Source organism: Curtobacterium sp. LFS084, assembly GCF_047977705.1.
In the GTDB taxonomy this organism is placed as follows: Bacteria; Actinomycetota; Actinomycetes; order Actinomycetales; family Microbacteriaceae; genus Curtobacterium.
In genome coordinates this window covers 1-88,389 of record NZ_JBFPFM010000012.1, presented here as the reverse complement: position 1 = coordinate 88,389, position 88,389 = coordinate 1, and the positions used below count along the sequence as shown (strand labels likewise).

The following is an 88,389-nucleotide window of genomic DNA, read 5'->3' as shown; positions in this document are numbered from 1 at the left end:
CCCGCGGCCCGCGGCGCGCCCCGCGCCGCGCCCCGCCCCGCGGCCCGAGACTCGGCTGGGCGGACAGTTTCGCGGCCGTGACGCCGCGAAACAGTCCGCCGGCCCGAGACTCGGCCGCACACCAACCACCACCACGAGGGACCGATGACGAGCACGACCGCCGCAACGCCGGGCACGACACCCGTGCCGAGCAACGCGGCGCGCGTCCTCCGGCTCGTGCACGAGGAGGGGCCGATCACCCGTGCCGAGGTCACCCGGCGCACCGGCCTGAACCGCTCGACCACCCTCACCCTCGTCGGCGAGCTCGTCGAGCGGGGCCTCCTGCACGAGGAGCTGCCGACCGCCGGCACTCCCGGCAGCGGGGTCGGCCGCCCGAGCCCGGTCGTCCGGGCAGCGGCGGACGTGGTCGCCGCCGCCGTCACGGTCGAGGTCGACGCCGTGTCGGTCGCCCTCGTCGGACTCGACGGCACCGTGCGCACCCGGCTCGTCGAACCACAGCGCCGTCCGCCGACGCCCGGTGAAGCGGTCGAGACCGTCGCCTCGATGCTCGACCGGATCCGTCCGGCGTCGGCGGGTTCCGCGACCCTCCGACTCGTCGGGATCGGGGTCGCCGTGCCGGGGACGGTCCGGGTGGAGGACGGGACCGTCCAGTACGCACCGCACCTCGGCTGGCACGACGCACCCTTCGCCCGGCCGCTCGCCGACCGGACCGGGCTGCCGGTGCGTGCCGCGAACGACGCCAACCTCGGTGCCTGGGCCGAACGACTGGCCGGCAGCGGCCGCGGGGTCGACGACCTGGTGTACCTCAACGGTGGCGCGAGCGGCATCGGCGGCGGGGTCATCACCGCCGGCCGGCCGCTGAGCGGGGCCGACGGCTACGCGGGTGAGCTCGGCCACACCTTCGTCGCGGGGAACGGCATCCGCTGTCACTGCGGGGCGGTCGGGTGCCTCGAGACCGAGGCCTCACGCGACGCCCTCGCCGCGGCGACCGGGACCGCTCCGGACGACCTCGTCGCCCTCGCCGCGGCGCTCGCCGAGGAGCGACCCGAGGTCGAGCGGGTCGTGGACCGCCAGGTGGCCGCCCTGGCCACGGCGCTCCGCAACGCGATCCACACCGTGAACCCGTCGATCGTCGTGCTCGGCGGCTTCCTCGGGGTCCTGCTCGACCACGTCGGGGACCGGATCCTCGACGACGTGCGCGCGCAGTCGATGACCGGGACCGCCGACCGGCTCCGGATCGTGCCCGCGGCGCTCGGGGCGGACGTACTCGTGCACGGCGCCGCCGAGATCGCGTTCGGTGCCCTGCTCGGCGACCCGGACCGGATCAGCGACGCCGTGCCGGCAGTCGGCGCAGTGTCGGCCGTCGCCGCAGGGCCGACCGCCACCGCGGTGCCGACGACCGCCGCAGTGCGGGCAGTCGCCCCGGTGCCGCCCGCCACCGCCACCGCCACCGCCACACACGACCGCACGACCACCCACCCGTCCGGCCGCGACGACGCGGCCGAGGAAGCGAGAACCCCATGACCTCCACCCAGCGCGTCAGCGTGCTGCTCGGCACGCAGGACCTCACCGTCGAGGACCGCCCCGTCCCCGCGGTCGACCCGGGGGACGTGCTCGTCCGGGTCGCCGCCGTCGGCGTGTGCGGCTCCGACGTCCACTACTACCGGCACGGCCGGATCGGGGACTTCGTGGTCGAGGAGCCCCTCGTGCTCGGCCACGAGCTCTCCGGCACGATCACCGCGGTCGGCGAGGGCGTCGACCCGTCGCGCGTCGGGGAGCGGGTGGCGATCGAGCCGCAGCGCCCCTGTCACCGCTGCGCCCAGTGCCTCGCGGGGCGGTACAACCTCTGCCCGCACATGCGCTTCTACGCGACGCCGCCGGTGGACGGGGCGTTCGCCGAGTTCGTCACGATCGAGTCCGAGTTCGCGCACACCCTGCCCGACTCGGTGTCGTTCGAGGCCGGGGCGCTGCTCGAACCCCTCTCGGTCGGGATCGCCGCCGTCCGCAAGGCCGGCATCGTGCCCGGGTCGAGCGTGCTCATCGCCGGCGCCGGCCCGATCGGCATCATCTGCGCCCAGGCCGCGCGGGCGTTCGGTGCGTCGCGCATCGTCATCAGCGACCTCGTCCCGGAGCGCCGCGAGCGCGCGCTGTCCTACGGTGCGACCGAGGCCGTGGACCCGACGGTCGTCTCGGTCGCGTCCGACCTGCCGCCCTTCGACGCCTTCATCGACGCCAGCGGCGCACCCCGCGCGGTGTCCGACGGCATCAAGGCGGTCGGACCGGCCGGTGCCGCCGTCCTCGTCGGGCTCGGCAACTCCGAGATGACGCTGCCGGTCGAGCACATCCAGAACCTCGAGGTCACCGTCACCGGCATCTTCCGCTACACCGGCACGTGGCCGGTCGCCATCGAGCTGGTCGCCTCGGGCCAGGTGGACCTGGACTCCCTCGTCACGGGTCGCTTCGGCCTCGACGACGTCCGCGAGGCCCTCGAGAGCGACACCGACCCGGCGTCCCTCAAGTCCGTCGTCTACCCCGGCGGCACGCCGTCCGGAGCGTGACCGGACGACGGACGGGAGGCGCGGGGCGGGCCCGCACCGCGCCTCCCGTCCGTCCCGTGGTCCCCACCAGGGCACGCGACGCGCGTCGGGACGCCACCACTGGGGCCACCGTCCGGACACCGGGACGCGCTACGGTTCGCGCATGACGGCTTCACCCGCGGCTGCAGTGCCGCAGCGCACCGACCGGCGCGCCCTCGTGTCGTGGGCCCTGTGGGACTGGGGCTCGGCGGCGTTCAACGCGGTCGTCACGACGTTCGTCTTCAGCACCTACCTGGCGAGCCGCGCGTTCGTGGACCCGGCGCTCGTCGGCGACACCTCCGCCGCCGGGAAGGCGCTCGTCGAGCGGGAGCTCGCCCACAACGCGGCCGTGGTCTCCACCGCCCTCACGATCGCCGGGATCGTCGTCGCCCTGGTCGCTCCGGCCGTGGGCCGGCTCGCGGACTCCTCCGGACACCGACGCCGGTCGGTCCTCATCGCCACGATCGGGATCGCGCTGTCGATCGGCGGCATGGTGTTCGTCGCGCCGAGCCAGCCGTACCTGCTGCTCGGAGCGGCCCTGCTCGGCATCGGGACCGTGGCGTACGAGATCGCCAGCGTCGGCTACAACGCGATGCTCGGTCAGGTCGCGTCGGGGGAGCAGACCGGACGTGTCTCGGCGATCGGCTGGGCGGCCGGGTACTTCGGCGGGATCGTGCTGCTGGTCGTCCTGCTCGTGCTCTGCATCCAGGACTTCGGCGGCGGCGACGTCGCGGGGCTCCTGCACCTGCCCGCGACCGTGGTGTCCGGGCAGTGGGACGTCCGTGTCGCGATCGGCATCGCCGCCGTGTGGCTCGCCGTGAGCTCGATCCCGCTGTTCGTGACCGTCCCCGAGGCCGCACCCGACCGCTCGCGCAGCGGCAGCCTGCTCGGGGCGTACCGGGACCTCGGGCGGGACATCGCCCGGCTCTGGCGCGAGCGCCGGAACGTCCTGGCGTTCCTGCTCGCGAGCGCGGTGTTCCGTGACGGTGTCGGCGCGGTGTTCACCTTCGGCGGCATCGTCGCCGCGCAGGTGTTCGGCTTCAGCCCCTCGCAGGTCATCCTCTTCGCCATCGCGGCGAACGTCGTCGCGGGCATCGCCACCTTCCTGTCCGGCCGGCTCGACGACCGGTTCGGTTCACGCGCGATCATCACCGTCTCGCTGATCGGGCTCGCGGTGTGCGGCATCGGCGTCTTCGCGGTCGGGAACGTCACCGCGGGCTTCTGGGTGCTCGGGCTGACGCTGGCGCTGTTCGTCGGGCCGGTGCAGTCGTCGTCGCGGGCGTACCTGGCGCGGCTCGCGACGCCCGGCCGCGAGGGCGAGCTCTTCGGGCTCTACGCCACGACCGGACGGGCGGCGTCGTTCCTCGCCCCGGCGCTGTTCGGGGTCGCCGTCACGGTCGGCGGGTCGACGCGGTACGGGATCCTCGGGGTCGTCGTGGTGCTGGTGGCCGGGCTCGTGCTCATGGCGTTCGTCAAGCGGGAGCCGGTGGTCGCGCGCTGATCCCGTGCACGCCGGTGGTGGCGGTGCTATCGTCGCGGACGTCCAGGGGGAACGACGGGGGAACACATGGGGGCCGCAGCACTGCGGATCGAGTCGGAGACGCTCGCAGCGGTCGCGACCGCGCTGACCGACGCCCGGACCGCACTCGGGGCGGACACCGCCCGGTTCACGGGCCTCAGCACCGGTTGCCTCGGCGTGCTCGACGTGATCAGCCGCACCGCGGGTCTCTCGCTCGCCCACCAGGGCATGATCGACGCAGTCGACGCCGCCCTCGAGCAGGCCGCCGTGGGGACACGGTGTACTTCAACTTGAACACCGAATCGCTCCGCAACGTCGCTCGAGCAACATTCGAGGACGGTCGAGGGATGACTCCCGCGGATGCTGCCACGCCGACTGTGTTGGACGACTGGGCGAATACACCGGGTGGACCGAGCCTGGGAGGGCGTCGATGAGATCCAGACCCGTGCTGAAGGCGGTCGCCGTCGTCATGACAGGACTCGCCTTGTCGAGCTGTGCGATGAACCCACCAGGAGAGGAAACGTCCATGGCCTCCGTCCCGACGGCCCAGCAGCAAGGCAGCGCCGCGGAAGCGTACGTCGAGAAGACGATGCGCGCTTCCGGTGCGGAATGGGACGAAGCCCAGAGCGAGTCGTACGCTCAGGATTGCGTGCTCGAGGGTGGGAGTCGCGGGGCCCTGTTCAACGTCACACGGGTCGGTGGAGGAGTGCCGGACCCGAAGGCCACGCAGCGGCTGGTCGGGGCCGCGTGGGAAGCGGACGGTCTCGACGTGCAGTACTCGACGGACTCCTACAACGACGGGAGCCCGCAGTACGTCGTCAGCGGAACCGGCGGTCGGGTGGCGAGTGTGCAGTTCGGCGCTGGGTCGCATCGCAGTACGATCTCGGCTGTTTCACGATGCGGTACCGGAGATGCGGCAGATCTGGGTTGATCGCGCCGTCGCGCGGCGCTTGTGGTCGGCGCTGTGAGGGGGCGGGCGTCCGTGCTGGTCGCGGTGGTCGTCGTGGCATCGATGACTGCCTGCGCCCCCGGGTCGAGCGAGGGGAACACCGCGCGGGCTGCACCGACCGCAGAGCACCAGCGCCGACAGGCAGCGGACTACGTCGAGGAGACGATGCGCCGTTCCGGAGTCGACTGGGACGCGGACCAGTCCGAGGAGTACGCGCAGGACTGCGTGCTCGCGGACGGCTCGGCGGGCGCCCTCTACAACATCGTCCGGACCGGCGCGGGCGTCGACGACCCGGAGGCCGTGACCAAGTCGGTGGGCGCAGCCTGGGCGGCGGACGGATTGACGGTGAAGTACTCGACGGACGAGATGACGTCCGGCGCGAAGCGGTACCTGGTGAACGGTGGTGGTGGCGGCGCCGTCGAACGCATCCAGTTCGGGGCTGCGACGACCAAGAGCACCATGAGCGGCGTGTCGAAGTGCGGCACCGGGAACGCCGCGGACCTCGGCTGACCGCGCGCCTCGCAGCCGGACTCGTTCGACACCCGACGGGATCGAGACGGTGAGCGGACGCGCCCGAGGCGCGGCAGCGGGGACGGCGCTCGCCCTGACACTGACGCTCGCAGCGTGTGCCGCTCCGCCGACCGGCGGCACCCCGGTTCAGAGCACACTGAGCACGCCGACCGTCCAGCACCAGCGCGATCTCGCTGCCGCGTACGTGGACGCGACCATGCAGACCTCGGGCGTCACGTGGGACGACTCGCAGGCGAACGAGTACGCCCAGGAGTGTCTCCTCGGTGAAGGCACGTCCGGAGCGCTCTCCAACCTCGCCCGCATCGGCTCGGGGGTCTCGGACCCCGAGGGTGCGGTGCGGACCGTCGGCAGGTCGTGGGCTGCGGACGGATTGACCGTCCGGTACACCGAGTCCTCGCTCAACGACGGCAACCGGCAGTTCGTCGTCACGGGGGCTGGTGGTGACGTCGAACGCATCCAGTTCGGGGCGGCGACCGGGCGCAGCTCGCTCGTCGCGGTGTCGCACTGCGGGACCGGGAACGCGGCGGACCCCGGCTGACACCTGCCGTCGGACGGTGCCAGGAGGCGCGGTGTGGGCCCGTCCACCCGCTGCGGTTGCGCGCACGGTTGCGACGGTCGGGCGGTTCCGGCGGACTCCGCAGCGCGCGTGCGCCAGGATGGAGCCATGACCGACCAGCGCATCGCCGTCGTCGTCCTCGCCGCCGGGCAGGGCACGCGCATGAAGTCGTCCACGCCCAAGGTGCTGCACCGCCTCGCCGGGCTGCCGCTCATCGCGCACGTGCTCCGGACGGCGTCGTCCCTCGAGCCCGAGCACGTCGCCGTCGTCGTGCGGCACGAACGGGAGCTCGTCGCGGCCGAGGTGACCGAGCGGGCGCCCGACGCGATCGTGGTCGACCAGGACGACGTACCCGGCACCGGGCGTGCGGTCGAGGTCGCCGTGCAGGCCCTCCCCGCCGACTTCGAGGGGGCCGTCGTGGTGCTCTCCGGCGACGTCCCGCTGCTCGACGCGGCGTCGCTCCGAGCACTCGTGGACGCCCACGTCGGCGGGAGCAACGGCGCCACCTTCGTCAGCGCGATCGCCCCGGACCCGACCGGACTCGGCCGCATCGTCCGTGACGCCGACGGGACGTTCGTCGGGGTCGTCGAGCACAAGGACGCGACGGCCGAGCAGCTGACGATCACCGAGGCGAACGCGGGGATCTACGCGTTCGACGTCACGCACCTCCGTGCGGTCCTGCCCTCGCTCACCACTGCGAACGCGCAGGGCGAGAAGTACATCACCGACGCACCGGCGCTCATCGGGGCCCGGGGCGCGCGCATCGACGTCGTCACGCTGACCGACCCGTGGCTCGTCGCCGGCATCAACGACCGTGCGCAGCTGTCCGACGCCGCGCGGGTGCTGAACGCGCGCATCGTCCGTCGGCACCAGCTCGCCGGCGTCACGGTGCAGGACCCGGCGACGACGTGGATCGACCTCGACGTCTCGATCGAACCCGACGCCGAGATCCTCCCGGGCACGCAGCTCATCGGCGCCACCGCGATCGCCTCGGGCGCGGTCGTCGGGCCGGACACGACCCTGCGGGACACCGAAGTCGGCGTCGGAGCCGTGGTGAACCGCGTCGACGCCACCCTCGCGGTCATCGGCGACGGCGCCTCGGTCGGGCCCTTCGCGTACCTGCGGCCGGGCACGATCCTCGGCGACGGGGGCAAGATCGGCACCTTCGTCGAGACGAAGAACGCGACGATCGGCCGGGGCAGCAAGGTGCCGCACCTGTCGTACATCGGCGACGCCGAGGTGGGCGAGGACTCGAACATCGGCGCGAACACCATCACGGCCAACTACGACGGGGTGCACAAGCACCGGACCGAGGTCGGCTCGAACGTGCGCACAGGGTCGCACAACGTGTTCGTCGCCCCGGTTAGGATTGGTGACGGAGCGTACACCGGCGCGGGTACGACCGTCCGCAAGGACGTCCCTGCCGGGTCGCTGGCGATCAGCTACGCCCCACAGCGCAACACCGACGGATGGGTCGAGGAACACCGACCCGGTTCGCCGGCAGCCGAGGCCGCTCGGCGCGCGAACGGCGAACAGATCTGACGGCTCTCGGGCCGATCAACACGGCCCCGCGGGGTCAGGGAGTGAGCACCGCACTTGTCCGGAATCAAAACGACCGGCCAGAAACGACTCGTCCTCGTCTCGGGGCGGGCACACCCGGCGCTCTCGGCCGAGATCGCCGAGGAACTCGGCGTGGACCTCGTCCCGACCGATGCACGGACCTTCGCGAACGGGGAGCTCTACGCCCGCTTCGACGAGTCGGTCCGCGGCTGCGACGCGTTCGTCATCCAGTCCCACACGGCACCGATCAACGAGTGGCTCATGGAGCAGCTCATCATGGTCGACGCCCTGAAGCGTGCCTCGGCGAAGCGCATCACCGTCGTCGCGCCGTTCTACCCCTACGCCCGTCAGGACAAGAAGGGCCGTGGGCGTGAGCCGATCTCGGCACGACTCGTCGCCGACCTGTTCAAGGCCGCCGGTGCGCACCGCATCATGAGCGTCGACCTGCATGCCGCGCAGATCCAGGGCTTCTTCGACGGCCCGGTGGACCACCTGTTCGCCATGCCCGTCCTGCTCGAGCGCTTCCAGCAGACGCTCGACCCCTCGACGCTGACGGTCGTCTCGCCGGACATGGGCCGCGTCCGCGTCGCCGACATCTGGTCGGAGAAGCTCGGCGCGCCGCTCGCCATCATCCACAAGCGCCGCGACCCGCTCGTGCCGAACCAGGTGTCCGTGCACGAGATCGTCGGTGACGTCTCGGGTCGCGTCTGCCTGCTCGTCGACGACCTGATCGACACCGGTCGCACCATCGCCAAGGCGGCCGAGGCGCTCAAGGCGGCCGGAGCGACGGGCGTGGTCGTCGCTGCGACGCACGCGGTGTTCTCCGACCCGGCGACCGAGCTGCTGCAGAGCGAGTTCATCGACCGGGTCGTCGTCACCGACACTCTGCCGCTGCCCGAGGACAAGCGCTGGGACCGCCTCGAGGTCCTGCCGATCGCACCGCTCATCGCCCGCGCCATCCACGAGGTCTTCGACGACGGGTCGGTCACCTCGATGTTCGACGGCGCCGCTTGACCGCACCCGTGCGTGACGCGCTCGCGGCCCGACTCCGGGCCGCGGGCAGCGTCTTCGCCGAGGACGAGGCCGACCTGCTGCTCGAGGCTGGCGACGGCGACGCGGTCCGCCTCCGCGCGCTCGTCCAGCGGCGGCTCGGCGGCGAACCGCTCGAGTACGTGCTCGGTTGGGCGGCCTTCGACGGGCACCGCCTGCGCGTGACGCCGGGTGTCTTCGTGCCGCGTGCCCGCACCACGGTGGTCGTGGAACAGGCTGCTCGGCGGTTGCGCCGCTACGACCGGGTCGTCGACCTCTGCTGCGGTGCCGGGGCGATCTCGGTCGCCCTGCTCCAGCGTGTGGGTGCGCTGGACCTCGTCGCGTCGGACGTCGATCCGGCGGCGGTCGACGTCGCGGCCGAGAACATCGGCGACCGCGGCATCGTCGTGGCCGGCGACCTCTTCGCGCCGCTGCCGGACCGGTTCCGTGGCGTGGTCGACGTCATCGCCGTGAACGCCCCCTACGTGCCGACGGCGTCCATCGCCACGATGCCGTCCGAGGCCCGCGACCACGAGCACCGGGTCGCGCTCGACGGGGGAACGGACGGCCTCGACCTGCACCGGCGGATCGCCGCGGGTGCGGGGGAGTGGCTCCGCCCGGGCGGCGCTCTCGTCATCGAGGTCTCCGCCGGGCAGTCCGAGGCGTCGGCAGCTGCCTTCGCGGCGGCCGGGTTCCAGGTGTCGGTGGAGTCGGACGACGAGGTCGACGGCACCTGCGTCGTGGCGACGCGTCCCGCCTGACGCGACGCCAGTCGCGGGGCCGAACCGCGCCTCCTGTCCGACCCGCGTCTCCGGTCTGATCCATGCCTCCGGTCCGACCCGCGCCGCCGTCTGCGGCACAGCCGGTCAGCCGGTCAGGCGGTCAGGCGGCGCGGACCTCGACCGTGTGCCATCCGCTCGCGCCGTTCGGTGCGGGCGGCCGTTCCACGCTCGTCTGCACTTCGCCGTCCGCGCTCACGGCTCGGACCTGGATCCGGTGCGATCCCTTCGTCGGGGTCCAGCGGTAGACCCACTGCCGCCACGTGTCCGCCGAGACGGAGTCCGCGAGGGTTGCCGTCTCCCACGCCCCGTCACCGATCCGGACCTGCACGGCCTTCACCCCGGTGTGCGGCTGCCAGGCGACCCCGGCGATCGCGACGGTCGTCCCGGCGTCGACGGTCGAACCGGCACGCGGGGTGTCGATGCGCGACTCCAGCTTGACCGGGCCACGCTCCGACCAGCCGCGAGGCGTCCAGTAGCCCTGTGCATCGGCGAAGCGGGTGATCTCGAGCTCGGTGACCCACTTCGTGGCGGAGACGTACCCGAAGAGTCCGGGCACCACCATGCGCACCGGGAAGCCGTGTTCCGGCGGCAGTGGCTCGCCGTTCATCCCGACCGCCAGGAGCGCCGTCGTCCCGGCGTCCTGCAGCACGTCGAGCGGCGTCCCCGCGGTGAACCCGTCGACGCTGCGCGACAGCACCATGTCGGCGCTCGCGTGCGGCGCGGCCCGCTCGAGCAGCTTTCGGATCGGGTAGCCGAGCCACAGCGCGTTCCCGATGAGGTCACCCCCGACCTCGTTCGAGACGCAGCTGAGGGTCGCGTGGTGTTCCTCGAGCGGGAGGGCGAGCAGGTCGTCCCAGGTCAGCTCGACCTCGTGGTCGACCGCGCCGTGGATGCGGAGCTTCCAGTCGGCGGTGTCCACCGACGGCACGCGCAGCGCAGTGTCGATCCGGTAGAAGTCGCTCGTCGGCGTGACGTACGGCGTGATGCCGGGTACGTCGAGGGACGCTCCCGCCGGGACCGCGGGCGCCGCGGTGGCAGGGGCGGGCAACCGGATCGCCCGCCGTGCCGCGGCGGTGGCCTGCGCGGCGGCGGTCCCCAGTCGTGCAGCGCCACCGACAACGACCGCGACGGCCGCCGCCGTGACGCCCCAGACGAGGAATGCGCGCCGTTCGGCGGACGCGGGCCGCGCGGCCGCCGACGGCACGGCTGCGGCGGACTCCCACCGACGGAGTCGGGCGGTGAGGAGTCGGAGCACGACGACGGCTGCCGCGACGCCGAGGACCGAGGGGGCACCGTCCAACGTGCCGCTGCCGGAACGGGTGGTGACGGCCAGGAGCGAAAGGACACCGCCGACGGCGAACACGACGGCGCCGAACGGCGGGCGCGCACGCTCGAGCACACCCGCACCTGCGCTGACCGCCGCGACGATCACGGACATCAGGACGAACAGGGCGATCTTGTCGCCGGTGCCGAACAGCGACACCATGAGGTCCTTCGCGCCGGGCGGGGCGAGGTCGATGACCGCCGACCCGACCGCGACGAGCGGGCTGCCTGCACCGCTGAGCACGAGGGCTCCGAGTTCCGCGGCGGCGAAGAACGCGAGCGCGGCGACGATGCCGATCGCGGCAGCGAGCAGTCGGGGGCGCGGGACCGCCGCGGGGGCGGGCGCGAGATCAATGGTCACGAGCCGAGCGTAGGTCGACCCCACCGCGTGTGTGCTGACAGTCGCGCACGCGGTAGACGGGACTGACGGCGGGAGCGCCTGTGGAGGACCCGTACCCCGACCACCGACCCGCATCCCCACCGACCCGCATACCCACCGACCCGCCCCGTCCACCGGTTCGTCGGGCGTTCACCGGCACCGGCCAGCCGACGGCAGGTGGACCATGCGAGGATCGGGGTGTGCTGAGGCGTCCCGATCATGTCCCGGGCTTCGGTCGCGCCCGGCGGCGGAACCGCCACCCGATGTCGCAGGCACGGCGGCTCCTGGTGCTCCGCTGGGTCATCGTCGGGGTCTGGGCCGCGCTGCTCACCGCACGCATCATCGTCGTCTCCACCACGCCCGACGCCGACCTGACGTACTTCGGTGTCGCCGAGGTCGCCGTGATCGGTGCCGGCCTCTTCGTCATCGCCGGTGCCGTGCTGCGCGGCTGGTCGCTCCGCCGCCGGCACGAGGACGAGGCGCTCGCACTCGCGATCCGTCGGATCGACCCGACGGTGTGGCTCGTCCCGGCAGTGCCGACCCCCGAACTGCGAGCCTCCGTCGCATCCGTGCGTCCCGACGTCGCCCTCGGGCACCGGGTCACCTGGGCGTTCGGCGCGACCGAGGCGTCGCTGTGGGAACTCGAGGAACGCCGAGCCACCAGACTGCTCGTCATCCGGTGGAGCCGGATGGTGCACGTCGGGCTCGAGGACGTGCACGGCGACGGCCGCTCGTGGGCGATCGCGATGCACTACGTCCGGCCCGACGACACGACCGCGGTGGCGACCTTCTTCGTCCGCTCGGCACCGGGTTCCAGACGGATGCTCGGCCGGGGGCCCCGGATGGAGCGGCTCGTGGCCGACCTCGCGCGCGAGCGCATCGTGGCCTGACCGCGAGACGGGAGCGCGAGCGGCGGAACGGACCACACCGCGAGCGGCGGGACGGACGACACCGCGAGCGGCGGGACGGACGAAAAACGGAAGGCCCCGCCGACCGACGGGGCCTTCCGTGTGGAGCGCGCTAGTGGGTCGAGGGCTCCTGCTCGACCTCGCGGCGGTCGGCGTCCGACCACAGCGTGTGGAAGGTGCCGTCCTTGTCGATGCGCTGGTAGGTGTGTGCGCCGAAGAAGTCGCGCTGTCCCTGGATGAGCGCGGCCGGCAGCCGGTCCGAGGCGAGCGAGTCGAAGTACGCCAGCGCCGACGAGAAGCCAGGCGCCGGGATCCCCGAAGCCGCGGCGATGCCGACGATGCGACGCCATGCGGCTTCGCCTTCCTGCACGGCGTTCGCGAAGTACGGGTCGACCAGCAGGCTCTCGAGCTTCGGGTTCTTGTCGTACGCCTCGACGATGCGGTTGAGGAACTGCGCACGGATGATGCAGCCGCCGCGCCAGATCTTCGCGATGTTGCCGAGGTCGATGTCCCAGTCGTACTCCTTCGCCCCGGCGATGATGAGGTCGAAGCCCTGCGCGTACGCGACGACCTTCGAGGCGTAGAGCGCCGCACGGACGTCGTCCTCGAACCCGTCGGGGACACGGGCGATGTCGGGACGGTCGGGGAACGCCTGCTGCACCGCGGCGCGCTGCGTCGGCTTCGACGACACCGCCCGGGCGAACACGGCCTCGCCGATGCCGGACACGGGGATGCCGAGGCCGACGGCGTTCTGCACGGTCCAGACGCCGGTGCCCTTCGACCCGGCCTCGTCGCGGATGACGTCGACGAGCGGCTTGCCGGTGTCGGCGTCGCGCTGCTTGAGGACCTCGCCGGTGATCTCGATCAGGTACGACTCGAGGTCGCCCTTGTTCCACTCGTCGAAGACCTTGACGAGGTCCTCGACGCTCAGCCCGCCGACGCGGCGGAGCAGGTCGTACGACTCGGCGATGAGCTGCATGTCGGCGTACTCGATGCCGTTGTGCACCATCTTCACGAAGTGGCCGGCGCCGTCGGTGCCGATGTGGGTCACGCACGGCTCGCCCTCGGCGACCGCGGCGATCGACTTGAGGATCGGACCGAGGGTCTCCCAGGCCTCCTTCGACCCGCCGGGCATGATCGAGGGACCCTTCAGCGCGCCCTCCTCGCCGCCGGAGATGCCGGTGCCGACGAAGTTGAGGCCCTTCTCGCGCAGGTCGTGCTCGCGGCGGATGGTGTCGTGGAAGTTCGCGTTGCCGCCGTCGACGATGATGTCGCCGTCCTCGAACCGCTCGGCGAGCTGCTCGATGACCGCGTCGGTGCCCTTGCCCGCCTGCACCATGATGATCGCGGTGCGGGGCTTGGACAGCGAGGCCACGAAGTCGTCGATGGACTCGGACGCGATGAAGCCGGCGTCGGCGTGCTCGTTCAGCAGTTCCTCGGTGCGGGCGTACGTGCGGTTGTAGACCGCGACGGTGTTGCCCTCCCGCGAGGCGAGGTTCCGAGCGAGGTTCGAACCCATCACCGCCAGACCGACCACGCCGATGTTCGCCTGTCCGTTGTTCTCTGCCACGAGGTCTCCTTCGTCCTGTCGTTCGGCACCAACCTACGGTCCGCAGCCTGGGACCGCCCGGGTGTTACGGCAACTGGGGACGACTGTTCACCGGCCCAATACGGTGGAGGGATGACCGAGCGTGCTGTCCTCCCGCCCCTGCTCGTGATGGGGGTCTCCGGTTCCGGCAAGTCGACGATCGGGCAGGCCCTCGCCGACGCCCTCGCCGCCGACGGGCAGCCGACGGTCTTCGTCGACGCGGACGATCTGCACCCCGCCGCGAACAAGGAGAAGATGCGGCAGGGCATCCCGTTGACGGACGAGGACCGCTGGCCCTGGCTGGACGCCTGCGCCGCCCGGATCGCCGAGGTCGAGGACTCCGGACACCGCTGCGTGATGGCGAACTCGGCGCTCAGGCGCGCGTACCGGGACCGGCTGCGCGGATCGGCACCGACGCTCGTGATCGCCTTCCTCGACGGGTCACACGACCTCATCGCCGACCGTCAGGCGCACCGCCACCACGAGTACATGCCGAGCTCGTTGCTCGACTCGCAGTTCGCGACGCTCGAGCGACCGCAGCCGGACGAGGCCGCCGTCACCGTGTCGATCGAGGGATCGGTCGACGAGACGGTGGCGGCGATCCTCGCCGCGCTGTCGGTCACTTCCGGCTGAGCTCGGACAGGCGCGAGCGGTACTCCTCGGCGTCGATGTCACCCCGGGCGAAGCGGTCGGCGAGCACCGACCGCGCGTCGGACCGCGCCCGCCAGCTGCCCCGCCGGAACACCCCGAACACGAGGAACACGACCAGGAACGCGACGAAGAAGAACGCGGGGAAGACGAAGAACGGGAACCCGCCGTGCCAGTAGGGCGCGGTGGCGGCGATGGTGGTGAGCATGGTGACCTCCTGTGGTCGGTTCGGCGTCGCTGTCACGACCCTCCAAGACTCGGTACCGGAGGCGCGGTGCGCGTCCGTCCCGCAGCCCCACTTCCGTCTGCTCCCGCCGTCGTAGTGCCCGTTCTCCTCCACACCCGGCTGCTCCCGCGGGAGTAGTCCACAGGTCGTGCTCCCTCCCGATGCCGCGGGCGGGAGCCGACCCTAGGCTCGAGCCATGGACACCGACCGGACCCTCGCCGACCCGGCGACCGACGACCCCAGCTGGCGCGGGCGCCGTCGGTTCGCCCGGGTCGGACGAGTGCTGCCGGTGGCGTTCCTGCAGGTCCCCGGGACGCTCGTGGCATCGCGGTGGGCATCGGGCGCAGCCGACGGGTCCGCGGGCGGTCCGCCCTGGGCGCGCGGCGTCGCGGGCGGCCTCCAGCCCGTCGAGATCGGTCCGGCGGCCCTCGCCCTGCTCGTCGTCGGCGTCGTGGTGCTCCCGTGGCGGTGGCGGTTCCCCCGCTCGGTGCTCCTCGTGACCCTCGCGACGACCGTGGGGTACGCCGCCCTCGTGAGCCCGCGGGGCCCCTTCGTCGCCGCGCTCACCATGGCGCTGGCGAACGCGTGGCTGCGCGGACACCGGTGGTGGGCGACCGCCGCGGCCGGGGCGGCGGTGGTGCTGCTCCCGTCCGCCGATCCCGTGCTCGGACGCTCCCCGGTCCTCGACCTCGGCGCGGTGCTGCTCGCGGTCGCCTGGGCGACCGTCACCCTCGCGGTGTCGGAGCTCGTGCGCGTCCGACTCGAACGGGTCGCGGAACGCCGGCGGCAGCGTGCCGAGGCCGACCGGCGTCGCGCCGCCGACGAGCGGGTGCGGATCGCCCGCGAGCTCCACGACTCGGTCGCGCACAGCATGTCGCTCATCAACCTCCAGGCCGGGGTCGCCCTCCACCTCGGCGCCGACCTGCCCGACCAGACGCGGGGTTCTCTCGCCAACATCCGTGACTCCAGCCGCGAAGCCCTCGTCGAACTCCGCACCATCCTCGGCGTGCTGCGCTCCGTCGACGGAACCCCCGACCGAACCACCAACGGAGCCTCCGACGGAGCCGAGCGCACCCCGACCGCCGGCCTCGACCGCGTCGCCGACCTCGTGGAACGCGCGCGAGCCGCCGGTGTCGACGTCGGGCTGACCATCGACGGCGATCGTTCGACCGTGCACGGCATCACGGACCGGAGCGCGTTCCGCATCGTGCAGGAGTCGGTGACCAACGTCATGAAGCACGCCCCCGGGCACCGAGCCGACGTGACGATCTCGATCGGTCCGGACGTCGTCGACCTGGTCGTCGCCGACCGCCCGTCGGGCCCCCGATCGGCCGACGTCGGCTCGAGCGGACCGCTCGCCCCGACCGGCAACGGGATCATCGGGATGCGGGAACGTGCGAACGCCGTCGACGGCACCCTGTCCGCCGGCCCGACGACCGACGGCGGCTGGCGGGTGGCCGCCCGCCTCCCGGTGGTCGGTCCCGACCGAGAGGACCCCCGATGACCACGGACCCCACCGCCCCGGGCCCGATCCGCGTGCTCCTCGTCGACGACCAGGTTCTCGTCCGCGCCGGACTGCGTGCGCTCGTCGACGCCGAACCCGGGATGACCGTCGTCGGTGAGGCGGGTGACGGCAACGCCGCGGTGGACGTCGCACGGCGGGAGCGCCCCGACGTCGTCCTCATGGACATCCGGATGCCGGGCACCGACGGGCTCGCGGCGACGCAACGGATCTCGGCCGACCCCGACCTGGCCGGCGTGCACGTGGTCGTCCTCACCACCTTCGAAGAGGACGACTACGTGTTCGAGGCCATCCGTGGTGGGGCCGCCGGCTTCCTCGTGAAGGACACCGAACCGGCCGAACTCCTCCGGGCGATCCGGACGGTCGTCGCGGGGGAGTCCCTGCTCTCGCCCCGGGCGACCCGCTCCCTGGTCGAGGCGTACGCCACGCACGCCAAACCGTCGTCCCTCGCGCCGGAGCTCGACGTCCTCACCGATCGCGAGCGCCAGGTCATGCAGCTCGTCGCCGTCGGGATGACGAACGCCGAGATCGCCGAGCACCTCTTCGTCAGCCCGATGACCGCGAAGACCCACGTCTCCCGGGCGATGATCAAGCTCGGTGCCCGTGACCGCGCCCAGCTCGTCGTCTTCGCCTACGAGACCGGCCTCGTCACCCCGGGCTGGCGCCCGTGAACACCCTCGTGGCAGGTATCACGAGTGATACCATCAACTGCATGGCCATGACGCTCCGACTCGACGACGACGAAGCCAGCGCGCTGCGGAAGCGCGCTGATCTCGAAGCGCGCTCGATGCAGGAGATCGCCCGGGCCGCGATCCGTGAGTACATCGAGCACCACAGCCGGAGCGACCTGATCGACAGCATCCTCGACCGCGAACTCCCGCGGTACGCCGAGGCGCTCGACCGGCTCGGCAGGTGATCCACCTCACGACCGACGAAGCGCTGCACATCGCTCGTCGAACGCTCGGCGACGGGTTCCTCCTCCGCGACGTCGGGCTGCTCGAAGCTGCCGTCGCACGCCCGGCGACCTCGGTCGGCGGCACTGACGCCTACCCGACCATCGTGGAGAAGGCTGCGGCGCTCGTGCACTCGGCGGTACGGAACCACGCCCTCGTCGACGGCAACAAGCGCGTCGGACTCATGCTCCTCGTCGTCTTCCTCGGCATGAACGGACGACGGCTGACCGCGACGAACGACCAGGCCTACGACTTCATCATCGCCGTCGCAGAAGGGCGCCTCGACGCAATGCCCGAGATCGCTCGAGTCCTCTCCGAGCTCGTCGAGTCCGCCGACTGACGGCGGACACCGCGGCAACGCACGGCAACGGCTGCGGGACCGCGGCACCCCGGGTTGCATGGACCCCATGTCCTTCACCGGGTTCGGCGTCGTCGCCGGAGCAGCACTGACCGAGGCCGTCCGTCGCGCGGGCGCCGACCACGTGGAGCCGACGATCGCGGGCAACCTGGCGGTGCCGTCGGACGACGTCTCCGGCTGGACGCGTAACGAGGTCTACGCCGGAGGCCGGTTCGGCTCGTTCGCGATCCTCGTCCCCGGTGCCCTCCGGCTGCTGACCGCCGACCCCGACGCGGTGCGCGCGTACTTCGCGGCCGTCCTCCCCATCGTCCGCTCCGTCGCCGAACCGGGCGCGAAGATCGTGTTCGGTTCAGGGACCGCCCGCACAGCGCCCGACGGCATGCCCGGCGCCGAGGCCCTCCGCCGGTTCGCCGAGGTGCTCCGCACGGCCCGGGACACCGCTGCCGCGTCCGACCTGCGCATCGTCCTCGAACCGCTGAGCCGTTCGGAGACGAACGTCCTGCACTCCGTCGCCGAGACCGTCCGGTTCCTCGACGAGGCCGGCGTCGACGGGGTGGACGTCGTCGCCGACCTCTTCCACATCCGGAACGAGGGCGAGTCGCTCGATGTCCTCCGCGAGCTCGGCACCCGCATCGGCCACGTGCACGTCAGCGACCGTGACCGTCGCCCGCTCGGGGCCGCCGGGGGCGACGACGTGTGGCGCGACTTCCTCGCCGCCGTGCACGACGGCGGCTACCGCGGCTCGGTGTCGCTGGAGTGCCCCTGGTCCGGCGACACCGCGACCGCCGAGCAGGAGATCGCTCGATCGCTCGGACTCCTCCGCCGATCGGGTGCCATGCTCGGGGCATGACGATCGAGGTGCGCCCCGCGACGCCCTTCGACGACGTCCGGACGATGGTGGGTCCGAAGCGCCCGGACGCGACCGTGTGCTGGTGCCTGAGCTACCGCATCCCGTCGGCGGAGAACCGGGCCCTCAGCGGCACTGCCCGTGGGGATCGCGTCCGCTCGCTGCTCGACGAGGACCTGCCGCCCGGTGTCCTGGCGTACGACGGCGACGAGGTCGTCGGTTGGGCTGCGGTCCACCCCCGCCCGGACACCACGTTCGCGCGCAACCGAAAGGTCCCGCACCTCGACGATCCGGACGACCGGAGCGTGTGGAGTGTCTGGTGCATCCGGGTGCGACCGGGCCACCGGGGCGGGGGCATCTCGCACGTGCTCCTCGCGGGCGCGGTCGACTTCGCGCGTGACCACGGCGCCCGGGTGCTCGAGGGGTACCCGGTCGACAACCGCGGCGAGGAGGTCGACCTCACGATGGCGTACGTCGGCACCCGCGCCCTGTTCGAGCACGCCGGCTTCGAGCACGCGGCGGACACCACCTCGGTGCTGAACGGTTTCCCCCGCGTGCTCGTGCGGCGGACGCTCTAGAGCTTGAACGTCGCCTTCGGGATGTCCGACACGATCCGACGTGCCGTCCGCACCGCGTCCTCCTCCGACAGCTGGTGCGTCACCACGAGTGACGCCAGGTAGGCCGCGTCCGCCCGTCGGGCCATGTCGTGCCGCGCGGGGATCGAGCAGTAGGCGCGGGTGTCGTCGATGAACCCCGAGGTCTTCGTGAACGACGCCGAGTCGGTGATCGCCGCCCGGTAGCGGCCGATCGCTGCGGGGGTGTCGATGAACCACCAGGGAGCGCCCGCGTAGACGGCGGGGTAGAAGCCGGCGAGGGGCCCGATCTCGCGCGAGAAGACGGTCTCGTCGACGGTGAACAGCACGAGGTGGAACCCCGGCGCCGTGCCGAAGGACTCGAGCAGGGGACGCAGGGGCTCGGTGAACGAGCCGACGGCGGGCAGGTCGTGCCCGGTGTCGGGTCCGAAGCGCTCGAGCGTGGGCGCGTGGTGGTTCCGCAGCACACCGGGGTGGAGCTGCATGACGAGACCGTCCTCGACGCTCATCTCGGCCCAGCGGTAGAGCATGTCGTGCCGGTACGCGACGGCCTCCGACGGGGTCACCCCGGACGGGCCCTGCATCGCGGCCGCGTGGATCCGCGAGCGCTCCGAGGCCGACAGCGGTGTCGACCCGGCGTCGAGGACCCCGGTGTCGGTGGCGGTGGCACCGTGCTGGACGAAGTACTGGCGACGTGCGCGCAGTGCCGCCAGCAGCCCGTCGTGGGTCCCCGTGTCGATGCCGGCGGCCTCCCCGATCGACGCGACCACGTGCCTCCAGTCCGACCGCGACGGGTCGAAGACGGCGTCCGCGCGGAACGTGGGGACCACCCGGCCGGTGAACGTGGGGTCGGCGGCGAGCCGCGCGTGCGCGGCGAGGTCGGCCGTCGGGTCGTCGGTGGTCGCCAGCACCTCGATGCCGAAGGCGTCGAACAGGGCGCGGGGACGGAACGCGGGCGTGGTGAGCAGCTCGGCGATGTGGTCGTACTGGGCGTCCGCGTTCGCGGCAGACGGCTGCTCCGTCAGGCCGAAGACGTCGTGCAGTTCCGTCTCGAACCAGTAGCGGACCGGGGTGCCGAGGAAGTCGTCCCAGTGCTCGGCCAGGTTCCGCCAGACGGTGCGACCGGTAGGCACGGCACCGGTTCCCGACAGGTCGACGCGACCCAGCGCCTCCAGTCCGACACCGTTCGCGTGCAGGAGCCGCAGGACGTAGTGGTCCGGGGTGATGAGCAGCGACGCGGGGTCCTGGAACGGCTGGTCGTCCGCGATGAGCGTGGCGTCGACGTGTCCGTGCGGCGAGATGATCGGCGCGTCCTTGACGGCGTCGTAGACCGTGCGGGCGACCGCTCGCGCTCCCGGTTCTGCGGCGAAGAGCCGGTCCGGGTGCGGGGCGAGCGGTGTGGCGGTGGTGGTCTGGGTCATCGTCGACTCCTTCAGGACGCGTGGGGGACGGGTGCGGGACCGGTGGACTCGCGGACGGTGAGGTGGGTCGGCAGCGCGACCGCACCGCTCATGTGCTCGCCGGGCAGTTCCTCGGCGGGGATCGCGCCGAGCCGTCCGAGCAGCATCCGGATCGCGACCCGGCCGGCGCGTTCGATCGGCGAGGTCATCGTGGTGAGCGGTGGGTTGCAGAAGTCGGCGCCGAAGATGTCGTCGCACCCGACGATGCTCATGTCCTCGGGCACGCGCACCCCACGCTCCCGCAGGCGGGCGAGCATGCCGATGGCGATGAGGTCGTTGAAGGCGATGCAGGCGGTGGCCCCGGCGTGCACGGCGGCGTCGGCGGCCGCGGCACCCGAGTCGACGAACGGCGCGTGCGGTCCGACGCGGGCGACCCGCACACCGAGGCGCTTCGCGACCCGGACGAGGGCGCGCCACCGCCGTTCGTTCGACCACGAGCTGTCCGGACCGGCGACGTACAGGACGTCCCGGTGCCCGAGCGAGACGAGGTGCTGCACGGCCTGCTCGACCCCGCCGGGGGTGTCGATGAGCACCGACGGGACCCCGGCCGGCCGACGGTTCACGACGACGAGCGGCGTGCGCTCGGCGAACCGGGCGATCTGCGCGTCGGTCAACCGGGACGCGGTGAGCACGGCGCCGTCGGCCTTGCCCGCGATCGCGCTGAGGGCGGCCATCTCGGCGTCGGCGGACTCCTCGGTGTCGACGAGCAGCTGGGTCCACCCCGCGCCGGCGAGCTGGTGCTGCGTGCCGCGGATGACGTCGAAGTAGAAGGGGTTCGTGATGTCCGACACGAGCACCGCCACCGCACGGGTGCGACCGGAGGTCAGGGCGCGGGCCTGCGAGTTCGGCACGTAGCCGAGCTCCCGCGCCACGCGCTGGATCCGCTGCTGCGTCGCCTGGTTCACGCGGTCCGGCAGGGAGAGGGCACGCGAGACGGTGGAGGGGGCGACGCCGGTCGCGTCGGCGATGTCGCGGATGGTCACCCGCCGGGCGGCGTCGGCCTCGCGCACGGTCTCCCGCCGGGCGGCGTCGGCCTCGCGCACGGTCACCCGCCGGGCGGTGTCGGTGTCGGTCACGGTTCCTCCGTCGTCCGGGCCGGGGCGTTGGTGCACCGGTGCGGTCTGCCGGTGCCTCGATGCGCCGGTGCAGCGACCGTAAGCCGGTCTGGCAACAAGTGGCAACCGATTGCCGCATGTTGCCAGCGGCGCGACAGTGGTGCCACCGGGCAGTGCCGCCCGGAGGAGGTCTCGAGGAGGAAACCCCCGTGAACACGCGAAGACTCCATGTCCGCACCGTCATCGGTGCCGCGGCCGTGGTCGCCCTCGCCGCACTGTCCCTCCAGGGATGCGCGGTGGTCAACGGCAGCGGCGACGACCCCAACACCCTCCGCGTCATGATGGGCGCGGACACCACGTACCCCAAGGAACGGAAGCAGTGGCAGCAGGACGTCGCCGCCGAGTTCCAGCGGACCACCGGCGCGAAGGTGCAGTGGGAGACGTACTCCTCCGCGCAGGAGGAGCTGACCGCCATCCAGACCAGCGTCATCTCCGGGCAGGGCCCCGACGTGTACGCGATCGGCAGCACGTTCACCCCGACCGCGTACGCCACCGGCGCCTTCGTCGAGATGGGGTCGAAGGAGTGGAAGGCCGTCGGGGGCAAGGACCAGTTCGACCCCGCGTCCTTCGGCATCTCCGGACCGAGCACCTCGAAGCAGATCGGCATCCCGTTCGCCAGCCGGCCGTTCGTGATGGCCGTGAACAAGGACCTGCTCGCGAAGGCCGGCATCACCCGGATGCCGACGACGTGGGACGAGCTCACCGCCGACGCGAAGGCCACCACCAGCGGTGACGTGCACGGCATGGCGATCGCCTACGCCGACGGCTTCGACCCGTGGAAGTTCATCTGGGGCATGGCGCAGAACGCCGGCAACACCATCGTGTCGGGGAACGGCAAGGCCGAGATCGACACGAAGGCCGTGCAGAACGCCTACCGCACCTACTTCGACTGGGTCACGAAGGACGGTGTGGTCGACAAGGCCGCGATCGGGTGGAACAACGCCCAGGCCCTCGCGCAGTTCACCGAGGGCAAGGCCGCCTTCTTCCCGATGACGACGACCACGGCGATCAACTCGTTCACGAACACCCCCGTGGACGGCAAGTACGAGTTCGCACTGCTGCCGACGGTGCCCCCGGGAGCGACGTCGCGCCCGAGTGACGGGATCGAGGCGGCGAGCATCCTCTCCGGCGACAACTGGGTCGTCGCGGACTACGGCACGAAGCAGGACCTGTCGTTCGACTTCATCAAGCAGCTCAGCACGCCGAAGGCGCAATTGGAGTACTACCGGCTCTTCGGCAACCTGCCCACGAACGCCGACGCCGCGGCCCAGCTGGCGGCCGACAACCCGCAACTCGCCCCGATCATCCAGGCCGGGAAGCTCTCGAAGCCCACCGCCTTCACCGGCGCCTGGTCCGACATCCAGCTGTCGCTCGTCGACGTCGTCGTGCAGTCCATCCCGCAGCTCAAGAGCGGCTCGGTCTCCGACGACCAGCTCCGGAAGCGTCTGCAGGACGCGCAGCAGGACGCCCAGTCCACGCTGAACCGCCAGAAGAACGGAGGCCTGTGATGACCGCCACGCAGACCCGGCCCGACGCCAAGCGTTCGCGGCCCCACGAGGTCCGCCCCGTCGGCAAGACGCCGTTGTACAAGCGGGAGCGTCCGCTCTGGATGCTCCTGCCCGGCGGCGTCCTCATGCTCGCCGTCATCGTGGTCCCGCTCCTGGTGGGCGTCTTCATCGCGATGCTCGACCTCGACCAGTACACGCTCCGTCAGTGGTTCAGCGCCCCGTTCATCGGGTTCCAGAACTTCGCCGAGGCGTTCACGGACTCACCCCTGCTCCACTCGATCTGGATCTCGGTGTCCATCTCGGTGCTCGTCACCGCGGTCACGGTGCCGATCGGCGTCGCCGCGGCGATCTCCACGCAGAACCGGTTCCCGGGTCGCGGACTCGTCCGGTCGATCTACCTCGTCCCCTACGTCCTCCCCGCCTTCGTCGTCGGCACGTTCTTCCGCACGATGCTGCAGCCGCAGGGCGTGGTCAACTCGATCCTGCACACCGACGTGCTCTGGCTGAACGGCTCGGCGTCGTACTGGGCGCTGGCCGGCGTCATGATCTGGACGAGCTGGCCGTTCGTCTACCTGCTCTCGCTCGCCGGACTGCAGGCGGTCGACAACGAGGTGCACGAAGCCGCCGCCCTCGACGGGGTGACCTGGTGGGCGAAGCTCCGCTACATCATCTTCCCGTACCTGCGCGGACCGCTCTCGCTCGCGATCATCATCTCGATCCTGCACAACATCAACAACTTCACCCTGCCGTTCGTGCTCTTCGGGATCCCGCTGCCGTCGAGCGTCGAGGTGATGCCCGTCCTCACGTACATCGCCAGCTTCCAGTCGTTCCGCTTCGGGCTCTCCGCCGCGATGGCGATCTGCTCGCTCGTGATCGTCGCGATCCCGCTCTTCGTCTACCTGCGGGCCGTGAAGCTCGACACCGGCGACGACGCCGGACCCAACCGCCGGCAGCGCCGGGCCGACCGGGCGACCCTCGCCGCGGCGACGCCGGCCGCCGCCGCAGACATCGACGGAGCCCGAGCATGAGCGCCTTCACCACCACCCGCACCCGCCCCACCGCGACGCTCACCGAGAGCATCACCGCCGGGGACCGTGGCCGCCGGCACAAGCGTCCGTACGACACCGACGTCACCCGACTGCTGCCCCGGTGGCTGCTCGTGACCGTGATCGCGATCATCATCGCGTTCATCGCCGTCCCCGTGCTCTACATCCTGTTCGGCTCGGTCAACTCCGACGTCGCGGTCGCTCGCGGCGAGTACTTCCCCTCGGAGTTCACCCTGTCGAACTACGTCGAGATCTGGTCGACCGTCGCGCTCGGGCAGGGCCTCGTCAACTCGATGCTCACGGCCGGGGCCGTCGCCGTGGCGAGTGCGGCGCTCGCCGTGTCCACCGCGTACGTCCTCGTCCGGTTCCGGTTCCTCGGGCGGTTGACGATCCTCCGTGGACTGCTCGCGCTGCAGTCGATCCCGGGCACGCTCCTGCTGCTCCCCGTCTTCGTGGTGTTCTCGAACATCGCGAGCGCCACGGGCGTGCAGATCATCGGCACCCGCTGGGGCCTGTTCGTCACCTACCTGACGTTCGCCCTGCCGTTCTCGACCTGGGTGATGGTCACCTACCTGCGTGGCCTGCCGAAGGAACTCGAGGAAGCGGCCCGCATCGACGGTGCCTCGAGCACGAAGATCCTCACCAAGATCGTCCTGCCGCTCTCGTGGCCCGGCATCGTCGTGTCGGCGATCTTCGCCTTCCTGCTCGGCTGGAACGACGTCCTGTTCTCGACGATCATGACGACCCCGAACACGCGCACGGTGGCGGTCGTCCTGCAGGTCCTCGGCACCACGCAGGAGGGTGGCGCCGTCCCGATCTACGGCCAGATGATGGCCGCGTCGATCGTCTGCGCCGTGCCGGTCGTCGCGCTCTACCTCATCTTCCAGCGCTACCTCGTCGGCGGTCTCACCGCCGGTTCCGTCAAGTAGCGCTGTGCAGTCTTCCGACTTGTCCACAGACTGCCTGGAGGCGCGGTGCCAGCCCGCCCCGCGCCTCCAGACTGCCTCCATGAAGGGAATGCAATGACCCAGCCCAGTTGGGAGCTCTCCGGTTTCGGCGACGAGATCGACGCCGACCCGGCGATCCAGGTCGCGGTGCTGCAGGCGCTCGGCGCCAGCGCCATCGAGGTCCGCAGCGCCTGGGGGGTGAACGTCGTCGACCTCGACGAGGACCAGCTCGCCGGCCTCCACCGCCTGTTCGAGGAACGCGGGCAGACCGTGTCCGCCATCGCCTCGCCGATCGGCAAGGTGTCGGTCGACGAGCCCGTCGAGCACGAGGTCGGACGACTCGGTCGCGCGATCGCTGCGGCGCACGCCCTCGGCACGACGAACATCCGGATCTTCTCGTTCTACTTCGCGGGCCGGCAGCCCGAGGACGTCCGTGACGACGTCCTCGTCCGGATGCGGGCGCTCGCCGACCTCGCCGAGCGCGAAGGGGTGACCCTGCTGCACGAGAACGAGAAGGACATCTACGGCGACGTCCCCTCGCGGGTGCTCGACATCGTCGAGAGCGTCGGCTCGCCCGCGCTCCGGCTCGCCTGGGACAACGCGAACTACGTCCAGTGCGGCGTCAAGCCGTTCACCGACGGGTGGGCCCAGCTCGCGCCGTACGTCGACTACCTGCAGGTCAAGGACGCCCTCGCCGCCGACTCGTCGGTGGTCCCCGCTGGGGAGGGCGACGGCGAACTGCTGCAGACCCTCACCGCGCTGCGCGACGCCGGGTACTCCGGCTACGCCTCGCTCGAGCCGCACCTCAGCGACTTCACCCACCTCGGCGGGTTCTCCGGCCCCGCGGCCTTCGGTCGCGCCGGTCGTGCCCTCCGGAAGCTCACCGACCAGATCGGAGTCACCCTGCGATGACCACCTCACTGAAGTTGGCAGTCGTCGGCGCCGGCGTCATCGGACGCCACCACGCGAAGGTCGCCGTCCACCACCCCGACCTCGAGGTCGTCGCCCTGGTCGACGCGATCCCCGCCGCCGCCACGAGCGCCGCCGACGAGATCGAGGCGATGGGCGTGACGCGCCCCGTCACCACCGCGACCATCGAGGAGGCGATCGCGCAGACCGACATCGACGTCGTCGCGATCTGCTCGCCGTCCGGCATGCACGTGCAGCTCGCCGAGGCCGCCCTGGCCGCCGGCAAGCACGTCGTCATCGAGAAGCCCCTCGACACCACGATGCCCCGCGCCCGGCAGATCGCCGCGCTCGCCGCCTCGGCCCGCGACCGCGGGCTCGTCACGAGCGTCATCAGCCAGCACCGGTTCGACCCGGCGTCGGCAGCCGTGGCCCGGGCCGCGCACGACGGCGGGTTCGGCACGGTGACCTCGGGCCTCGCGAGCGTCGCCTGGTACCGGTCGCAGGGCTACTACGACTCCGGCGACTGGCGCGGCACCTGGGCGCTCGACGGTGGCGGCGCGGTGATGAACCAGGGCGTGCACACCGTCGACCTGCTCGTCTGGGCACTCGGACGTCCGGTCGAGATCTCGGCGCAGACCGGCCTGCTCGCGCACGACCGGATCGAGGTCGAGGACACCGCCGTCGCCACCGTCCGGTTCGCCGGCGGCGCGCTCGGCGTCATCCACTGCACGACGGCCGCCTACCCCGGGCTCTCCGCCCGGTACGCCGTCTACGGCACGCACGGGTCCGCCATCGTCGACGACGACCGGCTGGCCTACTTCCACATCGCGCCGGACACCGCGACGCTCGAGTCGGCCTCCACCACGGCGAACGCGTCCGCGGTCGAGGGCGCGGTCGACCAGAAGGACGAGGTCGTCCCGCCGGAGCACGTCGTCGGCGGCCCGGCCGAACCCGACCACTTCGCCGCGGGCCACGCACGGCAGTACACCGACATCGTCGCCGCGATCCGCGACGGCCGCGACCCCGGCGTCACGGTCGACGCCGCCCTCGTGTCCCTCGCCACCGTCCGCGGCCTCTACGTCAGCGCGACGCTCGGCGAACCCGTCCGGATCGACGACGTGATCGAGGGCAAGTACGACGACGTCGTCCCCGTCGTCGGCGCCCACGCAGCAGAAGGAGCCACCCGATGAAGTTCTCCGTGTTCACCGCCTCCACCCCCGACTGGACCCCGTCCGAGGCCGCGTCGACCCTGGCCGAACAGGGCTGGGACGGCATCGAGTGGCGCGTCGTCGACGACCGTCCCGCACCCGGTGCGACGGTGCCCGCCGGCCGCTCGTTCTGGGCCGGCAACAAGTCGACGTGGCAGTTCACCGGCATCGAGGACCAGGTCGGCGAGATCGCCCGGATCACCGACGCCGCCGGGCTCGAGTACTCCGGCATCGGCGGCTACCAGCAGGCGTCCGACACCGACGGTGTCGACACGATGCTCCGGGTCACGAGCGAGCTCGGCGCCCGGCAGGTCCGGGTCACCATGCCGCACTACCGGCAGGAGCGCGAGCGCACCGGCGAGACGTACCCGCAGATCTTCGACCGCACCCGCGCGGACCTCGAGTGGGCCGTCTCCCGCGCGACCGAGCTCGGCGTGAAGGCACTGGTCGAGCTGCACCACATGACGATCACGCCGTCGGCGTCGGCCGCGCTCCGGCTCGTGGACGGCCTCGACCCGGCGCACGTCGGCGTCATCCACGACCTCGGCAACCTCGTCATCGAGGGGCAGGAGGACCACCTCGCGGCGTTCGAGCTGCTCGGCCCCTACCTCGCCCACGCCCACGTGAAGAACGCCCGGTGGGTCGACACCGGCGACACCCGCGCCGACGGGTCCGCGATCTGGCAGAACGAGTGGGCGCCCCTGCGCGCCGGCCAGGCGTCCGTCGCCGACTACCTTGACACCCTGCGCCAGCACGGGTACGACGGCTGGGTCACGATCGAGGACTTCTCCACCGACCTCCCGCTCGAGGCCCGCACCGCCGACAACCTGGCGTACCTGCGGTCCCTCGTACCGGTGTCGGCATGACCGATCGCCGACCCGGCATCGTGCACCTCGGGGTGGGTGCGTTCGCGCGCGCCCACCTCGCCTGGTACACGGCGCACGCGGACGGTGAGCCGTGGGGCATCACCGCCTTCACCGGACGCTCACCGGACACCGCCGACGCGCTGAACGCCCAGGGCTGCCGGTACACGCTCGTCACCCGGGCGGCCGACGGCGACGTCGCCGAGGTGGTCGACACGATCGTGGCCGCCCACCCGGGCAGCGACGACACGGCCTGGAGGCACGTGGTCGCGTCCCCGGAGACGACCATCGTGACGCTGACGGTCACCGAGCAGGGCTACCGATCCGGCTCCGACGTCCCCGCGCGGTTGGTCGCGGGGCTCGATGCCCGGCGCGCCGCCGGCGGCGGGCGGATCGCGCTGATGTCGCTCGACAACCTGACCCACAACGGCGACGTCCTCCGCGAGGCGGTGATCGACGCCGTCGGGGACGAGGGCCTGCGTGCCTGGATCGAGTCGAACGTCGCGTTCCCCAGCTCGATGGTCGACCGGATCACCCCGGCCACGACCGACGCCGATCTGCGCGACCTCGCCGGGCTCCCCGGTGCGCTCGATGGTGACCGGGTGCCGGTGGTCACCGAGCCGTTCGCCGAGTGGGTGCTCGAGGACGCCTTCGACGGCATCGACCGTCCCGCCTGGGAGACCGCGGGCGTGCGGCTCGTCGACGACGTCACGCCGTACGAGCAGCGGAAGCTCTGGCTGCTGAACGGGTCCCACTCGCTGCTGGCGTACCTCGGCCTGCAACTCGGCCACGAGACGGTGGCGTCCGCGATGGACGACCCGGTGTGCCGCGCCGCGGTCGACCAGCTGTGGGACGAGGCGGCTCGCGAACTGCCGCTCCCTGCCGACGAGGTCACCGCAGCACGGGATGCCCTGGTGGACCGGTTCCGGAACCCGCGCATCCGGCACACCCTGCGGCAGATCGCGTCCGGTGGGTCGCAGAAGCTGCCCGTCCGCGTCGTCGACGTGGTGCGCCACCGGCTCGAGCGCGACCCGTCCGACGGCATCGGCCCCGGAGCCGCCACGGCCCTCGCCGCGTGGTGGCTGCACTGCACCGACCAGCCCGAGTTCGTGGACGACGCCGGAGCCCCCGGGCCAGACTCGGACGTGCACGACGTGCTGCGCGTCATCGCCCCCGACCTCGACACCACCCCCGTGGTCGCCGCGATCACCGCGGCGGCCGACCGCATCCGGGCAGCCCGCGCCGCTGCCGGCACGACACCCGCCCGCACGGGCGCCGACGAAGGAGTCCCCGCATGACCGACACGACCACGAACCCCGCGGCCCCGGTGCCGGGCGCAACGGACCCGGCAGCCGCGACCGACCCGACCGCCGGACGCCCGGACACGTGGGCGTCGGCCGACCGCGGTCAGTTGATCGACCGCGCCGAGGTCATCGTCACGAGCCCGAACCGCAACTTCGTCACGCTGAAGATCACCACGGTCGACGGGGTCACGGGCCTCGGCGACGCGACGCTGAACGGTCGTGAGCTCGCCGTCGCCACGTACCTGTCCGAGCACGTGGTCCCGCTGCTGGTCGGTCGTGACGCGAGCCGGATCGAGGACGCCTGGCAGTTCCTCTACCGCTCGTCGTACTGGCGCCGCGGCCCCGTCACGATGGCCGCGATCGCCGCCGTCGACATGGCGCTCTGGGACATCAAGGGCAAGGTCGCGGGGATGCCCGTGTACCAGCTGCTCGGCGGTGCCTCCAGGACAGGGCTCATGGCGTACGGCCACGCGTCCGGCAAGGAGCTGCCGGAGCTGTTCGACTCCATCCGCGAGCACCAGTCCGAGGGCTACCGGTCGATCCGGGTGCAGACCGGCGTGCCCGGCCTCGAGTCGATCTACGGGATCGCGTCGAACAAGACGACCTCGGGGAACGAGGGCGTCCGCTACGACTTCGAGCCCGCGCAGCGCGGCGCCTTCCCCGCGATGGAGGACTGGGACACCCGGGCCTACCTGCGCCACGTGCCCACCGTGTTCGAGGCCGTCCGGAACGAGTTCGGCCCCGAACTGCCGCTGCTGCACGACGGCCACCACCGGATGACCCCGCTGCAGGCGGCGAAGCTCGGCAAGTCGCTCGAGCCGTACGACCTCTTCTGGCTCGAGGACTGCACCCCGGCCGAGAACCAGGAAGCCCTGAAGCTCGTCCGGCAGCACACCACGACGCCGCTCGCGATCGGCGAGGTCTTCAACACGATCTGGGACTTCAAGGACATCATCCGCGACCAGCTCATCGACTACGTCCGCGGTGCCGTGACGCACATGGGCGGCATCTCCCCGCTGAAGAAGACGATGGACTACGCGGCGATGTACCAGATCAAGTCCGGGTTCCACGGGCCGACCGACATCTCGCCGGTGGGGCTCGCCGCGCAGATGCACCTCGGGTTGGCGATCCACAACTTCGGCATCCAGGAGTACATGCAGCACGGCCCGAAGACGAACCAGGTGTTCCGGCAGACGTTCACCTTCACCGACGGCTACCTGCACCCGGGCGACGAGCCGGGCCTCGGGGTCTCGCTCGACGTCGACGAGGCCGGCAAGTACCCGTACGAGCAGGCGTACCTGCCGTTCAACCGCCTCGCCGACGGCACCGTCCACGACTGGTAGCCGTTCGGCCCGGGCGCAGCGGACCGTCGCTTCCTGGTCGCGCGACATGCATACGGGAGATGTGCTGTCAGCGGTGTGCGTCAGTATCGTCAGACAAGGACAGAGGAGGAAGCGATGGTCCCGACCGTGACGTACCTGGACAGCGCTGCGATCGAAGCCCGGCGATCGGAGCTGCTGCAGCGCGCCCACATGTCTCTCGACATCATTCGAGCAAAGGGCGCGACCTATCAGCTCGACCCTGAGGAACAGGCGATCTTCCGCGCGCTCGAAGAGCTCGACTTCCTCGAAGGTGATGCCTGAGGTCGAACGCGATCTCGCCGCACGAGTGGAAGCCTTCGCCCAGGAGCTGATCGACACTGCGTCAGGGATCCTCGGCGTGCCGACCGGGTTCGAGGTGCAGGTCGGAGCATCTCGCTCGCGGCCGCAGATCGTTGTATCTCAGTCCGATCCACTCGGCGTACCGATCCTCGTCGATGGCCAAGTGCTCCTGCGCTTACTCGTCGAGTTCCGCTGCCGCTGGAACACGCAACAGCGCTACCTTGCCGTGGAGCAGTCGACTTTCGCTGTGCGCGTCGAGCATGTGAACGAGCCGTTATTCCACTTCGACTATGTTCGGAACGCTCTCGAATCGGTGCCCGTCGCGCACCTCAACGTTCATGCTCACCGAGACGAAGTGGTCTGGGCGATGATGATGGCTCGGACCAAGCGCGGCAAGCGTCGCGGCAAGGACGCCAGCAAGGGGAAGATCCCGCGCATCTCGACCTTGCACTTCCCCCTCGGAGGACATCGACACCGCCCCTCGCTCGAGGACGTGTTCGACATGCTGATCCAGGAGTTCGGGATCGAGCACTCCGAAGTCGCCGCGGAACTGATCGCTGCTGGCCGGAGGCGCTTCCGGTCGATCCAGACGGCTGTCGGCGTGCATGATGATCCAGTCGCGGCGGCGGGTGCTCTCGAGGAACTCGGGTACACGGTCAGATCTCCGACAGCGGTGCCCGCAGCGCGCCGTGATCGACTCGAGCGTTACTGACGACGGCTGCGGCACGACGATGAAGTTCGCGGACGTGGCGAGGGAACTGCTCCTCGTCGCGCCCGCGGACTTCGTCGCCGAGCGGACGGCCCGTCAGCGGACGGTCCGGAAGGACGACCGTGCGCTCGCGACGGCGATCGGCGGTCTCCGGAAGCCCGCGCCCGCCGCGTGGGTCGTCGACCTGCTGGCACACGAGGGTGCCTTGGACGAGGCCGTCGACCTCGGACCCGCCATCCGACAGGCACAGGCGGACGCCGACCCGGTTGTCATCCGGGAGCTCCGGCACCAGCGAGCGGGCGTGGTCGACGCGCTCACCCAGGCCGGCGCCGACCTCGCCTCGGACGCCGGCCACCCGGTGACCCGGGCCGTGCTCGACCAGGTGCGGGCGACCATCGAGGCGGCGATGGCGGATCCGCACGCCGGCGCCGCCGTGCGCTCCGGGCTCCTCGTCCGCCCGCTCGAGAGCGCCGGGTTCGACGACGTGGACCTCGACGGCGCACTCGCCGATCCCGATGCGGTCCCCGAGGCGTGGTCAGGGAGCGGTGCGGCGCCGATCCCGATCACGGAGGGGAGACGCGCAGACGGAAGACGCGCGGCGGGGACGACCCGGGCCTCCCGGAAGCCCGATCGGAAGTCGGAACGCGCCCCGGTTTCCCCACCTGAGACCGATCCGGCCGCCGAACGCCGCGCAGCGCGCGAGGCCGAGACGGCCGCGCGGACGGAGTCCCGCGACGCCGACGCCGCACTCGACGCGGCCGAGGACGCCCTCGCGACCGCCGAGGACCGGCGGGCCGACCTCGAACGCCAGCTCGCCGACGCCACTGCCGAGGTCACGCGCCTCGAACACGCCCGCGACGACGCCGAGACCTCGAGCGACCGAGCCCGCGAGCTCCTCGCGGCCGCGCAGCACCACCGCCGCGACGTCGGGCGCTGACCACTGGCCGAGCCTCATCCACTCGGATGAAAGCGTCTCCTGCGCTCGCTCCCCGCCGGACACCGCCCCTACGCTCGGCCGCATGCGCTTCTTCCTCCGTCGCCGTGCACGACACCTCGTCGCCCCGATCGCCGGGGCCGTCTACCTCGTGCTGTGGCTCGTCGCCGAGGCCAGCCGCACGGACCCCGACCACGTCGTCGTCCTCGTCGCCTTCGCCGTCGCGATCGGGCTCGCGGCCTGGATGCCGGCGACCGCGCTCGGGATGATCGCCGGCGTGCCACTGCTGCAGGCGCTGCGGTTGCTCGCCCGACCCGAGGCGACGGTGTGGCCCGAGTACATCGCCATCGCGATCGTCGCCGGCATCGTGGGAGCGGGACGCTCCGACCTCCTGCGGTGGCTCGCGATCCCGGCGCTCGGCGTCGGCAGCGCAGCCGCTGCCTGGGCGATGGTGGTGCCCTCGGTGGCGGACCAGGACGTGTGGGCGACCTGGACGGGGTCCACCGCCGGCACCCGGTCGGACCTGGTGTTCATCGCGCTGACCATCGCCGGCGGCAGCGGGATCACCTGGGCGGTCGGCGTGGCGATCGGCGCGACGTGGCGGATCGGCCTGGCCCGGGTCCGCACGGCGCGGGCCGAGCACAAGACCGAGGTCACGAGCGCCGAGTTGCGGGCCGAACAGGAGCGCGCGCGGATCGCCCGCGACGTGCACGACTCGCTGGCCCACTCGCTCGCCGTCGTGGTGTCGCAGGCGCAGGGGGCGGCGGCGATCGCGGTGCGGGACGAGCACGCTTCCCGGGCACTGCAGGACATCGCCGAGGTCAGCCGTTCCGCACTCGGCGACGTCCGGGCACTCGTCGAGCGGATCCAGGGCGCCGGACCCGAAGCGCCGCACGGGCTGCCGGACCTGCCCGACCTGGTCGCCGACATGCGTGAGCTCGGCATGGACGCCGTCCTCGAGGAGCACGGCGAGCCCGGTTCCCTCGCTCCGGCCGCGCAGGGCGCCGTGCACCGGATCGTGCAGGAGAGCCTGACCAACGCGCTCAAGCACCAGGGACGCACGGCGACCGTCCGGGTCGTCCTCGACTGGCGGGGCCCCGGGCTCGGCGTGGTCGTCACGTCGACGGGGGCGGTCCCGCTCGTCGTCGCGGACGGTCGCGGTTCCGGCATCGCGGGGATGCAGGAGCGTGCGCGACTGGTCGGCGGGTGGCTGCGGGCCGGGGCCGGCGACGAGGAGCACGAGTTCGTCGTCACCGCGTGGTTGCCCGTGGTGGTCGTCGGCGAGCTGGAGGCGGCCCGGTGACCCCGGTCCGCGTGGCGGTCGCAGACGACCAACGACTCTTCGCGTCGGGCATGCAGATGCTCCTGGACGCACAGCCCGACATGACCTGCGTGGGGACCGCGGGGGACGGTGCCGCGGCCCTGGAGCTGTGCGCGGCCGTGCAGCCCGACGTCCTGCTGCTCGACCTGCGCATGCCGGTGCTGAACGGCATCGAGACGCTCGGCCGGCTGGCTGCGACCGGCGAGGACCGTCCCCGGGTGGTCGCCCTCACCACGATCCGCCGTGACGACGCGGTGCTCGCCGCACTCCGGGGCGGGGCGGCGGCGTTCCTCACGAAGGACGCGCTCCCGGACGTCGTGACCGCCACGATCCGCGACGTGCACGCGGGGCGCCCGGCGCCGACCGAGGCCGAGGCGCTCGACCTCCTGCGCGCCCAGGGCGTGCCCGTCGAGACGCACCGACGTGACGAGGTCCTCGACGCCCTGACCGCCCGCGAGCGGGAGGTCTTCCTGCTCGTCGCGAAGGGGCTCAGCAACCAGGAGATCGCCGCTGCCGTGTTCCTCAGCGAGGCGACCGTGAAGTCCCACGTGCGCGCGGTGCTCACGAAGCTCGGACTCCGGAACCGGATCCAGGTCGTCATCACCGCACACGAACGCGGCCTCGTCCGCGCCTAGGGGGAACCATGCGACTCACCATCCGTGCCGCGAAGACCGGCACCCTCGCCCTCGTGCTCGTCGGACTCGGCGCCGGCGTCGTGCACGCCCTCCCCGAACCGGCGGACCGAGCGATCCCGCCGACCGTCGAGCGGGACGTCGCCACGTGGGCGATGCCGTTGGACGGCTGGGTCCAGCCGGGGTCGGACAAGGCCTCCTACGGCGAGGACCTCGTCATGCAGCCGTGCCTGCGGAAGGCGGGCATCGACTTCCCGCCGCCGTGGGCGACCACGACGGCCTCGCAGCGGCCTCTGATGCGGCGGAGACCCCCGAGCGCGGCAACCCGGCCCCGGCGCTGTCGTCGACCCGTCCGCTCGACGAGGACATCGCACGGACGCGGGGCTACCACGCGCCGTCGACCGCCGGGGCGAACCGGGACGGCCGCCGCGCGTGGGGTGGGGACCCGGAGCGGAACGCTGCCTTCGCCGATGCCTCGCAGTCCGCCGTCACCCACTGTTTCCGCCAGGCCGAACGCGCCGTCGGGACCGCCGACCCGGACGGCAGCGTGCAGAGCGCCTCGATGGCCGCGAAGCGTCTGACGTTCCTCGCCGGGACAGCTGCGCGGGACGACGAGACGGTCGTGGCCGCAGCGGCGCGCTGGCGGACGTGCATGGCGGACGCCGACGTTCCCGACCTGCCCGGAGCGCCGAGCGGGATGCCCTCGCTGTCGATGCGGATGGACTACGGCACGAACCTGGTGTCGACGCCGGTGCAGGACGCCGAGGTCGCGATCGCCGAGCGGGACGTCGCCTGCCAGGACTCGTCGGGCTACCGCGAGGCGCTGTACGACGCCGAGTGGCAGCGGCTCCTGCACGTGACGGCCTCGGACGCCGCGGTCCTGCGCGCGGCGGAGCCCGATCAACGCGAGGTCGACCGGCACCTCGACGACGTCATCCGCGAGCTGGCACCGGCGGCGCCGTCCGACGTTGACTGACCGGTACTCCGCGAGCAGCCCCGGAGCCCGCATCGTTACCCAACGGTTGTCGTTCTTGACGGACTGCGTTGGAGCGGTCTAATCTCGGGCACCATGCTTCGGGCCGGCGATGGTCCGCCGGGTCCGCCCCGACGACAGCACCGGGCGGCCCGGGTACAGGACTCGCATCATCGCCGACGCAGTACCCCGCCCGCAGCCACTGCGCGGGAGAGGCGCTGCGTGGCGCGCGGCGCACCCCGGAGACATGCCGCGATGCCGGGTCGAGCACTCCGGGGCCCCTCCAGGAGAGACGACACATGTCGGAACCCCGCACCGCCCGCACCACCACCCTCACGCCGCCGAACGGCGTCACCGCTCCCGAGTCCGGCACCGCCGCACCACCGCCGGCCGCCGCCCGCGAGGGGCTCCTCGCCCGCCTCGGCATCCCGCACGCCCTGCGCTGGGGCTTCCTCGGCGTCCTCGTCTTCATGACGGGCGACGGCATCGAGTCGAACTTCATCGCACCGCACATCGCCGGCGTCCTCGGCAGCGGCGGCACCGACAGTGCCGCGATGATCATCGGCATCTACGGCGTCGCCGTCCTGGTGGCCTCGTACTTCGCCGGTGTGCTCTCCGACCTCTGGGGGCCCCGCCGGGTGATGACCATCGGCGCCGTCCTCTGGGTGGTGTTCCAGGTCGCGTTCCTCGCGGCGCTGCCCACGGCGTCGGTCGGGCTCATCGCGCTGACGTACTTCCTGCGCGGCCTCGGCTTCCCGCTCTTCGCGTTCTCGTTCCTGTGCTGGATCAACCACACCGTCGCCCGCGAGCGGAACGCCACCGCCGTCGGCTGGTTCTACGTGGTCTTCACCGGCGGGCTGCCGACGCTCGGCTCGCTCATCGCGATCGGCAGCATCCCGGCGTTCGGCGGCGGATCGCTCGGCGAGACGTGGTCGATGGCCCTGTCGCTCGTGTTCGTCGTCGTCGGGTGGGCGATCGTCCGCTTCGGCGTGCACGAGTCCACCGGGCTCGGTCGGATCGCACCGCGCTCGCACTCCGCCGCCCGGGTGATCGCCTCCGGCATCGAGGTCTGCATCAAGCGGCCGAAGGTCCTGCTGGCGGTGCTCATCCGGCTCGTGAACACCGCGCCGGAGTTCGGCATGTTCGTGATCATGCCCGCGATCATCGGCACCGAGCTCGGCTGGGGGCAGTCGAAGTGGCTCACGATGACGGTGATCGTCTACGCCGGCAACATCCTGTTCAACGCGTTCTTCGGCGCCCTCGGTGACCGCATCGGGTGGATCCGCACGGTCAAGTGGTTCGGCATCGGCGCCTCCGCGATCGGGCTGCTCGCCTGGTGGTACGTGCCGCACCTCGTGCCGGCCGGCTCCGAGTGGGGCTTCTGGCTCGCGACCGCCGCCGGCACCGTGTTCGGCATCATGCTCGCCGGGTTCACCCCGATGGGCGCGATCGTCCCCGCCTTCGCCGGCGAGGAGCGTCGCGGCGCGGCCATGGCGATGTACGCCACCGCGGCGGGCGGGGCGACCTTCCTCGGGAACGCCGTCGTCAGCGCGGTGCTGCCGTGGGGCGGCCCCGGCGGCGTCGTCTGGACGTTCGTCGCGCTCTACGCCCTCGCATTCGTGGTGCTCTCCCTCCTCAAGGTGCCGGAGGGCGCCGAGGCGGCCGGTCACTGACGGCACCCCCTGCAGGACGGGAGGCGCGGTGCGGGCCCGCACCGCGCCTCCCGTCCTCCTGTACCGACGTCCAGGACGCGGTGCGACACGCCCGGATCGGTCCTGCTAGACTCGGTGACTGACTTCGGCGAGGGCCGCGTACGCGCGGCCGTGATCGACGCGGTGGGAGACCCGGCCCAGCTTGGGAGCGTTCCTCACGCGTGCACGCGTTCGAGTTGCAACACCACAGACCCCCACGATGCCGGCACCCCGGTGTCGTCCCCGAGACCAGGAGACACCATGGCCGACTACACCAAGCTCGCAGCGGAAGTCCGCACCAAGTTCGGCAAGGGCGCTGCCCGCAAGCTCCGCGCCGCCGACAAGATCCCGGCCGTCGTCTACGGCCACGGCACCGAGCCGAAGCACATCACGCTGCCCGGTCACGAGACCATGCTGCTCGTCCGCACGGCGAACGCGGTCGTCGACCTCGACATCGAGGGTGCGGCCCAGCTCGCCCTCGTCAAGGACGTCCAGCGTGACCCGGTGCGTCAGATCATCGAGCACATCGACCTCGTGGTCCTCCGCCGCGGCGAGAAGGTCACGGTCGACGTGCCCGTCGTCGTCGAGGGCGAGTCCTTCTCCGGCACCATCCACGTGCAGGACCTCAACACGGTCTCGCTGCTCGTGCTCGCCACCTCCATCCCCGAGCACGTCGTGGTCGACGTCGAGGGCCTCGAGGACGGCGCGCAGATCCACGCCTCCGAGCTGCAGCTCCCCGAGGGCGCCGAGCTCGAGACCGACGGCGAGGCGCTGGTCGTCGCGATCGTCACCCCGCGTGGCACCGCCGACGACGACGCCGCCGACGAGGCCGCTGCCGAGGCGGGCGCCGAGGCCGGTGCCGAGGGCGGCTCCGCCCCGGTCGACGGCGAGTAACACCCCTTCGCGGACATCTGGCCGACGCTGATGACAGGCAGGACGCTCGTCGTGGTCGGGCTCGGGAACCCCGGGCCCGGCTACGCGGGCAACCGTCACAACGTCGGCCAGATGGTCCTCGACGAACTCGCCGCCCGCATGGGAGCGACGTTCAAGAAGCACAAGACCCCGAACCAGGTCGCCGAAGGGCGCCTGGTCCCGGGCGGACCCCGCCTGGTGCTGGCGAAGCCGGGGTCGTTCATGAACACCTCGGGTGGCCCGGTCTCGAGCGTGCTCGGGTTCTACAGCGCCACCCCGGCCGACCTCGTCGTCGTGCACGACGAGCTGGACCTGCCGTTCGACACCGTCCGCCTCAAGGGCAGCGGCGGGCACGGCGGGCACAACGGCCTGCGCGACATCATCAAGGCCACGGGGACCAACGAGTTCACTCGCGTGCGGATCGGCATCGGCCGTCCCCCGGGGCGCCAGGACCCGGCCGACTACGTGCTGCGCGACTTCTCGCCGACAGAGAAGAAGACGCTGCCGAACCTGCTGGCCGACGGTGCGGACGCGGTCGAGGCGATCGCCGACCTCGGGCTCCTCGCCGCGCAGCAGCGCGTGCACGCCCCGTCCTGACCGGCGCCGCGCGCCTCCGGGCGTCCGCCGCTCGCCGTCCGCTGTTCGCCGTTCGCGCAGAACGCGGGCGCTGTCGGTCGTGGCCGGTACCATCTCCTGAGTGACGATCTCGGGCATCATCCCTGCGCTCTCGCGCGCCTCCGCGTTCGATCGCGTCCTCCGCGCCGCACCCCGCGACGCCGACTTCTCGGTCGTCGACGGCCTGCGCGTGCCCCTGCTCGGCGCCCTGCTGGCCGAACGCAACGGGCCGCATTGCCTGTTCGTGATCACGGCCACCGGGCGCGAGGCGGAAGCCGTCCGCTCGTCGGTCGGCAGCTACCTGCCCGATGCCGAGGTCCTCGAGTTCCCCGCGTGGGAGACCCTGCCGCACGAACGGCTCAGCCCGAGCGCGCAGACCGTCGGCACGCGCATCGCGACCCTTCGCAAGCTCGCCGCCTGGCAGGACGCCCCCGCGGCCCAGCGCCGCACGACGGTGGTGGTGGCGAGCGTCCGCGCGGCCCTGCAGCCCATCGCCGGCAACCTCACCTCACTCGCCCCGATCGTCCTCGCGACCGACTCCCGCGGCAACGACCTCGGCACGATCGCCGGGCAGCTGGTGGACATGGCCTACGCCCGGGTCGACCTCGTCACCCGGCGCGGGGAGTTCGCCGTGCGCGGTGGCATCCTCGACGTCTTCCCACCGACCGCCGACCACCCCGTCCGCGTCGACTTCTTCGGCGACGAGATCGAGGCGATCAAGGCGTTCTCCGTCGCCGACCAGCGCACGACGGACGACGACCTCGGCCGCGTCGAGCTCACGGCCTCCCGCGAACTGCTGCTGAGCGACGACGTCCGGCAGCGGGCGCGCGAGATGCTCCACGAGTTCCCGAACCTGTCCCAGATGCTCGCGAAGATCGCCGAGGGCATCCCGGTCGAGGGCATGGAGTCCCTCGCCCCGGCCCTCGTGCAGGACCTCGTGCCCGTCACCGACTACCTGCCGGCCGACGCGGTCGTCGCGGTCCTCTCGCCCGAGCGGGTGAGCGGTCGGGCGCACAGCCTCGCCGAGACGAACACCGAGTTCCTGCAGGCCGCGTGGAGCGCCGCGGTCGCCGGTGCCCAGGCGCCGATCGACCTCGACGCCGGCAACTTCCTCACCGTGCAGCAGCTCAAGAACGGGCGGGGGCAGCGCACCTGGTGGACGGTGTCGCCGTTCGACTCCGGGCTCGACGAGGGCGACTCCGACCGGGTGCTCACCGACGCCGAGGCCGCAGCCGAGGCGGGGGAGTACATCCGCGTCCGGGCCGAGGCGGTGCCGAGCTTCGCCGGCAGCGCGGACGGTGCGATCGCCCACGTGAAGCAGCTCACCGACGACGGGTGGGCCGTCGTGGTGACCGCCCAGGGCCAGGGACTGGTCGAACGGGCGGCGCAGGTGCTCGCCGACGCCGGTGTCGCAGCCCGAGCCGAGGCCGTCACCGCGCCTCCCGAGCCGGGTGTCGCCCTGGTGACCACCGCCACCGTCGAGGCGGGCTTCGCCGTGCCGGACCCGCGGATCGTCGTGATCAGCGAGGCCGAGTTCTACGGGCGCAGCGTCCAGCAGGGCGCCCGCACCGTGAAGAAGCTCGCGAGCCGGCGTAAGAACGTCGTCGACCCGCTGCAGCTCAAGCCGGGCGACGTCGTCGTGCACGCCACGCACGGCATCGGCAAGTTCGTCGAGCTCGTCTCGCGCGAGGTCTCGAGCGGTGGGCGCAACGCGGTCAAGACGCAGCGCGAGTACCTCGTGCTCGAGTACGCGCCGTCGAAGCGCGGGTTCCCGGGCGACAAGCTCTTCGTACCCACCGACCAGCTCGACCAGCTTTCGCGGTACGTCGGCGGCGAGTCCCCGACGCTGTCGAAGATGGGCGGCTCCGACTGGGCCTCGGCGAAGAGCAAGGCGCGCAAGGCGGTCCGCGACATCGCCGTCGACCTCGTCAAGCTCTACTCGGCGCGCATGGCGTCGAAGGGGCACGCGTTCGGCCCGGACACCCCGTGGCAGCGCGAGCTCGAAGAGGCGTTCCCGTTCGCCGAGACCGCCGACCAGCTCACCACCATCGACGAGATCAAGCGCGACATGGAGAGCCCGATCCCGATGGACCGGCTGCTGTCCGGCGACGTCGGCTACGGCAAGACCGAGGTCGCGATCCGCGCAGCGTTCAAGGCCGTGCAGGACGGCAAGCAGGTCGCCGTGCTCGTCCCGACGACCCTGCTCGTCCGCCAGCACATGGAGACCTTCCAGGAGCGCTTCGCCGGCTTCCCGGTCCACCTGCGCGCCCTCAGCCGGTTCCAGACCGAGAAGGAGTCGAAGGAGACCATCGCCGGGCTCGCCGACGGCACCGTCGACATCGTCATCGGAACCCACCGGATCCTGTCGCAGGGGATCGCGTTCAAGGACGTCGGGCTCGTGATCATCGACGAGGAACAGCGGTTCGGCGTCGAGCACAAGGACCAGCTGAAGAAGCTCAAGACGAACGTCGACGTGCTCGCGATGTCCGCGACGCCGATCCCGCGGTCGCTCGAGATGGCCGTGACCGGCATCCGCGAGATGTCCACCCTCGCCACCCCGCCCGAGGACCGCCACCCGATCCTCACCTTCGTCGGACCGCAGTCCGACCTGCAGGTCGCCGCCGCGATCCGCCGCGAGCTCCTGCGCGAGGGGCAGGTGTTCTACGTGCACAACCGGGTGAAGGACATCCAGTCCGTCGCCGCGCACCTCGCCGAGATCGTGCCGGACGCCCGGATCGCCGTCGCGCACGGGCAGATGTCCGAGTCGACGCTCGAGCAGGTGATGGTCGACTTCTGGGAGCGCCGCTTCGACGTCCTCGTCTCGACCACCATCATCGAGACCGGCCTCGACATCGCGAACGCGAACACCCTCATCATTGACAAGGCCGACAAGTACGGACTGTCGCAGCTGCACCAGCTCCGCGGTCGCGTGGGCCGTGGCCGCGAGCGCGGCTACGCGTACTTCCTCTACGACGCCGACAAGCCCCTGTCCGAGACCGCACAGGACCGCCTCGAGACGATCGCGGCGAACAACGAGCTCGGTGCGGGCATGCAGGTCGCCATGAAGGACCTCGAGCTCCGCGGCGCGGGCAACCTGCTCGGTGGCGAGCAGTCCGGGCACATCGCGGGCGTCGGGTTCGACCTGTACCTGCGCATGATCGGCGAGGCCGTCTCGCAGTTCCGCGGGGACGTCGCCGAGGGCCAGACCGAACTCCGCCTCGAGATCCCCGTCGACGCACACATCCCGGACGACTACGTCGAGTCCGAGCGGCTCCGGCTCGAGGCGTACCAGAAGCTCTCCGCCGCCTCGGCTCCCGCGGCGCAGGCCGAGGGCATCGACATGGTCCTCGACGAGCTGACCGACCGGTACGGGCAGCCGCCGCAGGCCGTGCTCACCTTGGTCGAGGTCTCGCGCCTCCGCCGGATGGCGCAGCAGGTCGGGCTGTCCGACGTCGTCGTCATGGGCTCCAACCTGCGGGTCGCGGGCAAGGAGCTCGCGGACTCGGCGCAGGTGCGGCTCAAGCGGATGTTCCCGGGCGCCCGGTGGTTCCCGCAGCAGGACGCGGCGAGCATCCCGCTGCCGAAGCCGCACGGCGAGACCCTGCCGGACGACGCGCTCATCCAGTGGGTCGAGAGCATCCTGACCGCCGTGTACGGGGCGTCGAAGGCGCCGGCGGAGTCGACGCCGGCCGCGTAGCGCGCCCTGGTGGCGCGTCCGCTCGGACGGGAGGCGCGGTGCCGGCGGGCACCGCGCCTCCCGTCCGGCGGCGGTCGCGTCGCGCGCTCGCTTGCGTGCGTGCGGGCGTGCGGTGTGGACTCAATGCGACATCGTCGATGTCGTACGACAGCAACAACGTCGCCTGAGCGCGCGTGCAACGGTGCGCGCGTGCAACGAACGACATCGTGGTCGTCGTACGACGGCGACAATGTCGTTCCGAGACGGCGCCCCGCGGGCCCGCGGCGCCCCGCTACTCGGTCGCCTCGGCCTCGGAGAGTTCCCTCCGCGCCCGGTACCGCCGCGCGCGCAGGCTGACCACCACGGCGGACGCCACGATCGCGATGCCCGAGCCGACCAGCACGGCGAGCACGCCCTCGTCGAGGATCTCCTCGTTCCGGGCGAACGCGAGCTCGTTCATGAGCAGTGAGACCGTGAACCCGATCCCGCCGAGCACCCCCACCGTGACGATCGACCAGAACGACAGGGTCGAGCGGCCCGGCGCGCGGAAGATCCGGGTCGCGACGGCACCGAACAGCGTGATGCCGATGACCTTGCCGACCGGCAGCGCGAGGGCGACGGCCCAGAACGTGGGGGAGAGCTGGCCGATGCCGACGGCCGGCACCACCACCGCGGCCGAGGCGAAGGCGAACACCGGCAGGACGATCGCGTTCGACCACGGCTCGACGTTCTCGTGCAGGGTGTGGCCGGGGCGGCGGGGCAGGACGAGTCCGAGCGCCACGCCCGCGATCGTCGCGTGCACACCGGAGTGGTAGACGAGCCACCACGTCACGATGCCGAGCACGACCATCCCCGTGATGACCCAGACCTGACCGGGACGCCCGGGGCGCAGGGCCTTGCCGAGCAGCCAGAAGAGTGCGAGCACGACGACGGCCCCGGCGAGGGCGAGGAAGTTCGTGTCGTGGGCGAACACCACCGCGATGATGATGATCGCGATGAGGTCGTCGAGCACCGCCAGCGCCAGCAGGAACACCCGGAGCGTCGAGGGCAGGCCGCGTCCGAACATCGCGAGGACGCCGAGCGCGAAGGCGATGTCCGTCGCGGTCGGGATCGGCCAGCCGTGGCCGTACGGGGTCCCGGCGGTGACCGCGAGGTAGACGCCCGCAGGGACGAGGACGCCGCCGACGGCCGCGATGGCGGGGATGACCGCCGTCTTCGGGTTGGACAGTTCGCCGGCGACCAGCTCGTGCTTGAGCTCGATCGCGACGAGCAGGAAGAACACCGCGAGCAGGCCGTCGCTGATCCAGTGCGACACGGACAGGTCGAGTCCGACGGCTCCCCACGGGGCGTGCACGTGCAGGAGGTGCTCGAGCCCGGGGCCGAGCGGCGAGTTCGCCACGACGAGGCCGAGGACGGCCGCGGTGAGCAACGCGATGGCGCTGAACCTGGGGGAGCGGAAGAGTGCGGGCATGGAGCTCCGTCGGAGAGGGGTCGGGTGATGGTCCGTCGACCAGACTTCCCGACACGCCACGTACAGCATACCGGGTGGGCCCCGGCGGCGTCCACGGTGCGGTGCGTGGCACGATGACCGCATGACCGCCGTCTCGGACCTCGTCGCCGTCGTCGACCGCCTGCTCGACCCGGACGGAGGCTGCGTCTGGAACCGCGCGCAGACCCATGCGTCGCTGGCGCGCTACGCGGTCGAGGAGTCGTACGAGCTCGTCGACGCGATCGACTCCGGCGACGAGGTCGAACTCCGCGAGGAGCTCGGCGACGTGCTCTACCAGGTGGTGCTGCACGCCGGGCTCGCCGAGTCGTTCGACCTCGAGGACGTGGCCGCCGGGGCCCGCGACAAGATGGTGCGCCGACACCCGCACGTGTTCGGCGACGAGCGGGCGGACACCGTCGAGGACGTCGTGCGGGTCTGGCGCGCGGCCAAGGCGGCCGAGAAGTCGTCGCGGCGGAGCGTGTTCGACGGGGTCCCGCGGGCGATGCCCCCGATGGAACGGGCGGTCAAGCTGCTGGAACGCCTGGAGGAACGGGGAGACGCCGACACGGTCGTCGCGTCCGTCGTCGCGTCCGCTGGGACGGGCGCGAGCGGGAGCGCGGGGACGGAGGCGGGCGCGGGTGCGGAAGCGGGCGCGGGCACGGAAGTGGGCGTGGACGCAGACTCCGGTGCGGGCGTCGACCTGGTGGACCCGCGGTGGGGGACCGACGTGCTGACGATGATCGCCGACGCTCGGGAGGCCGGGATCGACCCGATCGCGAGTCTGCGGGCAGCGGTCGTGGAGTTGGAGTCGGTGGGACGCGTCGGGGAGTGAGCGGGTGCCCTCCCAACCCGAAAAGGAGGGCACCCGCCAGCGGGCGGACGGCACCGCCAGGGAAGAGGTGCCGAGGGACCAGCCCGCTCGAACCGCGGGGCACACTGCAGCACGTTGCCCTCGCGAACGATCCGACAGGTGGATCAGGCACCTGCCGAACCGAGGTTCTGGATGAAGAATATCAGCAGGTCGGCGGGTGTGCAAGCCGGCGGGGTCGATCTGCCAGAATCGACGCATGGCTCCGACCGTGACGGCTCCCCGTGGCATGCGTGACTTCCTCCCGGCAGACAAGGCCCGGCGCGAGCACGTCCTCGGGGTCATCCGGGGTGTCTACGCGCACCACGGCTTCGACGAGATCGAGACGCCGGTGGTCGAGGACGCTGCACGGCTGCACTCGGGCCTCGGCGGCGACAACGAGAAGCTCGCGTTCGCCGTCATGAAGCGCGGGCTCTCCACCGAGGACCTCCAGGCCGCCGGATCACCGCTCGACCTCGCCGACCTCGGCCTGCGGTTCGACCTCACCGTGCCCCTCGCCCGCTTCTACGCGACGCACCGCGCCGAGCTGCCGTCCGTGTTCCGGTCGGTGCAGATCGCTCCGGTCTGGCGTGCGGAGCGGCCGCAGAAGGGGCGCTACCGGCAGTTCGTGCAGTGCGACATCGACATCCTCGGCGAGCCGGGGCAGCTCGCCGAGATCGAGCTCATCCGGGCGACGACGGCGGCCCTCGACGCGCTCGGCGTCGAGGGCACCACGATCCGGATCAACGACCGACGGATCCTCCTGGCGCTCCTCGGCTCGTGGGGAGTCACCGACCCGGCCGTCGCCGACCGCGCGCTCATCACGATCGACAAGCTCGACAAGATCGGGCCGGACGGTGTGGCGGCGGAACTCCGCGAGTCGGTCGGCGTCGACCTGCCCGGGCTCGAGGACACCATCCGCACGCTCGAGACCGCCGACTGGGACGCGGTCGACGGCGCACCGTGGCTGGACGCCGAGGCGTTCGGTGACCTGCAGCAGCTCCGTTCCGCGCTCCCCGGCGTCGACCTGCGCTTCGACCCGACGCTCGTGCGTGGCATGGGCTACTACACCGGCACGATCTTCGAGGTCGCGCACCCCGACTTCGGCTACAGCCTCGGCGGCGGCGGTCGCTACGACGGCATGATCGGCCGGTTCCTCGGGCAGGACGTCCCGGCGGTCGGGTTCTCGCTCGGCTTCGAGCGGCTCGTCGACCTCGTGACCCTCCCCGAGTCGGCCGAGTCCGACGCGGTCGTGCTGGTGTACGACAAGGACGTCGACCCGGTGCGGCTCGCGGCGCTCAAGGCCGAGGCGCTCGCGGGGCACCGTCGTGTCCGGCTCGAACGACGCACGAAGAACATGAAGAACCTGCTCGCCGGTCTCGTCGCGCAGGGGTTCGACGCCTTCGCCACCGTGGGGGTGGACACGCACACGCTCGAGGGTGTGGAGTTCCGTCCCCTGGCGTGAGTTCTCCACCGTCGCCCGTCATGCACGCCTCGTGTTCACCTGCGCCTCGCTAGGATCGACTCCGCAATCACCACAACCGAACGTGTAGGGAGTACCCCGTGGCCCAGATCGATGCCGTAGGCGCACGCGAAGTCCTCGATTCCCGAGGCAACCCGACGGTCGAGGTCGAGGTCCTCCTCGACGACGGCGTCGTCTCGCGCGCGCTCGTCCCGTCCGGTGCCTCCACCGGCGCGTTCGAGGCGTACGAGCTCCGCGACGGAGACGCTTCCCGCTACGGCGGCAAGGGCGTCCTCAAGGCGGTCGACGCAGTCCTCGACGAGATCGGTCCGGCGCTCGAGGGCTTCGACGCCACCGACCAGCGCCTCGTCGACGCCGCGCTCATCGAGCTCGACGGCACCGAGAACAAGTCGCGCCTCGGTGCGAACGCGATCCTCGGCGCCTCGCTCGCGGTGGCACGTGCCGCTGCCGACTCGGCCGACCTGCCGCTGTTCCGCTACCTCGGCGGCCCGAACGCGCACACGCTGCCGGTCCCGCTCATGAACGTCGTCAACGGTGGCGCCCACGCCGACACCAACGTCGACATCCAGGAGTTCTTCCTCGTGCCCTACGGCGCCGAGTCGTTCTCCGAAGCGCTCCGCTGGGGCGTCGAGACCTACCACGCGCTCAAGGGCGAACTGAAGAAGCAGGGCCTCGCGACCGGCCTCGGCGACGAGGGCGGCTTCGCGCCGGAGCTCGCGTCCAACCGCGCGGCGCTCGACTTCCTGCTCGCCGCGATCGAGAAGGCCGGCTTCACCCCGGGCAAGGACATCGCGCTCGGCCTCGACGTCGCCTCGACCGAGTTCTTCCACGACGGCAAGTACGCGTTCGAGGGCAAGCAGCTCTCGGGCGAGGAGTTCACCGCGTACTTCGCCGACCTCGTCCGCGACTACCCGCTCGCGACGATCGAGGACCCGCTGGCCGAGGACGACTGGGCCGGCTGGAGCCACCTGACCGCCGAGCTCGGCGACAAGGTGCAGATCGTCGGCGACGACCTGTTCGTCACGAACCCGAAGCGGCTGCAGCGGGGCATCGACGAGAAGGCCGCCAACTCGATCCTCGTCAAGGTGAACCAGATCGGCACCCTGACCGAGACGCTCGACGCCGTGTCCCTCGCGCACCGTCACGGGCTCACCTCGATCCTCTCGCACCGTTCGGGCGAGACCGAGGACACGACGATCGCGGACATCGCGGTCGCGGTCGACGGCGGCCAGATCAAGACCGGCGCCCCGGCTCGTTCGGACCGCGTCGCGAAGTACAACCAGCTGCTCCGCATCGAGGAAGAGCTCGGCGACGCGGCGGTCTACGCCGGCCGCTCGGCGTTCCCGCGTTCGGCCGCGCTGTAACCAGCGTTCCGACGAGACGCCGTCCTCCCCTCGGGGAGGGCGGCGTCTCGTCGTCCGGGCGCCGAGGTCGCACGACGTGCCGGGCGCTGACCGCCGAGGTCGTACGACCTGCCGCCTCTGCCGGACGTGGGCGGCCGATCGTGCGACCTCGGCCGGACGCGGGCGGCCGATCGTGCGACGTCGACGGCTCGCCCGGGGCGAGTACGCGGTGGACGCGACCGGGCGCCGGGCGTGCGCGGCGGGGCCGAGCCGCGCCTCCTGGCCCGCGGGCTGGGAGGGCACCGAACGGCCGCGTGCCGACCGCGCCCCACGCCGCCGGCGGGTTATCGTCGGAGCGTGCCCAGCCAGAAGCCCCGTGTCCGCCGCGTGCCCGTGGCGCTGCCCGAGGGCGGCGCGTCCGAGCAGCCGTGGTACCGCTCGATCCGGTTCTCCGGGTTCAGCCTGCTCATGCTCGCGATCATCGTGCTCTTCGTCGTCGTGCTCGCGCCGTCGCTGCGGACACTGATCCAGCAGCAGGAGCAGATCGCCCAGCAGCAGCGCGAGGTCGCGAGCCAGAAGGCCGACGTCACCCAGAAGAAGAAGGACGTCGCGCGCTGGGACGACCCCGCCTACATCGAGGCGCAGGCCAGGGACCGGCTCCTCTACGTGTACCCGGGCGAGGAAAGTTACCTCGTGATGGGCAACCAGGACCAGAAGGACGACGGGCGCCCGACGACCGACTCCGGGACCCCCGTGAGCTCCACCGTGCAGACGCCCAAGGTCGATTGGCTGCAGGCGATGCTGTCGTCGGTGCTGACCTCCGGGCTCACCGACGAGACCACGCAGCAGCTCGTCGCACCGGACGTCTCCGGCACCGGCGACACGAAGTAGGACGACGCGCGGGACTCCGGTAGGCTCACGTTCCCGTGACGACCCCTCCCTTCGACCCGCCCTCCGACCGCGACGTCCAGGTCGTGTCGGCGCAGCTCGGCCGACCGGCTCGTGACGTCATCGGGATCGCGGCACGCTGCGTCTGTGGGAACCCCACGGTCGTCTCCACGAAGCCCCGTCTGTCGAACGGCACCCCGTTCCCGACGTTCTACTACCTGTGCCACCCCGCGGCCACCGCTGCGGTCAGCACCCTCGAGGCGAACCAGGTGATGCCGGAGCTGGCAGCCCTGCTCGAGGACGACACCACCGCGGCCGCGTACCTCGCGGCGCACGAGTCCTACCTGGCCGATCGCGAGTCGATCGAGCACGTCGACGAGATCGACGGCATCAGCGCCGGTGGCATGCCCACCCGCGTGAAGTGCCTGCACGCCCTCGTCGGCCACGCCCTCGCCGCCGGACCCGGCGTCAACCCCATCGGCGACCTCGCGCTCGAGCGCGCGGACTGGTCGCCCTCCCGGTGCGAGTGCCGGGCGTATGATGGCGGTGCAGACGCTGGAGTCGGGGCGGGTGGCGGCGAAGTCTGACTCGACTCCCCGAACCCCCATCCAAGGAGATCATCCCCCGTGCCCAAGATCCTCGTCGTCGGCGGCGGTTACGCCGGTTTCTACACCGCCTGGAAGCTCGAGAAGCACCTTCGTCAGGGCGAAGCCGAGGTCGTGATGGTGGACCCGCTGCCGTACATGACCTACCAGCCGTTCCTGCCCGAGGTCGCCGCCGGCTCGATCGAGCCGCGCCACGCGGTCGTCTCGCACCGTCGTCACCTCAAGAAGACGCGCGTCGTCACCGCGAAGGTCACGAACGTCGACCACGCGAACAAGACGGCGACGATCACCCCGGCCGAGGGCGATGCCTGGGAAGAGTCGTACGACCAGATCGTCATGACCGCCGGCGCGGTCTCGCGCACCTTCCCGATCCCGGGCGTCGCCGACGAGGCGATCGGTCTCAAGACCATCGAAGAGGCCGCGGCGATCCGCGACAAGATCCTCACGAACTTCCACAAGGCCGCGACCCTGCCGGCCGGCCCGGAGCGCGACCGTCTGCTGACCGTCGTGGTCGTCGGTGGTGGCTTCGCCGGCATCGAGGTGTTCGCCGAGCTCCGGTCGTTCGCCTCGGACCTGCTCAAGAGCTACCCCGAGCTGTCCTTCGACGACACCCACTTCCACCTCGTCGAGGCGATGGGCCGCATCATGCCCGAGGTCTCGCTCGAGACGTCGCACTGGGTGCTCGAGAACCTCGCGCAGCGCGGTGCAACGGTGCACCTCGAGACCCAGCTGGCCTCGGCGGTCGGCGGTGTCTGCGAGCTCAAGACGAACGACGGTGCGATCGAGAAGATCGAGTCCGACCTCATCATCTGGACCGCCGGCGTCATGGCGAACCCGATGGTCAGGGGCACCGACCTCCCGCTCGAGCAGCGTGGCCGCATCCGCGTGCAGCCCGACCTGCGCGTGGTCGACGACAACGGCGTGATCGCCGACGCGTGGGCCTGTGGTGACGTCGCGGCCGTGCCGGACCTCACCGGTGGTGGCGTGGGCGGCTTCTGCGTGCCGAACGCCCAGCACGCCGTCCGCCAGGCGAAGCAGCTCGCGAAGAACCTCGTCGCGACGATGCGTGGCGAGGCGACGACCGACTACAAGCACGAGAACCTCGGCGCCGTCGCAGGCCTCGGTCTCGGCATCGGCGTGTTCCAGTCCGGCAAGTTCGCGATGAAGGGCTTCCTCGCCTGGGGCGCCCACCGCGGCTACCACGGTCTGGCGATGCCGTCGTGGGAGCGCAAGTGGCGCGTCATCGGCGACTGGGTGGGCGGCTTCTTCCTCGGCCGCGACATCGCGTCGCTCGACGACCGTGAGACCCCGCGCGCGGCGTTCGAGGCGTTCGCGTCGCGCCCGAAGCCCGCGGCCGAGTCCCCGGCGGCTCCGATCGAGGCGTCGAAGCCGACCACCGCTCCGGAAGAGGGCAAGCCCGCCGGTGCGGCCGGCCCCGCGTACGGTGAGCCGGCGAAGGACGTCTCGAACGACGCCGAGCCGGTGAAGGCCGAGGCGGACGCCAAGTAGCGACACGCACGACGACCGAGGCGGTCACCCTGACGGGTGGCCGCCTCGTCTTCGTCGGTAGGCTGTTGCGGCCCGCCCCCGTGGCCCAATCGGTAGAGGCACGCGACTTAAAATCGCCGAGTTGTGGGTTCGAGTCCCACCGGGGGTACGGATTGATGGGCAAGAGATACACTCGGATGCTCGCCAGTCACCGTTTATCCACCGCTTTGCCGCTTAGTCGTGCCCGAGACGAGGCATCGCCGTCTCTCCTACGACGTCGGCCGAGCGACTGTGGGGACTGCTTCCAGGGGTCGCGCAAGTCCTCCATTCGCTGGAAGTACTCCCGAACCTCGGACGGCCAGAACCGGTAGGCGCGCCCGACTCTGAACTTCGGAAAGAAGGGGTCGGTCGCGAGCTCGTAGGCCTTCGACTGGGAGATGTTGAGCCAGTCCATCAGCTGCTGAACCGTCAGCGCGTTCTCTTCCATCGACAAACCGTAGGCCGGCTTCGTTGACTCTGGGCGCATGTCGCAGTGTTCGCGAGTGTCTTCGACATCTGGGTTCGGCAACGACCGGACTCGAGATCGTCGTCAGCTAGGTGGCAGAGTGTTGACTCCCTGCATTGTCGCCTCAAGCTGAGCGCGCAGCCGCGCAACGATGCGCTTCTGAGACGGCTCGAGGGCGTCGAGTGCTTCCGTTGCGACGGCGGCGGCGGCTCCGAGTCGGCTCAGCAGATCCCGCCGCTCGAGTAGCTCGTCCGCTCGCTCAAATCCGATCCATTCTCGGAGCTTGTCCAGGTAGGGCTGCTGCCGCTTTTCAAAGCGCTCGCGCGCGTTCTCGGGGGACAGTACGTGGTCGTTTCCCTCATTGTCAGTGAGCGTCACCCCGTGCAACGCGTTGTGGTTCGCGTCGCGTTCCTCTTGCTCGATACGGCTGAGTAGGGCATGCGGGTGACTGGCCGCAACGATGCGGCCGATACGCTCCGTCGTTGGCCAGGGCACCACGAGGTGCTGATCATGCAGGAAAGCTGGGGCAGTGCGCAGTTCGTCCTGGGTCAGTCCAGTCAGCTCAGCTAGGGCGGGTACGTCGTATACGACTGCGGTGCCAGCACTGTCGGCGTTGAACTCTGCCACCTCGAGCGGAACAAGGCTGATGAAGACATGTTCTGCAGTGCGACGATCCAGGCGCGAAGGTGACCACGCTGAGGCCGCGCGAATCTTTCGATCGAGCTCGATGTAGTCGTGCCGATCTTCCCACCGAACCTCGAGCCGGGCCGGCGACACCCATCTGCGTTCGCCTTGCCATTCGTCTGCAGCTAGCTCAATCCGGACACGCTGGGGCTTCTTATCCCCAACCGCAAGTATCACTGACTCGTGAAATCGAGCAGCGGACTTCGCAGTGCGGTACGCCCAGTGTTCTCCCGTTTCCATGGCACGAGGCTACTGCCCGGTGCCTTCAGTCCGAAGGTAACTCGAACCGCGCCTCTTCAAGGAGGCGCACACGCTTGGTTGAATCGATCAGCCATCGATCGCGGAAGATGTCGGTGAAGCAAATCTCGTACGGTAATTGCGTCTCGTTCGAAGCAAGTTCGTCCAAGCCGTAATCCTCAACGGCTCGAGCGGGGTTCAGAGAGACGCGCCTCGAGGCTTGCACCGTTCGCGCCGACCAGGTCAACCTCTCGCCACTGGGGAGGGTCATCCTCAACTCGACGTCGTGCAGGACATTATCCGAGTCGTTGGTTAGGCGCGCGGTGAACATCGTGTCGCTCGTTCCTGAGAACCACCAGGTATCCGCCCAAACAGAGAGCGCCTGCCGGGACGCTCTGGTGCGAACGTCATCGACCTGGATCTGTCGTTCGCGCAGATCCTCTCGCTTCGCAAGGCGGTTACTTTCCTTGATCGCGTGATCTGCATCTCGCTTCGCCGTACGGGCCTGCCAGAGAGACACTGCGACTGCCGCAAGTGTGGCGACCCCGATGAGTGAGTTGACGGCAAAGTTCCACCAATCAGATGCAGTATCAGGAGAAAACGGGCTGCCGGCTAGTAGGTGCATGTGGCATTCCTACCGCCCGGATGGCCGATCGCGCCACCAAGCGCTGCGGTCCCGCGTCGACCCCGCGGCTTGTGTCGGTGGTTCCCCGCATCATCGCATCATGTCCGAGCACAAGTGGGTTCCCGCGGAGCACCCCGACGTCACCTTGCACAAACCTGTTGGGGTTGACGTCAAGGACGCTGGCGCGCTCGTCAGTATCGATCCGCCCCGGCCGGTGTATGCAGACATCGACTATGAGACGATCCCGGAGACACTGCACCTGCCTTGCTTCGCGATCGCAACGTCGGAGGTGGCGGTGCTCGTCGAAACGTCCTGGCAGGGACGGCGACAGGAAGTGCTGGTTGGCCGCACTCGCGTCTTCCACCGCACCATACGTCAGCGCCCACGCTGATGGCGAAGCGTCGACGGGACCGGTGGGCGCTCGGGCAAGCTCTCTCCCTCCCCGAAGCTGCCCGAGGTGGGCCGGACTACGACGTCATCCCACCAGACCCAGTCCTCGCGTGGGTGCAGTTTCCTGACCGCATCCTCGAGGTCGAAGCTTGCGTGATCGCGTACACGGATCGCGCCGCACTGGTTGAGTGGGGCTTCGGTCAGGTCAGTGACTGCGCTTGGGTGTGGCGAGACGCCGTACGTGCCGCTCGCGACGCCGAAGACGTAAGCTTGTGCCGTTGACGCGCTCGTAGAGATTCTTGCTACGACGACGTCGCGAACGTCTCGTCAGACGCGTTCGCTACCAACGAGTACTGAAGTACGCACGTACTCACACTTTCCAGCTTTCTGTACTACGGTTTGATACATGTCCACAACCGCGACGCTCACTCGTCCCAACGCTGCCGCACACACCGCGGTTGGTAACGACGGTCTGACCGTGGACGAGCGTATCGATCTCGCTGCTGCTCACCGTGCTGGCGCTGGCTCGCCCGTCCTGACGTCGGTCGAACGTGAAGCGATCCGTCGTTGGCGCGAGACGCGTGGGGAGCGCTAAGCAACTCGACTGGCAGACTGCTCACGGCGGTCACAGGTTCCTGCTGCAGCAGTTCGTCTGCGCGGATCCGGAGCGCCAGAACTACGATCGCTACCGCCGCAACCATCACCCGTTCCCGTGGGAGTACGAGGTGCAGTCACACTTCCGTGGTCTGCGTCCGCCTCCGCCGAGTGGGGAAGCGGTGCGCCTTGGAGTTCAAGACGGCCGGCTGATGGCCGCGACCCACTTCGGCTTTGACTCTGACGGCACAGATTTCGTGATACGGGCGCTCGGCGTGCATGTCGATGGTCGAGGGCGGCATCTTGGTCGGGAGGCGCTAGACGATGTTCTCGAGTCGCTGACCTCCACGAAACGGGACGAAGGGCTCGGCTGCGAGGCGTTCGCACGCATCTGGGAACGGAACGAGCCGAGCAAAGCCCTCTTCGCCGAAGCGGGGTTCGAATGCCTCGGGTCCACTGGTAAACCTGGCCTGGAGCTTTGGGGTCATGCCCTCCCGGTGCGAGAACCGTCTTTGGAGAGCTGCTCGTAGCCGACGCGCAGCATGCTCGCTACTGCACAGGCATCGAAGGCAGTGTCATTGCCACGTACTCGTCGCCTTCGATTGCCCGCGGGAGCAGACTCGAACCGAGGACGCGAAGTCCTGGGACGTTTTCGTTCAGGCGGAGCAACTGCATGATCGCCGTGGTGCTGTCAGCGGCGTGAAGGTCATCGTTCCAAGCGAGGGCCGCTGACAGCAGTGCTTCACGATCCGTCACTGCGATGTCTGCTTCGACGACGATTCGGAGGCGGGTCGGGTTTTCGGGTACGTAAGCCATAGCCGTCATCATTGCGTAGCCCGCCGACAACCGACAAAAACGCCCCCACCCGCGAAGGATGGGGGCGTTCGTGCGCACCTGGGTGATTTCCCGCCCCGATGTCTAGTCGAGGGACCAGGCACGGTCGCGATTCTAGTGGGGCTTCTGGGGTCTGCGCGGTTGTGTCGCTTCGAGGGCGAACGGAATGATGTCTGCCAGAATGACTGCGTCGTTACCTTCCGGGTACGGCATCTCGTGGTCGACGCCCCAGGCGTTCATGATGCGGCCAAGCCACCGGGCGAGCGCGCCCTGCCGTTGGCGATCTTCACGCTTGAACGCGTCGAACGCTTTCTGCACGTCATCCGCACGCGTCTCTGCTGCTGCAGCACGCTTCTCAGCAGCTTCCACCCGGGTGATCAGCTGTTCGTTGGAACGAAGTACCCGGTCGGCCCATCCGTCCGGGTCCGCGGCGATCTGCGCTTTGCCGTCTGCGATGCGTTCTTCCTCGTCCGGCAGTGAGGCAACTCGCGCTGAACGCACCTTCGCCCGGATGCCGAGGTAGGTCATGAGCGCTGCGAACATGATGCCGACCGTGCTGACAATCGAGATGGCTACCTGATCGCTCATGCATGCCGCCCCTTCGTTCTCTGGGGTGGTGGACGCAGACGCTCCTCTCGGACCATCTCCCCGATGATGTCGAAGATCCGCCACAGCGATGCGTACATGCGAATCACGACCAGGCTGAGGGTTAGGGCGCTGGTGACGTTTCCCTTGAAGATGTAAGCCACCGTGAGCACTGCGTAGACGGCCAAGCCGAGCTCGACCATGATGCGTCCGACCAGCTCGAGCTTGTCGTTCATGGCGGCGAGGCTGAGCACTGCGACAATCGCGCCGACGAGGATCATGCTGGCCCATGCGTAGAGGAATACGGGGACGGTGAAGTCCCCGACGATCTTCGAGCCGAGCAGTAACGACCACAGTCCGAACCCGGCAACACCGACGTCGATCCCTGGCAGCAGGTACCGAAATACGCTGCGGAACCGGGGAGGCACGAGCGGCATTGCGTCTTTAGACCAGATGGTCTTCATGGTGCCTCCGACTGTTAGTCGCCCTGTTCGGTGCGAATGTCGGTGGTCGACGGCTCGAACTGCGCCGGCTGCAGGTCGGAGCTCTTCGCCGCCGCCGTCTCCTTAGCCACGCTCTTCGGCACGGAACCAAGTCCGACGTGCGTCAGCCATGTGTTGACGGTCGGGATGGCGATGATCTTCGTCAGTGCTGCGTTGATCGCGACAGCCTGAACGGACACGGCGGTCAGCCACTGCACGTCCCACTGGCCCTGCACGATCTGCACGACCTGCGGGATGACAGGCAGCAGGGTCAGCGCCGTGGTGAGTGCGGTGCGCAGGACTCGCTGCCACGAATACCAGATCGGCTGCACATCGACGGTGCTTGCTTCGTGGTCAGCCATCAGCTGTTCCCCTTCGTGTCGGTGAAGATGCCGGCGCGGACGCCGAGGTTGAACAGGCCGAGCGGTCCGACCTTCCGGAAGTACCGCTCGTTGAGCTGGTCGCGCCGCGCGTTGGAGATGCGGCCGTTGCCCTTGAGGATGACGGTCAGGTCGGTGACATCGGCCTTGGTGGGGACGGGCTCGGCGACGCCGGTGAGCATGTTCTCGAGGCTGTACGCCTTGGTCGTGGGGTCCTGCAGCAGTCGAATCATGTCCTCTGTCTCCGCGATCGTTGTGAGTGTGTTGGTGGTGCTGATTGGGGCGGTGCCGGCGACTCGGTCGGCGGCGTCCGGGTAGGGGGCGAGCTGTTCGGCACGGGTCGCCATCTCGTGGTGCCAGGGCTCGCCGAAGTTGACGCCGGTCCACGTGCCGCCACGCGCCTCGACGAGGGCGTGTAGCTTCGCGAACTCGGCGGCGGTGAGTGCCCGGCTCGTGCCGTCCGGCATGGTGATGCCGAAGTCGATCGCGTTGCCGTGCAGCACCTCGTCATGACGAGACGTGAACGGTGGCGCGACGACGATCGCGAGGACGAACCGGACCGCCCACAGGTAGGACTGCCGCGCCCGCGAGCGCATGCCCTCGTTGACGGATAGCGCCCCAACCGCGCCGCGTTCCTTCTGCCACGCGTTGAAGTCCGCGATGACAGATAGCACCTGCAGTGCGATGCGTGGGGTGGCGACGAACTGCTCGACTCCGCGAAGATCCCCATATGAGGATTTCCCGACGCTATATTTGCCGGCCATTCGGCCTCCTAACGAAAGATAGCCGCCCCGATGGGACGGCCGAATCAACAGGTCAAAATCAGACGTGAATGGCTTCCACTGTCAGTGTGTTGTTTGCTAGCAATGCAATGCCAATCGACCGCACTGACACCTTGCAGCCTTTCGTTGTTTTCGATCCTGGTACCAGTGCGCACAATGCACCGAGAACCGCGCCCGACGACGTGACGCTCGCAGTGACGGCGTAGTTCGTGTCAGCGAACTCTTTCGGCCACGTAACGTCATAGGTTTTCTCCGCGTTGATGCCGAGCGCGGTCATCGACGAGTTGGTGAACGTTTGCACCATCCGCTTGTTGAACTCAGCAAGCGTTGCACTGCGGGACTGCCCATAGGCAGACCAGAGGCCGACGATAAGCATGTCCGACCGAACACCCTGAATGGTCCCGTCGAGGTTGTAGAGGACGAATTCCGTCAGTCCCGCAGCATCAAGCGCATCGGCAATTGGCCCCATCCCGGTCGCTTGAGGGTTGTCCTTGTAAGCCCACGTTTTGAGCTCGACGGCAAGAAACTTCGCCATATCGACCTGATAGGGGCCTGTGACATTCTTCTTCGCAAGGGTCGACGCCGAAACACCAAGGTTCCCAGCAGCATCCACGTATACCTGCACGGGAGAATTCGTGAGCGTCTTCGTGCGAGTACCTGTCGACGTCACACCTGCAGAGAATGTCCCCTGCGGCGCTGTGACGCCGGCCGACGCGTTCACGTTGGTGCCGCTGACAGTGCCGAAGGCAGAAACGTTTGCGCCCGTTACGTTGCCACCAGCGTTCATGTCGCCGCTGGTGTTCACCGACTTGACTCGAAGATTGCCGTTCTGGATTTGTAGGCCAGTCGGCTTCTCGAGGTTTCGGAGACGACGAAGGATATGGCGGAACATGGCACGCAGTCCGGTTGGATCTAGCCGCGTGATGTCTGGTGTCGGATCACCCATTGAGCGAGTACACCTCCCCAGTTGTTACCTTGATCCACTTGCCATCGTGGTCGCCGGACAGATTGGTGATTCGTCGCCTGTACCCGTCTGGCGGGCTGTCGGGAATGTAGTAATCACCGCGCATCTTGATCGCGCAGTAGTCACCCTTGCTGTACTCGCCAACAAGGGGCGACTGATCTGCCTGCACTTCAAACGACCAGAACTCGGTGGGCTTTGACCCGACTCGGGCGAGCTCTCGCACGTATGCGTCCAGCTCCGACTGCTCGTCCGTGGACCGTGACGCTTCAACTACCTCGAGCAGTGGGTACCCCTGATTGAGCAAACTGCTGTTGGTGTACGTCGAGAACATGGTTGCGTCAGACGATGAGCCGGACGCTGCCCAACCGCGGCCGGTCACTCGCGAACCGTTGCGAGTGACCGTGAGCCCCTTGATGCTCGGCTGCCTTGTTGAGTAGTCCCAGACATACGTTGACTGGCTCGAGAGCTGGGGCGCAGACGGTGTACCCACGCGCATGAGCCATTCAATTCCGAGACGATCGGCACGCCATCGCGGCATGAAGTCGATCTCAGGCCCGTTCTCGACTGAGGTGAGATCTTCCAGCGCATCCCCGACGAGCGACAGGTCAGCGCCCTGATACTCGCGAGTCTCGGTACCTGCGACCTCAGCAGGCAGAATCACGGGCACGTTGCCGTTCGTGTGCTGCTGCGCCTGCTGAACTAGCCGCTTCGCGATGGTCTGCAGTGACACGTTCTCGTAGTACGTCTCGACGTCCAACGGCGTCTGACCGGCAGCAAGGACCGGCAGCAGCACGCGATGGTCGAAGTAGGACCACATCCCAGACGCCGTCAGCTGCAGCGTTCCGTCGTCCTTGCTGTACTGGTGCTGCCAGATCGGGCCGGCATTCATAATGGTGTCGTTCTCGGCGACTGCCAAGTATGACTTGCCAACCGTTGCAGCATTCGGCAGGTTCAGCATCCGAACATCGGGATCACGCAATGTCACGGTGATTGAAAGCGATCCGGCCTCGTTGATCGTCGTTTCCCAAGAACCCGACTGCGGCTGTAAGAACGTTGACACGTTCCCGGTGAGAAGATCACCGATGAACCATTGCGTCACAAGAGCCCCCTAGACAGACATGAGCTTGACGAGCAGTCGCGAGTTGTACGCAATCGACGAACCGCTATTCTGCCAACCCTTGAGCTTGATGAACTCACCGACATTCAAGTAAATCGGACCCGAAACAGACTGGTACAGCTGACCAGTGGCAGAAGACGACGAGGTGGTTCCCACGTTCGTCGTCGCCGCGGGACGCCTATCTGCAATTGGAGGGTTCTGGCTTGTGTCGTTGTTCGTGATTTCGATGAATCGTTCACCGCTGGTGTTGCTTCCCCAGGTGACGTTTGCGGTGGCTTCATACCAACCGGCAACCTTCGCTGGCCCCACCACCCCGTCAGTGCGAACGTCAAAGAACTGAGTGTCGCTTACTTGGTAAGACTGCGGGGTTCCTCCGAGCGTTCCGGGCGAGGTAGCAGTGCCCTGTGTGGGGCCACCGACCTGCGCCACGTGAACGAAAACGTTGGAGTCGAGTCGGCGGAAGACGCCGCCCCGGAGGTAATAGAGCGCGTCGCCCTTGATGTACGCGAGGCAACCGTCGAGGACGTTAGCGACGTCCGCGCGCATGTCTGACACAGTCCGGTATCGAATGGCGGACCCGTACGTGCTCGTGCCCTTGATGATGTTCGTGATGACGACGCCAGACGAGGAAGTCGTCGTCGCGCCGGCCGGGACGAGGACAGTCGCAATGGCAACTGCTCCTGACGGAACGGCGGGTACAGCCGGGGACGCGGCTGCAGTGCCGGTGACGACGCCGAACAGCGGATTCGAGTCGGCGTCTCCGAAGCTTGTGTCGTTGTGCTTGACGTAGACGACGCTGTACTGCGAGTTGGACGACGGGGCGGTGGGGATGGCGACAGTTGCCACACCCACGTTCGTGACAATTGTCGCGCCGTCCGAAAGGCTGCGGCTCAGAACGTAGACGGTCTGATCCGCGATTGTTACGTTCATGCTCGTCGTCTTGGCGACCGGGTTGAAGTCGCCAAACAACAGCCCGGTGCGCACCGTGTTGTCCGGGTTACGAACAACGTTCGCAGCGCTGAAGAAACGGGCGTCGAGAGGCGTCGTCGCGGCGGTCTGGATGAAACCCTTGGTGAGTGCCATGCGCTGCTCCTAGATGTTCGCGGGCGCGGTTCGCGCCGTCAGAGTGGGGGTGCCGGTCACAGTGCCCAGCGGGGTGAACTGGACTTCACCGGTTGAGCCGGCAGGGACCGACCACCATTGGGAAGCGGTGAGGAACCCAGTGACGTCGGAAGCGCCGTCAATAGTGACCCGTCCGGTACGCGGGTTGATCTGCACGGCAGAAGCGACGTCGATAGGGCGCTCAAAGCGAATGCGCTGCCCGGTTGGCACCCAAACCAGCTCGAATCCACCAGAAAGCCCCCCGGTGACGGAGAAGGTGGAGACAGTCGTAGCCGTGCCCGTGTTTGTCACAGACACCCGCCCGGTGATTCCAGTAGTGCCCCAGTTGAAGTACGCACCAGAGCTCTTCGAACCCCCATCGAAGTAGTCACCCTGGTCGCCAATGAGCACGTCGTCCCAGTAGAAGACCTGTCCGGCACTGGCTGCTGTGTCGTCGTTGTAGACGACAGCCGTGCCGCCAGTGGTGTTCCCCATGTCGAGCGACAGGCGAACCCAGGCGTCCTTCGTCGCTGTGCGCGTTACCGAGGTTTGGCTAGTCGTGATGCCAGTGATGCCGAGGTGATCGATGCCGCCGACGCTCGGGTTGTAGACCCAAACGGAAACGAACCGCTGCCCTGCCGGAACCGAGAACGAGACACCTTCGCCGTTGCCGCCGCCTACCGCCGTGTACTTCCAAGAACGGGTTCCGGTGCGGACACGATCGGTCGACACGCTGAGCGCGCCCTGCGGTCCGTACTGGTTGGGCGTGTATCCCGTGGTCGTCCCGTCCTCAGCGGACGGGTGCGTCGAGTAGTTCGTCCTTGTGGTGTTCCCGTTGACCTTCGCGACCGAGGTGGACTGGTAGGCAGTGCCAGTCCACGAGTAGACCTCCTGAGTGGACCCCAGAGGCCACACAAGCCCGCTCGACGGCGTCGGTACGCCGGTGCTCACCGACACTTCATCGCCGTACCGGAAAGGGTCGGCAGCAATCACGTCGAAGGCGAATTTGAAGTACGGCTGATACAGGCCGTCATCCATCGTCGGGGCCTTCGCGATGCCTGCCGTGATAGAAGTGCGGCCGACTGGATCTGCAACAACGAACGGCGATTCGATCCCGTTTGCCTGCACGGCCGCGAGCTTGTTCCGTGCGGCGTAGGCATCTTCGAGCGAGGTGCCCGACCAGGAACCCTCTACCGAAACCACTCGGGGGTCGCGGTAGATGGTTCCTGGTCGGAACGAACCGTGCGCCTGCGGCCGGTTCGTTGCTTCGTACCTTGCTGGCGCAGCGTCATACCAACCGACGAGCTTGGACAGGCGGTACCCGGTGTCGGCCTCGTCGTCGAACGTGAGGCCACTGAACGTGACTGTCGTCATGACACCATCCCTGAGAAAGCTCGCGACGCCTCACGTCCAAGGACGGTCAGCATCGTGTTGGGGTCGACGTGCTGCATGGGCTGCACGTTCAACTGCTGCGTGTAATGCGGAGTAGTTGCAGGGGCTGCCTGCAACGGCCGGCGCGGGTCCATGTAGGTGACGTCACGGCCCTGGTTCATCGCCTCGAGAACGGGGCGGAATCGAGCCGTTGCCGATGCGTTCGAAACGAACTCACGACCATGAACCAAACCGGCCACCTGGCCCGTGCTGTAATCGCCCGTGTAACCGCCAGCGGAATACCCAGGCAGACCAAGCGCCTTGCCGATCAGCTTCTGTAGCGACTTTGACTGATCGCTGATTGCCTTCGCAATCTTGTCCGCGTTCTTGTTCGCCGCTGACAGCTGCCGTTCCGCAGCGTCAATCAGCTTCCCGTAGTTCGCGTCGGCTACCTGATTGCCGATTGCCGTCGAGGTCTTCCCGATCGAGTTGTACTGCGAGTTGATCGCAGACAGTTCACCCTTCGACATCGACGTTAGGGACTTCGCCAGCGGCAGGCCCTCATCAACGCCAAGCGACGCAACCTCGTTCAGCAGAGCCGGCGCAAGCCCGTTCTTCTGCAACGTGGACAGCAACGCCTGAAACTGCTTGAGCTTGCTTGCACGAGTCGTCAGAGCCCGCTGCAACGAGCTCCCCGATCGGTAGTTACCGAACGAGACGTCCGACAGCTTCCCCTGCAACGACGACGCCATTGCAGTCGACGAGGACTTCAGATCGCCGAGCTTGTCGCTCGCCTTACTCACTGCGTCGGCGGCGCGGTCCGACTGCTTCTCGAGCTTGAGCATCGCAACCTCGTTTTTGCTCGCAATGCTCAAGAACGTGGACCGCTGACGAGAGGTGTATTTTCCGGCATCCTGACCCATCGAATACAGATCGCGGACGCCCGAAGCGGCATCATAAGAACCGTCACGCACCGCCGACCGGAACGAAATGCGGTCCCCAAGGTCAGCGCCTGTCGGAGCCGCCTTCGCACGAGCCAAGGCCGCAGCCGCTCGCTGCGCCTGAACACGCGCGTTTAGAGTTTCGCGCTGCGCCTGCTGCAAACGAGCACGGTTCGCAGCGGTCTTCCTCTTGTTGAACGCCGCCTGTGCCTTGCGCTGAGCCTGCTGCTTCTCCTTGAAACGGTTCTTGGCTCGAGTGTTCGCCGTCGTAGCATCGGCAACAAGACCACCGGTTGCGTACCTAGACGCGTTGATCCGGTCAAACGTGTGCACGCCATACTTCTGCACGGCGGCTGCGCGGATGACGTATTCCCCGTTGGAAAGCATTGCGGGAATGGAATCCGACGTCCCCGTTCCCGGGCCGCTAATGTAGCCGCCGCTGGCCTTGAAGATGCCAACGGTGTTTTCCTTCGTCGCCCGCGTCACCTGATTCGTCGTAATCGTGATCGACTTCGACTGGATACCGTTCAGCTGCGCCTGAAGCGATGCAACGTTTGCCTTTGCCGCCGCAACTTCCGCGTGAAGCTGAGTCGACTTGGACTTCGGAACCGTGGAAAGCTTTGCTTGCAGATCAGCAAGCTTGGCCTTCGCATCCTTGATATCGCCGCGCAGCTTCGTTTCCTTGGCACTAGGAATGCGGTCCACGTTGGACTTGATATCCTTCGCCTTGCTGGTGACGTTATCTGCACCCTGTTCCTTGAATAGCGTGGAGACATTCGCCGGAATAAGCTTTAGCTGATCCGCCATTGCAACTGCTTCATCTTTGGTCTTGCCAAAGCTCTGTGCGGTAGCAATGTACTGGTCACGAACCGTCTGCATCTTGCCGGCAGCTTCTTCCTGCGTCCCACCATTCTCGGCAATCGCCGCCGTGGCAGCAATCCCCTGAGAGGCGATATCACGCAAAGCGGAGGCGTTAGCGCGCCCCTTTTCCGTGTTCAGGTCAAGAGTGGTGCCGTTCTCCTTGAGCGATGCCGTAGCGTCGTCGATGGCTGCCTGGAAAGCAGATTCAGTCGACTCGACGTCAAGCTGGGTTGAGCCGAAGTTGCGAATAGAGTCAGCGAGCTTCGAGATGTCCTCGTTTGCCTCTGAAGCAACACCAGACAGCTCAGCCAGCTGTTCCTTCTGACCCTGAGCGGATTCGGCAGCAAGCTGTGCTGCGAGCTTTCCCTTGCCCTGAGCGAGGTTGAGCAGATCCTGCTCGCTTGCGGTCTTCCCTGCCGCGCTCGCGAGGGCAGACAGTTCCTCCTTGTAGGGGGACATGCGGTCGAGCAGCCGCTTAGCGGTGTCCTCACCGCCACCCATCCGCTCGACGAGCGAGTTGAACCCCGCGGAAGCGGCAGAAAAGTCGCCCTCAGCCGTAGTTGCGAGGGTGGTACCCATCTGCTTGAACTGCGCTTCGAACCGCTTCGCCGTGTCCGACGTGTGCATGATTCCGAAGGTCAGCCCGTCCGTGAACTTCGACAGGTTGATGCTGAGCGCGTCGTCGTCGAGAGCCTTCAGGGCCTCTCGAGCGCTGGTGACTTGCTTCGAGATGGGGTCGAAACCAACCGAACTGCCACCGACGAACTGTGCATTGAGCGCCTTCGAGCCTGTAGCCGTCATTGCGGCGTTCAGCTTCTTCAGCTGCGCTTCGGAAAGCTGCGCCTCGGAGCCCATGTTGGCGATACCGGACGCGACTGCAGCGACACCGACTGCGATGACTCCACCGGCCGCGAATCCACGAGCAAGCGAACCACGCGTGACGTTCAGATCCTTCATTGCGGCCTTCGCCGCAGCGATCTTCGGAACCATCTGCAGGAATCCGCCACCCGCCAGAGCAGTGACGGCGACAAGGCTGGTCAGGCCGAAAGCAAGTCCCTGCACTGCCGGAGGCGCATCGTCAAATGCCTTGACCAGACCCGTAACGTTCTGCACCATCGTCCGCAGCACATCGTTAGATGTGGAGCCCGACTTGATTAGTCCTGTCTCGAGCGCCGCACCAAGCTTCTTGACGTCACCGTTCAGGTTGTCGGTCTTGCCGGCAGCCTGCGCAGCAGCAAAGCCCGCAGAATTGACCGACGAAATCCACTCAGCGTTCTTACTTGCGCCGTCCTTGAGCAAAATGTTCGCCGCACGGATCGCGTCGGAACCGAAGATGATACCCAGCGCCGAGTCGCGGGACGCCGAATCGACATCCTTGAAGCCCGCAGCAAGCTGTCCGGCAAGAGCGGTGATACCGACAAAGTCGCCCTGCGCGTCGTAAGCGTTGATGTGGTACTGCTTCATCGCATCGGTGGCCTGCTTTGTCGGCGTAGCCAGCTGCAGAAACATCTGCTTCAGCGAGGTACCAGCGTCAGAACCCATGAGGCCCGACTTCGCGAACTCCGCAAGCGTGCCCACGGTTTCATCGATCGTGAGGCCGAACTGATTGGCGACCAGACCAGACTGCTTCAGCGCCATGCCGAGCTCGTCGACACCACCGAGCGACTTGTCCGCAGCGGCAGCGAGCAGGTCAGCGACGTGCGGCAGATCCTTGCCCTTGAGGTTGAACTGCGTCATCGCTGTGGCAGCAATCTCCGTCGCCTCAGCAACGTTGATCTGACCAGCCGCGGCAAGGTCGAGAGCGCCCTTGAGCGCGCCGCCCATGATGTCCTTCACGCCGATGCCGGCCTTCACAAGCTCGGTTTCAGCCTCAGCGACCTGCGTCGCAGAGAAACCGATGCCCTGACCCATCGTCAGCGCAGCGTTCCGCAGCGTGTCCATCTCAGACGCCGTTGCGTGCGACAGGGACTGCACCTGCGACATCTGCGCATCAAAGTCGGCGAACGACTTCACACTGAGCGCCACGGCAGCAGCAGCAGCAACACCAATGGTCGTGATGCCAGCGCCAACCTTCTCGAATGCCGCGCCCTGCTTCTCGAGCTTCTGCGCCTCGGTGCGCGTCTTCTCCGTAGCAGCCTGAACCTTTGCGGCACCCGCAAGGAAGTTAGAAACCTCCGCGCGGATGCTGACCTGTACGAGCCTGTCGGCCATTCGGGGGCTCCCGTCTTTCGCTGTGGAGATGTAAGGTGCGTGCTATGAAGCGGAAGAGCATTGCCGGACCGGTCGTCGCAATTACGCTTGGCGGCGCATTCGTCCTGTTCGCCCTAATCGGCGTACTGCGTGCAGTGATCGTCGCCAGTGACCCCTACGCGGACAGCGCCTCAGCGGCCGGCACCTACTCAGGTGTCGTCATCTGGGGTGTGCTTGGAGCCGTCGCACTGACGCTCGGTATCCGGGCAGTGGTCAAGACGGGCCGCGAGAACGCTGCGCTTAGGCAGCAGGCACCGACCCCCGGGGCCTGAGCCTCTTCAGCTGGTGAACGTCGATCGGTCAACTGCCTCGACAGGCCACACAAGCCCGTGCAGGTTTGTACCGTCAGTGGCGTTCGCCTTGTACGCCTCTTGTGCTTCGTCGATGGCTCGTTGAGCGTGGTCAACTAGCGGTGCCCACACCGTGCCGCCCTCCGGGGTCACGGTCGGCACGCCGGCCTTGTAGATCCGCTTGCCATTGATGTTCGACGGGTCCGAATCGGGCGACACCGCTTCGTCCCACGGCTGCCCGTGCTTCCCGAGCGAGTTGTCGTACGCCTCGACTCCCAGGACTAGCGCTACTTGATCGGGCGTCCACTCCGGTTCCCGCACCGTTTGAACCTCGACGACGCGTCCGTCATCGTCGTAGACAAACCGGTGCGTCTCCGTGGGCTCCCAACCGCGGAGCCGCTGCGGAGACACACCGAGCTTGACCGCTAGTCGGACTTCGTCTCGGAGTCGTGGGTTGCGGCGCGCAGCGCTTTTCCCACCTCCACCGCCCGGTTGGTGTCGCCCTCATTGAGGGTGTACACCGCATTCGCGACGTTCTCGTGATCCTTGCCCGACAGCAGGGCGAAAAGCTCGTTCCACTGATCCTCGGTAAGGGTCTTTTCCTCACCGTCCTCGAGCAGCTTTCCGGAGCGGATTGCTGCGAGTCTGGTCACCGCGTGGAAGTTGTAGCCAAAAACGACGCGGTCGGGAAGCGAATCGTCTCGGGGCGGGTTCACAATCGTGATGTCGCCCCAGTCGGGACCGAGCATGCGGGTGAACTTGAGGTCGACAAGCGTTCCCTCAAACTCTGCCTTCACCTGCTCAATCTCTTCGAGCAGCAGCGCGATCGGGGACTTCTTTGCCAGTCGCCCGTCCTGCGGCTTCTGCTTTTCGTCCTCAAGTCGTGCTTCGAGCTCCTGCAGCTTGTCCGATACCTCGCTGTCGAGCGTCACCGTCACAATCTTGGACGGCCGGCCCTTTTCCTCAACTCGCTTCGTCGCGGCCTTGAGTCGATCTTCAAATGCCATAAGTCTGTTCCTCACCAGAAAGCCTCACCGAACAAGGGGAACCCGTGCGGGCGGGGTGAGGTCCGCCCGCACGGGGGTAGTGCGTGCTCTGCCTAGGAAGAGGTGAGCACGTGGTCACGGACGACGTTGCGCTGCGGGTAGAAGACCTGCGTCTTCGTGAACACCGCGTTCGCAGCCGCCTGGTCGCGGGTCTTGATGCCGGCCTTGATGTACCAGAGGTCGAACTTGTCGCCAGCGGCAATGTCCTGGTCGTGGGGCACTGCCCAGCGGACAGCTGCGACGAACGTCTCCTTCTCGACGAGCAGCGGGTCGGCAACGGCGGAATCGTCGCCGTAGACGTACTGCGTCGTCAGGTTGTTCGACTCCCGTCCCGGCTGCGTGAACGTCTGCGGAGACGTCAGGCGGTCGTCGTTGATCGACTCTTCCGAGCGGCCCTCTGCCCAGCCGGAACCGGCAGTGAGGTCGTAGGTGATGTCGACGAACGTGTTCGCGGCGAGGTCCGAAACCTTGAGGTCGCTGAGCGCCTTGCCTGCAGTAAGCACGCTGGCAGGGGCGATCATGACGAGCAGGTTGCCATCGGTCTGTACCGAAAGGGCCTGCTGGCCTCCCTTAGTGATAGACAATGTTGTCTCCTTTGGATTGAAGATGCGGCCCCGGACTGTCCGAAAGACCGATTGATGCCCCAGAGGGGACAGGTGAGGGGCGGTTACTCGCCCTTGTCGGACTTATCCGACCGGTCCGGCTTCGGCGATTCAATGACGAGTGGGTACCGGTCGGGGAAAGCCGCCTGAATGGCCGGGTGAATATTCATGTGCCGGCCGTGCGGTCCGATCACAATGACGTGCTCTGGCATGCGAACTCCTTACATGCAAAAACCCCGCACTAAGCGGGGTTTGGGATGGGTGAGGAACGGAAACTGTATTCCGCTACCTGGTAGATCAACGGCGGCGATGTGTCATCGTCGTAGTCAATCTCGTGCAGAACATCTCGGCGTATCGGGTCGCATTTGCGATCCGCTACAACGGGAATGACGCCCCACCCGTTTGGACGCAACGCGGCATCGATGTGCTCGACGGCCCATTGGCACTCGAGAACGTCAGCGCCCACGGCCATGACGGTCCATGAGGGCGTCCGCACCGCGTAACTGCCCGACAGCCGTTCCTGCGTGTCTGTCGTCCGTCCCGGCCGTACAAGCACGTACGGGGTTGGTGCCTTGTCAGGCGCGTGCATCTCGTGCACAACAAGCTCCGGGTCGAGCTGCAGTGCGGAAACAAGTCCCGCCGTCTCTGCCCTGCTCACAGGCCCGCCTTCCGCAGCGCGGCATCGATCGCAATTTCGCAGCCTCGTTCGAAGCCCGGGGCTTCCTCAGCAAGCGCTCCCGCGCCGTAGCCGCGCGCTCCGAGTGTCGGAGCGCCCGTCTCAACCACCTTCACGAAGCGGGCCTGCGATCGGCCTCGTTCCGCTCCGATGTCCGCAGAACGGGACTGACGGGTGCGCTTCAGTTCGTAGGTGATCGTCCGTGAACCGTGGGGCAGGTTCGGAGCACCAGCCAGCTTGTCTGCCCACGCATCCTTGATGTTGTGCGCGGACACCTGCACGGCCTTGTCGAGGCCTTCCCCGGCGTTCGCCGGCACTTCCCCCAAGTCATGAACGAGCTTCGTGAAGTCGTCAGCAGACATCAGTCGAACCCCCTAAGTGGTGACGGTGACCGGGAATCGGCGCGCCGTGGTGTACGCAGAAGCGAACGGGCCGACGACGCGAGCGCGAACACCGACGAGGCCCGGATCAGTCAGCGACGTGAGGATCTCCACGTCGTAGCCCTTCGTGACTGCGGTCGACGTCGCGATTGGCAGTTTGAGCGTTGCGTCCTGAGTGACGAGCAGCTGACCGGATTGCTCCGTGTCAGTCGCCTGCACCTGCTCCGCTTTGAACTCGCATGGGCCTTCGTAGACTGTCTCGGGAACCAAGACGGTTTTGCCGGTCTGTTCGTTCTGCGGCCCCTTCACCTGCCGTGTGATTCGGCAGGTGTCCGTCATTCGCGTTTCCGCCCAGCGCCGGCCCATCGTCAGCGTGCCGGTGATGATGCTCACTGCATGCTCCCGACGTGGACGGTGGACCCGTACTGCTCCCGAAGCCGCTGCTGATTTGACTCGGTGAGCGCCATACCGGTCGACGCGCCACCGTCCGCGAAGGCGGCCCGGAAGTCGTCGATACCGACCGAAGACAGCCCGCCAGCGGACAGCCCCAGGTTGAGCTCCATCGTCGTCAGCGTCTGCGACACCAGCACGCACGTCCAACGTCTGAGACCGTCCGGTGCTTCCGCATAGCCGAAGGTGAACGTGATGTCGACGGGGCTGTCCCCGGCGACCGTGACTCCCTCCGGTGTACGGCAGTACGAGACTGCCTGCCCGGCTCTGTGCGCCCCGCTAACGGCCGTTACGGGCTGCTGCGGCAAAACTACCCGCCCGTTCTCCGGCCACGCCGTGAACGTCGTCGTGGACTGCGGATAGACCTGCTGGCCGATCGCGTCACGGAGGTAGGTGGACGCATCCTCAAGCAGCGCCTGGATCTGCGATCGCCGGTCGTCCGTGAACGAACGACCGAGCCGCGTCTCGAGGTCATCGACAGTTGCAAATGCGTCCACCATGGCTCCTAGGACTCGTCGGTCTTCTTCGGGGGTCGCCCGCGCTTGATGGGAGCCGGCTTCGCTTCCACCGGCTCCCAGCCGAGCGCTTCGATCGCGGCCGTACCGCCGTCCGGGATGTCAAGCACCTCACCGGACGGCGAGCGGTACGCCGGCATCAGCCAGCAGCCGGGACGAGCACGCCGAACGGGTACGGGTTCGCGCCCTGGTCCGGGGTGATCGGCGTGGCGACCGAGTACGCGACGCGGAACTTGAACCGCATGGCGACCATGTCGCGCTCGGCCAGGTTGATGCCGCCCACGGTGGCCTCGGTGAGCAGCTTGACCTGCACGTCCTGACGGATACCGAGGATCGCCTTCGACGAGTCACCGACGATGGCGGTCGCGGCCGTCTTGTTGAACGAGCCGTTGCCGACGTAGAACAGGTCCTGGCCGTAGATCGACGGGGTCGACCCGTCCGAGCGCAGGTTGTCGAGGTAGATCGGCTGCCCGTTGGCGTCGCGCAGACCACGCAGACGCGAGCGGAGGAAACGACCGGTGTACGCCGCGTTGACGTCGAAACCGTCGTCTTCGACGAGCGCCATGGTCTGGTTGATGTCCTCAGCCAGATCCTTCGGGCCGGTCGCCTCGGAACCAGCGGTGAACGAGTTGCCAGCCGCGATAGCACCGGGCACGATCGCCGCGGAGTCCCACGTGGCGGGCTTGTTGACGCCGAAGAACACCGCGGAGTCGAGAACGCGACCGAACTCCTGCGACACGAGCGGCTTGACCTCGCCCCAGATGTCGAAGTCGGAATCATCGAGGATGTTCTCGTGGATCGGAACGATGACAGCGATCTCTTCAGCGATCAGCTGCTTGTTCTCCCACTCGACCTTGCTCGTCGGCTTGACGCCAGCGTTCGAGGTCGCGGACTCCTGCACCCACCCGGCAGTGGGCAGAGCGGAGAGGACCGGCATGCGAGCCGTGCCCTTCGCCATGCGCACCGTACGGAACGACGCGAGAGCTGCGGACTGGGAGGTGTCCGCCGAGATGATTTCGTTGATGTCCTGCTCCGCAAGGAGGGCAAGGGCATCAGCGCGAGAGATGTCAGCCATGAGTGGCTTCCTTTCGTCTAGTCCTTGTGAAATGCCGCGCGCAGCAGCGTGTTAGCGTCGGGCTTCGCGGGCGGCTGTTTGCCGCCCTTGGTGCCCTGATCGCCGGAGCCGGTGAATCGGCGTCCGGTCTCTGCCGCGAGGTACGGCTTACGGGCGAGAAGATCGGTGATCGCCTCGTCCAGTGCGTCGGTGTCGACGTTGCCTTCGTCGTCCACGTCGATGTCGCCAACGTTGATGAACTGGAACGCGTCGTTGGGGTCGGCCAGCTTGCCCTTCGCGGCGGCCCGGATCTCGGTTCGAACGATCCGGTCGTTCGCCTTCCCGAGTGCTTCCGCGACCGCTTCACGGCGTGCTGCGTCGATCGCCTGCTCATCTGCGGGCTTGCCCCGCGACTCCGCTTCGGCCTTGAAACGCTCGAGCTCAGCGGTCGCAGCACGGGCGTTGTCCCGCTCCGTCTTCCACTTCGCCTTCATGGCGTCGAGCGCCTTCTTACCGGCGTCTCCCAGCTCAGCGGCACCGGTTTCGGTGTCGTCATTGTGCTGGTCGTTGTCCTCGTTCTCGTTGGTGGTGTCGACGTTGGTGTCGTCGGTCGTCGAATCCGGCATCAGGAATTGCTCCTTGGGTCAAGACCGCATTGCGCGGTCTGGTATCCCCGCACGGTGCGGGAAGTCAGTAGTGGATCTGCAGCAGCTGCGCGAGCCGCAGAACCGAGGGAGGGGCGGGGCGCATGCCGGAGCCGACAGCGGGGCGCAGCTTCGCGACCTCGTCGCGGTACTGCTGCTCGATGAGTTCCAACTGGCGGGGCGTGATTGGTTCCGGCCGCACGTACTTGTCGGCAGAGTTCGCGCCGATCGACCGCGGGTAGACGCCAGTCCTGGCGACGTCGAGACGCACCTTCGCGTCGTAAAGGCGGCGCTCCGCGGCGGTCATCGTGTACCGGTTCAGCGGGTCACGCTCGCCCGTGCGTCGCGCGGTACGGACAGCGTCAGTTGCGGCACGCGCCTTGCCGCCCTTTCCGAGCTGCCCGTAGCCCTCGAGTTGTCCGCGGATGTTGCCGCCGCGGACCTGCGGGCCGGTGATGTAGCCCTCACGCTCGAGCAGCCGGATCGCGTTCGTCCGGGTGCCGGCCACCTTGAAGATGTCGTCCGGCGTCATCCGGTGCGGGGTGCCGTACTTCCGGGCCGACTTCACCGTGGCGAGCCCGCGTGTGTTGATGTTGACGACACGGTAGATGTCTGCACCCTCGTTGATCGCCCGCGCGTTCGACTTCCCGAACAGTCGGTACTGGTCGGCGGTGCTGAGCGACTTGAAGTACGCGTACGGGTCGGTGCGCAGGTCGCCGGCCATGTCCTCCGACGCTGGGATATGCCGGCAGTCGCAGCGAGGATGACGGGCGAACCCCTCGTTCCACCGGTACCACTTGCCGGCGAGGATCGCGCACCGGTCGCAGGACGGCGGGTTCAGCATCCGTACGTACCCGGTGACCGTTGGCCGCTGCGCAATGTCTGCCGCGACGACGCCACGACCCGTGTCCGCCATGACCGTCAGCAGTGTGCCCGTCAGCCAGGTGCCAGCCGTAGCGAGCGCATCTGCAGCGGTTGCACCACGGGCGACGGCTTGCTTGGCGCGAATCGTCGATTCGTCAAGCAGGACGCCCATGTCGCGGCCATCTGGGGCGGTTGCGAGAAACCCAGCAGTGTCGATGACACCGACCGGGTCGCCTCGCTGATCCGTCTCGTCGAGAACCGCAGGGAGGTACGTCAGTGCCGACGCCGCAGCGGCTGCACGCGCCGTCTGGACGAGCGACAACATGCCTGGACGAGTGTTCGCCCATGACCGGTCGAAGTCGTCCGTCATTCGGTGGCGGAACAGCTTGCTAGCTGCCGCCGCCGTCGTCGCCGCGATCTGCTGTTGCTGCAGGTAGTACGTCTCCGCCGCTTGAGGTGTCGCCAATTTGGCTCAGTCCCCTCTGCGCACGTTCCAACTGCGGGTCGAAGCTCTCCGCTTCGATCATCGCCCGGACCCGTTCGATCTCGACCGGGTCGAGCCCGTCGATCTCCATGAGATATTCGAGCGGGTAGCCCATTTGCTTCTTCTTCAGCAGCGCGTCGGCCAGCTGCGACTCCGAACGGATCTCCGGGTTCTTCCACGAGATCGTCGCCAGCCGCGCCTGCCGTGCTAGCGCCTGGTCGCCCATTGCGAGCGCGACGAGCCGGTACACCTCACGCAGTGCGGGGCTGATATACGTCTGGAACTCGAGCGTCTTGTTGACGAGCCCGATTTCGGACGCCTTCAGGCCTTCCCCGTTCACGTTCGCCATACCGGTCTTCGTGACCAGGTACGTGGGCGGCGTGCGGGTCTGCGCAGCGATGTGACCGACAGCGGTCTCGATGGTCTCCGTGAACGGGTCGAGCTGTGCAGCTGGCCACGAGTCGATCTTCGCGTTCTCGCTCTGCAGGAACAGCAGACGTTTCTCCGACAGATCGTCAATCTTGACGGGCCGCTCACCGATCTTCTGACCCTGATCGTTGAGAATCGGGATCTTCGGCGGTGCCGTGTTGAGCACCACACGTGCGGGCATGGACGCGTAGTCCGCGGCGAGGAACATGTACGCCCACAGCAGGTTGATCGCGTCCTGCATCGCCATGACGCCAGCGATCTCAGAGACGGGATCGCCGGCAAGGATCGGCCGGTTCGGCATCTCGACCACCGGAACGTCACCGATCGGGTTCGGGATCGGCCATGCGTTGTCCGATGGGGACTGACGCGGCACCCAGCCGCCGTTGGCGTTGTTGCTGCCGCGCACGCGCGACTGGTCCGCTTGCGAACCCGAGTCCAACTGCGATTCCGACCGCTTCCGCTGCCACTTCCATACCTCGGTGGCCGTGTAGAGCGTTGCGTACTCCGTGGAGTCGTCCGCCCACGTCTTGAGGGCAGCTACCCGCTTCCGCGGGTTCTCCCAGTCGTACTCGATCTCGCAGTTCGACCCGTGCTCCCACGAAATCGTGGGCTCGTCGTCGTCCGGGTTGCCCCACACGATGACGAACGATCGGGAGTTGGTCATCGTGGACACGAAGCCCTGCGATGACTGCATCTCCATCTCATTGAGCAGCCACTTCTCCCACAGCTTCGCAGCGGCCTCGGCAGAGTCCTTGATCTTGATGCCCGTGTGCTGCGCACGCTCACCCTCGGCGTCGACAACCGGACGTGTCCAGTTGTCGGAGAAACCCGAGTACCGGGCCGCGTTCTTTCGCTTCCACTCCCCGGTTGCGAACGTCAGAGGCTGCTTGCCCTCGTAGTAGTTCTCGCGCTTCTCGAACACGGGTCGACGCCCCTGAATGCGGGCGTAGATGCTGTTCGTCAGAGCGAGGGCCGCTTCGGCGTCCATACGGCCTCCATGGGGCTGCTAGAAGTAGACGTATTCGTCGTCAGGTGTCTTGTTCGCCCCGGATGCGATGGCGTCGCACACCGCCTCGTGGGCAAGCGCTGACGACATCAGGACGTCGATCTTCTGGTGCTCGGTTGCTTTGCCGAGGATGTAGCGCTCACCCGGTCGAGCTCGTGTCACCGCGTTGTTCGCGTTGATGCCGGCGTCCTTGTCGCCGTCGTGACGGAACTGGGTGTCCTCGTCGGTGATGTCGGTGCGGAACCGCTCGAGAGAGGCGTGCATTTTCACCACGGACGACGTCTGCCACTTCAGGAACACCTTCTCGCCGTACTTCGCAGCCCACTGATCGATCTCGGTCTCCCACATGTGCGGGTCGCAGTACGCGCGGACGATCTCGAACTCCGACGCGATGTAATCGATGGCCGCGTTCACCTCGGAGCGGGGCACGCGTCCGCCCCATTCCTGCGGCTTCCACAGCGTCTTGCGGTCCTCGAAGTACGTCGGCGTGAACTGGTAGTAGTCCAACGTCTCCAAGCGGATGCCGGTCCAGTCGTTGTTGTCCGAACCGTCGAAACCGAGACAGATACGAGTGCGAGGCTGCATCACGATTGGCGGGTCCGCTTTCCGCATCTCCCACGCACCATCGGGCAGCCAACGGCCCGAGCCAGCGACCACACGATTGCCGAAGAACCGTTCCGCCTGCGCGGGGTCGGTCTTCATCAGCTCGGCGGCTTCCGCCTCGATCGAGTCGAGGTTGACCCACCAGGAACCGGCGTAGACGTACTCGTGGATCTTCCGACGATCCGCCTTCCGCGAGTACCGGAGCAGCTTGCCGTCCCTGTCCCGCAGCACCTCGTCGGGGTTGCGGTAAAAGATGAACACGTCATCCGAACCGGACTCCATGATCTGCTGCGCGTACGAGTTCTGCGACGGATCCGGCGCGTTCGTCGTCGCATGCGTGCGACCACCCATGCCGGCAGCACCACGCCGCTGCGTCTCCGCGACCGCGATCATCCGGTTCGTCTTCGTGTACAGGCCGACCTCGTCCTGCTCCGCATCCGAGATCGGGTTACCGAGCCGCGAGTTCGCGGACGCGGTCACCACGTCGATGCGGTCCAAGTCGTCGTCGCCCGACATGCCCAAGATGCGGATGAAGCCCTCACGGACCGCCAGCATGTTCTTGAGTGGGCCGAGCTTGATCATCGCCCGCAAGGGCCGGTAGATGTTGTCCGCCTGATCCTCGGACGTCGCCGTGATCTGAATGAGCGGGGACGGATGCCGCATGCCCATCGGCTCACCCGCGATGTACGCGTACTCCCAGCCGCAGTCGCAGCCGTTCTCAGCGCACGCATACACCTCGCCGCCCTCAGCCCAGCCCGCGAACACGGACGGGCCAGCAGCCTCAAACGCGACCTGCGCAGCGGACCACGGACCCTTGCCCGTCTTCTGCGGCGCAATGACGAGCGTCTGCCTGTAGACGAACGCCTGATTGAGCACGGGCGGGTCGTCCGGGCCGACGTCGTCAGGGTGGACGAACACTGCATCAGGGCGGATCCGGTAGCGGTTCGCGGTGCACCAGAACTGCCAGTCAGCCAGCGTCATCGGCTTGCCGCGAGTGAACCCATCCGGGACCCGGCAGTGCTGCGTGATCCACGCCTCAGCGATGTCGCCCAGCGTCGGGAAGTCGATGACGAACTCAGCGTCAGTCATTGCTCACAGCTCGCAGACGTCGAACCGGTGCCGGCGCGTCAGTCTGCGCCGTCCGCTTCTGCCGCTTCTCGTTCACCTCGTCCTTGGCGATCGCCCAACCGTTCTCGCGGAGCCCAGCAGGGGTCAGCCCGATCTGATCCGCGAACCGGTGCAGGGAAGCGACCAGCGAGGCCGGCGCTTCCGGGTCTTCCGCACGAACCGCGAGTCGCACGTACTGCGAGACAGCGAGTTGCCGCCACGGTTCAGCAGCCCACGCCGCCCCCTGCGGGAACGACCAGACCAGCGACCACACGTCGAGCTCACGGCGAGACACTTCCGGCAGCGGGCACGGCGGGACATTGCCCCGGTACCCCTCGCGCGGCAGTTCAGAGAACGAGAGTCCTCGAGCCTCAGAACGACCCGAAGTCGGGTCCGGCTGAGGCCCGGAACGATTCCGAGCGCCACCCTTCGTCACAGCGACCATCTCCTATCGGCAGGCATTGCGCGCACCGTGTTGACCCGGTCGGCTTGCCCGATCCGGCGATGTTCTGAACCCTCCGCACCACTGAGCCACCTCCCCGGCGGTCCCTTGTACCATGGCTTGTATCACCCTCCCCCCTGGTGGTTGGCGGGTCATATACCAGATGGCGGGGCTCAGATCAGGTCGCGTGCCAGCCGCCCGGTTGGTTGCGTGCTGTCTCGGTGTCGTGGCACGGCTTGCAAAGGCCGCGTCCGTACTGCGGGTCGTTCGGATTGAGCCCTAGCGCCTCGAGCTCCTTGCGTGAGCGGGGCCAGTGGTCGGCAACTGTCGACTGTGCAAGGTCGCACTCGACGCAGATCGGATCACGAGCGAGTACGGAACGTCGAAAGCGCTGGTGTGCTGCGCTGTTGTAGCCGCGCTGAGCTGCAGTCCCTCGTGCCCTGTCGGCGGTGTGACGGTGGTGTGCGCAGCGGCTGCCCTCTGCTGCGTCGTACAGCTGTGGGCAAGCGGCGACCGAGCAGACGCGCATGCTCATTCGTTCAACCCCAGTCGTCGGGCTGCAGCCAGTCGCGCTTGCGTGGCCGCCTGTCGTCGTCGTCAGCGCAGCGTCGGGCTGCTGCTTCGGATGAGTACCGGGTACCGCATGCCTCGCACTCGGTCACGACTGTGTGTCCTCGTGCTGCTTGTTTAGCTGGTCGGCTTCGATACGCAGCTGGTCGCGCTCTGCGGTGACGGTGGCTAGCTGTTCATGCAGTGTGGCCATCTCGTCGTCGTAGGTAGCGCCGGCCAGCACCCGGTTGATGGAGGCAATCTGGTTGCGGATGCGGGCCTGAAAACGGGCGTCGATGTCAGCGATGCGTTGGGTGAACTCTGTTTCGGTGATGCTCATGCCCACTGCTTCGGTCCCTGTCATTCATCGGCTCTTCGTGGGGTTCGAGTGCGACGCACCGCTGTGCGGTAGTGGTCATCGCTCACCCAAGTTCGCTCGTCAGCGGTTACCTAGGGCGGTGTCTGTTCAGTGCTCGTCGATGGTGCACTCGAAGCGTGTGGCAGAGGCGGCGGGGCTCGAACCTGCAATCGGCGGGTTTGGAATCCGCTGCGTTACCAATTACGCCACGCCCCATCGTGGTTCCGCGCTGAGCTCTGACCCGAACAGATCCCGACGCGGAAGTCAAAGGCTGTTGTTGTCGCGGTTGCAGCCTCCGCGTCCGTGTTCGGCGTTCTTGTCCCACGGCTGGACTCAATGAACTGGTCCCTCAACCAGTTGCGCCTGTCCTGCGCGGTGGTGCGCGCAGGGCATCCTCGCTAGCGAGGACGACATAGAACAGCGAACCGGTGCGGGCAGAGCGGATCGTGATGCCAGAGCATCGTCCCGCAAGCATCCTCACTGGTGCGCTGTTGGGGGCGACTACTCGCGCTAGGATCATCCAACGCACGAGGAGGGCAGCGTGGACTGGGCGGTAGTAGCTACATTCGCTGGCATCGGGGTAACAGCTGCACTTGGTGCTTTCACAACTGCGCGGGAGCAATCTCCGATGCGGCAGCTCGAACGTGTGACCGCGATTTTGAAAGACACGACTGAGTCTACGGCTGGGCGCGAAAGTCTTGAGGCGCTTCGCGACGAGCTGGCGGAGCGAATTCTTAATTCTTACCGAGCGCCACGCGAGAGGTTTGCCCTGTTCTACGTCTGGGCGTCTGCACTCTACGGGATCGGCCTTCTGGTTGCAGGCGTAGTTTGGGTCTTTCGAGCAGTGGGTGAAACGTTCGGTGAGGTCGAATTGCCAATCTGGGTGTTCTTTGCCATTGGTGGCGGACTCATCATTGTCGGCATTTTCCTACTGCGCTCGAGCTTCGAGGCGCTCAGAGATCGGCAGAAGTTCCGTGACAAGTGGCTCAGCGGTCCGAAGCCAAGAACTAGCGAAGCACCCAAGCTCTGAAGCTTGCGTGTGGACATCGATTGGAGCGCCCCGGCAGATTCGAACTGCCGGCCCACGAGTTAGAAGCTCGTTGCTCTTCCGCTGAGCTAGGGGCGCATTGCAATGCCCGCCCGGCTTAATGTCGGGCGGGCATGCGGTGTTACGGACATTCTAGCCCATGAATGAACACCCCCGCTATTCCGGGGTTGTCGGCGTGGCGTTGTTCACTTCGTCGATTGCCGCGTCCATGAGCCGTGTGAGTATCAGCTGTTCGAGTTCATGGCGCGACAATCGTGCGAGAGAGCGTTCAACAACGCTCCGTCCGCCGACGCTCATGGAGTCCACGAGCGCATCCCAGTACACGCGAGTTTCGTGTTCGTACTCGTCTTGAGCGTCCATGTGGTGAGGCTACCCAGAGACTGCGCGGTTCGACATGTCACGCAGACGCTTCCCGCGCCAGAGCTCTCGGAGCTGGTCGGCGTTGACGTAGACCGTGCCGTTGGCGGTGTGGGTGGCGAGTCCGTCGTTCTGGATGTACCGGTTGAGCGTCTGGGGGGTCAGGCGCATTTCGCTAGCCGCCTGTTTCTTCGTCCACCAGACGGTCGCTTCCGGTACGTTCTCGACCCTCATGTGCTGCACAAGCTTGCGCACGTCTGCATCTTTCAGCAGGGCGGTCGTGCTGCCTTCGAATCCGCAGTAGCTGCAGGAGAGGGTGAAGTCCGTCAGCTGTTCGGACTGCCACTCGACTCCCATGGTTTCGTCGTTGCTGCACACGGGGCAGGGGCGGGGGACCACTGGACGCGTGCCCCGTCCGGATCGTGGGAACTTCTTGCGCAGATCCCAGATGATGCTGGCGACGTCCTCGAAGTAGCCGCCTGCGTACTCGTGGCGTTCGATCTTGTCCTGGTGGGTCAGCAGCCACACGGTGACATTCCGAACGAGGATGCCCGCGCCTTCCGGTGTGATGCCGGCGCGGAACCCCTGCGTCTCGTTGACGTTCGACCAGGCGTACGTCGCTGTGACGGGCGGGGCGATGTGGAGAGCTTCAGACCAGTAGCTCACCCAGTTGAGCAACTGCGCGTAGGTGCTGTCGGCCGCATCGACTGCGTCGACTCGAAGTGGTGCTGGCGCTTCCTTGGAAGCTGGGCGGGGCTGGCCGTCGCTGCGCTGAGCGCCGGCCGGGGTGACCAGCGTGCGGACGTATGCGACGAGTCCGGGTGCTTCGTCGAGCCGCTGATGGGCTCGAGCGGCAGAGAGGGACAAGAGAACGGCTGGGTCGATGTCTTCGGTGATGGTGTCGGTCACGGTGCCTCCGTGGGCAGGTCGCGGCGCTCGCCGTATTCTTTGACGAGGCCGATGGTGCAAGTCGGGTGGTGGGAGAGGAACGCGGTGGCGTTCATGGCAGGTTGGCGCTCACCGCGCCCCTGCCTTCCAGCAGGTGCAACCTGCTGTCTCAAAGAGGGCCGCGTTGCACGGGGTGCTGCGGGTGTTCTCGTGGGGTGCGTTCTCGATTGCAAGACGCAGCCGGTCCAACTCGTCGGCGGCAACATCAAGTGCATCTGCGGCAGACCCCAACAGCCAGCCGTTGTCGGCGTTGTAGTTGTTGTCGTTGCACTGTGCAGCTAGTTTCCGCAGCGCGTCGCTGTCCACCGGGTCAGTCACGCTGCCTAACCTCGCTCTCGCTCAAACGCACCGGCAAGTGCAGAGCGGCGCACATCTCCTTGTGCTCCATGAACGCCGTGAACGCCTCCCTACGGGCCTCTTCGTGCCCTTCGGTCCATCCGGACGCCGCGGTGGCCACTCGCCCGCTAGGGCGGCGGTGGAGCAGCACCCAGGCGGTGTACTTCGCGTGCGGTCCAACGAGTACGGTTTCGATTTCGTACCCGTCTCGGCTGAGCAGCAGCGTTGGGATGCGGACGTTGGTTTCTCCGGTCATGTCGGGTTCCCTTCGCGCGGGCTTCATGCGGCGGATTCCCAACCGGTAACGGTCGGGTCGGTGATGCGGGAGTGTGCGCCATCCCAGTCGAGTCGGACGATGCCCGTTTCACCGTGGCGGTTCTTGGCGACGTCGAACGTGATGCTGATGTCGTCGAGCTTCTGCGTCTGCGGGTCTTTCTCGCGGTGCAGCAGGACGACCAAGTCGGCGTCCTGCTCGATCGCGCCGGACTCGCGGAGGTCAGACAGCTTCGGCTGGCCCGACAGTGTCGATTCGCTATTGCGGTTCAGCTGTGACAGCGCGATGACCGGAACGTGCAGGTCACGGGCAAGGATCTTTAGCCCGCGAGAGAACGTCGCGACCACTTCGTGCCGCGGGCTGCCAGCTGGACCTTCCATCAGCTGCAGGTAGTCGACGACGATTCCCGAAAGGCCAGCGTCGTGCTGCACCTGGCGAGCGTGCTGTCGAATCTCAGCGAGCGTGACAGACGAGCGGTCGTCGATCGCCACTCGGGGTGACACCTGCAGGAGGTTGGATCGGATCGTCTGCACGTCGCGGTCATCGAGCAGGCCGTTCTTCATGCGGTAGAGCGTGAGGTTGCTGTTGGCCGCGATGAACCGCTGGTGCAGTTCGTAGCGACCCATCTCGAGCGAGTTGAACGACACGCCTCCGTGGCCGGCGAGGGCCTGCGCGAGGTTCTGAGCGACGACTGTCTTGCCGACACCGGGCCTCGCGCCGAAGACGTATAGAGCGCCGGGGCGAAGTCCGCCGATCATGCGGTTGAGCTTCGGCCATGGCGTCGGCACGAACTGCTGCGCCTCGGTCATGTACTGAACCGTTTCCTCGACGATGTCTTCGAGGTAGGCGACCTTCGCGACGGTCGCGCCCATCGCGTTATCGACGAGCTGGTACACGAGCTCTCGGATCTGCCCCTGGTCGATGTCATCGCCGACTTGCTGCAGGCGCTGGCCAACGCTGGCGAGGCGACGCCGCAGGGCCGCGGTCGCGACTTCCTCGGCGTGCGTGGTGACGACTGCGTGGTACCAGCCGGCTTCGTACGCCTGGTCGATGTAGCGAACGTCCACCTTGGGCAGCATCGTCATGGTGACGTGGTCGACGGGGAGGCCGGTGTCGTGGCGTTGCCGCATGAGGTCGAACAGGTCGCCGTGGCGTCCGTCTTCGAAGTCGCGTCCGGCAAGGGCGATCCGGTCGAAGGCCCTGCCGTTGGTGTGCATGATCGCGCCGATAACGGCGAGCTCTGCTCGTGGGATTTCGGTGTCTTCGTTCATTCGGGTGGGGTGTATTCCTCTCTGCCTTCGTAGGCCGGCCGGCTGGTCTTTGCGAGCTGGTCACGTTGGGCATTCAGGCGTAGCTGGTCGTACTTGTCGCGGAGCTTCGACATCGACAAGATGTTCGATCGCCAGAACGAATCGGTGGTCGCCCAGTCGATTGCGCGCTTGACCTGGTCGACCGTTCGTCCATCGATGTCGATAAGTCGCCGTGCTGCGTCGATGTTGGTTTTGTTCCTCTTGGGTAGCTTCACCTCGTTGCGAGCCAGTGCTGCGTCGAGGTGTTTGAGAAGTTCGAGGACATCGGGTCTGATCGTCGCGTCAGCGACGTAAGACGTAGAAGTAACTTCTTTAGTAAGAGGAACATCGGGCGAATTCGCCCCGTGCATCGGGCGGATCTGCCGGATGCTTTCGGCGGATTCGCCAGATCCATCGGGCAGATTTGCCATTTCGGTGTTTGTGCGGATCGAGAGGGGTAGACCGGTCTGTTCGACCTCTTGTGAAGGCTGCGTCTCCGTGGCGGATTCGCCCGATGCATCTGGCAGATTTGCCATATCGGCGTTTGCAAGGATGCAGCGGTAGGAACGCTTGCGGTCGTACGGCCCTCCCAAGGCGTGATGTGCACCCTCGAGGTAGCCTTCCTTCTCGAGCGCTTCGAGGGCGCGGCGCACCTGATCGGAGCGCAAACCTGTCTCGTCTGCTATCTCGTCGCGGTTGACGCACCACCAACGTTCGCCTTCGCGGTCGTACGCAGATGGGCTGTTGTCGGTAGTGCGGAAGTAGATCCACTGCCAGACAATGGCGAGGTTCGCATTACCCATGCGCTTGATCAGTGCGGGACGAACGGTGATGAAAACTGCCCCGGCCGTATCGGCCAACGGCACCCCGGTCATGGAGCCTCCGTAACCCAGGTCGCGGATATGTCCGCTCGCCGGTTGTGGTGTGGGTCAGCGCCGGGATCGTGATCCCATGGCAGCTGAGTGCCCTTGTCGACGTTGCACTGGTCGCAGAGGGCGCTGAGGTTGTGACGGTGCGAGCACCCGCCCAGAGCAACCGGCACTCGATGATCGAGCGTGAGCACTACGGGGTAGGTGAACCACAGCGTGGTGTTCTGGCCCGCGATGTGCAGGGGCACGGGTCGCGATGCGTCCCCGGTGGATCTGCCGCACTCGGAGCACTGCCAACGTGCTTCGGCGAACATGATTCGCCGCCAGTGCGGGAGGCGTCGCCGACGAGGGAACGCCCCCCAGCAGGTGGCAGGCATCCACGGAAGATCCCAGACGGGCGTGAATCGCTCGAGCGCTGTCCCGGTCATACCTTGACCTGGTCGCGCACCGCCCTCGCGAGCATCGTTGCCACGGCCGGCAGTTGCGTGTTGACGTCTGTGGCGCTGAGCTTCCCGGATTGCGCGTACTTCGCGATTCGGAGGACGTTCTGCAGCTGCAGGAGGATCGGCCAGGAGATGCCGAGCGGGTTGCTCGGGTCCGGGTTCTCGGGTGTCCGAACGGCCATGATGTCGTGCGCGATTCGGTCGACGAGCTCGACTGCCTCTACCAGCTCGTCGAGGTTGTCGGTGGGCAGCTGCGCGGGGATGTGGGGAATGATGTCCCACTGGAAGTCGCCGTTTGCTTCTGTGTGCCCGTACCCGGCTGCTGTGAGCTCGGTCGCTGCGGCCCGTGCGTCGTCGAGCGTCCACGTGCCACCTTCGATGTCGAGCAGGTCATGCATCTGGTAGGACACGGACAGGTGGTCGCGCAGCGCCTCGCGTGCGGGTGCTGAGAGGGCCTGGCTGATGACGATGTGGTGGGTCATTCGGGTTCTCCTGCATCTGCGACGGCGGAACTGGTGGCAGTCGTGGAGTCGTTGGTCAGCACCGCTCGGACTGCCGCTGTTGCGGTGAGCAGGTCGCGTGCGAACTTCTCGAGGGCGTTGAGGCTGTTGAGCGTCGATTCCGCCTCGCCGACACCGGCTGTGACGCGATAAGCGCCGGGGTGGGCCTTCGTGCTGTCGTCCTCGTCGATCACGTCGCATCGGTGGACGTTGATGTCGAACGTGGCGGCAGAGCGACCAGGCGAGGGGGAGCCGGGGAGTGGAATGGCGGCGACGGTCCCGTAGTGGTCGGTGATGTCTCGATCGCGCCCGTTGATCGTGATGACGTCGTTCTCGGAGAGCTCTGCCCAGAAAGGAGCGTCAGCGGCGTTGACGGTCATCGGATGACCGCCCCTCGTCCGTTGAGGACTGCGGCGTAGGCCGACGCTTCCTGGTATGCAGCGGAGAACGCGAGGAAGTCAGATGCGGCGAGCGCCATGTCGTCGGACACTTCTGCGTAGACCGACCACGCGTGGTCCTGTCCGTCGAGTCGTTCGACGTTGACGGTCCAGCCTTCACCACGCTTCTCGTCGGCGTGGTGCAGTTCGGCCAGACCGGTCCGGCCGTCCATGCCGTCGATGTGTTTCGTGTTGTCGCAGCCGAGGATTGGGCACGGCTTGGGCGGGTCCTGCATCAGCCGGACAACCGCCTCCGTGACCTTCCGCATGTAGCTGGTGGTTGGTGCGATCATGCCGTCCTCCACCTTCGCGAGGTAGGCGGTCGATGTGCCTGCCATCGCAGCGACGAGGGGCTGTGACACCCCGTGGCTGGTGCGCAAGGCCTTGAGGGACGCGCCGGCGCGGTTCTGGGTCTTGCTCATGCGGTCACCTCTGAGGTCGCGTCGATCATCATTTCCAGCTCAAGCTGCGCGAGCGGGTCGGAAGCGCGGAGGCCGCGCGTCTGGCGGTAGAACACACGGCTGCTGCTGCGGTAGTGGGACCGCCACCAGCGCTCGGGGAAGCGAGCCCACTCGCCGTTGGGGAGGGCTGCGCAGTCCCGCTCGATCTGTTCGACTTCCGCCGCGGTCGCTCCCTGGTAGATGAAGACGATGAACAGCTTTTCCGAGGGCACTCGGTGGATCTGAAACAGCCAGCGAATGACGTCGCCGTTCTCGTCGACACCAACACGAGCGCTGTTGGCCTTGGCGTCCCGGAACCGAACGCCGTGGTCGGCGTACTTCCGTCGCTGCTGGGCGGTGGGGGCGAACGCGGCCATCAGGCGGTCACCTCCTGCGGTGCGCGGTGGAACGATGCGGCGAACGTGAGGTCGGCCATGTTCGGGGTGATGCTGTCGAGGATGTAGACGCCGACGACGGTGAAGATGAACTGGTAAGAGTCGTCCTCGTCGTCCCACCCCCACTGCCGCCCCGGCTCCGGATCGGTACCGAGGTGGCCCGGGTTGGCGGGGTCGATGATGTCGGCGGTGACCTCGTCGCGGTAGGCCGGGCTTCCGAACGGCCCCTGACGGTGGATGGCGACGTACCTGTCACCGACCTTCGGAGTCCCGCTCGACCCGTAGACCGGGTACGAGTTGACGTAGGCCATGGGGAGCTCGAGGGTGTCGGTGCCGTGCTGCTCGATGACCTGCTGGCCCGTGAGCGGCTGCTGTGCGATGATGGCGGTGTTCATTGCTCTTCCTTCGTGGAGGGTCCGAGGGCCTGTCGTTGCAGCGACGGGCCTTCGCTGTTTGTGGGAGTGGTCAGTGCCAGCGGTTGCGGTACTCGTCGGCTTTGGGGCTGTCGGACTGCTCGGGCTTCCGCGGCTTCGGGCGGCGGCGGTATGTCTGGACCGCGAACAGCAGCCAGACGAGCGCGGCGAGCGCCAGCAGCACGAGCGGGTCGTTGTGCATATCGGGCACGTTCATGGGGTGTCCCTTCGGTGTGGATGTGCAGAAGTGGACGCCAGCACCCGCTGTCACCAAGAACCACCGACGTTTCAGCCGGCACCTCGGGGTCTGACGTCTAGTGCCCGCCGTCGAGTGCCGATCCCGACGTGCCCCCGACAGCCGCAGATGCGGTGCCTCCTGGGGACGGGCTGTGTTCTGTGCGGTCGCTGCCGATCGCGGGACAACTTGAGGGAGCACCCCTGCCGGGGCTGCCTACGGCGCGACGAGGGGTAATGCCGTCCCGTTCACCACAACGGGGCGCGCACACTTGCGGTTCGACCGCCTCTGTTCCTCTGTATGTCGCTCGCTGGCGCATTGGCGCTGGTGCGTCGTCCTGCGAGCTATGTGGGTGTTGCGTGAGCCACGGCGGTTTCGAACCGCTGGCACCGACCTCGTCGGCGTGGCCCTGTGTTGCAGAGCGGGATGGTCAGTCCGGCGACTGGCCGGGGGTGGACTCGCGGTGCTGAGCCAGGTAGGCGTCGAGGTCTTCGACGCGGTAGCCGAGCAGTCGGCCTTGCTTGACGGCGACTGGACCCTTGCGAAGCGAGCGCCAGTTGAGGAGCGTCTTCGGGGCAACGCCGATGTAGTCAGCCGCCTCGTGACTGCGGAGCAGCGCGCTCATGACGCCGCCGCCAGGACATCGACCGTGAAGAGGGAGTCGAGCGGCACGGAGGGAAAGGCGAGCTTCATGCGGGCCATGAACGAGTTGGACGGGGCTGCCTGTCCGGTGCTGACGCGGTACAGGGTGGCTCGGTTGACGCCGATGAAGCGGGCGAACTCTGAGTCGTTCTGCAGCTCGTGAGCCCTTCGCAGCTCGTTGAGCTTGGGCACGTTGAGGACTAGGGTTCCTGCGGGTGTTGCGTTGGTGAAGCGGCTCTGCGCGGCTTTCGGGTTGCTCTGCATGCGAACAAGGTACGTCCGGTTATGCGTCAACGCAACGACATTGCGCGGTGTGTCTACGGCGTGTCGCGCCGCATACCCCATGTTTCCAGCCCAGTTCGGGGGCAAAGATGTTGCGCGCACGCAACACCTGGTGCTACGTTCGCGCCGTGGATATGGACACGACTTGGCCTGAGTACCTGCGCGCGCTGTCGAACAATCAGTCGGCGATCGCGCGAGCCGCAGGGGTGAACACAGGGACGGTGAGCCGCTGGATGAGCGGGCAGAGCCTCCCGAAGGCCGAACAGGTCATCAACGTCGCTCGCCGCTTCGACGAGAGTCCGCTTGCTGCGCTTGTCGCGGCGGGCTACCTCGACGCCGCCGAGATTCCGTCCGGCATGACGATGCCCCGCATGCTGCAGCTCAAGCGGTTCACCGACGTAGAGCTCGCCAAGGAGAGCTACCTGCGCGCCATCGTGCGCAGAGACGGGCCTTGGGACGAGGAATACTTCGCAGCTATGCCGAAGCGCGGCCGGAAGGCTGAGGAAGTGTCGGACGTTCATGCGACCGTTGAAACAGATCAGGACGACGTGACGATTCTCGCTCTGGCAGACCCTGCTGCCGCTGCCGCTGCCGCTGCCGCTGCCGCTGCCGACGTCGCGGACGTTGACGAGGACTTCGATGTTGAGCCGGAAGCCGGCGAGCGCCAGGCGACCTACGGACTTGCAGCGAAGCGGGGTGCGAGGAAGGCGGACGAGCCGCGTGCAGAATGATCCCGACCGCGCCGGTCCGTTATCGCTCACGAGTTGGGGCATGTGTACTACGGGCATTCATGCGACCTCGGTGTGAGCAGCGCGATCGCACGCCAGGCGGACGCATTCGCCGCAACGTTGCTGATCGACCCGCTCGAATATGCGCGCTGCGAGATGTTCAACGCAGACGTCCATTCCATCGCCGATGACCTGTGCGTCACCGTCGACATTGTTAAGGCATTCCGACGCCACGTCCTCAACCGGATAGGCGATAGGACGTATGCTGGTCATAGAAGGGTTGGCTAATGGCACGACCGCCGCTGGTACTTGGCACTTGGGGTGCGATTAGTCGCACCCAGCAGAGCGCGGGGAAGTGGACTGCAAGCGCCAGGTTCCGCGACTTCGATGGCGTGACGCGCAAGGTCGCGCGTCAGGGGTCAACTGGTCGGCGCGCAGAGGATGCTCTGGTGGAGCACCTTCGTGACCGTGTCCGCACCCATGGATCCGACCTGACTTCTGAGAGCAAGGTTTCGGAGCTTGCCTCGCAGTGGGTAGCCGTGCTCGAGAAGCTTGGGCGCGCTCCCTCTACCGTCCAGCAGTACAAGCTGTCCCTCGAAACGAACGTGCTGCCCGCCCTGGGTGGCGTGCGCTTGCGCGAGGCAACAGTCCCCGTCATCGATCGAGTGGTGGAGACGCTGTCAGTGCGGCGCGGGCCGGGGGCTGCGAAGACTGCCCGCGTGGTCCTGAGCGCGATGTTCGCACTTGCCGTTCGCCGTGGCGCTGTCGCCACGAACCCCGTCCGCGAAGCACAGGCGGTCCGCATGGAACGCAAGGAAGTGAAGGTCGTTCCCCTCGCCGAGGTTCGGAGGCTCCGCGTCGATCTGCGAGCTTGGGACGCGGGCCTCGACCACGCACGCCGCCAGCGGACGACCGACCTCGCAGAACCGATCGACATGCTGTTGGGGACGGGCGTCCGCACAGGCGAGCTCGTGGCCCTCAGGTGGACTGACCTTGACTTGGACGTTGCTGTGCCGACCGTCACCATTCAGGCGACTGCCGTGCAACTGGACGGCGTTGGGCTGATCCGGCAGGAACGCCCAAAGTCCGATTCAGGTTTCCGCCGACTGCAGCTGCCGGTGTTCGTGTGGGAGATGCTGGTGCGACGCCGCGAACGGTCCTACTCCGATTGGGTGTTCCCGTCCTCGACAGGCACGCTACGGTCCCCAGCGAACATGCGCCGGCAGTGGCGCGAGTTCAAGCAAGCGAACGACTACCCGGATTGGGTGACGCCCAAGTCGTTCCGCAAGACGGTGGCCACGGCCATCAGAGACGGTGCCGACATCGAGGACGCGGGTGCGCAGCTCGGCCACTCCAACTCTGCAGTCACGCGCAAGTTCTACGCGGCACGTGAGTACCTGGGACCGGACGTGCGGAGCATCCTTGACCAGTTCGGGGAGAGCGCATGAAGCGACTGATCTACGGTTCGTTCGCGGTGCAGGTTGCCGACGATCTTGCGGAGTGGGTGAGCGTGGCCAGCACGGAGTTCGCGTGTGCAGGTCGAGCCATCGCGGTGCCGGTTTCCGGGTTCGACATCAGCGGTGATCCTGAGGAACGTCAGCTCGTCGTCGGAGTTGGCATTCCGTTGGCGATCATGGACGCGGAGCCACACGAAGAAGGCCCCAACACCCTTCGCTGCATCGCGTGGATCCGCGACGAGGTGGAGTCGCTGCAGCAGGAGCTTGCCGGTCCGGACGAGTAGCCGGTGACTACCGCTTACCCGGCGCTTTGCTCGGGATTCTGCGGGATGTCTGGGGTTGCGACGGGACCAGTAAGACAACGTTTGGGCTGGTCAGGGGAACAATAGGGGAGTTAGCGGGAAGTGTCGGGATAGTCCCTCCCTATTCGCCGAGTTGTGGGTTCGAGTCCCACCGGGGGTACGCACCGCGCGGTCGCGCCGCCGCGCCGGTCCGCCGCGCCGCCGCGCCGGTTCGGCGCGCCGCCGAGACTCGGCCAGGCGGACAGTTTCGCGGCCTCCGCACCGCGAAACTGTCCGCGGAGCCGAGACTCGGGCTCCCACGGCCGGTCCGCGCGGGCG

General features: G+C 68.1%; 97 protein-coding genes and 2 tRNA genes. 51 read left to right on the top strand and 48 right to left on the bottom strand.

From position 1 onward, the window contains the following. Positions 1 to 144 precede the first annotated feature (144 nt). The 10 genes from ACNQOV_RS09290 (at position 145) to ACNQOV_RS09245 (ending at position 9,481) form a co-directional block, all read left to right on the top strand. Positions 145 to 1,524 carry an ROK family protein gene (locus ACNQOV_RS09290; protein WP_416394281.1) on the top strand — a complete coding sequence of 460 codons (1,380 nt, stop codon included), beginning with the start codon at positions 145 to 147 and terminating at the stop codon, positions 1,522 to 1,524. Further along, positions 1,521 to 2,558 carry an NAD(P)-dependent alcohol dehydrogenase gene (locus ACNQOV_RS09285; protein ID WP_416394280.1) on the top strand — a complete coding sequence of 346 codons (1,038 nt, stop codon included), beginning with the start codon at positions 1,521 to 1,523 and terminating at the stop codon, positions 2,556 to 2,558. The genes ACNQOV_RS09290 and ACNQOV_RS09285 overlap by 4 nt, the downstream gene beginning before the upstream one ends. Before the next feature lie 142 nt (positions 2,559 to 2,700). After that, a complete protein-coding gene (locus tag ACNQOV_RS09280) occupies positions 2,701 to 4,077 on the top strand; it encodes an MFS transporter (protein ID WP_416394279.1) in 1,377 nt (458 codons plus the stop codon). Positions 4,078 to 4,143: 66 nt separating this feature from the next. After that, positions 4,144 to 4,389, top strand: a complete 246-nt coding sequence (locus ACNQOV_RS09275) for a hypothetical protein (RefSeq protein WP_416394278.1) — start codon at positions 4,144 to 4,146, stop codon at positions 4,387 to 4,389. Positions 4,390 to 4,621: 232 nt separating this feature from the next. Further along, positions 4,622 to 5,026: a hypothetical protein gene (locus ACNQOV_RS09270; RefSeq protein WP_022906249.1), complete on the top strand. Its 405-nt coding sequence runs from the start codon at positions 4,622 to 4,624 to the stop codon at positions 5,024 to 5,026. 72 nt (positions 5,027 to 5,098) lie between these two features. Beyond that, positions 5,099 to 5,554: a hypothetical protein gene (locus tag ACNQOV_RS09265; protein ID WP_148286882.1), complete on the top strand. Its 456-nt coding sequence runs from the start codon at positions 5,099 to 5,101 to the stop codon at positions 5,552 to 5,554. Between the two features lie 49 nt (positions 5,555 to 5,603). After that, positions 5,604 to 6,113, top strand: a complete 510-nt coding sequence (locus ACNQOV_RS09260; protein WP_416394277.1) for a hypothetical protein — start codon at positions 5,604 to 5,606, stop codon at positions 6,111 to 6,113. 126 nt (positions 6,114 to 6,239) lie between these two features. After that, the gene (glmU, locus tag ACNQOV_RS09255; RefSeq protein WP_022907052.1) at positions 6,240 to 7,673 is read left to right on the top strand and encodes a bifunctional UDP-N-acetylglucosamine diphosphorylase/glucosamine-1-phosphate N-acetyltransferase GlmU; all 1,434 of its coding nucleotides are present in this window, start codon (positions 6,240 to 6,242) and stop codon (positions 7,671 to 7,673) included. A 54-nt stretch (positions 7,674 to 7,727) separates the two neighbouring features. After that, entirely contained in the window at positions 7,728 to 8,705 is a 978-nt protein-coding gene (locus ACNQOV_RS09250; protein WP_022907051.1) for a ribose-phosphate diphosphokinase, read from the top strand. Next, positions 8,702 to 9,481 carry a putative protein N(5)-glutamine methyltransferase gene (locus ACNQOV_RS09245; protein ID WP_416394276.1) on the top strand — a complete coding sequence of 260 codons (780 nt, stop codon included), beginning with the start codon at positions 8,702 to 8,704 and terminating at the stop codon, positions 9,479 to 9,481. The genes ACNQOV_RS09250 and ACNQOV_RS09245 overlap by 4 nt, the downstream gene beginning before the upstream one ends. Positions 9,482 to 9,602: 121 nt before the next feature. Here ACNQOV_RS09245 and ACNQOV_RS09240 read toward each other — a convergent pair whose 3' ends face one another. Then, entirely contained in the window at positions 9,603 to 11,186 is a 1,584-nt protein-coding gene (locus tag ACNQOV_RS09240; RefSeq protein WP_416394275.1) for a molybdopterin-dependent oxidoreductase, read from the bottom strand. A 281-nt stretch (positions 11,187 to 11,467) separates the two neighbouring features. On the opposite strand from ACNQOV_RS09240, the gene ACNQOV_RS09235 reads away from it, so the two are divergent. Continuing rightward, the gene (locus tag ACNQOV_RS09235; RefSeq protein ID WP_416394274.1) at positions 11,468 to 12,094 is read left to right on the top strand and encodes a hypothetical protein; all 627 of its coding nucleotides are present in this window, start codon (positions 11,468 to 11,470) and stop codon (positions 12,092 to 12,094) included. A 130-nt stretch (positions 12,095 to 12,224) separates the two neighbouring features. Here the strand turns inward: ACNQOV_RS09235 and gndA are convergent, their stop codons facing one another. After that, positions 12,225 to 13,682, bottom strand: coding sequence for an NADP-dependent phosphogluconate dehydrogenase (gene gndA, locus ACNQOV_RS09230; RefSeq protein WP_416394273.1), 1,458 nt, complete (start codon positions 13,680 to 13,682; stop codon positions 12,225 to 12,227). Between the two features lie 111 nt (positions 13,683 to 13,793). On the opposite strand from gndA, the gene ACNQOV_RS09225 reads away from it, so the two are divergent. Beyond that, on the top strand, positions 13,794 to 14,333 hold the full coding sequence (locus ACNQOV_RS09225; RefSeq protein WP_416394271.1) for a gluconokinase: 540 nt from the start codon (positions 13,794 to 13,796) through the stop codon (positions 14,331 to 14,333). Here ACNQOV_RS09225 and ACNQOV_RS09220 read toward each other — a convergent pair. Beyond that, positions 14,320 to 14,556 carry a hypothetical protein gene (locus tag ACNQOV_RS09220; RefSeq protein ID WP_416394270.1) on the bottom strand — a complete coding sequence of 79 codons (237 nt, stop codon included), beginning with the start codon at positions 14,554 to 14,556 and terminating at the stop codon, positions 14,320 to 14,322. The genes ACNQOV_RS09225 and ACNQOV_RS09220 overlap by 14 nt on opposite strands. A 214-nt stretch (positions 14,557 to 14,770) precedes the next feature. Between ACNQOV_RS09220 and ACNQOV_RS09215 the strand changes: the two genes are divergently transcribed. From ACNQOV_RS09215 to ACNQOV_RS09190, 6 genes are all read left to right on the top strand, one after another. Next, entirely contained in the window at positions 14,771 to 16,078 is a 1,308-nt protein-coding gene (locus tag ACNQOV_RS09215; RefSeq protein ID WP_416394269.1) for a sensor histidine kinase, read from the top strand. Next, positions 16,075 to 16,767: a response regulator gene (locus ACNQOV_RS09210; RefSeq protein ID WP_416394268.1), complete on the top strand. Its 693-nt coding sequence runs from the start codon at positions 16,075 to 16,077 to the stop codon at positions 16,765 to 16,767. The genes ACNQOV_RS09215 and ACNQOV_RS09210 overlap by 4 nt, the downstream gene beginning before the upstream one ends. A gap of 41 nt (positions 16,768 to 16,808) precedes the next feature. After that, on the top strand, positions 16,809 to 17,012 hold the full coding sequence (locus tag ACNQOV_RS09205) for a hypothetical protein (RefSeq protein WP_402264725.1): 204 nt from the start codon (positions 16,809 to 16,811) through the stop codon (positions 17,010 to 17,012). Then, positions 17,009 to 17,389, top strand: a complete 381-nt coding sequence (locus ACNQOV_RS09200) for a type II toxin-antitoxin system death-on-curing family toxin (protein WP_416394267.1) — start codon at positions 17,009 to 17,011, stop codon at positions 17,387 to 17,389. Before ACNQOV_RS09205 ends, ACNQOV_RS09200 begins: the two co-directional genes overlap by 4 nt. 67 nt (positions 17,390 to 17,456) lie before the next feature. Continuing rightward, positions 17,457 to 18,257 carry a sugar phosphate isomerase/epimerase family protein gene (locus ACNQOV_RS09195; RefSeq protein ID WP_416394266.1) on the top strand — a complete coding sequence of 267 codons (801 nt, stop codon included), beginning with the start codon at positions 17,457 to 17,459 and terminating at the stop codon, positions 18,255 to 18,257. Next, positions 18,254 to 18,832: a GNAT family N-acetyltransferase gene (locus ACNQOV_RS09190; protein WP_416394265.1), complete on the top strand. Its 579-nt coding sequence runs from the start codon at positions 18,254 to 18,256 to the stop codon at positions 18,830 to 18,832. The genes ACNQOV_RS09195 and ACNQOV_RS09190 overlap by 4 nt, the downstream gene beginning before the upstream one ends. Here the strand turns inward: ACNQOV_RS09190 and uxaC are convergent. Together uxaC and ACNQOV_RS09180 are read right to left on the bottom strand one after the other, a co-directional pair. After that, the gene (gene uxaC, locus ACNQOV_RS09185; RefSeq protein ID WP_416394264.1) at positions 18,829 to 20,268 is read right to left on the bottom strand and encodes a glucuronate isomerase; all 1,440 of its coding nucleotides are present in this window, start codon (positions 20,266 to 20,268) and stop codon (positions 18,829 to 18,831) included. The genes ACNQOV_RS09190 and uxaC overlap by 4 nt on opposite strands. 11 nt (positions 20,269 to 20,279) lie before the next feature. Further along, positions 20,280 to 21,317: a LacI family DNA-binding transcriptional regulator gene (locus ACNQOV_RS09180; protein ID WP_416394284.1), complete on the bottom strand. Its 1,038-nt coding sequence runs from the start codon at positions 21,315 to 21,317 to the stop codon at positions 20,280 to 20,282. Between the two features lie 254 nt (positions 21,318 to 21,571). Here ACNQOV_RS09180 and ACNQOV_RS09175 point away from each other — a divergent pair, with 254 nt between their 5' ends. The 18 genes from ACNQOV_RS09175 to mfd all read left to right on the top strand — a co-directional run bounded on the left by ACNQOV_RS09175 (position 21,572) and on the right by mfd (position 42,352). Then, the gene (locus ACNQOV_RS09175) at positions 21,572 to 22,930 is read left to right on the top strand and encodes an ABC transporter substrate-binding protein (RefSeq protein WP_416394263.1); all 1,359 of its coding nucleotides are present in this window, start codon (positions 21,572 to 21,574) and stop codon (positions 22,928 to 22,930) included. Beyond that, positions 22,930 to 23,958, top strand: a complete 1,029-nt coding sequence (locus ACNQOV_RS09170) for a carbohydrate ABC transporter permease (RefSeq protein WP_416394262.1) — start codon at positions 22,930 to 22,932, stop codon at positions 23,956 to 23,958. The genes ACNQOV_RS09175 and ACNQOV_RS09170 overlap by 1 nt, the downstream gene beginning before the upstream one ends. Continuing rightward, positions 23,955 to 24,905, top strand: coding sequence for a carbohydrate ABC transporter permease (locus ACNQOV_RS09165; RefSeq protein WP_416394261.1), 951 nt, complete (start codon positions 23,955 to 23,957; stop codon positions 24,903 to 24,905). The genes ACNQOV_RS09170 and ACNQOV_RS09165 overlap by 4 nt, the downstream gene beginning before the upstream one ends. 93 nt (positions 24,906 to 24,998) lie before the next feature. Continuing rightward, positions 24,999 to 25,835: a sugar phosphate isomerase/epimerase family protein gene (locus ACNQOV_RS09160; RefSeq protein WP_416394260.1), complete on the top strand. Its 837-nt coding sequence runs from the start codon at positions 24,999 to 25,001 to the stop codon at positions 25,833 to 25,835. After that, complete coding sequence (locus ACNQOV_RS09155; protein WP_416394259.1) at positions 25,832 to 27,022, top strand: Gfo/Idh/MocA family oxidoreductase; 1,191 nt, start codon at positions 25,832 to 25,834, stop codon at positions 27,020 to 27,022. The genes ACNQOV_RS09160 and ACNQOV_RS09155 overlap by 4 nt, the downstream gene beginning before the upstream one ends. Continuing rightward, complete coding sequence (locus tag ACNQOV_RS09150) at positions 27,019 to 27,906, top strand: sugar phosphate isomerase/epimerase family protein (RefSeq protein WP_416394258.1); 888 nt, start codon at positions 27,019 to 27,021, stop codon at positions 27,904 to 27,906. The genes ACNQOV_RS09155 and ACNQOV_RS09150 overlap by 4 nt, the downstream gene beginning before the upstream one ends. Further along, positions 27,903 to 29,201: a mannitol dehydrogenase family protein gene (locus ACNQOV_RS09145; RefSeq protein ID WP_416394257.1), complete on the top strand. Its 1,299-nt coding sequence runs from the start codon at positions 27,903 to 27,905 to the stop codon at positions 29,199 to 29,201. Before ACNQOV_RS09150 ends, ACNQOV_RS09145 begins: the two co-directional genes overlap by 4 nt. Beyond that, positions 29,198 to 30,550, top strand: coding sequence for a D-mannonate dehydratase ManD (gene manD / locus ACNQOV_RS09140; RefSeq protein ID WP_416394256.1), 1,353 nt, complete (start codon positions 29,198 to 29,200; stop codon positions 30,548 to 30,550). Before ACNQOV_RS09145 ends, manD begins: the two co-directional genes overlap by 4 nt. Positions 30,551 to 30,676: 126 nt before the next feature. Continuing rightward, entirely contained in the window at positions 30,677 to 30,850 is a 174-nt protein-coding gene (locus ACNQOV_RS09135; RefSeq protein ID WP_416394254.1) for a hypothetical protein, read from the top strand. Continuing rightward, positions 30,840 to 31,580 carry a hypothetical protein gene (locus tag ACNQOV_RS09130; RefSeq protein ID WP_416405904.1) on the top strand — a complete coding sequence of 247 codons (741 nt, stop codon included), beginning with the start codon at positions 30,840 to 30,842 and terminating at the stop codon, positions 31,578 to 31,580. Before ACNQOV_RS09135 ends, ACNQOV_RS09130 begins: the two co-directional genes overlap by 11 nt. Then, positions 31,558 to 32,514, top strand: coding sequence for a hypothetical protein (locus tag ACNQOV_RS09125; protein ID WP_416394252.1), 957 nt, complete (start codon positions 31,558 to 31,560; stop codon positions 32,512 to 32,514). Before ACNQOV_RS09130 ends, ACNQOV_RS09125 begins: the two co-directional genes overlap by 23 nt. A gap of 82 nt (positions 32,515 to 32,596) precedes the next feature. After that, positions 32,597 to 33,814 carry a sensor histidine kinase gene (locus tag ACNQOV_RS09120; protein WP_416394251.1) on the top strand — a complete coding sequence of 406 codons (1,218 nt, stop codon included), beginning with the start codon at positions 32,597 to 32,599 and terminating at the stop codon, positions 33,812 to 33,814. An 11-nt stretch (positions 33,815 to 33,825) separates the two neighbouring features. Further along, complete coding sequence (locus ACNQOV_RS09115) at positions 33,826 to 34,467, top strand: response regulator (RefSeq protein ID WP_416394250.1); 642 nt, start codon at positions 33,826 to 33,828, stop codon at positions 34,465 to 34,467. A gap of 259 nt (positions 34,468 to 34,726) precedes the next feature. After that, positions 34,727 to 35,440, top strand: coding sequence for a hypothetical protein (locus ACNQOV_RS09110; protein WP_416394249.1), 714 nt, complete (start codon positions 34,727 to 34,729; stop codon positions 35,438 to 35,440). A gap of 296 nt (positions 35,441 to 35,736) precedes the next feature. Next, the gene (locus ACNQOV_RS09105) at positions 35,737 to 37,110 is read left to right on the top strand and encodes an RbtT/DalT/CsbX family MFS transporter (RefSeq protein ID WP_416394248.1); all 1,374 of its coding nucleotides are present in this window, start codon (positions 35,737 to 35,739) and stop codon (positions 37,108 to 37,110) included. A 279-nt stretch (positions 37,111 to 37,389) separates the two neighbouring features. Next, on the top strand, positions 37,390 to 38,022 hold the full coding sequence (locus tag ACNQOV_RS09100; protein ID WP_416394247.1) for a 50S ribosomal protein L25/general stress protein Ctc: 633 nt from the start codon (positions 37,390 to 37,392) through the stop codon (positions 38,020 to 38,022). Between the two features lie 30 nt (positions 38,023 to 38,052). After that, positions 38,053 to 38,637, top strand: coding sequence for an aminoacyl-tRNA hydrolase (pth, locus tag ACNQOV_RS09095; RefSeq protein ID WP_402264684.1), 585 nt, complete (start codon positions 38,053 to 38,055; stop codon positions 38,635 to 38,637). A gap of 100 nt (positions 38,638 to 38,737) precedes the next feature. Continuing rightward, positions 38,738 to 42,352, top strand: a complete 3,615-nt coding sequence (mfd, locus tag ACNQOV_RS09090; RefSeq protein ID WP_416394246.1) for a transcription-repair coupling factor — start codon at positions 38,738 to 38,740, stop codon at positions 42,350 to 42,352. A gap of 271 nt (positions 42,353 to 42,623) precedes the next feature. On the opposite strand, the gene nhaA is transcribed toward mfd, so the two are convergent. Continuing rightward, positions 42,624 to 43,802, bottom strand: coding sequence for a Na+/H+ antiporter NhaA (gene nhaA, locus ACNQOV_RS09085; protein WP_416394245.1), 1,179 nt, complete (start codon positions 43,800 to 43,802; stop codon positions 42,624 to 42,626). Between the two features lie 121 nt (positions 43,803 to 43,923). On the opposite strand from nhaA, the gene ACNQOV_RS09080 reads away from it, so the two are divergent. The 7 genes from ACNQOV_RS09080 (at position 43,924) to ACNQOV_RS09050 (ending at position 50,643) form a co-directional block, all read left to right on the top strand. Then, the gene (locus ACNQOV_RS09080; RefSeq protein WP_416394244.1) at positions 43,924 to 44,652 is read left to right on the top strand and encodes a MazG family protein; all 729 of its coding nucleotides are present in this window, start codon (positions 43,924 to 43,926) and stop codon (positions 44,650 to 44,652) included. A 235-nt stretch (positions 44,653 to 44,887) separates the two neighbouring features. Beyond that, on the top strand, positions 44,888 to 46,132 hold the full coding sequence (gene hisS, locus ACNQOV_RS09075; protein WP_416394242.1) for a histidine--tRNA ligase: 1,245 nt from the start codon (positions 44,888 to 44,890) through the stop codon (positions 46,130 to 46,132). A 98-nt stretch (positions 46,133 to 46,230) separates the two neighbouring features. After that, entirely contained in the window at positions 46,231 to 47,514 is a 1,284-nt protein-coding gene (eno, locus tag ACNQOV_RS09070) for a phosphopyruvate hydratase (RefSeq protein ID WP_022906199.1), read from the top strand. Positions 47,515 to 47,850: 336 nt separating this feature from the next. After that, on the top strand, positions 47,851 to 48,384 hold the full coding sequence (locus ACNQOV_RS09065) for an FtsB family cell division protein (protein ID WP_031261700.1): 534 nt from the start codon (positions 47,851 to 47,853) through the stop codon (positions 48,382 to 48,384). 35 nt (positions 48,385 to 48,419) lie between these two features. Next, positions 48,420 to 48,968 carry a DUF501 domain-containing protein gene (locus ACNQOV_RS09060; protein WP_022906197.1) on the top strand — a complete coding sequence of 183 codons (549 nt, stop codon included), beginning with the start codon at positions 48,420 to 48,422 and terminating at the stop codon, positions 48,966 to 48,968. Between the two features lie 39 nt (positions 48,969 to 49,007). Beyond that, positions 49,008 to 50,495, top strand: coding sequence for an FAD-dependent oxidoreductase (locus ACNQOV_RS09055; RefSeq protein WP_416394241.1), 1,488 nt, complete (start codon positions 49,008 to 49,010; stop codon positions 50,493 to 50,495). Between the two features lie 74 nt (positions 50,496 to 50,569). Continuing rightward, a tRNA-Leu gene (locus ACNQOV_RS09050) sits at positions 50,570 to 50,643 on the top strand. Between the two features lie 39 nt (positions 50,644 to 50,682). Here the strand turns inward: ACNQOV_RS09050 and ACNQOV_RS09045 are convergent. The 3 genes from ACNQOV_RS09045 to ACNQOV_RS09035 all read right to left on the bottom strand — a co-directional run bounded on the left by ACNQOV_RS09045 (position 50,683) and on the right by ACNQOV_RS09035 (position 52,525). Next, a complete protein-coding gene (locus ACNQOV_RS09045) occupies positions 50,683 to 50,961 on the bottom strand; it encodes a helix-turn-helix domain-containing protein (RefSeq protein ID WP_416394240.1) in 279 nt (92 codons plus the stop codon). 102 nt (positions 50,962 to 51,063) lie between these two features. After that, on the bottom strand, positions 51,064 to 51,903 hold the full coding sequence (locus ACNQOV_RS09040) for a hypothetical protein (RefSeq protein WP_416394239.1): 840 nt from the start codon (positions 51,901 to 51,903) through the stop codon (positions 51,064 to 51,066). Between the two features lie 25 nt (positions 51,904 to 51,928). Beyond that, on the bottom strand, positions 51,929 to 52,525 hold the full coding sequence (locus tag ACNQOV_RS09035; protein ID WP_416394238.1) for a hypothetical protein: 597 nt from the start codon (positions 52,523 to 52,525) through the stop codon (positions 51,929 to 51,931). A gap of 100 nt (positions 52,526 to 52,625) precedes the next feature. On the opposite strand from ACNQOV_RS09035, the gene ACNQOV_RS09030 reads away from it, so the two are divergent. After that, positions 52,626 to 52,916 (top strand): hypothetical protein, encoded by a 291-nt coding sequence (locus ACNQOV_RS09030; RefSeq protein WP_416394237.1) that lies wholly within the window; start codon positions 52,626 to 52,628, stop codon positions 52,914 to 52,916. A gap of 550 nt (positions 52,917 to 53,466) precedes the next feature. Continuing rightward, positions 53,467 to 54,039, top strand: coding sequence for a GNAT family N-acetyltransferase (locus ACNQOV_RS09025; protein WP_416405903.1), 573 nt, complete (start codon positions 53,467 to 53,469; stop codon positions 54,037 to 54,039). Positions 54,040 to 54,058: 19 nt separating this feature from the next. Here the strand turns inward: ACNQOV_RS09025 and ACNQOV_RS09020 are convergent, their stop codons facing one another. The 10 genes from ACNQOV_RS09020 to ACNQOV_RS08975 form a co-directional block, all read right to left on the bottom strand. Beyond that, the gene (locus ACNQOV_RS09020) at positions 54,059 to 54,325 is read right to left on the bottom strand and encodes a hypothetical protein (RefSeq protein ID WP_416394235.1); all 267 of its coding nucleotides are present in this window, start codon (positions 54,323 to 54,325) and stop codon (positions 54,059 to 54,061) included. A 132-nt stretch (positions 54,326 to 54,457) separates the two neighbouring features. Then, complete coding sequence (locus ACNQOV_RS09015; RefSeq protein ID WP_416394234.1) at positions 54,458 to 54,931, bottom strand: hypothetical protein; 474 nt, start codon at positions 54,929 to 54,931, stop codon at positions 54,458 to 54,460. Further along, the gene (locus tag ACNQOV_RS09010) at positions 54,928 to 55,392 is read right to left on the bottom strand and encodes a hypothetical protein (RefSeq protein ID WP_416394233.1); all 465 of its coding nucleotides are present in this window, start codon (positions 55,390 to 55,392) and stop codon (positions 54,928 to 54,930) included. Before ACNQOV_RS09010 ends, ACNQOV_RS09015 begins: the two co-directional genes overlap by 4 nt. A 14-nt stretch (positions 55,393 to 55,406) precedes the next feature. Beyond that, positions 55,407 to 55,772, bottom strand: coding sequence for a hypothetical protein (locus ACNQOV_RS09005; RefSeq protein ID WP_416394232.1), 366 nt, complete (start codon positions 55,770 to 55,772; stop codon positions 55,407 to 55,409). After that, positions 55,772 to 56,554, bottom strand: coding sequence for a hypothetical protein (locus ACNQOV_RS09000; RefSeq protein ID WP_416394231.1), 783 nt, complete (start codon positions 56,552 to 56,554; stop codon positions 55,772 to 55,774). The genes ACNQOV_RS09005 and ACNQOV_RS09000 overlap by 1 nt, the downstream gene beginning before the upstream one ends. Positions 56,555 to 56,612: 58 nt before the next feature. Further along, the gene (locus tag ACNQOV_RS08995; RefSeq protein ID WP_416394230.1) at positions 56,613 to 57,518 is read right to left on the bottom strand and encodes a hypothetical protein; all 906 of its coding nucleotides are present in this window, start codon (positions 57,516 to 57,518) and stop codon (positions 56,613 to 56,615) included. Beyond that, positions 57,511 to 58,635 (bottom strand): hypothetical protein, encoded by a 1,125-nt coding sequence (locus ACNQOV_RS08990; RefSeq protein WP_416394229.1) that lies wholly within the window; start codon positions 58,633 to 58,635, stop codon positions 57,511 to 57,513. Before ACNQOV_RS08990 ends, ACNQOV_RS08995 begins: the two co-directional genes overlap by 8 nt. 9 nt (positions 58,636 to 58,644) lie before the next feature. Continuing rightward, complete coding sequence (locus tag ACNQOV_RS08985) at positions 58,645 to 59,736, bottom strand: hypothetical protein (protein ID WP_416394228.1); 1,092 nt, start codon at positions 59,734 to 59,736, stop codon at positions 58,645 to 58,647. Between the two features lie 9 nt (positions 59,737 to 59,745). After that, positions 59,746 to 61,128 (bottom strand): hypothetical protein, encoded by a 1,383-nt coding sequence (locus ACNQOV_RS08980; RefSeq protein ID WP_416394227.1) that lies wholly within the window; start codon positions 61,126 to 61,128, stop codon positions 59,746 to 59,748. After that, positions 61,125 to 65,138, bottom strand: a complete 4,014-nt coding sequence (locus ACNQOV_RS08975) for a phage tail tape measure protein (protein ID WP_416394226.1) — start codon at positions 65,136 to 65,138, stop codon at positions 61,125 to 61,127. Before ACNQOV_RS08975 ends, ACNQOV_RS08980 begins: the two co-directional genes overlap by 4 nt. 44 nt (positions 65,139 to 65,182) lie before the next feature. Here ACNQOV_RS08975 and ACNQOV_RS08970 point away from each other — a divergent pair, with 44 nt between their 5' ends. Further along, positions 65,183 to 65,449, top strand: a complete 267-nt coding sequence (locus ACNQOV_RS08970; protein WP_416394225.1) for a hypothetical protein — start codon at positions 65,183 to 65,185, stop codon at positions 65,447 to 65,449. A 6-nt stretch (positions 65,450 to 65,455) separates the two neighbouring features. On the opposite strand, the gene ACNQOV_RS08965 is transcribed toward ACNQOV_RS08970, so the two are convergent. From ACNQOV_RS08965 to ACNQOV_RS08900, 14 genes are all read right to left on the bottom strand, one after another. After that, the gene (locus tag ACNQOV_RS08965) at positions 65,456 to 65,788 is read right to left on the bottom strand and encodes a hypothetical protein (RefSeq protein WP_416394224.1); all 333 of its coding nucleotides are present in this window, start codon (positions 65,786 to 65,788) and stop codon (positions 65,456 to 65,458) included. 104 nt (positions 65,789 to 65,892) lie between these two features. Next, the gene (locus ACNQOV_RS08960) at positions 65,893 to 66,474 is read right to left on the bottom strand and encodes a hypothetical protein (protein WP_416394223.1); all 582 of its coding nucleotides are present in this window, start codon (positions 66,472 to 66,474) and stop codon (positions 65,893 to 65,895) included. Between the two features lie 92 nt (positions 66,475 to 66,566). Next, positions 66,567 to 67,097: a hypothetical protein gene (locus ACNQOV_RS08955; RefSeq protein WP_416394222.1), complete on the bottom strand. Its 531-nt coding sequence runs from the start codon at positions 67,095 to 67,097 to the stop codon at positions 66,567 to 66,569. 83 nt (positions 67,098 to 67,180) lie between these two features. Beyond that, positions 67,181 to 67,327, bottom strand: coding sequence for a hypothetical protein (locus ACNQOV_RS08950; RefSeq protein WP_416394221.1), 147 nt, complete (start codon positions 67,325 to 67,327; stop codon positions 67,181 to 67,183). Positions 67,328 to 67,769: 442 nt separating this feature from the next. After that, complete coding sequence (locus ACNQOV_RS08945) at positions 67,770 to 68,153, bottom strand: hypothetical protein (RefSeq protein ID WP_416394220.1); 384 nt, start codon at positions 68,151 to 68,153, stop codon at positions 67,770 to 67,772. A gap of 12 nt (positions 68,154 to 68,165) precedes the next feature. Continuing rightward, the gene (locus ACNQOV_RS08940) at positions 68,166 to 68,564 is read right to left on the bottom strand and encodes a DUF6093 family protein (RefSeq protein WP_416394219.1); all 399 of its coding nucleotides are present in this window, start codon (positions 68,562 to 68,564) and stop codon (positions 68,166 to 68,168) included. Beyond that, positions 68,561 to 69,118, bottom strand: coding sequence for a hypothetical protein (locus ACNQOV_RS08935; protein ID WP_416394218.1), 558 nt, complete (start codon positions 69,116 to 69,118; stop codon positions 68,561 to 68,563). The genes ACNQOV_RS08940 and ACNQOV_RS08935 overlap by 4 nt, the downstream gene beginning before the upstream one ends. An 8-nt stretch (positions 69,119 to 69,126) precedes the next feature. Then, positions 69,127 to 69,276: a hypothetical protein gene (locus ACNQOV_RS08930; RefSeq protein WP_416394217.1), complete on the bottom strand. Its 150-nt coding sequence runs from the start codon at positions 69,274 to 69,276 to the stop codon at positions 69,127 to 69,129. Continuing rightward, positions 69,276 to 70,211, bottom strand: a complete 936-nt coding sequence (locus tag ACNQOV_RS08925) for a phage major capsid protein (protein WP_416394216.1) — start codon at positions 70,209 to 70,211, stop codon at positions 69,276 to 69,278. The genes ACNQOV_RS08930 and ACNQOV_RS08925 overlap by 1 nt, the downstream gene beginning before the upstream one ends. A 17-nt stretch (positions 70,212 to 70,228) precedes the next feature. Beyond that, positions 70,229 to 70,816, bottom strand: coding sequence for a hypothetical protein (locus tag ACNQOV_RS08920; RefSeq protein ID WP_416394215.1), 588 nt, complete (start codon positions 70,814 to 70,816; stop codon positions 70,229 to 70,231). 64 nt (positions 70,817 to 70,880) lie between these two features. Next, the gene (locus tag ACNQOV_RS08915; RefSeq protein WP_416394214.1) at positions 70,881 to 72,068 is read right to left on the bottom strand and encodes a hypothetical protein; all 1,188 of its coding nucleotides are present in this window, start codon (positions 72,066 to 72,068) and stop codon (positions 70,881 to 70,883) included. A gap of 19 nt (positions 72,069 to 72,087) precedes the next feature. Next, complete coding sequence (locus ACNQOV_RS08910) at positions 72,088 to 73,599, bottom strand: phage portal protein (RefSeq protein ID WP_416394213.1); 1,512 nt, start codon at positions 73,597 to 73,599, stop codon at positions 72,088 to 72,090. Positions 73,600 to 73,617: 18 nt separating this feature from the next. Then, positions 73,618 to 75,309, bottom strand: coding sequence for a hypothetical protein (locus ACNQOV_RS08905; protein WP_416394212.1), 1,692 nt, complete (start codon positions 75,307 to 75,309; stop codon positions 73,618 to 73,620). Between the two features lie 1,118 nt (positions 75,310 to 76,427). Continuing rightward, the gene (locus tag ACNQOV_RS08900) at positions 76,428 to 76,658 is read right to left on the bottom strand and encodes a hypothetical protein (protein ID WP_416394211.1); all 231 of its coding nucleotides are present in this window, start codon (positions 76,656 to 76,658) and stop codon (positions 76,428 to 76,430) included. A 559-nt stretch (positions 76,659 to 77,217) separates the two neighbouring features. On the opposite strand from ACNQOV_RS08900, the gene ACNQOV_RS08895 reads away from it, so the two are divergent. Then, a complete protein-coding gene (locus ACNQOV_RS08895) occupies positions 77,218 to 77,706 on the top strand; it encodes a hypothetical protein (RefSeq protein ID WP_416394210.1) in 489 nt (162 codons plus the stop codon). A 21-nt stretch (positions 77,707 to 77,727) separates the two neighbouring features. On the opposite strand, the gene ACNQOV_RS08890 is transcribed toward ACNQOV_RS08895, so the two are convergent. The 15 genes from ACNQOV_RS08890 to ACNQOV_RS08820 form a co-directional block, all read right to left on the bottom strand. Beyond that, a tRNA-Arg gene (locus tag ACNQOV_RS08890) sits at positions 77,728 to 77,802 on the bottom strand. 78 nt (positions 77,803 to 77,880) lie between these two features. Continuing rightward, a complete protein-coding gene (locus tag ACNQOV_RS08885; RefSeq protein ID WP_416394209.1) occupies positions 77,881 to 78,084 on the bottom strand; it encodes a hypothetical protein in 204 nt (67 codons plus the stop codon). A 9-nt stretch (positions 78,085 to 78,093) separates the two neighbouring features. Continuing rightward, positions 78,094 to 78,990 carry a hypothetical protein gene (locus ACNQOV_RS08880; RefSeq protein ID WP_416394207.1) on the bottom strand — a complete coding sequence of 299 codons (897 nt, stop codon included), beginning with the start codon at positions 78,988 to 78,990 and terminating at the stop codon, positions 78,094 to 78,096. 108 nt (positions 78,991 to 79,098) lie between these two features. Next, positions 79,099 to 79,347 carry a hypothetical protein gene (locus ACNQOV_RS08875; protein ID WP_416394205.1) on the bottom strand — a complete coding sequence of 83 codons (249 nt, stop codon included), beginning with the start codon at positions 79,345 to 79,347 and terminating at the stop codon, positions 79,099 to 79,101. Between the two features lie 297 nt (positions 79,348 to 79,644). Beyond that, positions 79,645 to 80,910 (bottom strand): replicative DNA helicase, encoded by a 1,266-nt coding sequence (locus tag ACNQOV_RS08870; protein WP_416394203.1) that lies wholly within the window; start codon positions 80,908 to 80,910, stop codon positions 79,645 to 79,647. Beyond that, positions 80,907 to 81,803 carry a hypothetical protein gene (locus ACNQOV_RS08865; protein ID WP_416394202.1) on the bottom strand — a complete coding sequence of 299 codons (897 nt, stop codon included), beginning with the start codon at positions 81,801 to 81,803 and terminating at the stop codon, positions 80,907 to 80,909. Before ACNQOV_RS08865 ends, ACNQOV_RS08870 begins: the two co-directional genes overlap by 4 nt. Next, complete coding sequence (locus ACNQOV_RS08860) at positions 81,800 to 82,111, bottom strand: HNH endonuclease (protein WP_416394200.1); 312 nt, start codon at positions 82,109 to 82,111, stop codon at positions 81,800 to 81,802. Before ACNQOV_RS08860 ends, ACNQOV_RS08865 begins: the two co-directional genes overlap by 4 nt. 110 nt (positions 82,112 to 82,221) lie before the next feature. Next, positions 82,222 to 82,722 carry a hypothetical protein gene (locus ACNQOV_RS08855; RefSeq protein ID WP_416394199.1) on the bottom strand — a complete coding sequence of 167 codons (501 nt, stop codon included), beginning with the start codon at positions 82,720 to 82,722 and terminating at the stop codon, positions 82,222 to 82,224. Beyond that, entirely contained in the window at positions 82,719 to 83,120 is a 402-nt protein-coding gene (locus tag ACNQOV_RS08850) for a hypothetical protein (protein ID WP_416394198.1), read from the bottom strand. The genes ACNQOV_RS08855 and ACNQOV_RS08850 overlap by 4 nt, the downstream gene beginning before the upstream one ends. Continuing rightward, positions 83,117 to 83,599 carry a helix-turn-helix domain-containing protein gene (locus ACNQOV_RS08845; RefSeq protein WP_416394195.1) on the bottom strand — a complete coding sequence of 161 codons (483 nt, stop codon included), beginning with the start codon at positions 83,597 to 83,599 and terminating at the stop codon, positions 83,117 to 83,119. Before ACNQOV_RS08845 ends, ACNQOV_RS08850 begins: the two co-directional genes overlap by 4 nt. Continuing rightward, entirely contained in the window at positions 83,596 to 83,994 is a 399-nt protein-coding gene (locus ACNQOV_RS08840; RefSeq protein WP_416394194.1) for a hypothetical protein, read from the bottom strand. Before ACNQOV_RS08840 ends, ACNQOV_RS08845 begins: the two co-directional genes overlap by 4 nt. Further along, positions 83,994 to 84,407 (bottom strand): hypothetical protein, encoded by a 414-nt coding sequence (locus ACNQOV_RS08835; RefSeq protein WP_416394193.1) that lies wholly within the window; start codon positions 84,405 to 84,407, stop codon positions 83,994 to 83,996. Before ACNQOV_RS08835 ends, ACNQOV_RS08840 begins: the two co-directional genes overlap by 1 nt. Positions 84,408 to 84,477: 70 nt before the next feature. Then, positions 84,478 to 84,642, bottom strand: a complete 165-nt coding sequence (locus tag ACNQOV_RS08830) for a hypothetical protein (RefSeq protein WP_416394192.1) — start codon at positions 84,640 to 84,642, stop codon at positions 84,478 to 84,480. A gap of 448 nt (positions 84,643 to 85,090) precedes the next feature. After that, positions 85,091 to 85,285 (bottom strand): helix-turn-helix domain-containing protein, encoded by a 195-nt coding sequence (locus tag ACNQOV_RS08825; RefSeq protein ID WP_416394190.1) that lies wholly within the window; start codon positions 85,283 to 85,285, stop codon positions 85,091 to 85,093. Further along, entirely contained in the window at positions 85,282 to 85,566 is a 285-nt protein-coding gene (locus ACNQOV_RS08820; RefSeq protein ID WP_416394188.1) for a hypothetical protein, read from the bottom strand. Before ACNQOV_RS08820 ends, ACNQOV_RS08825 begins: the two co-directional genes overlap by 4 nt. A 152-nt stretch (positions 85,567 to 85,718) precedes the next feature. Here ACNQOV_RS08820 and ACNQOV_RS08815 point away from each other — a divergent pair, with 152 nt between their 5' ends. The 4 genes from ACNQOV_RS08815 to ACNQOV_RS08800 all read left to right on the top strand — a co-directional run bounded on the left by ACNQOV_RS08815 (position 85,719) and on the right by ACNQOV_RS08800 (position 88,053). After that, entirely contained in the window at positions 85,719 to 86,315 is a 597-nt protein-coding gene (locus ACNQOV_RS08815; protein WP_416394283.1) for a helix-turn-helix domain-containing protein, read from the top strand. A 21-nt stretch (positions 86,316 to 86,336) separates the two neighbouring features. Further along, positions 86,337 to 86,600 (top strand): ImmA/IrrE family metallo-endopeptidase, encoded by a 264-nt coding sequence (locus ACNQOV_RS08810; protein WP_416394282.1) that lies wholly within the window; start codon positions 86,337 to 86,339, stop codon positions 86,598 to 86,600. Positions 86,601 to 86,761: 161 nt separating this feature from the next. Continuing rightward, positions 86,762 to 87,760, top strand: coding sequence for a tyrosine-type recombinase/integrase (locus ACNQOV_RS08805; RefSeq protein WP_416394185.1), 999 nt, complete (start codon positions 86,762 to 86,764; stop codon positions 87,758 to 87,760). Beyond that, a complete protein-coding gene (locus tag ACNQOV_RS08800) occupies positions 87,757 to 88,053 on the top strand; it encodes a hypothetical protein (protein ID WP_416394184.1) in 297 nt (98 codons plus the stop codon). The genes ACNQOV_RS08805 and ACNQOV_RS08800 overlap by 4 nt, the downstream gene beginning before the upstream one ends. Positions 88,054 to 88,389: the final 336 nt, after the last annotated feature.

Excerpts from the sequence above, each read along its gene's own strand:
- ACNQOV_RS09290 (WP_416394281.1), top strand. The coding sequence starts at position 145 with ATGACGAGCACGACCGCCGCAACGCCGGGCACGACACCCGTGCCGAGC.
- ACNQOV_RS09285 (WP_416394280.1), top strand. The coding sequence starts at position 1,521 with ATGACCTCCACCCAGCGCGTCAGCGTGCTGCTCGGCACGCAGGACCTC.
- ACNQOV_RS09280 (WP_416394279.1), top strand. The coding sequence starts at position 2,701 with ATGACGGCTTCACCCGCGGCTGCAGTGCCGCAGCGCACCGACCGGCGC.
- ACNQOV_RS09275 (WP_416394278.1), top strand. The coding sequence starts at position 4,144 with ATGGGGGCCGCAGCACTGCGGATCGAGTCGGAGACGCTCGCAGCGGTC.
- ACNQOV_RS09270 (WP_022906249.1), top strand. The coding sequence starts at position 4,622 with ATGGCCTCCGTCCCGACGGCCCAGCAGCAAGGCAGCGCCGCGGAAGCG.
- glmU (WP_022907052.1), top strand. The coding sequence starts at position 6,240 with ATGACCGACCAGCGCATCGCCGTCGTCGTCCTCGCCGCCGGGCAGGGC.
- ACNQOV_RS09235 (WP_416394274.1), top strand. The coding sequence starts at position 11,468 with ATGTCGCAGGCACGGCGGCTCCTGGTGCTCCGCTGGGTCATCGTCGGG.
- ACNQOV_RS09225 (WP_416394271.1), top strand. The coding sequence starts at position 13,794 with ATGACCGAGCGTGCTGTCCTCCCGCCCCTGCTCGTGATGGGGGTCTCC.
- ACNQOV_RS09220 (WP_416394270.1), bottom strand. The coding sequence starts at position 14,556 with ATGCTCACCACCATCGCCGCCACCGCGCCCTACTGGCACGGCGGGTTC.
- ACNQOV_RS09215 (WP_416394269.1), top strand. The coding sequence starts at position 14,771 with ATGGACACCGACCGGACCCTCGCCGACCCGGCGACCGACGACCCCAGC.
- ACNQOV_RS09210 (WP_416394268.1), top strand. The coding sequence starts at position 16,075 with ATGACCACGGACCCCACCGCCCCGGGCCCGATCCGCGTGCTCCTCGTC.
- ACNQOV_RS09205 (WP_402264725.1), top strand. The coding sequence starts at position 16,809 with ATGGCCATGACGCTCCGACTCGACGACGACGAAGCCAGCGCGCTGCGG.
- ACNQOV_RS09195 (WP_416394266.1), top strand. The coding sequence starts at position 17,457 with ATGTCCTTCACCGGGTTCGGCGTCGTCGCCGGAGCAGCACTGACCGAG.
- ACNQOV_RS09190 (WP_416394265.1), top strand. The coding sequence starts at position 18,254 with ATGACGATCGAGGTGCGCCCCGCGACGCCCTTCGACGACGTCCGGACG.
- uxaC (WP_416394264.1), bottom strand. The coding sequence starts at position 20,268 with ATGACCCAGACCACCACCGCCACACCGCTCGCCCCGCACCCGGACCGG.
- ACNQOV_RS09170 (WP_416394262.1), top strand. The coding sequence starts at position 22,930 with ATGACCGCCACGCAGACCCGGCCCGACGCCAAGCGTTCGCGGCCCCAC.
- ACNQOV_RS09165 (WP_416394261.1), top strand. The coding sequence starts at position 23,955 with ATGAGCGCCTTCACCACCACCCGCACCCGCCCCACCGCGACGCTCACC.
- ACNQOV_RS09160 (WP_416394260.1), top strand. The coding sequence starts at position 24,999 with ATGACCCAGCCCAGTTGGGAGCTCTCCGGTTTCGGCGACGAGATCGAC.
- ACNQOV_RS09155 (WP_416394259.1), top strand. The coding sequence starts at position 25,832 with ATGACCACCTCACTGAAGTTGGCAGTCGTCGGCGCCGGCGTCATCGGA.
- ACNQOV_RS09150 (WP_416394258.1), top strand. The coding sequence starts at position 27,019 with ATGAAGTTCTCCGTGTTCACCGCCTCCACCCCCGACTGGACCCCGTCC.
- ACNQOV_RS09145 (WP_416394257.1), top strand. The coding sequence starts at position 27,903 with ATGACCGATCGCCGACCCGGCATCGTGCACCTCGGGGTGGGTGCGTTC.
- manD (WP_416394256.1), top strand. The coding sequence starts at position 29,198 with ATGACCGACACGACCACGAACCCCGCGGCCCCGGTGCCGGGCGCAACG.
- ACNQOV_RS09120 (WP_416394251.1), top strand. The coding sequence starts at position 32,597 with ATGCGCTTCTTCCTCCGTCGCCGTGCACGACACCTCGTCGCCCCGATC.
- ACNQOV_RS09105 (WP_416394248.1), top strand. The coding sequence starts at position 35,737 with ATGTCGGAACCCCGCACCGCCCGCACCACCACCCTCACGCCGCCGAAC.
- ACNQOV_RS09100 (WP_416394247.1), top strand. The coding sequence starts at position 37,390 with ATGGCCGACTACACCAAGCTCGCAGCGGAAGTCCGCACCAAGTTCGGC.
- pth (WP_402264684.1), top strand. The coding sequence starts at position 38,053 with ATGACAGGCAGGACGCTCGTCGTGGTCGGGCTCGGGAACCCCGGGCCC.
- nhaA (WP_416394245.1), bottom strand. The coding sequence starts at position 43,802 with ATGCCCGCACTCTTCCGCTCCCCCAGGTTCAGCGCCATCGCGTTGCTC.
- ACNQOV_RS09080 (WP_416394244.1), top strand. The coding sequence starts at position 43,924 with ATGACCGCCGTCTCGGACCTCGTCGCCGTCGTCGACCGCCTGCTCGAC.
- hisS (WP_416394242.1), top strand. The coding sequence starts at position 44,888 with ATGGCTCCGACCGTGACGGCTCCCCGTGGCATGCGTGACTTCCTCCCG.
- ACNQOV_RS09045 (WP_416394240.1), bottom strand. The coding sequence starts at position 50,961 with ATGGAAGAGAACGCGCTGACGGTTCAGCAGCTGATGGACTGGCTCAAC.
- ACNQOV_RS09040 (WP_416394239.1), bottom strand. The coding sequence starts at position 51,903 with ATGGAAACGGGAGAACACTGGGCGTACCGCACTGCGAAGTCCGCTGCT.
- ACNQOV_RS09035 (WP_416394238.1), bottom strand. The coding sequence starts at position 52,525 with ATGCACCTACTAGCCGGCAGCCCGTTTTCTCCTGATACTGCATCTGAT.
- ACNQOV_RS09030 (WP_416394237.1), top strand. The coding sequence starts at position 52,626 with ATGTCCGAGCACAAGTGGGTTCCCGCGGAGCACCCCGACGTCACCTTG.
- ACNQOV_RS09020 (WP_416394235.1), bottom strand. The coding sequence starts at position 54,325 with ATGGCTTACGTACCCGAAAACCCGACCCGCCTCCGAATCGTCGTCGAA.
- ACNQOV_RS09015 (WP_416394234.1), bottom strand. The coding sequence starts at position 54,931 with ATGAGCGATCAGGTAGCCATCTCGATTGTCAGCACGGTCGGCATCATG.
- ACNQOV_RS09010 (WP_416394233.1), bottom strand. The coding sequence starts at position 55,392 with ATGAAGACCATCTGGTCTAAAGACGCAATGCCGCTCGTGCCTCCCCGG.
- ACNQOV_RS09005 (WP_416394232.1), bottom strand. The coding sequence starts at position 55,772 with ATGGCTGACCACGAAGCAAGCACCGTCGATGTGCAGCCGATCTGGTAT.
- ACNQOV_RS09000 (WP_416394231.1), bottom strand. The coding sequence starts at position 56,554 with ATGGCCGGCAAATATAGCGTCGGGAAATCCTCATATGGGGATCTTCGC.
- ACNQOV_RS08995 (WP_416394230.1), bottom strand. The coding sequence starts at position 57,518 with ATGGGTGATCCGACACCAGACATCACGCGGCTAGATCCAACCGGACTG.
- ACNQOV_RS08985 (WP_416394228.1), bottom strand. The coding sequence starts at position 59,736 with ATGGCACTCACCAAGGGTTTCATCCAGACCGCCGCGACGACGCCTCTC.
- ACNQOV_RS08980 (WP_416394227.1), bottom strand. The coding sequence starts at position 61,128 with ATGACGACAGTCACGTTCAGTGGCCTCACGTTCGACGACGAGGCCGAC.
- ACNQOV_RS08975 (WP_416394226.1), bottom strand. The coding sequence starts at position 65,138 with ATGGCCGACAGGCTCGTACAGGTCAGCATCCGCGCGGAGGTTTCTAAC.
- ACNQOV_RS08970 (WP_416394225.1), top strand. The coding sequence starts at position 65,183 with ATGAAGCGGAAGAGCATTGCCGGACCGGTCGTCGCAATTACGCTTGGC.
- ACNQOV_RS08960 (WP_416394223.1), bottom strand. The coding sequence starts at position 66,474 with ATGGCATTTGAAGATCGACTCAAGGCCGCGACGAAGCGAGTTGAGGAA.
- ACNQOV_RS08950 (WP_416394221.1), bottom strand. The coding sequence starts at position 67,327 with ATGCCAGAGCACGTCATTGTGATCGGACCGCACGGCCGGCACATGAAT.
- ACNQOV_RS08945 (WP_416394220.1), bottom strand. The coding sequence starts at position 68,153 with ATGTCTGCTGACGACTTCACGAAGCTCGTTCATGACTTGGGGGAAGTG.
- ACNQOV_RS08930 (WP_416394217.1), bottom strand. The coding sequence starts at position 69,276 with ATGCCGGCGTACCGCTCGCCGTCCGGTGAGGTGCTTGACATCCCGGAC.
- ACNQOV_RS08925 (WP_416394216.1), bottom strand. The coding sequence starts at position 70,211 with ATGGCTGACATCTCTCGCGCTGATGCCCTTGCCCTCCTTGCGGAGCAG.
- ACNQOV_RS08920 (WP_416394215.1), bottom strand. The coding sequence starts at position 70,816 with ATGCCGGATTCGACGACCGACGACACCAACGTCGACACCACCAACGAG.
- ACNQOV_RS08915 (WP_416394214.1), bottom strand. The coding sequence starts at position 72,068 with ATGACGGACGACTTCGACCGGTCATGGGCGAACACTCGTCCAGGCATG.
- ACNQOV_RS08910 (WP_416394213.1), bottom strand. The coding sequence starts at position 73,599 with ATGGACGCCGAAGCGGCCCTCGCTCTGACGAACAGCATCTACGCCCGC.
- ACNQOV_RS08905 (WP_416394212.1), bottom strand. The coding sequence starts at position 75,309 with ATGACTGACGCTGAGTTCGTCATCGACTTCCCGACGCTGGGCGACATC.
- ACNQOV_RS08900 (WP_416394211.1), bottom strand. The coding sequence starts at position 76,658 with ATGAGCATCACCGAAACAGAGTTCACCCAACGCATCGCTGACATCGAC.
- ACNQOV_RS08885 (WP_416394209.1), bottom strand. The coding sequence starts at position 78,084 with ATGGACGCTCAAGACGAGTACGAACACGAAACTCGCGTGTACTGGGAT.
- ACNQOV_RS08870 (WP_416394203.1), bottom strand. The coding sequence starts at position 80,910 with ATGAACGAAGACACCGAAATCCCACGAGCAGAGCTCGCCGTTATCGGC.
- ACNQOV_RS08865 (WP_416394202.1), bottom strand. The coding sequence starts at position 81,803 with ATGACCGGGGTGCCGTTGGCCGATACGGCCGGGGCAGTTTTCATCACC.
- ACNQOV_RS08860 (WP_416394200.1), bottom strand. The coding sequence starts at position 82,111 with ATGTTCGCCGAAGCACGTTGGCAGTGCTCCGAGTGCGGCAGATCCACC.
- ACNQOV_RS08855 (WP_416394199.1), bottom strand. The coding sequence starts at position 82,722 with ATGACCCACCACATCGTCATCAGCCAGGCCCTCTCAGCACCCGCACGC.
- ACNQOV_RS08850 (WP_416394198.1), bottom strand. The coding sequence starts at position 83,120 with ATGACCGTCAACGCCGCTGACGCTCCTTTCTGGGCAGAGCTCTCCGAG.
- ACNQOV_RS08845 (WP_416394195.1), bottom strand. The coding sequence starts at position 83,599 with ATGAGCAAGACCCAGAACCGCGCCGGCGCGTCCCTCAAGGCCTTGCGC.
- ACNQOV_RS08840 (WP_416394194.1), bottom strand. The coding sequence starts at position 83,994 with ATGGCCGCGTTCGCCCCCACCGCCCAGCAGCGACGGAAGTACGCCGAC.
- ACNQOV_RS08835 (WP_416394193.1), bottom strand. The coding sequence starts at position 84,407 with ATGAACACCGCCATCATCGCACAGCAGCCGCTCACGGGCCAGCAGGTC.
- ACNQOV_RS08830 (WP_416394192.1), bottom strand. The coding sequence starts at position 84,642 with ATGAACGTGCCCGATATGCACAACGACCCGCTCGTGCTGCTGGCGCTC.
- ACNQOV_RS08825 (WP_416394190.1), bottom strand. The coding sequence starts at position 85,285 with ATGAGCGCGCTGCTCCGCAGTCACGAGGCGGCTGACTACATCGGCGTT.
- ACNQOV_RS08820 (WP_416394188.1), bottom strand. The coding sequence starts at position 85,566 with ATGCAGAGCAACCCGAAAGCCGCGCAGAGCCGCTTCACCAACGCAACA.
- ACNQOV_RS08815 (WP_416394283.1), top strand. The coding sequence starts at position 85,719 with ATGGACACGACTTGGCCTGAGTACCTGCGCGCGCTGTCGAACAATCAG.
- ACNQOV_RS08800 (WP_416394184.1), top strand. The coding sequence starts at position 87,757 with ATGAAGCGACTGATCTACGGTTCGTTCGCGGTGCAGGTTGCCGACGAT.